This window comes from Gordonia paraffinivorans, from assembly GCF_900683595.1.
GTDB lineage: Bacteria > Actinomycetota > Actinomycetes > Mycobacteriales > Mycobacteriaceae > Gordonia > Gordonia paraffinivorans.
Window position 1 is genome coordinate 115,344 of record NZ_CAACYD010000006.1, and the last position, 115,343, is coordinate 230,686.

General features: G+C 66.5%; 77 protein-coding genes and 5 pseudogenes (2 of these 82 cut by a window edge). 23 read left to right on the forward strand and 59 right to left on the reverse strand.

Features of this window, described 5'->3' with window-relative positions:
- From E1P53_RS07475 to E1P53_RS07505, 7 genes are all read right to left on the reverse strand, one after another.
- Positions 1-467: the 5' portion of an ESX secretion-associated protein EspG gene (locus E1P53_RS07475; RefSeq protein ID WP_131733904.1), read on the reverse strand. The gene continues 322 nt to the left of window position 1, outside the view; 467 of the gene's 789 nt are visible here — the first part of the coding sequence; its start codon is at positions 465-467; its stop codon lies off the left edge, out of view.
- The gene (locus E1P53_RS07480; protein ID WP_131733905.1) at positions 464-1,525 is read right to left on the reverse strand and encodes a PPE domain-containing protein; all 1,062 of its coding nucleotides are present in this window, start codon (positions 1,523-1,525) and stop codon (positions 464-466) included. Before E1P53_RS07480 ends, E1P53_RS07475 begins: the two co-directional genes overlap by 4 nt.
- Positions 1,526-1,591: 66 nt before the next feature.
- Entirely contained in the window at positions 1,592-1,897 is a 306-nt protein-coding gene (locus tag E1P53_RS07485; protein ID WP_131733906.1) for a PE family protein, read from the reverse strand.
- Positions 1,894-3,258, reverse strand: a complete 1,365-nt coding sequence (locus E1P53_RS07490) for a hypothetical protein (RefSeq protein ID WP_131733907.1) — start codon at positions 3,256-3,258, stop codon at positions 1,894-1,896. Before E1P53_RS07490 ends, E1P53_RS07485 begins: the two co-directional genes overlap by 4 nt.
- Positions 3,255-3,563 carry a type VII secretion target gene (locus E1P53_RS07495; RefSeq protein WP_131733908.1) on the reverse strand — a complete coding sequence of 103 codons (309 nt, stop codon included), beginning with the start codon at positions 3,561-3,563 and terminating at the stop codon, positions 3,255-3,257. Before E1P53_RS07495 ends, E1P53_RS07490 begins: the two co-directional genes overlap by 4 nt.
- Positions 3,564-3,620: 57 nt before the next feature.
- On the reverse strand, positions 3,621-3,935 hold the full coding sequence (locus E1P53_RS07500; RefSeq protein ID WP_109239421.1) for a YbaB/EbfC family nucleoid-associated protein: 315 nt from the start codon (positions 3,933-3,935) through the stop codon (positions 3,621-3,623).
- A gap of 8 nt (positions 3,936-3,943) precedes the next feature.
- Entirely contained in the window at positions 3,944-4,330 is a 387-nt protein-coding gene (locus E1P53_RS07505; RefSeq protein ID WP_006899659.1) for a hypothetical protein, read from the reverse strand.
- 447 nt (positions 4,331-4,777) lie between these two features.
- Between E1P53_RS07505 and E1P53_RS07510 the strand changes: the two genes are divergently transcribed.
- From E1P53_RS07510 to E1P53_RS07520, 3 genes are all read left to right on the forward strand, one after another.
- The gene (locus tag E1P53_RS07510) at positions 4,778-6,355 is read left to right on the forward strand and encodes a MinD/ParA family ATP-binding protein (protein WP_131733909.1); all 1,578 of its coding nucleotides are present in this window, start codon (positions 4,778-4,780) and stop codon (positions 6,353-6,355) included.
- Between the two features lie 481 nt (positions 6,356-6,836).
- The gene (locus E1P53_RS07515; protein WP_131733910.1) at positions 6,837-7,901 is read left to right on the forward strand and encodes an alpha/beta fold hydrolase; all 1,065 of its coding nucleotides are present in this window, start codon (positions 6,837-6,839) and stop codon (positions 7,899-7,901) included.
- Positions 7,902-7,944: 43 nt separating this feature from the next.
- Positions 7,945-8,463, forward strand: a complete 519-nt coding sequence (locus E1P53_RS07520; protein ID WP_131733911.1) for a hypothetical protein — start codon at positions 7,945-7,947, stop codon at positions 8,461-8,463.
- 51 nt (positions 8,464-8,514) lie between these two features.
- Here the strand turns inward: E1P53_RS07520 and truA are convergent, their stop codons facing one another.
- From truA to infA, 8 genes are all read right to left on the reverse strand, one after another.
- Positions 8,515-9,405, reverse strand: a complete 891-nt coding sequence (truA, locus tag E1P53_RS07525; protein ID WP_083900203.1) for a tRNA pseudouridine(38-40) synthase TruA — start codon at positions 9,403-9,405, stop codon at positions 8,515-8,517.
- A 4-nt stretch (positions 9,406-9,409) separates the two neighbouring features.
- Positions 9,410-10,021 carry a 50S ribosomal protein L17 gene (gene rplQ / locus E1P53_RS07530; RefSeq protein WP_006899654.1) on the reverse strand — a complete coding sequence of 204 codons (612 nt, stop codon included), beginning with the start codon at positions 10,019-10,021 and terminating at the stop codon, positions 9,410-9,412.
- Between the two features lie 81 nt (positions 10,022-10,102).
- A complete protein-coding gene (locus E1P53_RS07535; RefSeq protein WP_006899653.1) occupies positions 10,103-11,155 on the reverse strand; it encodes a DNA-directed RNA polymerase subunit alpha in 1,053 nt (350 codons plus the stop codon).
- 95 nt (positions 11,156-11,250) lie between these two features.
- The gene (rpsD, locus tag E1P53_RS07540) at positions 11,251-11,856 is read right to left on the reverse strand and encodes a 30S ribosomal protein S4 (protein WP_006899652.1); all 606 of its coding nucleotides are present in this window, start codon (positions 11,854-11,856) and stop codon (positions 11,251-11,253) included.
- 24 nt (positions 11,857-11,880) lie between these two features.
- Positions 11,881-12,288 carry a 30S ribosomal protein S11 gene (gene rpsK / locus E1P53_RS07545; protein ID WP_006899651.1) on the reverse strand — a complete coding sequence of 136 codons (408 nt, stop codon included), beginning with the start codon at positions 12,286-12,288 and terminating at the stop codon, positions 11,881-11,883.
- Positions 12,288-12,656, reverse strand: coding sequence for a 30S ribosomal protein S13 (gene rpsM / locus E1P53_RS07550; protein WP_006899650.1), 369 nt, complete (start codon positions 12,654-12,656; stop codon positions 12,288-12,290). The genes rpsK and rpsM overlap by 1 nt, the downstream gene beginning before the upstream one ends.
- 198 nt (positions 12,657-12,854) lie before the next feature.
- A complete protein-coding gene (gene rpmJ / locus E1P53_RS07555; RefSeq protein ID WP_005207978.1) occupies positions 12,855-12,968 on the reverse strand; it encodes a 50S ribosomal protein L36 in 114 nt (37 codons plus the stop codon).
- 114 nt (positions 12,969-13,082) lie between these two features.
- Positions 13,083-13,304 carry a translation initiation factor IF-1 gene (gene infA, locus E1P53_RS07560; protein ID WP_005170487.1) on the reverse strand — a complete coding sequence of 74 codons (222 nt, stop codon included), beginning with the start codon at positions 13,302-13,304 and terminating at the stop codon, positions 13,083-13,085.
- A gap of 332 nt (positions 13,305-13,636) precedes the next feature.
- Between infA and E1P53_RS07565 the strand changes: the two genes are divergently transcribed.
- From E1P53_RS07565 to E1P53_RS07575, 3 genes are all read left to right on the forward strand, one after another.
- On the forward strand, positions 13,637-14,029 hold the full coding sequence (locus tag E1P53_RS07565) for a phage holin family protein (RefSeq protein WP_006899649.1): 393 nt from the start codon (positions 13,637-13,639) through the stop codon (positions 14,027-14,029).
- On the forward strand, positions 14,026-14,775 hold the full coding sequence (locus E1P53_RS07570; protein WP_131733912.1) for an SIMPL domain-containing protein: 750 nt from the start codon (positions 14,026-14,028) through the stop codon (positions 14,773-14,775). Before E1P53_RS07565 ends, E1P53_RS07570 begins: the two co-directional genes overlap by 4 nt.
- A 202-nt stretch (positions 14,776-14,977) precedes the next feature.
- Complete coding sequence (locus E1P53_RS07575) at positions 14,978-15,451, forward strand: hypothetical protein (RefSeq protein ID WP_131733913.1); 474 nt, start codon at positions 14,978-14,980, stop codon at positions 15,449-15,451.
- Here the strand turns inward: E1P53_RS07575 and E1P53_RS07580 are convergent.
- Positions 15,422-16,599 (reverse strand): annotated as a pseudogene (locus E1P53_RS07580) (IS3 family transposase). The gene E1P53_RS07575 and the pseudogene E1P53_RS07580 sit on opposite strands and share 30 nt — an antisense overlap.
- Before the next feature lie 398 nt (positions 16,600-16,997).
- Here E1P53_RS07580 and dtd point away from each other — a divergent pair.
- Complete coding sequence (gene dtd, locus E1P53_RS07585) at positions 16,998-17,447, forward strand: D-aminoacyl-tRNA deacylase (protein WP_131733914.1); 450 nt, start codon at positions 16,998-17,000, stop codon at positions 17,445-17,447.
- A 50-nt stretch (positions 17,448-17,497) separates the two neighbouring features.
- On the forward strand, positions 17,498-18,340 hold the full coding sequence (fdhD, locus tag E1P53_RS07590; protein WP_131733915.1) for a formate dehydrogenase accessory sulfurtransferase FdhD: 843 nt from the start codon (positions 17,498-17,500) through the stop codon (positions 18,338-18,340).
- Positions 18,341-18,466: 126 nt separating this feature from the next.
- Here fdhD and E1P53_RS07595 read toward each other — a convergent pair whose 3' ends face one another.
- From E1P53_RS07595 to E1P53_RS07655, 14 genes are all read right to left on the reverse strand, one after another.
- Positions 18,467-20,545: an MprF family protein gene (locus E1P53_RS07595; protein WP_131733916.1), complete on the reverse strand. Its 2,079-nt coding sequence runs from the start codon at positions 20,543-20,545 to the stop codon at positions 18,467-18,469.
- A gap of 129 nt (positions 20,546-20,674) precedes the next feature.
- On the reverse strand, positions 20,675-21,469 hold the full coding sequence (map, locus tag E1P53_RS07600; protein ID WP_131733917.1) for a type I methionyl aminopeptidase: 795 nt from the start codon (positions 21,467-21,469) through the stop codon (positions 20,675-20,677).
- A gap of 22 nt (positions 21,470-21,491) precedes the next feature.
- Entirely contained in the window at positions 21,492-22,040 is a 549-nt protein-coding gene (locus E1P53_RS07605; RefSeq protein ID WP_006899642.1) for an adenylate kinase, read from the reverse strand.
- Positions 22,037-23,365 carry a preprotein translocase subunit SecY gene (gene secY, locus E1P53_RS07610; protein WP_006899641.1) on the reverse strand — a complete coding sequence of 443 codons (1,329 nt, stop codon included), beginning with the start codon at positions 23,363-23,365 and terminating at the stop codon, positions 22,037-22,039. Before secY ends, E1P53_RS07605 begins: the two co-directional genes overlap by 4 nt.
- 202 nt (positions 23,366-23,567) lie before the next feature.
- A complete protein-coding gene (gene rplO, locus E1P53_RS07615; RefSeq protein WP_006899640.1) occupies positions 23,568-24,008 on the reverse strand; it encodes a 50S ribosomal protein L15 in 441 nt (146 codons plus the stop codon).
- A 3-nt stretch (positions 24,009-24,011) separates the two neighbouring features.
- Entirely contained in the window at positions 24,012-24,191 is a 180-nt protein-coding gene (gene rpmD / locus E1P53_RS07620) for a 50S ribosomal protein L30 (protein ID WP_006899639.1), read from the reverse strand.
- A gap of 2 nt (positions 24,192-24,193) precedes the next feature.
- Positions 24,194-24,832 carry a 30S ribosomal protein S5 gene (gene rpsE / locus E1P53_RS07625; RefSeq protein WP_006899638.1) on the reverse strand — a complete coding sequence of 213 codons (639 nt, stop codon included), beginning with the start codon at positions 24,830-24,832 and terminating at the stop codon, positions 24,194-24,196.
- Positions 24,833-24,878: 46 nt separating this feature from the next.
- Positions 24,879-25,283 carry a 50S ribosomal protein L18 gene (gene rplR, locus E1P53_RS07630; RefSeq protein WP_109239391.1) on the reverse strand — a complete coding sequence of 135 codons (405 nt, stop codon included), beginning with the start codon at positions 25,281-25,283 and terminating at the stop codon, positions 24,879-24,881.
- A 3-nt stretch (positions 25,284-25,286) separates the two neighbouring features.
- Positions 25,287-25,823, reverse strand: a complete 537-nt coding sequence (rplF, locus tag E1P53_RS07635; RefSeq protein ID WP_006899636.1) for a 50S ribosomal protein L6 — start codon at positions 25,821-25,823, stop codon at positions 25,287-25,289.
- A 15-nt stretch (positions 25,824-25,838) separates the two neighbouring features.
- Complete coding sequence (gene rpsH, locus E1P53_RS07640; protein WP_006899635.1) at positions 25,839-26,237, reverse strand: 30S ribosomal protein S8; 399 nt, start codon at positions 26,235-26,237, stop codon at positions 25,839-25,841.
- 242 nt (positions 26,238-26,479) lie between these two features.
- Complete coding sequence (locus E1P53_RS07645; RefSeq protein WP_131733918.1) at positions 26,480-27,178, reverse strand: EthD domain-containing protein; 699 nt, start codon at positions 27,176-27,178, stop codon at positions 26,480-26,482.
- A gap of 223 nt (positions 27,179-27,401) precedes the next feature.
- Entirely contained in the window at positions 27,402-27,998 is a 597-nt protein-coding gene (locus E1P53_RS07650) for a DUF4262 domain-containing protein (protein ID WP_131733919.1), read from the reverse strand.
- A 208-nt stretch (positions 27,999-28,206) separates the two neighbouring features.
- Positions 28,207-28,347, reverse strand: coding sequence for a hypothetical protein (locus E1P53_RS20410; RefSeq protein ID WP_165484403.1), 141 nt, complete (start codon positions 28,345-28,347; stop codon positions 28,207-28,209).
- 416 nt (positions 28,348-28,763) lie between these two features.
- Positions 28,764-30,077: an HNH endonuclease gene (locus E1P53_RS07655; RefSeq protein WP_244941136.1), complete on the reverse strand. Its 1,314-nt coding sequence runs from the start codon at positions 30,075-30,077 to the stop codon at positions 28,764-28,766.
- Positions 30,078-30,302: 225 nt separating this feature from the next.
- Between E1P53_RS07655 and E1P53_RS07660 the strand changes: the two genes are divergently transcribed.
- The 3 genes and pseudogenes from E1P53_RS07660 to E1P53_RS07670 all read left to right on the forward strand — a co-directional run bounded on the left by E1P53_RS07660 (position 30,303) and on the right by E1P53_RS07670 (position 33,704).
- Positions 30,303-31,733: an AIM24 family protein gene (locus E1P53_RS07660; protein ID WP_131733920.1), complete on the forward strand. Its 1,431-nt coding sequence runs from the start codon at positions 30,303-30,305 to the stop codon at positions 31,731-31,733.
- A 287-nt stretch (positions 31,734-32,020) separates the two neighbouring features.
- Entirely contained in the window at positions 32,021-32,458 is a 438-nt protein-coding gene (locus tag E1P53_RS07665; RefSeq protein ID WP_131733921.1) for an Rv0361 family membrane protein, read from the forward strand.
- Between the two features lie 68 nt (positions 32,459-32,526).
- A pseudogene (locus E1P53_RS07670) lies at positions 32,527-33,704 on the forward strand (IS3 family transposase).
- Positions 33,705-34,223: 519 nt separating this feature from the next.
- On the opposite strand, the pseudogene E1P53_RS21035 reads toward E1P53_RS07670, so the two are convergent.
- From E1P53_RS21035 to rplN, 8 genes and pseudogenes are all read right to left on the reverse strand, one after another.
- A pseudogene (locus E1P53_RS21035) lies at positions 34,224-34,966 on the reverse strand (IS256 family transposase).
- Positions 34,963-35,541 (reverse strand): transposase, encoded by a 579-nt coding sequence (locus E1P53_RS21190; protein WP_512745585.1) that lies wholly within the window; start codon positions 35,539-35,541, stop codon positions 34,963-34,965. The pseudogene E1P53_RS21035 and the gene E1P53_RS21190 overlap by 4 nt, the downstream one beginning before the upstream one ends.
- 248 nt (positions 35,542-35,789) lie before the next feature.
- Positions 35,790-36,395 carry a PH domain-containing protein gene (locus E1P53_RS07685; RefSeq protein ID WP_131733922.1) on the reverse strand — a complete coding sequence of 202 codons (606 nt, stop codon included), beginning with the start codon at positions 36,393-36,395 and terminating at the stop codon, positions 35,790-35,792.
- A 618-nt stretch (positions 36,396-37,013) separates the two neighbouring features.
- Entirely contained in the window at positions 37,014-38,381 is a 1,368-nt protein-coding gene (locus E1P53_RS07690) for an IS1380 family transposase (protein WP_131733923.1), read from the reverse strand.
- A gap of 238 nt (positions 38,382-38,619) precedes the next feature.
- Positions 38,620-38,805 (reverse strand): type Z 30S ribosomal protein S14, encoded by a 186-nt coding sequence (locus E1P53_RS07695; protein WP_006901929.1) that lies wholly within the window; start codon positions 38,803-38,805, stop codon positions 38,620-38,622.
- 1 nt (position 38,806) lies between these two features.
- The gene (gene rplE / locus E1P53_RS07700; RefSeq protein ID WP_006901931.1) at positions 38,807-39,388 is read right to left on the reverse strand and encodes a 50S ribosomal protein L5; all 582 of its coding nucleotides are present in this window, start codon (positions 39,386-39,388) and stop codon (positions 38,807-38,809) included.
- 1 nt (position 39,389) lies between these two features.
- A complete protein-coding gene (rplX, locus tag E1P53_RS07705) occupies positions 39,390-39,707 on the reverse strand; it encodes a 50S ribosomal protein L24 (protein ID WP_006901932.1) in 318 nt (105 codons plus the stop codon).
- A gap of 1 nt (position 39,708) precedes the next feature.
- Entirely contained in the window at positions 39,709-40,077 is a 369-nt protein-coding gene (gene rplN / locus E1P53_RS07710; protein WP_006901933.1) for a 50S ribosomal protein L14, read from the reverse strand.
- A 561-nt stretch (positions 40,078-40,638) separates the two neighbouring features.
- On the opposite strand from rplN, the gene E1P53_RS07715 reads away from it, so the two are divergent.
- From E1P53_RS07715 to E1P53_RS07740, 6 genes are read left to right on the forward strand one after another with little or no spacing between them, the layout of a single operon-like run.
- Positions 40,639-54,447: a non-ribosomal peptide synthetase gene (locus E1P53_RS07715; protein ID WP_131733924.1), complete on the forward strand. Its 13,809-nt coding sequence runs from the start codon at positions 40,639-40,641 to the stop codon at positions 54,445-54,447.
- Entirely contained in the window at positions 54,444-54,701 is a 258-nt protein-coding gene (locus tag E1P53_RS07720; protein ID WP_006901935.1) for an MbtH family protein, read from the forward strand. The genes E1P53_RS07715 and E1P53_RS07720 overlap by 4 nt, the downstream gene beginning before the upstream one ends.
- Entirely contained in the window at positions 54,679-55,929 is a 1,251-nt protein-coding gene (locus E1P53_RS07725) for an ABC transporter ATP-binding protein (protein WP_131733925.1), read from the forward strand. The genes E1P53_RS07720 and E1P53_RS07725 overlap by 23 nt, the downstream gene beginning before the upstream one ends.
- Positions 55,919-56,701, forward strand: coding sequence for an ABC transporter permease (locus E1P53_RS07730; RefSeq protein ID WP_131733926.1), 783 nt, complete (start codon positions 55,919-55,921; stop codon positions 56,699-56,701). Before E1P53_RS07725 ends, E1P53_RS07730 begins: the two co-directional genes overlap by 11 nt.
- 47 nt (positions 56,702-56,748) lie before the next feature.
- Positions 56,749-57,345 carry an ECF RNA polymerase sigma factor SigK gene (gene sigK, locus E1P53_RS07735; RefSeq protein WP_131733927.1) on the forward strand — a complete coding sequence of 199 codons (597 nt, stop codon included), beginning with the start codon at positions 56,749-56,751 and terminating at the stop codon, positions 57,343-57,345.
- Positions 57,338-58,171: an anti-sigma factor gene (locus tag E1P53_RS07740; RefSeq protein ID WP_131733928.1), complete on the forward strand. Its 834-nt coding sequence runs from the start codon at positions 57,338-57,340 to the stop codon at positions 58,169-58,171. The genes sigK and E1P53_RS07740 overlap by 8 nt, the downstream gene beginning before the upstream one ends.
- 139 nt (positions 58,172-58,310) lie before the next feature.
- Here the strand turns inward: E1P53_RS07740 and E1P53_RS07745 are convergent, their stop codons facing one another.
- Both E1P53_RS07745 and E1P53_RS07750 read right to left on the reverse strand, forming a co-directional pair.
- Positions 58,311-58,685 (reverse strand): LuxR C-terminal-related transcriptional regulator, encoded by a 375-nt coding sequence (locus E1P53_RS07745; RefSeq protein WP_006901940.1) that lies wholly within the window; start codon positions 58,683-58,685, stop codon positions 58,311-58,313.
- 232 nt (positions 58,686-58,917) lie between these two features.
- Positions 58,918-59,613, reverse strand: coding sequence for a helix-turn-helix transcriptional regulator (locus E1P53_RS07750; RefSeq protein ID WP_131733929.1), 696 nt, complete (start codon positions 59,611-59,613; stop codon positions 58,918-58,920).
- A gap of 283 nt (positions 59,614-59,896) precedes the next feature.
- Here E1P53_RS07750 and E1P53_RS07755 point away from each other — a divergent pair, with 283 nt between their 5' ends.
- The 4 genes from E1P53_RS07755 (at position 59,897) to E1P53_RS07770 (ending at position 63,088) form a co-directional block, all read left to right on the forward strand.
- Positions 59,897-60,652 carry an acetoacetate decarboxylase family protein gene (locus tag E1P53_RS07755; RefSeq protein WP_131733930.1) on the forward strand — a complete coding sequence of 252 codons (756 nt, stop codon included), beginning with the start codon at positions 59,897-59,899 and terminating at the stop codon, positions 60,650-60,652.
- A 52-nt stretch (positions 60,653-60,704) separates the two neighbouring features.
- Positions 60,705-61,715 (forward strand): pirin family protein, encoded by a 1,011-nt coding sequence (locus tag E1P53_RS07760; RefSeq protein WP_131733931.1) that lies wholly within the window; start codon positions 60,705-60,707, stop codon positions 61,713-61,715.
- 106 nt (positions 61,716-61,821) lie between these two features.
- The gene (locus E1P53_RS07765) at positions 61,822-62,340 is read left to right on the forward strand and encodes an MTB12 C-terminal domain-containing protein (RefSeq protein WP_131733932.1); all 519 of its coding nucleotides are present in this window, start codon (positions 61,822-61,824) and stop codon (positions 62,338-62,340) included.
- Between the two features lie 106 nt (positions 62,341-62,446).
- The gene (locus tag E1P53_RS07770) at positions 62,447-63,088 is read left to right on the forward strand and encodes a DUF4190 domain-containing protein (RefSeq protein ID WP_131733933.1); all 642 of its coding nucleotides are present in this window, start codon (positions 62,447-62,449) and stop codon (positions 63,086-63,088) included.
- 194 nt (positions 63,089-63,282) lie between these two features.
- Here E1P53_RS07770 and E1P53_RS07775 read toward each other — a convergent pair whose 3' ends face one another.
- From E1P53_RS07775 to E1P53_RS07825, 12 genes and pseudogenes are all read right to left on the reverse strand, one after another.
- On the reverse strand, positions 63,283-63,600 hold the full coding sequence (locus E1P53_RS07775) for a hypothetical protein (protein ID WP_131733934.1): 318 nt from the start codon (positions 63,598-63,600) through the stop codon (positions 63,283-63,285).
- 369 nt (positions 63,601-63,969) lie between these two features.
- Positions 63,970-64,827, reverse strand: coding sequence for a glycosyltransferase family 2 protein (locus tag E1P53_RS07780; protein WP_131733935.1), 858 nt, complete (start codon positions 64,825-64,827; stop codon positions 63,970-63,972).
- A 224-nt stretch (positions 64,828-65,051) separates the two neighbouring features.
- Positions 65,052-65,285, reverse strand: coding sequence for an MbtH family protein (locus E1P53_RS07785; RefSeq protein WP_131733936.1), 234 nt, complete (start codon positions 65,283-65,285; stop codon positions 65,052-65,054).
- A 22-nt stretch (positions 65,286-65,307) separates the two neighbouring features.
- A pseudogene (locus E1P53_RS07790) lies at positions 65,308-71,097 on the reverse strand (amino acid adenylation domain-containing protein); the annotation flags it as partial.
- A 71-nt stretch (positions 71,098-71,168) separates the two neighbouring features.
- Positions 71,169-94,973: a non-ribosomal peptide synthase/polyketide synthase gene (locus tag E1P53_RS07795; protein ID WP_342353775.1), complete on the reverse strand. Its 23,805-nt coding sequence runs from the start codon at positions 94,971-94,973 to the stop codon at positions 71,169-71,171.
- Positions 94,876-95,286 carry a hypothetical protein gene (locus E1P53_RS20415; RefSeq protein ID WP_165484405.1) on the reverse strand — a complete coding sequence of 137 codons (411 nt, stop codon included), beginning with the start codon at positions 95,284-95,286 and terminating at the stop codon, positions 94,876-94,878. The genes E1P53_RS07795 and E1P53_RS20415 overlap by 98 nt, the downstream gene beginning before the upstream one ends.
- Positions 95,283-103,319, reverse strand: coding sequence for a non-ribosomal peptide synthetase (locus tag E1P53_RS07800; protein WP_131733939.1), 8,037 nt, complete (start codon positions 103,317-103,319; stop codon positions 95,283-95,285). Before E1P53_RS07800 ends, E1P53_RS20415 begins: the two co-directional genes overlap by 4 nt.
- Before the next feature lie 414 nt (positions 103,320-103,733).
- Positions 103,734-104,627, reverse strand: coding sequence for an ABC transporter permease (locus E1P53_RS07805; protein ID WP_131733940.1), 894 nt, complete (start codon positions 104,625-104,627; stop codon positions 103,734-103,736).
- Positions 104,624-105,433, reverse strand: coding sequence for an ABC transporter permease (locus tag E1P53_RS07810; RefSeq protein ID WP_131733941.1), 810 nt, complete (start codon positions 105,431-105,433; stop codon positions 104,624-104,626). The genes E1P53_RS07805 and E1P53_RS07810 overlap by 4 nt, the downstream gene beginning before the upstream one ends.
- A 3-nt stretch (positions 105,434-105,436) precedes the next feature.
- Complete coding sequence (locus E1P53_RS20710) at positions 105,437-106,900, reverse strand: efflux ABC transporter ATPase subunit, DrrA-related (RefSeq protein ID WP_407066430.1); 1,464 nt, start codon at positions 106,898-106,900, stop codon at positions 105,437-105,439.
- 583 nt (positions 106,901-107,483) lie between these two features.
- Complete coding sequence (locus E1P53_RS07820; protein ID WP_131733942.1) at positions 107,484-108,365, reverse strand: glycosyltransferase; 882 nt, start codon at positions 108,363-108,365, stop codon at positions 107,484-107,486.
- Between the two features lie 324 nt (positions 108,366-108,689).
- Positions 108,690-109,442 (reverse strand): class I SAM-dependent methyltransferase, encoded by a 753-nt coding sequence (locus E1P53_RS07825; protein ID WP_131733943.1) that lies wholly within the window; start codon positions 109,440-109,442, stop codon positions 108,690-108,692.
- A 170-nt stretch (positions 109,443-109,612) separates the two neighbouring features.
- Here E1P53_RS07825 and E1P53_RS07830 point away from each other — a divergent pair, with 170 nt between their 5' ends.
- Positions 109,613-110,098, forward strand: a complete 486-nt coding sequence (locus tag E1P53_RS07830) for a phosphoribosyltransferase (RefSeq protein WP_131733944.1) — start codon at positions 109,613-109,615, stop codon at positions 110,096-110,098.
- Here E1P53_RS07830 and E1P53_RS07835 read toward each other — a convergent pair.
- Positions 110,088-110,639: a hypothetical protein gene (locus E1P53_RS07835; RefSeq protein ID WP_131733945.1), complete on the reverse strand. Its 552-nt coding sequence runs from the start codon at positions 110,637-110,639 to the stop codon at positions 110,088-110,090. The genes E1P53_RS07830 and E1P53_RS07835 overlap by 11 nt on opposite strands.
- 149 nt (positions 110,640-110,788) lie before the next feature.
- Between E1P53_RS07835 and E1P53_RS07840 the strand changes: the two genes are divergently transcribed.
- Positions 110,789-112,183, forward strand: coding sequence for an IS1380 family transposase (locus E1P53_RS07840; protein ID WP_131733946.1), 1,395 nt, complete (start codon positions 110,789-110,791; stop codon positions 112,181-112,183).
- A 2-nt stretch (positions 112,184-112,185) separates the two neighbouring features.
- On the opposite strand, the gene E1P53_RS07845 is transcribed toward E1P53_RS07840, so the two are convergent.
- The 6 genes and pseudogenes from E1P53_RS07845 to E1P53_RS07865 form a co-directional block, all read right to left on the reverse strand.
- Positions 112,186-112,833: a DUF8320 family protein gene (locus E1P53_RS07845; protein ID WP_131733947.1), complete on the reverse strand. Its 648-nt coding sequence runs from the start codon at positions 112,831-112,833 to the stop codon at positions 112,186-112,188.
- Entirely contained in the window at positions 112,818-114,131 is a 1,314-nt protein-coding gene (locus E1P53_RS07850) for a sensor histidine kinase (protein WP_131733948.1), read from the reverse strand. The genes E1P53_RS07845 and E1P53_RS07850 overlap by 16 nt, the downstream gene beginning before the upstream one ends.
- A complete protein-coding gene (locus E1P53_RS07855) occupies positions 114,121-114,657 on the reverse strand; it encodes a hypothetical protein (protein ID WP_244941138.1) in 537 nt (178 codons plus the stop codon). The genes E1P53_RS07850 and E1P53_RS07855 overlap by 11 nt, the downstream gene beginning before the upstream one ends.
- Positions 114,658-114,742: 85 nt before the next feature.
- Positions 114,743-114,850, reverse strand: a pseudogene (locus E1P53_RS21195) (DUF8320 family protein); the annotation flags it as partial.
- Entirely contained in the window at positions 114,847-115,125 is a 279-nt protein-coding gene (locus tag E1P53_RS07860) for a DUF8320 family protein (RefSeq protein ID WP_131733949.1), read from the reverse strand. The gene E1P53_RS07860 and the pseudogene E1P53_RS21195, both read right to left, overlap by 4 nt.
- Positions 115,126-115,214: 89 nt before the next feature.
- Positions 115,215-115,343 carry the 3' portion of a sensor histidine kinase gene (locus E1P53_RS07865; protein WP_244941139.1) on the reverse strand. The gene runs 1,026 nt beyond the window's last position, so only the last 129 of its 1,155 coding nucleotides appear in the window; the start codon falls outside the window, past its right edge — the gene reads right to left on this strand; its stop codon occupies positions 115,215-115,217.

Consider the following 115,343-nt stretch of genomic DNA (forward strand, 5'->3'; position numbering starts at 1 on the left):
TCGCCGAGTCGCTCGACGAGTTCGTCGGCCGGAGCAGAGAACGCGGTGAACCCGCACGGGTCCGCGTTCGGGAACCGACGCCGGATCGTCTCGGCGACGGCGTCGTGGTCGGCGATGTCCGGGACCGTGAGCTTGATGTGGTCTCCGGAACGCGCTGCCAGCACGTGTTCGTATCCCCTGCGCGCCAGGCATATCCGCCGCGTTCCGCCGTCGGCGAAGGTCCGCATCTCGATCTCGCGGTCGGGGCTCGACAGCACTCGCAGGACAGTCGCCAGCCACGGGGCCGGTTCGCCGTGGTCGATCAGATCCGAACCCGCGAGCGCCGTCTCGGGGCCGGCGTCGTTGCCGTACTCGCCGAAGCTCATGTCGAGAACGACCGGCCAGGTCTGCACACCGAATCGCGCACCGAGGCTGCGCAGTTCCCCGACGTGAAGGGAGTAGGCGGAGTCGTTCGTCATCGAGATCATGCGCGATCCCCCGGGGTGCCGAGCAGGAACTTCTCCTCGAGGTACCGCGAGTCGACGGCCGGCGCACGGTGGATCACGGGCTGTTCGGCGACCTCGATGTCCGCCCAGGTCAGCGGCGCGTCGAGCTGTTCGGTGGCGCGCGAGGCGGGAATGTCCTCGATCGCCGGGTTCTCGTCGGTCGACACCGATCGGACGGAGGCCGACCGGTCACCCGCGGCCGCGCCGACACCGGGCGCGATGGGCGGCGGGACGCCCGGACCCGCCGGCGCGTTGCCGGCGGATGCGGCGGCCGACGCCGAAGCCTGCGGCATTCCGGAGGCCATGACCGGGGCGACGCGGATCTTCTCCGTGGGCGGTGCGGACACCGGCCCGGGAACGCCGCCGAGCATCGGCGGGACGGCAGGCGCGGACGCAGTGACCGGCGTCGGCGTCGACGTCGACGTCGACGCGGAACGATCCGCCGCCTCCTTCTCTGCTGCGAGCGCCTGCCCGGACACAAGGTCGGGAGCCCGGCGCGACGACGGCCACGGTTTGCCCACCGGCTCGCTGGCGGTCTCGTACGACTGCATGACGCGGGCTGCGCGCATGCGTTGCCGGACCATGGCACGCTCCGCCTCGGCCGCCGCACCCGCCATGACCGGCGCGACAGCCGTTGCGGTGGTGGCGATCTCGCGCAACGTCGCGACGATGCCGACCTCCGCGAGATCGGGCATGGCGAGGCGTGCCACCGTCGCCGCCGCCGCTTGCGCCTCGGCGCGCGCGGCGTTCCGGGCCGCTTCGGAGGCGGTCTCGGCGAACCACGGGGCGAGGTGCGTGAGCCGCTCGAAGACCGAGTCGGCGTGGGCGGACTGCCAATTGAGTCCCAGCCTCGCCAGCACCGCGGCGTAGTCGACTCCGGCCTCGCCGATCTCGGCGGCCAGCTTCGCCCACGCCAGGCCCGCCTCGGCCAGCGGCGCCGGTCCCGGCCCGGCGCCCAGATCGGTGGCCAGTTGCTCGCTGGTGCGCAGCTCCCAGTTGACACCGGTGAATCCGGCGCCGGGTGGCTGTGTGGTCGTCATGGGTCCTCCTTCCGGGCGGGTCAGTGGTGAACGGGCGAGAGACGGAGCGGGAGAGAAACGTTCGGGTCAGACCCTTAGTGCGGCCGACGCGTCGGCGTCGCCGTCCATCAGTCCGGCGGCCTGGGCGCGCAGCGTCGCCGCGATCTTGCGCATCTCCAGGACGCCGGATGCGGTGTCCTGGCCGAACTTCTCGGCCACGGTCGTGAAGCTCGCAGCGGCTGCGAGGGACACCTCGTCGCGCCCCTGGGCCGGGACGGACAGGGCGTCGCGCGTGCCGACCAGGGTCGACTCGAGCCGATCCGCGATCTTGTCGAGATCCGCCGCCGCCGTCACGAGTTCGGCGGGTTCGACGCGGATCTGGTTGTCGCTCATACTTCCTCGATTCGGTTCGTGGTGGGCGGGGTCCCCAGTCGCAGCTGGACGTAGGGGTCCGGCTTGTCTACTTCCGGTTCGACGTGTCCGATCACCGCGGGCGCCATCTCGTGCTCATCTCCGACCACGGCGCGTCCGTTGTCCTCGGTGACGAGATAGTCGGGCACGGAATGCTGTCCCTCCCCTGCGCCGGCACCTCGAGCGCCCGCGCTGGCGGCACCGATCGGCGCGCCGCCCATCGGCATCGCCGCGGGGGTCATCGCGGCAGGTCGCGCGGTCGCGGCACCCGCCACGGGTTCGGTCACGGAGATGCCGGTGGGCACCGTGGGCCGCGAGGCGCCCAGCGGGGCCATGACACCGCCGATGCCGCCGCCTCCCCCGACGCCGCCACCTCCGCCACCGCCGCCGCCCTTTGCCTTCGTCGCCGAAGCAGCGGTGAGCGGCGCGCCGCCTGCACCGGTGACCACCGGGTCGCTGGCGCTGGCGTCGACGTTGAGCATCTTGCTGATCGGTTGCATCAGCGAGCTCGGCAGTTCCATCGCGGTGCCCACCACCGGCGAGATGGTGTCGAGAACCGTGCTCGCCAGCGCGAACGGAGACTGACCGGCGACACCGGCGGGCGCACCCGTCACGGCGACGGGGGCGCCGTTGACGGTCATCGCCGTCGTGGGCGCGAGTAGTTCGGCACGGGTCATCGCGACGACGGCGAGCGACTCGGACAGGCCGGTCGAGGCCGCGGTGGACATGGCGACCAGTGCGCCCGCGAACCCGGGTGTCGCCAGGAACGGGACAGCCAGCCCGATCTCGGCGATCGTCTTCGCGATGATCCCCTGCACCAGGGCGAGTCCCTTGGCGACGATCGCGGCCGCGGTCTTGGTGTCCATGGAGATCCCGGAACCCTGCGCCGCCAGTGCGGTGCTGTTGGCCCCCGCCTCCGTGGTCTTGACCGTCGCGCTGGTCGCCGCTTCACCGACCCACAGCTGATCGGCGAGCTTGAGCGCCCCCTGCGACATCGACATCGTCGTCTCGAGCACCTTGGTGAGACTGTCGAAGATGATCGTCGGATCGAAGCCCGCGCCGCTGAGGTCACCGGTGCCGAAACCGCCGAGCAGGTCGGTCATGGGCTTGATGAACACATCGAGGTTCGGCAGCTCGATCGGCGGCAGGCCGGGCATCGGCGGGATCGGGGGCAGCACCGGCAGGGGCGGAAGACCAAGTCCGGCAAGGACATCGGTCACTGTTCGATCCAGGATCGGCCCGAGAGGGGTGGCCTCGATCATCTCCTGCACTGTCATGTGTGTCAGTGCGGGCACATCGGGAACGCCGGGCACCGGGCCGGGCGGGGGTACGGGCGGGGTCACAGCGCCGAGCGCACGCCCGCGGCACCGGTGGCGTCGGCGTCTTCGTAGGCGACCAGGCTCTGCGACGTCGTCGCCGCGGTGGCGGCGTGCACGGCCGCCAACTGTCCCACCGACATCAGGTGGTTTGCCTGGGCGACGATGAAGGTGGCGAGGAACTCCTGGCCGATCAGTCCGAACACCGGGACCATGGCCGCGGTGTTGGCCGCTGCGTCGATCGACCCTGCCGTCCCGATGGCGGTCGCCACTGCGGCATTGGCGGCGGCGAACCCCTCGAGTGCCTCCGGTGTGACCTTCACCTGATCCATCACAACCCCCTCCTGCGGTCGGATCCCGTCGCGCTGACGACGTCGAGTCGATTCATGTCAGTCCCCTGCCGGCCGTGCGGCGAGCAGGTCCCCGAACGACTCGTTGAATTCTTCGGTCACGGCGGCGACCTTCGCGTAGGCCTGTTGCGCGGCGAGGGCGGCCGTCGTCACGATCTGGTCGGCGAGCCGGCCCGCGCCGAGTTCATTGGCCCCGTGTTCGAGTCGGAGGTCCACCAGCGCACCCTTGGCGTCCACCTCAGCGGTCACCAGCCCGTCCGACGACGTGGCGCGCACCGAAATGGCCCTCAGCTTCTCCTCGAAGTCGCGTAGTCCGTCGAGCTGGCGCTGTGCGCGGGCCTCGAGTTCGTCCATCGCCCAGCTCATCGGCGCAGCCACGACGTCGTCGCGTCGTCTTCCGCGTCGGCTCGCTCTTCCTCGGCGGCGAGGTCATCGGGATGCGGCAACTTCATCGTCGCGAGGAGGTCACGGTCGATTCCGGATGCCAAGAGGTTCTCGCGCAAGCGGATTCCCGCCGACATCGCCGCCTGCCTGCACAGTCGCAGGATGTCGGCGGCAAGGAGATCGGGATGCTTCTCGAGTTCGGTGGAGTCGATGCGAATCGCCACCGGCAGCCCTTGTGCCGTGGTCTGGACGGCGAGCGCGCCGGACCGCGACCGCGCCTGCGAGTACTGCCGTAGCGGCGTCCATGGATCGTCGCCGTCGTGCGCATCGTCGCGGTGCGTTGATGCGTCGTCGGTGTAGCTCATCGAAGCCGAACCCCCCTTCACGCCGAATTAGACGCAGACAGGGCCCCTCCCGGTTCCATCGAAATCTCCCCGTTCGATGGAATGGCGTCCCCGGGCACCGGATGCCTCGTCGTGACCTGGTCACGCCGTTGGCTCCGCCCCGCCTCGTACCTGGGGTTCGGATGCCCGATCCTGCCACACGGCGGTGGACGCGACCACACGGCCGACCCCCGGATGTCGATCGTCGACCGGCGAGACGGGGTGTGAGATCTCGTCCGGAACCCTTCCCCACCCTTCGGTAGACTCCCGCAGACGCTGCCGGAGTTGGCGAGGTGCGCGACTGTCGTTGCGCCGCCGATCGATCCCCTGGGTCGTCGCAAGCTGCCGGTGATCTCGCAGTTCGCGGATCATGATCGAGGAACACGGAGGATGGGGTCGGCCCCGGCAGCACGACCAGAGGAACCGGTGATGACGCACGAGAACCCGACGACGCCGAACGGCGCTGCCCCCGACGCTCCCGCGCCGCCGCCCTGGCTGCAGTTCCCGCCTCCGCAGGCCACGTCCGGCCCGGGCACGCCACCCGCACAACCGGGTCCCGCCGTCCACCGGACACCGCCGCCGGCACAGGCACCCACCGACGTCAGGAGCGCAGACGACGATCTGCCGGCCTGGTTCACCGGCGGTCCGGCTCCGTCCGACACCGGCGTCGCCCCACGCCCGGACCAGCACCTCGGTGCCCCGGGTGAGGGGCCTCGGCCCCAACCGGGTGGCGAGCCGATGGCCGGGGCACCCGGTTTCCCGGCCGAGCACCCCGGCGCCCGGCCACCTTCGGTCCCCGGCCCGTTTCCAACGCCGCCCGGGCCCGGCGGACCCCACCCCGACCCGATCCAGGCGGGTGCGCCCCAGCCCGGACCGCCGCCGTTCCCACCGCACGGTCCGGCTCGAGCGCATCCGGTCCCCGAGTTCCAGAACGGGGCATCGCAGCCGGTGTCCGCGCCTCCCGTCCCACCTGTGCAGGGGCCGTCGGCGCCCTTTTCACCCGCCGGGCCGACGCCCGCGTACCCGGGTCAACAGATGCCGGGCCCCGGACCTCAGGCCGGGCCGTCGCTCGACGAGGTCGCCCTCATCCGCAAAGCACGGCGCGCGCCCAGCCGCGGCTGGCGTCGGGCGGTCCACACGCTGTCGGCCGGCGCCATCAACCCCGGTGAATCGCAGAGCGACATCGCCTATCAGCAACTGCTGGAACGGGTGAACCGTCCGGTGCGCGGCGACTACCGGATCGCGGTGCTCTCGCTCAAGGGTGGCGTCGGGAAGACGACCACCACCGTCGGACTCGGTTCGACCTTCGCGTCGCTGCGGGGCGACCGCGTCATCGCCGTCGATGCCAACCCCGACCTCGGAACCCTCGCGCAGCGCATCCCGCAGCAGACCCGCTCGACGGTCCGCGACCTGCTCGCCGACCAGAACGTCTACCGCTACTCCGATGTGCGAGCCCACACCTCCCAGGCCCCGAGCCGCCTCGAGGTGCTGGCCTCCGAACGCGATCCGGCGATGGCCGAGGCGTTCAACGAGGAGGAGTACCGCGGGGTGATCGCCATCCTCCAGCGCTTCTACAACATCATCATCACCGACTGCGGAACCGGACTGAGCCACTCGGCGATGAACGGCGTGCTCGCGCTGGCCAACACGATCATTCTGGTCAGCTCCCCGGCTCTCGACGGCGCCCGCAGCGCCGGCGCAACCCTCGACTGGCTCGAGGCCCACGGCTTCGGACACCTGGTCTCGCGGGCCGTGGTGGTTCTGAGCTCGTCGCGACCCGGCTCGTCGACCATCGACACCGATCAACTCGCCCAGCATTTCCTGACGAGGTGCCGGGCGGTGCACAAGATCCCGTTCGACGACCATCTCGCCGAGGGCGCCGACGTGGACCTGGACCTGATGTCGAAGTCCGCGCGCCGCGCCTTCGTCGAACTCGCGGCAACCATCGCCGACGACTTCTCGGGCACCACGCTCCCGCGCGAAGAGCCGTACTTCGGCCGACAGTGAAGAAGCCCGGACCGGGCCCTCGGGTCTCGTCGCCCCGGCGGCCGCGTCGTCTCGGTTCTCGGGGTGGCGCTCACTGCCGCGACGATGTTCGGTGGTTGCGCCACAATCTCGTTCTGCGGTTCGCCTTCCGGCCCGGGGCCCAGGCCCGAGGTCCGGTAGTCGACCCGGTGGTCCGCCGCAGACGGGATCGACGTGCGATCCCGTCCTGGTGAGCTCGTCCGGGTCACCGTCGACGCTGCCCGGATGGCCGCGTCGTCCGGGGTCTGCCAGTTGTTTCCGGGCTTTGCCGCCGCGTGCGAACGCGTGAGGGGAATCGCCCGCTCGGACGCCTCTCGTCGACGATGCCGGCGGCACCTCGATTTCCGTTCCCGGCCGCCGAGTCCGAGAATGGCATCACCGGCCAACAGGCGAAGTCCCTGGACATGGGGTTTACTTCACCTTGACCTGAAATGCCGTTCATCTGAACAAAGGGGGAAGCGCAGTGCCGTCCCAGGCCCCCGCTCCGACGAAGAACCCGGGATTGCGCCCGGTCTCCGACACGGACGTGCGCGTCGAGTACCGCATGATCCACGGCTACCGCCGCGCCTTTCGCATCGCGGGAAGCGGCCCGGCACTGCTGCTCATCCACGGCATCGGCGACAACTCCTCGACCTGGGACGAGGTCATCCCCATCCTCGCTCAGCACTACACCGTCATTGCCCCTGACCTGCTCGGTCACGGCGAGTCGGACAAGCCGCGCGCGGACTATTCGGTGCCGGCGTTCGCCAACGGCATGCGTGACCTGCTCGTCGTCCTCGGCTACCCCAAGGTCACCGTCGTGGGGCATTCCCTGGGCGGCGGCGTGGCCATGCAGTTCTGCTACCAGTTTCCCCGCTTCGTCGAGCGGCTCGTCCTCGTGGCAGCGGGCGGCGTCACGCGCGACGTCAACCCCGGCCTGCGGCTGATCTCGCTGCCTCTCGTGAACCAGGCGTTATCGGCGCTCCGGGTGCCGGGCGTGCTCCCCGGTCTGAAGACCGCGGCAAAGATCCTCGCCTCGGCCCCGACGCCGCCGCTGGTCCCGGCGCCGCTGACCCCGAAGCGCCTCCTCGCCGATCACGAGGACCTCATGCGCGTCCTGGGTGGTTTGGCCGACCCCACCGCGTTCGCCGCGTTCCTCCGCACCCTGCGTGCGGTGATCGACTGGCGCGGCCAGTGTGTGACGATGCTCGACCGTTGTTACCTGACGGCGTATCTCCCCGTGCTCCTCGTCTGGGGCGATGAGGACATCGTCATCCCCTACCAGCACGCCGAGATCGCCCACACCGCGATCCCGCATTCGGAACTCGAGACCTTCACCGGCTCCGGTCACTTCCCGTTCCACGACGACCCCGAGCGGTTCTGCCGCGTGGTCATCGACTTCATCTCGCGACACCAACCGCTCGAGTTCGATCCGCTGGTGTGGCGGCAACTGCTCTCCGAGGGCGCGCGTCCCGAGCAGTTCACCGGTGACGCGGAAACCGTCGAGATGACACGCGAGGCGTTCGACGAGGAGCGCAACGCCACCTGATGTCGAAGCGCGTCGGTCGGTGGCGTGTGCCACGATATGGTCCATGACCTATCCGGGGGAAGGGCAGGACGGAACCACGCCGTTCCCGCCGCACGCATCCGATTACGACTCGAGTCCGGGTTTCGCCGTGCCGGGATTCGCTGCCGGGCAGCCGAATCCCGGGCAGTTCCCGCAGGCCCACCACCCCGGCGGCGCACCGGTCCACGAGCAGCCGCTCGTGGTCATCGGTGACATCACCTGCACCCAGAACTTCGTCATCACGCCCTCGGGCACCTGCCCCATCGCCGGTACCCAGTGGGCGGTCAACGACATGTCCGTGACCACCGAGCGCATGTCGCAGACCGGGCTCGTCCTCGCCCTGGTGGGGTTCTTCCTGGTCTGCTTCCTCAGCCTGCTGTTCCTGCTCATGAAGGAACGCACCACCACCGGCCACATCCAGGTCGTGGTCCGCGGGCCGAACGGCTTCATGCACGTGGCCAACATCCCGGCACATTCCCCGATGACCATGAACGACGTCACGGGTCGGGTGAACTACGCACGCACGTTGGCCGCCACCGCCTGAGCCGACGAACCTTCTGTCAGAGAGAACGACCAGAGCGCACGACGGGGCGACTCAGCCGCCGCAGCAACCGGTCGACCCGCGCACGTCGCGGGTCACCGCGTTGCGTGCAGCGAGCTCGTCGTCGGAGGGATAGTCGACGCCGACCAGGCACAGGCCCCGGGCCTCGGCGACGGGCACCTGCGGGCTGCGCTCCTTCTCCTGCAGCAGCCCACGGCACCATTCGACGTCGCGCCGGCCGTCACCGACGGTGGCCACGGCGCCCACGAGCGAACGCACCATCGACCAGCAGAACGCGTCGGCGCTCACCTCGCCGACCAGGACGCCGTCGTCATCACGCGTCCACGCGAAGCGCTGCAGATCGCGGATCGTCGTGGCCCCCTCGCGGCGCCGGCAGAAGGCCGCGAAGTCGTTGAGGCCCAGCAACTGTGCCGACGCCTCGTTCATCGCGTCGACGTCGAGCGGACGTCGCCACGACGCTGTGGTCCGGGCCACGATGGGCTCCGGTCCCCACTTCCGGTCGTCGAGCCGGTAGCGGTAATGGCGTCGTAGCGCGGAGAAGCGCGCATCGAAGTCGTCCGGCACGATGCGGACGGACTTCACCCGGATGTCGTCCGGGCACATCTTCGCCAGTCGGCCGACGAGCGTCGAAGGGTCGCCGGCGATCGACCGGGTCTGCAACGCCGATTCCGGCACGTCGGCGTGGGCGACCTGGCCCGTCGCATGGACCCCGGCGTCGGTCCGTCCGGCCACCGTCAGACGGACCGGGACGCGCAGGATCGTCGACAGGCGGTTCTCGAGTTCCTCGCACACGCTGCGCTGTCCGACCTGCCGCGCCCAGCCGGCGAAGTCGGTGCCGTCGTATCCGAGGTCGAAGCGGAGACGAACGAACCCGCCGGCACCGGAATCCGGGCCGACGGGTTCGTTACGTTGTTCGCGACTCAGTCGACTACTTCTCGTCGTCGGACGAAGCGTCGTCTGCGGTCGCCTCCTCCGCCTCGAGGGCGGTGGCGGCGGTCGACTCGTCGTCGACTGCCTCGGCGACGGCGTCGGCGTTCTCGACCTCGGCCTCGGTGGCCTCGGCCTCGACAGCCTCGACGACGTTCTGCTCGTCGGTCACATCGGCCCCGCTCGCTTCGCTCCCGGCGGCGGCCTTCTTGGAAGCTGCGACGCGGGTGGCGCGGGTGGCCTCGCTCGACGCGGTGGACTCACGCACCAGCTCGATCACTGCCATCGGGGCGTTGTCGCCCTTGCGCGGCAGGGTCTTGATGATGCGGGTGTAACCACCGTTGCGATCGGCGAAGAACGGGCCGATCTCGTCGAACAGCGTGTGCACGACGTCCTTGTCGCGGATGACCTTCATGACCTCACGACGGTTGGCCAGCTTGCCGGCCTTGGCATGGGTGATGAGCTTCTCCGCGTACGGGCGCAGGCGCTTGGCCTTCGCTTCGGTGGTGGTGATGCGGCCGTGCTCGAAGAGCGAGGTGGCGAGGTTCGCCAGCATCGCTTTCTGGTGGCTGGCCGACCCGCCGAGGCGGGCACCCTTGGTGGGCTTGGGCATTGTCTTCTCCTAGGAGGACTCCCGATCACTCGATACGGAAGTCAGGGTTTGGGCGAGCGTGACAGCTGCCGCGACGAGCGACTACAGCTGTTCGGTTTCGGCGAAATCCTCACCGGAATCGGCGTCGAACGACGCCTCTTCCGACCACGTACCGGTGGCGGGGTCGTAGCCAGCGACCTGCGACGGATCGAAGCTGGCCGGGCTGTCCTTGAGCGACAGACCGAGCGCGTGCAGCTTGACCTTCACCTCGTCGATCGACTTCTGGCCGAAGTTGCGGATGTCGAGCAGATCCGACTCCGTGCGCGCAACCAGCTCGCCGACGGTGTGAACACCCTCGCGCTTGAGGCAGTTGTACGAACGGACGGTCAGCTCGAGATCCTCGATCGGCAGGCTGAACGACGCGATGTGGTCGGCCTCCGCCGGAGACGGTCCGATCTCGATGCCCTCGGCCTCGACGTTGAGCTCCCGGGCGAGCCCGAACAGCTCGACCAGGGTCTTGCCGGCCGACGCGAGCGCGTCGCGCGGGCTGATCGAGTTCTTGGTCTCCACGTCGAGCACGAGCCGATCGAAGTCGGTGCGCTGCTCGACACGGGTGGCCTCGACCTTGTACGTCACCTTGAGCACCGGCGAGTAGATCGAGTCGACCGGGATACGGCCGATCTCGGCACCCGACGCCTTGTTCTGCACGGCCGGCACGTAGCCGCGGCCCCGCTCGACGACGAGCTCGATCTCGAGCTTGCCCTTGTCGTTCAGGGTGGCGATGTGCAGGTCGGGGTTGTGCACGGTGACACCGGCCGGGGGCACGATGTCGGCGCCGGTGACGGTGCCCGGACCCTGCTTGCGCACGTACATGGTGACCGGCTCGTCCTCGTCAGAGCTGACGACCAGGCCCTTGAGGTTCAGGATGATGTCGGTGACGTCTTCCTTGACCCCGGGGACGGTGGTGAACTCGTGGAGGACACCGTCGATCCGGATGCTGGTGATCGCAGCACCCGGGATCGAGCTGAGCAGGGTACGACGCAGCGAGTTACCGAGGGTGTAGCCGAAGCCCGGCTCGAGCGGCTCGATGACGAACTTCGAGCGGTTCTCGGCGATGACTTCCTCGGTGAGGGTGGGTCGCTGTGAGATGAGCATTTCTTGTTTCTCTCCTTTGGCCGACCGCTATATGACGGCCTCGAGGGTGAACCGAACAGCCAGGTGGCTGACGGGCGGTGTCGTGACGCGAGTGACTACTTCGAGTAGAACTCGACGATGAGCTGTTCCTGCAGCGGGACCTCGATCTGGGCACGCTCGGGCACGTTGTGCACGAGGATGCGCAGGGTCGACGGCACGACCTGCAGCCAGCCCGGGACCGGACGATCGCCGATGAGCTCCTTGGCGATCTGGAACGGGACGGTCTGCAGCGACTTCGGGCGGACGTCGATGATGTCGTACTGGCTGACGCGGTAGCTGGGGACGTCGACCTTCACGCCGTTGACGGTGAAGTGGCCGTGGCTGACCAGCTGGCGGGCCTGACGACGGGTCCGGGCGATGCCCGCGCGGTACACGACGTTGTCGAGACGGGTCTCGAGGATCTTCAGCAGCTCGTCGCCGGTCTTGCCGGAACGACGGTTGGCCTCTTCGTAGTAGCGGCGGAACTGCTTCTCGAGCACGCCGTAGGTGAAACGGGCCTTCTGCTTCTCCTGCAGCTGGAGCAGGTACTCGCTCTCCTTGATCCGCGAGCGGCCGTGCTGGCCGGGCGGGTAGGGGCGACGCTCGAACGCTGCGTCTCCGCCGATCAGATCGACGCGAAGACGACGAGACTTCTTGGTTGCGGGGCCGGTATAACGAGCCATGTTTCTCTGTTCCTCCCTTTCCCGCTAGACCCGACGCCGCTTGGGCGGACGGCAACCGTTGTGCGGCTGCGGGGTGACATCGGAGATGGTGCCGACCTCGAGGCCGGCTGCCTGCAGGGAGCGGATCGCGGTCTCACGACCCGAGCCCGGTCCCTTGACGAACACGTCGACCTTCTTGACGCCGTGCTCCTGGGCCTTGCGGGCAGCGTTCTCGGCCGCGAGCTGAGCCGCGAACGGGGTGCTCTTGCGCGAGCCCTTGAAACCGACGTGGCCGGACGACGCCCAGGAGATGACATTTCCGTTGGGGTCGCTGATCGACACGATGGTGTTGTTGAACGTCGACTTGATGTGTGCGTGGCCGTGCGGGACGTTCTTCTTATCGCGACGGCGGGTGCCCTTCTTCGGGCCTGCGCTACGTGACTTCGGAGGCATTACTTCTTCTTCCCGGCGATGGTCTTCTTCGGGCCCTTACGAGTGCGGGCATTGGTCTTGGTGCGCTGTCCACGGACGGGCAGGCCACGACGGTGGCGCAGACCCTGGTAGCAACCGATCTCGATCTTGCGACGAATGTCGGCCTGCACCTCGCGCCGCAGGTCACCCTCGACCTTCACCGAGGATTCGATGTACTCACGCAGCTTCGAGACGTCTGCGTCGGTCAGATCCTTCGCGCGAAGGTCGGGGCTCAGGCCCGTCGCCTCGAGGATCTGCTTGGAGGTGGTGCGTCCAACTCCGTAGATGTAGGTCAGTGCGATCTCCAGCCGCTTCTCGCGGGGAAGATCCACACCAGCAACACGTGCCATGTGGCGTTTCCTTTTCGGTTCTCAGAGGTCTGCTCCCAGTCCGTCCCCCGAGTTGCGTGCGAACCGTGTGTCCGCACCTCGCGGGCTCCGGCCTCTGATCCGAAGGTAGGCGGCGACGCGTCTGTCACCGCTGGTGCTGGGAGGTCTTCTCCAACTATTCAGTTGTCTGTGATTCAAGCGACCCGGATGGGTGCGTGATCAGCCCTGACGCTGCTTGTGACGCAGGTTCTCGCAGATCACCATGACCCGGCCGTTGCGGCGGATCACCTTGCACTTCTCGCAGATCGGCTTGACGCTCGGCTGAACCTTCACGTCAACATCTCCTGATCGGCTCGCCCTCGCGCACGCCTGTACACGGCACGTGGGTGTCGTTCCCCTCCCAGACGGACGTCCGGGAAGTCTTGTCCCGGCAAGGCCGGGAAAGTCTCACTTGTAGCGGTACACGATCCGCCCACGACCGAGGTCGTAGGGCGAGAGTTCCACGACGACCCGGTCCTCGGGCAGGATGCGGATGTAGTGCTGCCGCATCTTGCCGCTGATGTGGGCGAGAACCTTGTGTCCGTTCTCCAGCTCAATGCGAAACATCGCATTGGGCAGGGGTTCGATCACTCGACCCTCGACCTCGATGGCCCCGTCTTTCTTCGCCATGTCCTCCGCGATCCTGGTCGTGTCCGCGACACCCGGTTGGTGTGGCGGCATTGACCCGGTTGAATCCGTGTTTGTCCGTTATCGTGTGTGCACCGGTCCGGCGAGGACCGGCACACGGTGCGCGCGTCGGGGACCTGCGTGGCGACACGCCGAAACCCGCACGCAATGCGCACCGACGATCTATGTTACGCGAATCCGCAGGCCAGGCCAAATCCCTGCAGCTCGGAGCCCTTCACACACCCCCGCGGTCGTCGTGGTCCGAGGCCGCGAATCCCGGGCCGTTGTCCGCGGCAAACACTCTCAGGGCTCGCCCGCGCTGGCAGACTGGTCACATGGTGGCATTTCTGGTCCGCACCGCGAGTGCCGCGGTGGCGTTGTGGGTGGCAACGCTGATCGTCCCCGGGATCGACTTCGTCGGCGGCTCCAACACCGCCGAGAAGATCGGGATCGCACTGGTGGTCGCGGTGGTCTTCGGCCTGGTGAACGCCTTCGTGAAGCCCATCGTCCAGTTCATCTCCATCCCCTTCTACATCCTCACGCTGGGCCTGGTGCACATCGTCATCAACGCGCTGATGCTGGAGCTCACCGCTTGGATCACCCGCAACACCACCCACTGGGGCCTGGAGGTCGAGAGCTTCTGGTGGTCGGCGATCTTCGGCGCGATCGTCGTGTCGGTCGTCAGCTGGCTGCTGGCGCTCGTGATGCGCGAACCGACGGACCGATGAGCACGCGCGCCGACGTTCGCCCGCGCCCGGCGCGACGGCGCCTCGGGCTCGTCGCCGCCCTCTCCGCGATCGCCCTCGTGCTCTCCGCGTGCGGCAGCGACGAACCGGTCGACGAGCAGCGGTCGGTCACCGTGGTCGGCACCGGCCAGGTCAGCGGCGTCCCCGACACACTGCGCGCCGACATCGGCGTGGAGTCCACAGCGCGCGACGTGACCACCGCCCTGAACGAGACAAGCGCCAAGGTCACGGCCGTCACCGACGCGGTCGTCGCCGCGGGCGTGGAGCGCAAGGACATCGCCACCCGACAGGTATCGGTGAGCCCGCAGTACTCCAGCCCCGCCCCGGGCGGAAGCAGTCAGATCAGCGGCTACGTCGCCACCAACTCCGTGCGCATCACCATCCGCGACATCTCCAAGGCCTCGCAGGTCCTGGCGGCGGCAGCCACCGCCGGCGGGGACGCCACCCGCATCAGCAACGTGTCGTTTGCCATCGACGACAACTCCGAGCTGCTCGACCAGGCCCGAGAGGAGGCCTTCGACGATGCCCGGAGCAGCGCCTCGCAGTACGCCTCGCTCGCCGGCGACTCCCTGGGCAAGGTGCTGACCATCAAGGAGACGACCAGCGGCCAGGAGCAGCCCGCCTCCCCCGGCGCCTACGATCGCGGCGTCGCCGCGGCGCCGGTCCCCCTCGAACCCGGCGAGCAGGAACTGACGTTCACCGTGACCGTCACCTTCGCACTCGACTGAGGCGTCGAACGGGCCGTCGAAGGCCGAGCGCGACCATCCAGCAGAAGATGCTCCGGGGTCCGTCCGGCTTGCCGGGTACGCGAAGCCGCTACGCCACAGACCGACAACGACTGGGTGACAACTCCTCATCGACGCCGCATTCAGGTTTCACCGTGGTCCCGCGGGGTGATGAGTGGACAGGGAAACGATCGAAGGAGTTGTCATGTCAGGTACCCGTGCACGCGCATTGACGGCAATCGGACTCGCGGCTGCGGCCGCATTCGCAGGTCTGGGTGTCTCCGCGCCCGCCGACGCGGCAGAGCCCAGGTCACTGAGCATCGAGGGCGAACTCGAGATCGCGCCGGATCTCGAACTCCTCGCGATCAAGGCCGAGGCCACCACCGACGAGAACGGCAAGACCACCGGCACCTACGAGGCCACGCTTCTGGCAGGCGACGACGATTACCCCCTGCCCTTCACGGTGAAGGGCCCGATCACCTGCATCCACACAGGCAAAGACGTCGCGTCCCTGGTGTACCCGATCGCAGCGACCACCCCCGACCTCGTGCCCGCGGCCCTCAAGAACGCACTTGCCATACAGATCACTGTCCGAAAGGGCATCCAGGACAAGGTCGGGCGTGAGGAACGAACTGGTGACAGGTTCGGTTTAGGCCGCGAGTGTGAGCGGCTCGGCTAGCTTGGCTTCGAACTCGATGGGCGTCAAGCCGCCGAGGGTGTCCTGGGCGCGCTGGCGGTGATACTTCCGCTCGATCCAAACGACGATGGCGAGTCGCAGCTCCTGCCGGGTCGCCCACCGCTGCTGGTTGAGGACGTTCGTTTGCAGCAGTGACCAGAACGACTCCATGGCCGCGTTGTCCCCCGCAGCGCCGACTCTTCCCATCGATCCGACCATGTCGTGGCGGCGCAACTCGCGGGCCATCGCGCGGCTGCGGAACTGGCTGCCCCTGTCGGCGTGCAGGATGCAGCCGGCGACCTCACCGCGGCGCGCGACAGCATTTCGGACGGCGTCTACGGCGAGTTTCGCGGTCATCCGATCTGAGATCGAGTACCCGACGATTCGGTTGGAGAACACGTCCTTGATCGCGCAGCAGTAGAGCTTGCCTTCGCTCGTCCAGTGCTCCGTGATGTCCGTGAGCCAGAGCCGGTTCGGTGCATCGGCGCGGAACACGCGCTGGACGTGGTCGTCGAACACGGGCGGCCCGGCCTTCTTCCCCTTCCCGCGTCGCCGGCGTTGCGCGGACGAGAGAATCCCCGCCTGCGAGCACAGCTTCCACGCCGTCCGCCGGCTCATCCGCCACCCCGCTCGGCGGGCCTCGTCGGCGAGGTATCGGTAGCCGAACGTCGGGTCCTCGTGGTGCGCATCATGCAGCGCGTTGATCCGATATGCGCGGAGCACGTCCGCGTCCCGGACGGGGTCGTTGCGCCACCGGTAGTAGGGCTGGCGGGCGAGCTTGAGAACCCGGCACGACACCGTCACGGGGATCCCCGCGTCGGCGAGCTCAGATACGAGCGGGTACGTCATTTTGGGGAGCCACCAAGCCGCAGGTTCGCCTGCGACAGATACGCCGCCGCACGGCGGAGGACCTCGTTCTCCTGCTCGAGCAACCGGATCCGCTTCTTCAACTCCCGCGCCTCGGCGGCGTCCGCGGCGGTCTGGCCGGGACGGTTACCGTCTTCGACGTCGGCTTGACGGAGCCAGTTCTGCAACGTCGCTTCGCTGATACCGAAGTCGGCGGCGATCTGTTTGATGGTGACGCCGCTCTCGCGGCTGCGAGCAACCGCAACGACGTCCTCGCGGAACTCTCTGGGATAGGGGCCGGGCATGATGACATCCTCCCCGTCAGCGCCTCCCGGCACTAACGATCAGTTGTCACCAGTTCGTTCCTCACGCCCGTCGGCGTGAACGGACCGGCACCGACCGGCTCGTTCTCCGGCTGTGCCCCGGCCGCAACGCCCTTCGACTTCGATGGCGACATCGACATCAAGTGACGCGCAGTTCCCCCAGACGAATCACAAGACCGAAACCCGTTGTCGCCTACGGAGTACCACCAGCACGCGCGTAACCGTTCGGTTGGCGGCGTGTCGGTGACAGCGTGCGAACACCACGCCGATCATCGCCTCCGTACCGGTGTCCTCGGCCTCGATGCCGGACATCTGCCGATGGCCGAGCCACGGATCGACCTGTCGGCGGTTCGAGTCGAACGTCCTGGCATCCTGGATCGGTGCGAGCCGTCATCCAGCGAGTCAGCCAAGCCCGCGTGACCGTCGACGGCGAGGTCGTCGGCGAACTCGACATCCGCGACGGAGGAAAGGGGATCGTCGCCCTCGTCGGGGTCACCCACGACGACACCTCCGAACACGCGGCGAAACTCGCCGACAAGATCTGGCGCCTGCGGATCTTCGACGGAGACGGCGGACCGGAGCGGGCCGCATCCGACATCGACGCACCGATCCTCGTCATCAGCCAGTTCACCCTGTACGCGAACACCGCCAAGGGCCGCCGGCCGTCCTGGAACGCCGCGGCGCCCGGGCCCGTCGCCGAACCGCTCGTCGAAGCGGTCGCCGACTCGTTGCGCGCGTCCGGGGCCACCGTGGCGACCGGACGCTTCGGCGCGCACATGCACGTGGAGCTCGTCAACGACGGTCCGGTGACCTTGATCCTCGACGTCTGAGGACTTTCTCATCACGACCGCAGACGGACCGACGACTAAGGTCATCTGACGTGGGACGAATCACCGCTCGACGCCGCGTCACCCGCATCCGCCGCGATGCGGACACCACGCAGCGCGCCGACACCCTGGCCGTCGAGGAGCCGCTGGAGATGCGGGTCGGCGGGCAGCCGCTGGCGGTCACCATGCGCACCCCCGGCAACGACTTCGAGCTGGTCGCCGGCTACTTGGTCTCAGAGGGCGTGATCACCCGCGGCGCCGACTACACGACCGCCCGCTACTGCGCCGGCACCGATTCGACCGGCGCCAACACCTACAACGTCGTCGACGTCTCTCTGGCCGCCCACGTGCCGCCGCCGGAACCGGCTCTCGTCCGCCGGAACGCCACGACCAGCGCATGCGGGGTCTGCGGCAAGGACTCGATCGACTCGGTCCACACGGCGTCGATCTACGAGCCGGAGACCGATCCGCTGATGGTCGACGTCGACACCCTGCTCGATCTCCCGGACCGGCTCCGCGCCGAGCAGAACGTCTTCGACAAGACCGGCGGCCTGCACGCCGCGGGCCTCTTCGCCGCCGACGGCACGCCGCTCGTGATCCGCGAGGACGTCGGCCGGCACAACGCCGTCGACAAGGTCGTCGGCTGGGCGGTCCTCGCCGATCGCCTCCCCCTGCGCGGGACGGTGCTGCAGGTGTCCGGCCGAGCGAGCTTCGAGCTGGTGCAGAAGGCCGCGATGGCCGGTATCCCGATGCTCAGCGCCGTGTCGGCGCCGTCGTCGCTGGCCGCCGACCTCGCCGAAGACCTCGGCATCACGCTGATCGGGTTCTCCCGCGGAGAGTCGATGGTCGTCTACAGCAGGCCCGATCGCATCCGGATGCCGATCACCGCCGGGTGAGGCCTGTCGGTCCCAGTCGCCGGTCCCGAACCGTCCGGCCCGGCCCGTTCGGCCGGCCCATCGGGCCCGACGCATCTCCACGCGGCGCATTCGGCGGCCGATGCCCGGCACATTCGGCGGCGCGACCTACTCCTTGCCCGACGCCGCGAGCTTGAGCAGTTGGCCCGCGGTGGCGTCGGGCAGGTACGCCCGTGAGATCGCCAGCCCGATCCGCGGCAGGTCCGACTCGTCGCGGAACGCCAGGAACACCGGCTCGTAACGAGGGTTGAACTTCTTCTTGAACGTGTGCAGCGACCGGAACCCGTAATAGGGCTCCAGTGCGGCGCCGAGCGCGTCGAGCAGTTTGTCCAGCGGCTCGGGATCGAAGTCCCCGGTGCGTGCCAGCGGCGCCCCCGACAGCGAGATGAATTGCGCACCTTCGTCTTTGAACGCCACCGCGGACGACGCGATGAGGTACTCGACGACGGGACCGAATCCGTCGGTCCGTCGACGCATGATGTCCAACGTCCAGCCCGCCACCTCACCGCCGGGCGCGTACACCGGCAGCCAGGACAGCACGCCGTGGACATTGCCGTCCGGGTCGACGGCCAGCGCGACCCGCACCTCCGGGTCCATCGCCTCCTCGACGCTTCCCAGGGTGAAGCCCATCTCCGGAAGACCCTTGTCCCCCACCCACTCCTCGGAGATGGCGCGCACCTGGGTACGTACCGCGAAGGACTCGTCGGCGAGGGTGACCATCCGCATCGAGATGTCCTGTTTGCCGGCCTTGTTCAGCGCCGACCGCACGTGCTGCCGCGGCTTGCCCTTGAACTCCAGGCCGGGCAGGTCGACGATCGTGTCCTCGGCGATCTGCACGCTGCGCCAGCCACGGTCGACGAGGTCCTGCGAGGTCGCGGTGCCGATGGAGAACAGACACGGTGTGGCCCCGGCGGATTCGGCAAGGTCGATGAACGCGTCCACCGCGGCGGGCAGGCGCTCGGGTGCGCAGATCGGGTCGGCGAGGGCCAGGTGGGTTCCCACGTGATGCTGATAGGCGACCACCGAGGTGCCCTGATCGGTGAACTGGTAGGAGTTGCCCGGCCAGGTCGTCATCCACGACATCGTCCCGCCGCCGTGTGCTCGCAGCAACTGCTTGACCCGATCCACCGGGTCGGCGGCGGGGTCGGAACCCAGTGTCCCGACCTTGCGGACCCGCCACGGCACCGCGAACGCGAACCGTCCCGGGATGAGGATCGCGAGGAGCAGCGCCCACAAGAGCGTCGTGCCGAGCGTGACCGCGCCCTCGGTGCTGACGTCGGTGAACGCCACCAGGACCACGGCAAGCACGGTGAGCACGACGTTGAGTACGCCGAAGACGACAGCGACCCACCACGCCCACCGCTTGCCGCGACGAAGCTGGTCGGCGATCGCCACATTGATGACCAGTCCGATGAGCATGGTGAAAACCGAGTTGTCGTCGGAGTCGGTCGGGCCGAGCGGGCCGCTGCTCGGGAACACGAACACCATCAGGTTCGCCGCCGCGATCACCAGCAGCGCGGCGCAACCGAGCAGGCGCACCTCCCGCCGGGTCCGCGGGGTGTAACCGTGCTCGTTGGTGGCGAAGTATCGCTCCCCCACCACCAGCATGATCGCCGTGGCCAGAACGTATTCGACGGATGCGAGCGTGCCCTGGAAGAGGAAGGCGATCGCGACGATCGCCCCCAGGAGAAGACGGACGCGTAGTCGCCAGGGCGAGCGCACGGTCGCCGAGGCGACCGCCACCGCCGACACCACCAGGGCTCCCACCCCGGTCGCGCGCGATTCGGACAGTTCTTCCGCCCAGCGCCACGAGGTCAGCTCGGTGGAGGCCAGCCAGAGCAGGCCCGCGGTGAGCAGGCAAGCGATCAGGTGGCCGCCGACACCCACGAGCACCGCCTTCACGGTGCCGAGTTGCCATTCGGCCCAACCCATTCCGACGAGGACGACGATGAGCGAGATGGCGTACAGCCACGGCCCGGGTTCGACGAAGGCCGAGCTGATCGGCGTCCACCACTTGCCCTCGCGCAATGCCGGCAGGCCGAACGCCACCTCGGGGTACCAGGATTTGTCGTTGGCGCGGCTCCACAGCGAACCGGTGACGATACCGACGACCAGTAGGGAGACGAAGAGTGCGGCGGTGAACGGCAACCGCCGGGCAGCAGCGGACCACGACACGTCGAAGTGCATGATCAACGGTACAACGATCCGAGCCGTCGCACCGTCCGAGCCGGACAATCGGTGCGAACAGCGCCGTGCGGGAGACGAATGTGACGAGGCGGGACCGCGCCCGGCCGGTTCACCGGGGCGCCGCCGGGCCTACTCCGGGCGCGGGGTCAGGATTCGCGGGCCGTCGGCGGTGACGGCGACGGTGTGCTCCCAGTGGGCAGCGCGCGATCCGTCGTCGGTGACGACGGTCCAGTCGTCGTCGAGGACTGTCGTCTCCTCGGTGCCCAGGGTCAGCATCGGCTCGATGGCGAGGACCGAACCGATCACCAGCCACGGCCCCTTGCCCGGTGCGCCCTCGTTGGGAAGGAACGGATCCATGTGCATCTCGCGGCCGATGCCGTGGCCGCCGTAGCCGTCGACGATGCCGAAGTGACGGTCGAACTTCTTCTCCGCCGCGCGGGTGCCGAGTTCGATGGCGTGCGAGATGTCGGTGAGACGGTTGCCCTCGATCATGGCGGCGATGCCGGCCTCCATCGACAGGCGCGTGGCCTCGGAGAGCTCGGCGTCGGGCCGCGACAGCTCTCCGACCCCGAAGGTCCAGGCCGAGTCGCCGTGCCAGCCGTCGAGAATGGCGCCGCAGTCGATGGACACCAGGTCACCCTCGGCGAGAACGACGTCGGCGGAGGGGATTCCGTGGACGACCACGTCGTTGACGGAGCTGCAGATCGATCCCGGGAAGCCGTGGTAGCCCTTGAACGAGGGCACGGCCCCGGCTTCCCGGATCACGGTCTCGGCGACCTCGTCGAGTTCGAGTGTGCTCACACCCGGCTTCGACGCGTCGCGCACGGCCACGAGGGCCTTGCCCACGACCGCGCCCGCCGCGGCCATGGCGTCCAGCTCACCGGCGGACCGGAACGGGACGCGCTTGCGCTTGCGAAAACTCATCGGCGGACGCTGGTCTTCGGGATCAGGCTGCGCCGAGGGCGCTCAGCACGCGCTGGTGGACATCCTGGATGTCGCCCACCGCGTCGATGGTCTTGACCTGGTCGCCGTAGTACTCGAGGAGAGGCGCGGTCTCCTTGGTGTAGACGTCCATGCGGTTGCGGATGACCTCTTCGGTGTCGTCGGCGCGACCGCGGGCGAGCATGCGCTCGACCACAACGTCGGTGTCGACGACGAACGAGAGCACCGCGTCGAGCGAGGCGTCGAGGTTCGCGAGGATGTCGTTCAGCGCATCGGCCTGCTCGGTCGAGCGCGGGAAGCCGTCGAGGATGAAGCCCTTGGCGGCGTCGGGCTCGCCGACACGCGCACGCACCATGTCGACGGTGATCTCCGACGGGACCAGGTTGCCGGCGTCGAGGTACTTCTTGGCCTCGATGCCGATCGGGGTGCCCTGAGAGATGTTGGCGCGAAAGAGGTCACCGGTGGAGATGTGCGGGATGCCGAGTGCTTCGCTCAGCAGCTCCGCCTGGGTGCCTTTGCCTGCTCCGGGGGGCCCGAGAATAACCAGTCTCACTTCAGGAATCCTTCGTACTTGCGTTGCATCAACTGACTGTTGATCTGTTTCATCGTGTCCAGACCCACGCCGACCATGATCAGCACGGCCGTGCCCCCAAATGGCAGGTTCTGGATGTTGCTGCTGTTACCGATCTCGAGGAACAGGTTCGGCAGTACCGCGATGATACCGAGGTAGATCGAGCCGGGAAGAGTGATGCGGCTCAGCACGTACCCGAGGTATTCGGCGGTCGGGGCGCCCGGTCGGATGCCCGGGATGAAGCCACCATACTTCTTCATCTCGTCGGCACGTTCCTCCGGATTGAACGTCACCGCGACGTAGAAGTACGTGAAGAAGATGATCATCAGGAAGTACACCGCGATGTAGACCCCGTTGCTGGGATCGGTCAGGTACTTCGTGACGTAGTCCTGCCACGTCGACTGCGTGCCGTCGGGGTTACGCGTGAGCTCGACGATCAACTGGGGCAGATAGAGCAGCGACGACGCGAAGATCACCGGGATGACGCCGGCCTGGTTGACCTTCAGCGGCAGGTAGGTCGACGACCCGCCGTACATCTTGCGGCCGACCATGCGCTTGGCGTACTGGACCGGGATGCGACGCTGGCCCTGCTCGATGAAGACGACGCCGGCGACGATCAGCAGCGCGGCGACGCAGACGAGGGCGAAGACGAGCCCGCCGCGGGTGTTGAGGATGGTGCGACCCTCGGCCGGGATGCGGGCGGCGATACCGGCGAAGATCAGCAGCGACATGCCGTTGCCGATGCCGCGCTCGGTGATGAGCTCGCCGAACCACATGACGAGCGAGGCGCCGGCGGTCATGACGAGCACGATGATCGCCAGACCGAAGATGCTGGAGTCGTGGATGACCTCGCCGCTGGTCGAGCACGACGCGGGAAGGAGCTGGCCGCGGTCGGCGAGGGCGACGATGCCCGTGGACTGCAGGAGCGCCAGGGCCACGGCGAGATAACGCGTGTACTGCGTCATCTTGGCCTGGCCGGCCTGGCCTTCCTTGCGCAGCTGCTCGAACCGGGGGATGACCACGGTGAGCAGCTGGACGATGATGGACGCCGTGATGTACGGCATGATGCCGATCGCGAACACCGACAGCTGCAGCAGCGCGCCGCCGGAGAACAGGTTGATCAGCGAGTAGACGGAGCTCGACTCACCGGCAGAGACCTCGTCGAGACACTGCCGCACGGCCTGGTAGTCCACGCCGGGCGACGGAACGGTCGCACCGAGGCGATACAGGATGATGATGCCGAGAACGAAGAGGATCTTCTTCCTCAGGTCCGGCGTCCGTATGGCCGCGAAGAGGGGGGAAAGCACTAACTCCTCCTAGAAACGACCACGCGAGGCGTACGTTTCGGGTCGGTCCCGACCCGATCCCCGTGTGCTCGGCAATCGACAGTGTTCGGTATGCGGCGATCCCGTGCGGGTGCGGCAGACAACGTCTGAAACTCTACAGTGATGCCGAAACAACCCGGCCGGGCGGCAGCGGTGCTGCCGCCCGACCGGCTGTTTCACTCCGTCAGAGCTCGGTGACGCTGCCACCGGCAGCGGCGATCTTCTCCTTGGCGGAGGCGGTGAACTTGTTGGCGGTGATGTCGACCTTGACGGTCAGCTCACCGTCGCCGAGCACCTTCACCAGCTTGTTCTTGCGGACCGCACCGGCGGCGACGAGCTCGTCGACGCCGATGGTGCCGCCCTGCGGGAAGAGACGCTCGATGTCGCCCACGTTGACGACCTGGTACTCGACCCGGTTGCGGTTGGTGAAGCCCTTGAGCTTCGGCAGCCGCATGTGGATCGGCATCTGGCCGCCCTCGAAGCCGGCGGGCACGTTCTTGCGCGCCTTGGTGCCCTTGGTACCGCGACCGGCGGTCTTGCCCTTGGACCCCTCACCGCGACCCACGCGGGTCTTGTCGGTCTTCGCGCCCGGAGCGGGGCGAAGGTGGTGGAGTTTGATGGTCATTGCTTAAACCTCTTCGACTGTCACGAGGTGGCGAACCGCGTTGATGAGGCCGCGGTTGATCGGCGTGTCCTCGCGGGTGACGGTCTGGCGGATGCCCTTCAGTCCGAGGGTCCGCAGGCTGTCACGCTGGTTCTTCTTGGTACCGATGGTGCCCTTGACCTGAGTGATCTTCAGCTGAGCCATGATCAGACCCCCTGTCCCGCGCGAGCGCGCAGCATACCGGCCGGGGCAACGTCCTCGAGGGGCAGACCACGACGGGCCGCGACCTCTTCCGGGCGCTGCAGCATCTTCAGTGCCGCCACGGTGGCGTGGACGACGTTGATGGCGTTGTCGGAGCCCAGGCTCTTGGCGAGGACGTCGCGGACGCCTGCGCACTCGAGCACGGCACGCACCGCGCCACCGGCGATCACACCGGTACCGGGGCTGGCCGGGCGGAGCATGACGACACCGGCAGCGGCCTCACCCTGAACCGGGTGGGTGATGGTGCCACCGATGAGCGGCACGCGGAAGAAGTTCTTGCGAGCCTCTTCGACGCCCTTCTGGATCGCGGCCGGGACTTCCTTGGCCTTGCCGTAGCCGACACCGACCATGCCCTGGCCGTCGCCGACCACCACGAGAGCGGTGAACGAGAAACGACGTCCACCCTTGACCACCTTCGAGACGCGGTTGATGGTTACGACGCGCTCGAGCTGGTTGCGGTCCTGGTCGCGGCCACCGCGGTCGCGGCGGTCGCGGCCACCGCGACGGTCGTTGCCGCCACCTGCGTTGTTCTGGTTGTTGTCGCCGGCGGGTCCGTTTCCGCCGTCACGCTGACGTCCGGGCATCAGAGGTTCCCTCCGGTCGTATGGGTGTAGCTGGTGAAGATGGTCATCAGAAGTTCAGGCCTCCCTCACGGGCGGCGTCGGCGAGCGCCGCGATACGGCCGTGGTAGTCCTTGCCACCACGGTCGAACACGACGGTGTCGATGCCGGCAGCCTTGGCGCGCTGCGCGATCAGTTCACCGACCTTGCGGGCCTGAGCGGTCTTGTCGCCACCAGCGGCACGCACGTCGGCCTCGATCGACGAGGCAGCGGCCAGGGTGTGGCCGGCCAGGTCGTCGATGAGCTGGACGTGGATGTGGCGCGAGCTGCGCTTGACCGCGAGACGCGGACGAGCCGGGGTTCCGCTGACCTTCTTGCGGAGACGGAAGTGACGGTTGGCGGTCGCCTTGCGACGACGCGTCGACACGTCCTTGCCGAGGGGCTTGCGGCTGGTCTTGGTAGCTGTGTCACTCATGGCTTACTTACCCGTCTTTCCGACCTTGCGACGGATCTGCTCACCCTCGTAGCGAATGCCCTTGCCCTTGTACGGGTCCGGACGACGCAGGCGGCGGATGTTCGCCGAGATCTGGCCGACTTTCTGCTTGTCGATACCCGAGACCGAGAACTTGGTCGGGGACTCCACGGCGAAGGTGATGCCTTCGGGGGCCTCGATCGGCACGGGATGGCTGTAACCGAGGGCGAACTCGAGGTCCTTGCCCTTCGCCTGGACGCGGTAGCCGACACCGAAGATCTCCATCTTCGTGGTGTAGCCCTGCGTGACGCCGATGACCAGGTTGTTGATCAGCGAGCGGCTCAGGCCGTGCAGCGCGCGGCTGCGGCGCTCGTCGTCGGGACGGGTGACGACGATGGTGTTGTCTTCCTTGGCCACCTTGATGGGCTCGGAAACGGTGAGCGACAGCTCACCCTTGGGGCCCTTGACCTTGACGTTCTGGCCGTCGACGGTGACGTCGACACCGGCCGGGATCTCGATGGGGTTCTTACCGATACGCGACATGTCGTGTTCCCTCCCCTACCAGACGTAGGCGAGGACTTCGCCGCCCACGCCCTGGTTGGCTGCCTGGCGATCGGTGAGCAGGCCCGACGACGTGGAGATGATGGCCACGCCGAGGCCGCCCAGCACCTTGGGCAGGTTGGTGGACTTTGCATAAACCCGGAGACCCGGCTTCGACACGCGGCGCAGTCCGGCGATGGAGCGCTCACGGCTGGGGCCGTACTTCAGGGTGACGACGAGGTTCTTGCCGACCTCCGCGTCCTCGACGCGGTAGTCGGTGATGTAGCCCTCGCGCTTGAGGATCTCGGCGATGTTCACCTTGATCTTCGACGACGGGAGTGTGACCTCGTCGTGGTACGCCGAGTTGGCGTTACGCAGACGCGTCAAGAAGTCTGCGATCGGGTCAGTCATGGTCATGGTTGACCGTCAACCTTTCTCGTGGCGGTTCCCATGCAGCGCTGAGCAGAGGAAGAATCCTCTGACCTGCGGTGGGCCTTCCACGAAGTGGATAGTTTCTGAAGGTTCTCGCCGCCGATGCCCTTGGCTTTTCGCCGGCACCGGAGACTATTCAGTTGTGTCCCAGGCACCTGAGGTGCACAGGCAACCGCTCTAGTGTAGGGAATCTGCTGCTCAGACCCAAATCGGCCCTGCTGGGACCCTCACCGGAGGTCGAAGTCGCGACGCGACGTGGGCACGACGTCGAGGTTGCGATCGGCACCGAAACGCCCGACGCTCATCAGCATCCGATTCATCCGACGCTCGAGCTCGCCCTGGTCTCCCCCGCTGCCGTAGAACGTGTGGTAATCGGTGACCGCGGCCATCGGGAACAGCTCCTCGACGATCGCGTCCACCCGCGGGGTATCCGGCGTCAGGGCCTGTTCGACGACGTTCTGGAAGTAGCCGAAGGTCGCCTGGGTCTCGATGGCGACGGTCGTGTGCTCGTCGAGCCAGAGGCGCAGCCACTCCTCCCGCGGCAGATCGGCCGGCCTGCGCAGGAAGGCGATGTTCGCCAGGGCGTCGACGCGGGAGCCGTCGGCGGGCAGGTCCGGATCGAGCGGCGCACGCTGCGCGGCCGACCAGGCACCGACCACGGTGGCCACCGACTCCAACGCGTCGAGGACGGGTCCGATGTCGAGTGCCTCCGCACCGTCTTCACCATGCAGGGTCACCACCGCCTCGATCGGCGGGTCGAGTTCGCTGATCCGCATCGCGCCGGCGACCTGGTCGTCGGAGATGTTCACCTGCACCCGGCCGGCTCCCGACCGTCGGCAGACGTCGAGGAACTTCGCACTCGACAACGCTTCGAGTACCTCACCGGCATCCGGCAGGCGGGTCAGGGCGACGATCGTCGTGGACATGAGGGCACGCTAACGAAGGGGCGTGCCTCTCCACCGGTGATTCGACGATGAACCTGGTGGTCATCCCGCCGGGTGACGCCTCCATTGGACGGGATTTCGGTCGCCGCCAGTAGAACGTCACGGCTCGCCGCTGACCGAAGAGTGCCCGACGCCGGCACCGAGTGCGGGTGGGAACCCGCCGTCTCTCCGGCGGAGACGAGCGGATCCCCACCGGCTGGGCCGCTCAGTGACCGGCGGCGCGACGTCCCCGACGAGGGCGGCAGCGGTCCGGACCTGATTCGGTCGTGATGACATGCGCCGGTCTGCCCGCATGCGTCGCGAGGTCTGGGAAACCCTTGACCGGCTGATGCATCGGGAGCAGGACGTAGTCGGCATCCCAGGGATAACGGCCGAAGTCGTCGGGCCATACCACCTGAAGCGCCGGGTAGTCGGGGAACAGCAGATTCGCGAGGACGAGCTCGTCCTTGTCGAGCTGCTCGATGAGCCTGACCGGGACGTCGATCGACCCGAGCCGGATACCGACACCGGTGGCGACGAGCTCACGCCAGTCCTCGCGATGGAGGAGGTCTCCGAGTTCGTCCAGCACGGGTCGCGCCGTGGTGGCGTCGAGCCCGTAGATCGCGAGTTCCGGGATGGAGTGCAGCGACAGGCCTGCGGTGTAGGAATAGGCGCAGTCCGCGCCCGGGATCGCGTCTGATGCCCCTTCGTCCACGGAGGTCACCTGCCATCCGTTGCGGCGGATGGTGTCGATGGTCGAGCGGATGACGGGATTGGGATGCCACCGGGGCAGACCTCGGATCGCGGCAGCGTGGTCTGACATGGATCGCTCCTTTGTTCGAAGGGTGCGGCCATGACACCACGAGGGTCCGACAAACCGCTGCCGCGCGCATCGGAGCCGACACTCCCCACGACACCGGCGCGGACCCGGACCGCGCGGACCCGCACTACCTGGACCGACGACTTCTCACGGCCGACCCCGCACCCGGGCACGCACGGCGGCGTTCGTCTGCCCGTCGACTCGTGTCTGGTCAGAGTTCGGGATGTCGGGTGTCGTACGCCGCCCGGTATGGCACGCGGCGCTTGCCATCGCGTGCGACGACCACGAACGTTCGGGCCACGGTCGCGAGCAGCGCCAGGCCGCCCACGATTCCCAGAACCACCGCGGTCATCGCGATTCCTCTCCTGTCACCCAACGTCGAGCCCAGCGACGATGGCGATCAGCGACCGCACTCATTCCCGCCCAGGCGTCGCCCACGGTTTTCGTTGTCGCAGAACATGGTGCGCGGACAGAACGCATGGGCGCCTCTCATTTTTCGGCGACAGAGGAACCTCGGATGACCGGACGTCGAAACCCGGCTTCCCCGCGCACCCGCTTCCGTTCCCGCCCACCCACAGCCCTCCGTGACGCCCTGCCATGACACGGGTCGCCGCCTACCGACAGTGGCTGAGCGGGAACGGAATTGGCGCACCCCACACCTTCCACACTGTGAAGTTCTCAATGAACGCAGGTGAACTCTCAAGTCCACGACAAATGGGCCGACGGTCACACGATCCAGCCTGCCGCGAGGCCTCGGATGAGATCAGGTCATGCTGCGACGCCGTCGAGCCGCATGGTCCGACGGTTGTAGGCGGGCCTCGGGGCCCGCATCGGATCGACATCCGCGGGCGGGATCAGCCACGGGTGGCGGTCGTGGCCCAGGACCACGTCCCAGCCGTTGTGGTGGACACGGGTGTGACAGCGCTGGCACAACAGGCATCCGTTGTCGAGGCTGGTCTCGCCCTCGTGCTCGGTCCAGTGCTGGATGTGGTGCACCTGCGTATGAGAAGGCGGCGCCCCGCATGCGACGCAACATTCATCCCGAACGATGACGGCTTTGCGGATATGCGGCGGAAACAACCTACGCTCGCGGCCCATCTCCAACGGCACGGTCTCGCCGTCGATGACGATCTCGGTGATCGTGCCGTCACACGACAGACGTCTGGCGGTGGCCTGCGTGACCGAACCGGTCCACGGCATCCTCGCGGGATCTCCGCCGTCGGCGGGGATCAGCAGCAGCGTCTGTGAGCGCGGTGCACCGATGACATCCCGGGCCGCAGCGTCGGCGGCCTGATCCAGCAGCACCTCGAGAGCGTCCGCGCGCCGTTGCTCGGCCGAACGCGGGTCGGGGGAACCGTCGGGCTCGGGGCGAGGAACGGAACGCTCGTCGATCATCGCCATGAACTTCTCGCCGACGGACTGGGTGACGTTCACCCGCACGTCGACCCTGGATTCGTCGGTGACGGTGAATGAGAGCGAGTCCAGGGACCGGTCGTCGCAGGCAGGGATGCCGCCTTCGTCGTCGGCGATGGTGTTGCCGATCGCCGCCGCGCGGTCTCGGATCTCCGACGGAGTGGCACCCGACAGGGCCTGCGCGAGCAACTCGGCCTCGACCCTCTGCCGGTCATCGTCGGACAACGCTGCGGGAGAACGCTTCTCGATGGTGGCCATTCCGCGTGCGATCGCGTCGACGACCTCCCCGGCGAGTCGACCGTCGCGGGAATGCGCGCCGACCCTGCTGATCCTCCCCAGGCTGCTCGCGATCCGGACTATCCGGGCTGCGACCGCCGGCGGAAACCCGACTCCGATCAGCAGCTGCCTGGTCGTCGAACCTGCTCTCCGCGCAACCCCGAAGGACTCGAGACGCGCTGCGTGGGTGGCCAACTGATGTCCGACAGTGTTGTGGATCAGACAGAGCACCCCGAGCCGGCTGAGAGTGCTCGCGCCGGTGGGATCGTCGTCGGGTGGGGAGATCTCGACGAGGCGGAGGAGGATCTCGTCGAGCACGGCCGCGGCATCAAACAGGACCGGGGAATCGAGCAGGGCCGGGGAATCAGGCAGGACAGGGGAGGAGTCGGGCATGGCGGCAACTTTCACGCTTGGAGAGACCGGGAATGCGTCATGGAACAAGCGGCGTCGTCGGCTGCATCGACATCTGGAAAACCTGTGCCATCGGTTCTACACGAGACCTCTGACAAATACTTCCGCCCGATACCGACGCGACCCGGCTCCGACATCCGGCGGGCCCAGCCCGGGCACACCGGCAACGCACCACTCCGGCCTGCTGTCCACCGGCCACTTGGCACAATGGTCGGCGTGGTTTCCCTGTCACCCGGAGAGAATCGTCCGCTGCCGGCGTCGGCCGTGACGGTGTCGGTGCGCTCGGCGTCGCCGGTCAACACCTCGGCGATCCTGCTCACGGATACCGGCCGGGTCCGCTCCGACGCCGACCTCGTCTTCTACAACCAGCCCAGCGGTCCAGGGGTCGCCTACCGCTCGCAGGGGTCAGTCGACGTGGTCACCGTCGACACCGCGGCGCTCCCCCGCGAGATCACCACGGTCGTCGTCGCGGCGAGCCTCGACGGGACCGGCCCGACGACCTTCGCCACCGCGGGAACGATCACGGCGACGCTGACCGGCGGCGGCGAGGAACTCACCTTCGCACCGACCAACCTCACCAGCGAGGCGGCCGTCGTGTGCATGGAGATCTACCGCCGCAACGACATCTGGAAGGTGCGGGCGGTCGGGCAGGGCTACGACTCCGGACTGGTCGGCCTGGTCACCGCGTTCGGGATCGAGGTCGAGGACGACACGGCTCCGCCGGCGGCGCCCGACGAACCACCACGGATGACCGATCCGCAACCCTGGCCACCCACGAACACCGTTGCGCCTCAGGCGCACACGCCACCGCCGACAACTGCGGTCGGACCGGATCACCCGGCGCCCAGGCCACACATCACCCCACCCCGACCTCCGGTCACCACCCAACCCGCGGGAGCCCATATGCACTCCGACCTCTTCGCCCCCGACCACGCCGAGGTCAATGGTCTCGGCATCCAGAGACAGGGCAGCAAGATGTGCCGCGTCGGACTCGACGGCGAGATCATGGCCCGCGCCGGTTCGATGGTCGCCTACCAGGGCGATCTGCGGTTCGAGGCCCTCGGTTCCGGCGGATTAGGCCGGATGATGCGGCAGGCGATGACCGGCGAGGGCGTCCCTCTGATGAAGGTCAGCGGCCGCGGCGACCTGTTCCTCGCCAACGCCGCGTCGGAGGTCCACCTCATCGACCTCGACGGCACCGACGGCCTCACCATCAACGGCGCCAACGTGCTCGCCTTCGACCCGACGCTCTCCTATGACGTCAAGCGGGTGCAGGGCGCCGGCGCGCTGGGCAACGCCGGCATGTTCAACTGCGTCTTCACCGGCCGGGGGCGCATCGCGATCACCACTGACGGCTCCCCCGTGGTCCTCAACGTCGATGCCGCGACCTACGCCGATCCGCAGGCCGCGGTCGCCTGGTCGTCGAGCCTGCGCACCTCGATCAAGACCAACGACTCGTTCAACCTGGGCACACTGATCGGCCGCAGCACGGGCGAACGATTCACCCTCGCCTTCTCCGGCCAGGGCTTCGTCGTCGTCCAACCGTCGGAACTGCCGCCGGGCGGCTTCATCGGAGGCACCGGAGGAGGCGGCGACGCCGGCGTCGGCGGGATGCTGGGCGGGTTACTCGGGCGGTGAGCCAGAGCGCCGACGGTGATGCCCACCTACAGCTATGGCTTGACACCGCCCACAGAAACCCCTGCGAAATGCGTACTTCTGGCCTCGCCGGAATCCGCTCACGTAGACTGGGAACACGCTGGCCTCCGTCAGGACTTCCAGTTCGGATCGCTCGCCTCAATGGAACCCGGTCGCGAAGACCAGGAACACGCCGCCGGATCGGATGAGACGATCACCGTCCCCTACAACGCCTCAATAGAACCCGGTCGCGAAGACCGGGAACACTTCGCACTGGTGGTGATCAGACCATGACAAAATCGCGAGACGCCCGTTACCCGCGTCTGCTGGCGCACTCCGCTGCGATCATCCTGGGGCTGACAATCACCTGCGGGTCAATCACCGCGTGCGGTGCTCCGGACTCTCGCGAAGACATCATGGGCGAGCAGTACGCCACTGAAACCGCTATACGCACCACGGCAGTACAGCTCTACGAGGCGATGTCTCGTAACGACTGGGACCGGTACTACAGCCTGCAATGCGCTCAGCAGCGTTCAGACGCCCCAATGGACCCGGGCCTGGCCAGAAAGATGTCGCGACTCGAAGTCCGCGGAGTCAATATCATCAGTCACACCGACACGTCTGCTGAGGTAGAGGTACGGTTCCGCTACTCCGACGAATCTGCCGACGCCGACCACACGGAGAAAATCACTGTCATCCGTGAAGGAAGCGACTGGCTCGCCTGCTAGGGCGTGAGGAACGAACTGGTGACAACTGATCGTTAGTGCCGGGAGGCGCTGACGGGGAGGATGTCATCATGCCCGGCCCCTATCCCAGAGAGTTCCGCGAGGACGTCGTTGCGGTTGCTCGCAGCCGCGAGAGCGGCGTCACCATCAAACAGATCGCCGCCGACTTCGGTATCAGCGAAGCGACGTTGCAGAACTGGCTCCGTCAAGCCGACGTCGAAGACGGTAACCGTCCCGGCCAGACCGCCGCGGACGCCGCCGAGGCGCGGGAGTTGAAGAAGCGGATCCGGTTGCTCGAGCAGGAGAACGAGGTCCTCCGCCGTGCGGCGGCGTATCTGTCGCAGGCGAACCTGCGGCTTGGTGGCTCCCCAAAATGACGTACCCGCTCGTATCTGAGCTCGCCGACGCGGGGATCCCCGTGACGGTGTCGTGCCGGGTTCTCAAGCTCGCCCGCCAGCCCTACTACCGGTGGCGCAACGACCCCGTCCGGGACGCGGACGTGCTCCGCGCATATCGGATCAACGCGCTGCATGATGCGCACCACGAGGACCCGACGTTCGGCTACCGATACCTCGCCGACGAGGCCCGCCGAGCGGGGTGGCGGATGAGCCGGCGGACGGCGTGGAAGCTGTGCTCGCAGGCGGGGATTCTCTCGTCCGCGCAACGCCGGCGACGCGGGAAGGGGAAGAAGGCCGGGCCGCCCGTGTTCGACGACCACGTCCAGCGCGTGTTCCGCGCCGATGCACCGAACCGGCTCTGGCTCACGGACATCACGGAGCACTGGACGAGCGAAAGCAAGCTCTACTGCTGCGCGATCAAGGACGTGTTCTCCAACCGAATCGTCGGGTACTCGATCTCAGATCGGATGACCGCGAAACTCGCCGTAGACGCCGTCCGAAATGCTGTCGCGCGCCGCGGTGAGGTCGCCGGCTGCATCCTGCACGCCGACAGGGGCAGCCAGTTCCGCAGCCGCGCGATGGCCCGCGAGTTGCGCCGCCACGACATGGTCGGATCGATGGGAAGAGTCGGCGCTGCGGGGGACAACGCGGCCATGGAGTCGTTCTGGTCACTGCTGCAAACGAACGTCCTCAACCAGCAGCGGTGGGCGACCCGGCAGGAGCTGCGACTCGCCATCGTCGTTTGGATCGAGCGGAAGTATCACCGCCAGCGCGCCCAGGACACCCTCGGCGGCTTGACGCCCATCGAGTTCGAAGCCAAGCTAGCCGAGCCGCTCACACTCGCGGCCTAAACCGAACCTGTCACCAGTTCGTTCCTCACGCCCCGGTCTATCGGCGGGATGGAGTCGTGAGATTCGACGATCTCGAACGCACCGCTCTCGTCACACTCTCATTCGATGCCATCGGACGTGGGAGCACTCGTCGGCCTGTCCTACACGGAGGAAGGAGCGCACAGGAGTTCCATGAGCGGGCCACCGGGTTTTGGGGCCTGAGTGCCGCTGATCAGCGTCGGCGGCGTAAACAACTTCCCGATGGCACTCTCCCGCGGGACGTCGAACGCCTCATCGCGGTGCAGAAGTCAACCCATACCATCCTCGGCGCATGGACGCTCGACGATCGTCAATGGCGACAGACATCCGGTGGTTGGGTATTCATCACGAGGGACGAACTGCCGGAACTGCGCGGACAACAGCTCGACTGGTGCGGTGCTCAGCCAGGCAACTTGCTGACGTGGAGTCCGGACATAAGGGCAGAGATCAGGTCAAGTCCCAGGTAGTGGTGTAACTCGTTTCTGATCCTTCGTCGGGCTTTCAGGCAGGCAGTTCGATCAGCGGGTCGGTAGTGGCCTCCGGTGTTGTGGTGGTGTCGGTGGTCAGGGTCAGTCGACATCGGTTGAGGACCTCGAGGCCGAGGTATCGGCGGCCTTCGGCCCACTCGTCGGTCTGCTCGGCCAGGACCGCGCCGATGAGTCGGATGATGGCGTCACGGTTGGGGAAGATACCCACAACGTCAGTGCGGCGGCGGATTTCGCGGTTGAGTCGTTCGGTGGGGTTGTTGGACCAGATCTGCACACGTCATCGGGGAAGCCTGTGAAGGCCAACAGGTCCTCTCGAGCGTCACCGAGATGGTCAGCAACCTTGGGGAGTCTGTCTTCGGTGTATTCCAGGAGTCGGTCGAACTGCTCGTGCACGGCGGTGGCGGTGGGCTGGTCATAAACGCTGTGCAGCATCGCTTTGACCGACGGCCACATGGACTTGGGGCACACCGCCATCAGGTTGGCCGCGTAGTGGGTACGGCACCGTTGCCACACGGCGTCGGGCAGGTTCGCCGCGATCGCCTCGACCAGTCCGGCGTGGGCATCAGAGGTCACCAGACGCACCCCGCCCAGCCCGCGGGCGACCAGATCGGCGAAGAAGGTGTTCCAGGAGGCTTTGGTTTCGTTGGTCGCTACTTGCATGCCCAACACCTCGCGGTGGCCATCGCCGTTGACACCGGTGGCCAGCAGGACAACGACTTTGACGACCTGCTTGTTCTCGCGGACTTTGATCGTCAATGCATCGGCGGTGACGAAGGTGAACGGCCTGCCACTCGTCGAGGCGACGATGACGGAACGCTGTGACCTGTTCGTCGAGGTCGGTGGCCATGCGTGAGACCTGTGACTTCGACAGCGAGTCGATGCCGAGAGTTTTGACCAGCTTGTCCATCCGGCGGGGTCGAGACTCCAGCGAGGTAGCAGTCGGCCACGACCGTGATCAGTGCTGACTCGGCCCGCTTGCGGCGTTCGAGGAGCCACTCGGGAAAGTAGCTGCCCGAACGTAGCTTGGGAATGGCGACGTCGACGGTGCCGACGCGGGTATCCAGTGGCCGGTGGCGGTAGCCGTTGCGGCGGTTGGTGCGCTCTGGTGTGCGTTGGTTCCATTCGGCTCCGCAGACCGCGTCGGCATCGGCCGATAGCAGCGCGTTGATCATGGTTTGCAGCAGTTCACGCATCAGATCTGGTGACGCGTCTGCGAGGGCTTGGCCAAGAAGGCCTGCAGGGTCGACAATATGGGGTGCGGTCATCGCGATGACTCCTCGAGGATTCTGTGGAAGGTTGACTCGAAGGATCACGCGGTGGCCGCTCTGCATCCGCTAACGACACGACGTCGATAACGAACTCGGCCACCGAGTTACACCACTCTATGGGGCACTACTCGATTACCCGGGGCGCGCTTGGTCAAGACGACCGGGTTCACCATCCCCGGACCGGCCGGGATCACCGTCCGTCAGTTTGCGACACTGCTGAACTCAGAGCAACACGGCCAGGTCGAGATCTTCACTCGCATCGAGATCGGTGCCGTCGAGTCCGCCGGGGAGGAGATGGTCAGTGCTCCCGGCTACATTGAGTTTTTCTCTGTCCGGGTGTCGGGTTGCCACCGGGGTCTGAGAATTGGCTCGAGTTCTTCGGGGGAGAGTCCGGTGGCCGCTTTGGATAGGTGTAGCTGGGAGAGGCTGCGGCCGATTCGGTAGTGGACGGTCAGTTCGGAGGTGAGTTCGGAGCGTTCTGGGCCGCTGATTTCTAGGTCGACGACATCGTCCCAGTGGACGGTCTTGGGTCTACGTAGGCCGTACTGCACGGTCAGGTGCTCGTCGTCGATCGAGAGCGCCAACAGCGCGTGATGTGGGTTGACTAGCATGACTGCGATACCGCCGAGTGCTGTTACACCAAAGAAGATCACACCTAGCGTGCCGACGATGATCCACGGAGTCGATGGCGACCGGGACAGCGGTACGTCGCCGACGACAGCAGCTTTATCTCCAAATGCCAGCCATGCCGACGCCAGCGCCATTCCCGTTCCGCAGAGGGTTCCAGACCACGTGAGCGTTCGGGGTGTCTTCAGTGTCCATGACTCGTCGAAGGCTCCCGAGGTGTCGATTGTGGGGCGATAGGCGAGGAGTGTGAGCCCCACGCCAGTAAGAAGGGCTCCGAGCAATAGCAGCACGTATCCACTCCTGTCTATCGAGTCGGCGTCATCCGAACAACATGTTCCATGCGCCGCGCGCGCCTTCGCCGATGCTTCTACCGTAGCTACTGCCTACCCACGCCGCGATCCCGGCGCCGACCGCGGCACCGATCGCAGTCCCGACGACAGGCACTACCGACCCAGCGCCAGCTCCGATAGGTGCCGCGGCCGTCACTCCTGCGAAGGCTCCTACTCCGCTGCCGGCCGCGGTCCCGAGCGTGGCGCCAACGAGGCCGCCTGCGGTGGAACCGACAGCTTCTGGGACGGGTGCGCCATTGGCTAGGTCGATTCCGCCAGCGCTGATGGAAGCTAAGACGCCTGCGGGGCCAGCACCTTTGCCGAATGTACGAAGCCAACGAGCTGCCGCGGCAGCCTCGCCGGGGCTGAAGGCGTGACGTCCTGGTTGGGCTATTGTTCCGCCAACCTCGAGGAGGGATGTACGCAACACGGTGTTCCCTCAGCCTTGATCCACCGACCGCATATGCGGCTGTGCTCTCATCGGGGTGAGGGCCGGGAAGGCGGATGTAGGCGTGATGGTATCGCCGGTCTGCCCGGCTTTTCACTGGGGTCCTTGGTCGGGGCCGCTGGGGCCGGTGGTCAGTTAGCGGTCGCTGGTGGGCTGGTCGCGGAGGTGAACAGGGCTTGCCAGGCCGAGGCCCAGGGCCAGTCGGTGGGCAGGTGCAGGGTTAGTCGTCGTGCGGAGGTGGCGATGCGGGCGGGGATGTTGATCAGGTGGGTGCCGATGGTGGCCCAGCGGGCACGGGCATGTCGGGGTGAGGCCGCCGCGCCGGCAGCGCGGGCGAGGTTGAAGGCGATGACGGCATGGGCGAGCCAGGCGGCGTTGGCCGCGTATTTCCCTGAGGGCAGATGCGCCGGCGGCCCGTTCTTCAGTTCGGCGATGATCTGCTCGACGATGGCGTGATCGCGGTGATGGGCGTCGGCGTCGATCATCGGCAGGGTCGAGTTGGTGATGAACCCGTGGTGACGGTAGGTGGTGAACAACTCGTCTTGGCCATCGGCGCTGGCCGGGTTGAGGCGTTTGACGCGCCGCACGATCAACCGGCAGATCACGTGGTCGCGTTTCCGGCGTGAGGTGAAGATCGTGACCGGGGTTTCGGCGACTTCGGCATCGGAAATCCAGCGCTGCTCGGCCTCGTCGTAGACGGCGTTGGTGTACTCGATCGGGGTCCATGCCGCCTCGTCGATGGCGGCGATCGCCGCGGTGATCTGTGGGTTGTGGCGGGCGGTGACCGAGAACCAGATGCCGGCCCGGATGGCGGCGGCGATGAAGGCGTGGCAGTAGTAGGCCGAATCCGCGCGGGCCAGGATCTGTCCGGTCACTCCGGCGGCGCGGGCGGTGTTGGCCGCCAGGATGAGCAGGCGGCCGGAGCCGGTGTGGGAAGCGACGTTGCCGCGGCCGAGCCGGGCCCGGGCGATCACCGGTGCCGTCGTCGGGGTCGACAGTACGGCGAGCTGGGCGTTGAGGCCACCGACCTTGGAGTAGCCGAACGCAGCCGCCTGTTTGGCGTAGCCGTGGACTTCGCAGATGGTGTCGTCGATATCCAGAAATGCCAGCTCACCGGCCTCACCGAGGAGCGCCGGAACGGTTGCGGTCAGGCCAGCCAGGAGCCGGGTGGCCACGGCGTCGAGTTGCTGGACATGGCCGCAAGTGAACGAGCGCAGGTAGGTGCCCAAGGTCGAGGGTGCCCGTATCCCGGCGAAGAGCCGGTTCATCGCGCCGTGGCAGAGCAGGTCGAGGTCGTCGATGCTGTCGGCGCCGGCGAGCACACCGGCCACGATACTGGTCGACTTGAGAACCGGGTTGGGGCACTCCACGCTCAGGTACCGCTCGCAGAACTGATGGAGGCCGGCGGTCTCGGCCAGGCGCATCACCGGGACCAGACCCGCCGCCGACACCAGGTTCGGGTCATCGAAAACTGGGGTGAGAGTGTGAGATGCTTTCATCTGCGAGATGCTCCTGTTTGGGCCGGAATTGTTGTTGTGGTGACTCCAATTCTCCAGCCCACCAGGAGCTCTCGCGTTCTACGACACCCTCAATCCCTCACATCATCGGTGGATCCAGGCTGAGGCGACCGACTCCGACAGACACCAAACGGCCCCACCTCCACGAGGGAGATGGGGCCGTTTGCCGATCTACAGCTCGAGGTCGCGCCTCGGAGCTAGAGAATCCGTGAAGCCGATGTCACCAGCTGGACTTCTGCACGCCGGGCAGCTCGCCTGCGTGAGCCATCTCACGCAGGCAGATGCGGCACAGGCCGAACTTGCGGAACACCGAGTGCGGACGACCGCACTTGTTGCACCGGGTGTAGGCCCGCACGGCGAACTTGGGCTTCTTGGCGGCCTTGTTGACCAGAGCCTTCTTTGCCATGTCAGTTGTCCTTAACGTTGTTGTCCTTGAACGGGAAGCCGAGGGCGCGGAGCAGCGCGCGGCCTTCCTCGTCCGTGCGGGCCGACGTCACGACGGTGATGTCCATACCACGCGGGCGGTCGATGTTGTCGATGTTGATCTCGTGGAACATCGACTGCTCGTTCAGGCCGAACGTGTAGTTGCCGTTGCCGTCGAACTGCTGGTCGCTCAGGCCGCGGAAGTCGCGGATACGCGGGAGGGCGATGGACACGAGGCGGTCCAGGAACTCCCACATACGATCGCCACGGAGGGTGGCGCGAGCGCCGATCGGCATGCCCTCACGCAGCTTGAACTGCGCGATGGACTTGCGAGCGCGACGGATCTCGGGGCGCTGGCCGGTGATCTTGGCCAGGTCCTCGACAGCGCCGTTGATCAGCTTCGCGTCACGGGCGGCGTCGCCGACGCCCATGTTCACGACGACCTTCACGACGCCGGGGATCAGCATCACGTTCGGGTAGTTGAACTCTTTGTTCAGCTGGTCCTTGATCTCCTCGCGGTAGCGAGTCTTCAGACGCGGCTGGACCTTGGTCTCGGTAGAAGTCATGTCAGATGTCCTTCCCGCTCTTGCGCGAGATCCGGACCTTCTTGCCGGTCTCCGGGTCGACGCGGTAGCCGATGCGGGTCGGGTTTCCGTCGGAATCGACGACCATCACGTTCGATACGTGGATCGGCGCTTCCTGGGTCACGATGCCGCCGGAGGAGGCACCGCGCTCGTTGGCCGACGCGGCGGTGTGCTTCTTGATTCGGTTGACGCCCTCGACGAGGACCTTCTGGGTCTTCGGGAAGGCCTGGATGACCTTGCCCTTGGCGCCCTTGTCCTTGCCCGAGATGACGATCACGGTGTCACCCTTGTGCACCTTCATGTCAGATCACCTCCGGAGCGAGCGACACGATCTTCATGAACTTCTTCTCACGCAGCTCGCGGCCGACCGGGCCGAAGATGCGGGTACCGCGGGGGTCGCTCTCACCCTTGAGGATGACGGCGGCGTTCTCGTCGAAACGGATGTAGCTTCCGTCCGGACGACGGCGCTCCTTGGTGGTGCGCACGACGACTGCCTTGACGACCTCACCCTTCTTGACGTTGCCGCCGGGGATCGCGTCCTTGACAGTGGCGACGATGACGTCGCCAATGCCGGCGTAGCGCCGCGAAGAACCGCCGAGCACGCGGATGCACAAGATCTCCTTGGCACCGGTGTTGTCGGCGACTCGCAGGCGAGATTCCTGCTGAATCACTCGTTAGTCTCCTTGACCTGGAACTTATGTACGGCGGATTTCCGACCCGACGCACACGGTCTGTTGCCCACCGAACACACGCCTGCCTGGTGTTTTCCGCCAGACTGTGACACCTGGACGGTCCGCCCCAGTGGGTTCGCGTGCCGATTTGCGACACAGCAGCGCCGCAGGCAACCTCACAAGTGTAGGGGAACTCCCAGGTCGGAGCCAAATCACGCCCCGGCGCCCTCCATCGCCGGGTGACAAACACCCGGACCGGACGAGAATTTTTCGATCCACACCCATCTGGGGCGCATCCCCACACGAAGCACCCTCGAGACGGGACCACCCCGTACCGGCCGATCAGACCATGAGCGGCCGGCCCACCCTTCACCGCTTCGGCGCGCAGCAAGCAAGCCTGCCGCCGGCGGAGGCTCCCGACGAGTGCCGGGAGATCTGCTTCGTCCCAGCCCGCGTCCATCGCCACGCCCTGGGAATCCGACGTCCAGCGCGACACGCGCGACCTGGCACACGCGAGTTCGTTCTCGGGTGCCGGTTCGCCCGTTCACAGGGGAGGAATGCGTGACCACCGAAGACACGATCCGGCAGAGCAGCCATATCGAGAGCACATCCGACCCCGCGATCCCGATGACCGCCGCTCAGCGCGGCATCTTCTACGCCCAGCAACTCGAACCCGACGTTCCGCTGACGATCGACGCCTACATCGAGTTCCGCGGCGACACTTCGGGTTCCGACGACGCGCCGGTGGACATCGATCCCGGGATCCTCCAGCGTGCGGCAACGCTGACCACGTTGGAGACGGAGGCCTCGATGTTGCGGCTGACCTCGACGGACGACGCGGAACCGACCCTGACCATCGATCGGTCGCGCCGACTGGTCGTCGGCACACAGGATTTCAGCGACGCCGCGGACCCGCGCGCTGCCGCACTGGCCTGGATCGACGAGCACCGGGCGAAGAGTCCGGACATGTTCTCCGATCCCCTCCTCGACACACACCTGATCAAGATCGGTCCGGGTCATTCGATCTGGTACTGCCGCGGGCATCACATCGGATACGACGGTTATGCCGCCATGTACCTGATGCTCCGGGTCTCGTCGCACTACACGGCGATCGTCAACGATTCTCCGGCTCCCCTGGTGGACACGGCGACGATGGCCGAGATCGCCGCGATGGATGCCGACTACCGGACCTCGGAGAAGTTCGCCGCCGATCGGGAGCACTGGTCGCAGCACCTGGCCGATCTGCCCGAGTCGGCCACCCTGACCAGGCGTTCCGGTTCGGCCGCACCGTTGTCGAAGGTGAGTTCGACAACCCTCGACGACGACCTGGTCGACCGCATCCGCTCCCTGGCACGGGCCCAGCGGGTCCGGCCGGCGTCGGTCATCACCGCCGCCGTCGCCGCCTACGTCGCCCGCTTCACCGATCGCGACGAGGCGGTCCTCAGCCTTCCGGTCGCGGCACGGGACCGCGACATCCTGCGCACCTCCGCGGGCCTCCTCTCCAACGTCGTCCCGCTGCGCGTCGCTCTCGACGAGGACGCCACCGTGGCCGAACTGCTCTCGGCGGTCAACGCGGAGATCAAGAGCGCCGTGCGCCACCAGAAGTACCGCCACGAGGACATCGTCGCCGACATCCTGGGTGCCGCAGGGGCCCGTCGTGGGTTCTTCGGACCGCTGGTCAACGTGATGCTGTTCTTCCAGCACATCGACTTCGGCCCCGTGCGCGGTGAGCTCAACGTGCTGTCCACCGGACCGATCGAAGACGTCTCGGTCAACGTCTACGACAGCTTCGACGGCGGGATGAGCGTCGACCTCGAGGCGAATCCGAACATCTACGCCGACGACGAGATCGCCACCCATCACCGTCGACTCGTGGAGTTTCTCGAAGCCCTGGTCACCGCCGCTCCCGACGCCCCGGTGTCTCAGGTCAGCGTGCTGCGCGAGTGCGAGTACGCGGAACTGTCGCAGCACGCCTTCGGCGCGCAGGTCGAGCTCGGCGAGCACACGCTGATCGACCTGGTGGACGAGGCCGCCGCAGCCCACCCCGACGCGCCTGCCCTCATCGCGGCCCACCCGCGGGATCGGTCCGAATCCCGACCGCTCTCCCATGCCGAGTTCGCCCGGCAGACACGGTCGTTGGCAGCGACGCTCCAGGATCGCGGCGTCGGAGCGGAGAGCATCGTCGCCATCCGGCTCCGACGCAGCGTCGATCAGGTGCTGGCCCTGCACGCCGTCGTCCGGGCAGGCGCGGCCTTCGTCCCGATCGACCCGGACGAGCCGGCCGATCGCCTCGAGCACATCCTGTCGGTGGCGGCCCCGGACCTGGTCATCACCGAAGAGAATCTGACCGAGCTGCGCGCGAACCCGGCCCGACGAGACCCCGCGCCGGTCGCCGGCCCGGACAACACCGCCTACCTGCTGTTCACCTCCGGTTCGACCGGCAAGCCCAAGGGCGTGGCGATCACCCACCGCGCGATCGTCAACCGACTCGGATGGATGCAGGAGCGGTACCCCCTCGCCGAGTTCGACCGCGTCCTGCAGAAGACCCCGGCGACGTTCGACGTGTCGGTCTGGGAGTTCTTCTGGCCGTTCGTCGCCGGCGCCGCGCTCGTCGTTCCGTCCGCCGACGGACACCGCGACCCGTGGTACCTGCGCGACGTGATCGACGAACACCGCATCACCACGGTGCATTTCGTCCCGTCGATGCTCACCGCATTCTCGGCGGCGCTCTCCGCCGACTCCGACACCCCAGCCGACGCCGATGCCCCCGGCGGTGCACACCGGCGGGCCACGACGACCCTGGGGTCGCTGCGCCAGATCTTCACCAGCGGCGAGGCACTGACGCCGGGCACGGTCGGGGCGACCGCGGCACTCACCTCGGCACCGGTCCACAATCTCTACGGCCCCACCGAGGCGGCCATCGACGTCACCCACCACGACGCCTGCCGTGCGGACGTCCCGGTCGTGCCCATCGGCCGACCGGCGTGGAACACCAGCGTCCACGTGCTCGACCGCCGGTTGCGACCGCAGCCGCCCGGCGCTGTCGGTGAGCTGTATCTCGGCGGCGTCCAGCTCGCCCGCGGCTACCGGGCACGGCCGGACCTCACCGCGTCGCGTTTCGTCGCCGCCCCCGAGGGGACCGGCGAACGTCTCTATCGCACCGGCGATCTGGTCCGGATGAACGACGACGGCGACCTGGAGTACCTGGGACGGTCCGATTCCCAGGTCAAGATCCGCGGTCAGCGCGTAGAACTCGGCGAGATCGAGTCGGCCCTGGCAACGGTGTCCGGAGTCTCCGCCGCGGGCGTCGTCGTCCGCGACGACCTGGTCGCCGACGGACCTGCCGTCGTCGGCTATGTGAGCGGTGACACCGACCTGCACACCCGCGACCTGCGGACCGAATTGGCGCCGGCGCTGCCCGGGCACATGATCCCCGTGGCGATCATGGTCCTCGACGCGCTCCCGACCACCGCCAACGGGAAACTCGATCGCCGTGCGCTCCCCCGCCCGGAACTCCGCACCGACCGCGAGTTCGTCGCACCGGAATCCGAGCTCGACCGATTCGTCGTGCGCACCGTCGCCGACGTCCTGGAGCTGGGGTCCGATTCGACGGACAGCTCGCCGATCTCGATGCGCGACGACTTCTTCGACATCGGCGGCACGTCGCTGTCGGCGACCCGGGTGGCCTCCCGCCTGTCGAAGGCGACCGGCCGGCGCATCGGTATCCGCACGATCTTCGACGCCGCGGACATCGGCGGGATCGTCGACGCGCTCACCGAACCGGGTGTCGGAGTCGACGATTCCCCGGAGAGCACCTCACCCCGCGCCGGTACGCGCGTCCTCGACGGCTCCCCGGCGCCCCTGTCACCGGCACAGCACCGGTTGTGGCTCGCCGCCCGGCTGGATCCGGCCGCCGCGGCCACCTACAACATGCCGTTCACCGTCCGGCTTGTCGGCCCGCTCGACACCGACGCCCTGAGGCAGGCGCTCAGCGACGTCATCGTCCGCCACGAACCGCTGCGCAGTGTCGTCGTCGAGCGGGACGGCATCGCATTCATGGCACCGCGCACGCCGGAGTCGGTGACCGTCGACCTGCCGGTCCTGCGGGCGCAGGACGTGCGCGATCTCCCGGACCGTGAGTTCGCCTCCCAGACCTTCGATCTCGCCGTCGACCTGCCGATCCGGGCGCGTCTCGTCCGTACCTCCGACGACGACCACCGGCTGACCATGGTGGTCAACCACATCGCCGCGGACGGTTGGTCACTGGCGCCCCTCGCCGGCGACCTGGCGACGGCCTATCGCGCTCGGCGCGAAGGCAACGAACCCGACTGGGCCGAGCTGCCCGTCTCCTATTCGCAGGTCAGTGCGGAACGCCATGCCTGGCTGGCCGAGAGCACCGACGCCGGCACCGAACTCGAATTCTGGCGGGCCGTCCTCGCGGACGCCCCCGGCGAGACCGATCTGCCGCTGGACCGTCCGCGCACCGGTCGCCGCGACGCATCGGGCGCGTCGGTGACCCACACGCTCTCGCCCGACACGCACCGCGCCATCCGAGAACTGGCCTCGGTCTCCGGTTCCACCGTGTTCATGGTGCTGCACGCTGCCGTCGCCACCCTGTTGCGGTCGTTGTCGCAGTCACCGGACATCGTCATCGGAACACCTGTCGCCGGGCGCGGGGATGCCGATCTCGACGGCCTCGTCGGGATGTTCGTCAACACGCTGGCTCTGCGCACGAAAGTCGACAAGGGCTCAGCCTTCATCGACCTGCTGGCGCACGTGCGCGACGTCGACCTCAACGCCTTCGACAACGCCGACCTGCCCTTCGACCGTCTCGTCACCGAACTCAACCCGGACCGGTCGTCGCACGTCCATCCGTTCTTCCAGGTGTCCCTCGCGCTGGAGGACCGTTCGGCCATCCGTCTCGGCTTCGCCGGCCTCTCGGCCACCGCCTCGCGCGTCGACACCGGATACACCACCTTCGACCTCCAGCTCACTTTCACCGAGATGCCGGACGCCGATGGCGAGCCGGCCGGACTGTCTCTCGAGATCGGTTACGCCACTGCCCTGTTCGACCGATCCACGGTGACCACCCTCGCCTCGCGCCTCGACCGCCTGCTGCAGGCGGCCACCGCGCAACCGCGCTCTGCGGTCGGCGACCTCCCGGTCCTCGACCTCCACGAACGACTCGACCTCGTTCCCGCGGTCGGAGAGGGACGCCGGCCCGTCGAGCATCTGACGACGCTGCTGTCCACGGCCGCCGCGTCCTCCCCGCATCGGGTCGCCGTCACCGACGGCACGCGGTCGCTGACGTATCGAGACCTCGACGCCGCGTCGAACCGGCTCGCGAGGTTGCTGCTCGAACGGGGCGCCGGACCCGAACGCCATGTCGCGGTGGCACTTCCGCGTGGCGTGGACTGGATGATCGCCATGTGGGCCGTTGCCCGGTCCGGGGCCGCGTGGGTCCCCGTCGATCCGGCCTACCCGCCGGCGCGTATCGCGCACATGCTCGGCGACTCCGGTTCCCGCCTCCTCCTGACCGACCGGTCCTCCGACCCGCGGACCGCACTGGCCGACGAATCCGCGGACGGCCGCCGGCATGTCTTGCAGACTCTCGTCCTCGACGACGACGAGGTCATCGGGTCGGTGCGTCGGATGTCGGCCGCGCCGGTGTCGGCCGCCGAACGCCCGGGCCCGCTCAGTGTGGATCAGCCCGCCTACCTGATCTACACATCCGGCACCACCGGCACCCCCAAGGGCGTGGTGGTCGGTCATCGCGGTCTCGCGGACTTCGCGGCGCAGCAGGTCACGCAGTACGGGATCACCCCCGACAGCCAGACCATGCACATGGCCTCACCCAGTTTCGACGCGTCGGTGCTCGAGATCCTGATGGCCGTCGCGGCCGGTTCGACGATGCACATCATCCCGCCGGGCATCGTCGGCGGCGCCGAACTGGCCGAGCTGATGCGGGAAGGCCATGTCACCCATGCCTTCCTGACCCCATCCGTGCTCACCACCATCTCGCCCGACGACGTCCCCGAACTCGAGGCCCTGGTCATCGGCGGCGAGCACGCGAACCCGGAAGTCGTGCGTATGTGGTCCCACGGGCCGCGACTGTTCAACGCCTATGGTCCGACGGAGACCACGGTCGTCGCGACTGTGTCGTCACCGATCCAACCCGACTACCGGACCCTGACCATCGGACGGCCCATTCGCGGCGTCTCCGCGCTCGTGCTCGACGAACGCCTGCAGCCGGTCGCCCCAGGCGCGGTCGGCGAGCTGTACGTCGCCGGTGAGCATCTCGCCCGCGGGTACCACGGGGTGCGCCCGCTGACCTCGAAGAGGTTCATCGCCAACCCGTTCGGCGATCCGGGCGAGCGGATGTACCGCACCGGCGACCTGGTGCGTTGGACGACCGATCACGAACTCGAGTTCCGGGGCCGCGCCGACCATCAGGCCAAGGTTCGCGGTCACCGCATCGAACTCGGGGAGATCGACGCCGTGCTCGTCGCCGATGCCGCGGTGCGTGCGGCGGTCACGACCACCCACGGAGAGGGCGCCCGCGCTCATCTCGTCTCGTACGTGGCGATGGCGGACGGCACCGCGGACACCGCGTCCGACGTCCGTGAACGTTTGTCGGACCGTCTTCCGCGGCACATGATCCCGTCGACGATCGTCGAACTCGACGAGATCCCGACGACACCGATCGGCAAGGTCGACCTGCGAGCGCTGCCCGCGCCGGAGTCCCTGCCGGCGGACACCACCGTCGCGTACGTCGCACCGATCACGCCGATCGAGCAGACGGTGGCCGACCTCATCGCCGAACGACTCGACCTCGAACCCGGCACCGTCGGCCGGCACCACGACTTCTTCGACCTCGGCGGGAACTCTCTGCTGGCGACCCAGATCGTCGGCACGCTCGAGCACCTGACCGGCCACCGGATTCCGGTGCGCGAGGTCTTCGATCATTCGACCGTCGCCGCGATCGCACGACTCGTGCCCGCGCGGGATCTCGAGCGAGCGGACACGGACGAGACGCGCATCCCCCGTCTCCTGCACGATCCCGACGCTCCCGTCGAGCCCGGTCCCGCCCAGCAGCAGCTCTGGTTCCTCAACCAGCTCGCCGTCGGCGAGACCGCCGATGGGGACGGCTCCGCGACCGCCGGTTACGCGATCGCGTTCGCGCTCGATCTCCGCGGCCGTCTCGATGTCGACGCACTCGCCGGCGCGATCCGCCACACCGTCGACCGCCACGTGATGCTGCGCACCGTCTATCCCGATCTCGACGGCAGGCCTGTCCTCGACGTGCGCCCCGCCGACGCCGTCACTCTCGACCTCGCGGTCACCGACACCACGGAAGCGCACTGGCCGGATCTGGCCCGGGCTCTCGCCGCCCGCCCGTTCGATCTGACCACCGACCTCCCGCTGCGGACCGCACTGCACCAGATCGACGGCGACGCCATGCACCACCGGCTGTCGATCGTCATCCACCACATCGCCGCCGACGGGTGGTCGATGATCCCGCTCCATCGCGACATCACCCGCGCCTACGCCGAACTCCGTGACGGTGCCACGACCGGCGCGAAACCCCTGACCGACACCGCGATCGACTACCTCGACTACCTGCGGTGGCAGGCCGAGAACCTCGCCGGCCACGGTGAACTCACAGACTGGTGGCGACGCGAACTCGACGGGATCGACGCCGGCCCCATCCTGATCCCCGACGCCCCGGCCGGACGGACACGCCGTGCCGAAGTCGTCGAGGTGGAGTTCGGCGCCGAAGTCCGGCGCCGACTAATGGCCGTCTCCCCCGACCACGCCACGGAATTCATGAGTGTGCATGCACTGTTCGCGGCCCTGCTCCACCGTCTGCACGCCGATCCCGCCACCCATGTGGGCGGCGCGCCCTCCGACATCGTCATCGGCACCCCGGTCGCCGGGCGCAACGACCCCCGTCTCGCCAACGTCGTCGGGATGTTCGTGAACTCGGTGGTGCTGAGGACCCCGGTGCACGGTCGTGAGAGCTTCACGACTCTGCTCGACTCCGTTCGCCGCCGCGACCTCGAGGCGCTCTCGCAATCCGACATGCCGTTCGAGCGGATCGTCTCGATGGTCAATCCGCCTCGTGACGGCCGGCATCCGATCTTCCAGATCGCGCTCGCCTTCGACGCCCAGACGACCGACGCCCCCACCGACAGCGCGGCATCGGGTCCGCTCGACGCCGGCTCCGGGATCTCCGACCTTCGTATGGATGCCGTCGAGATCGACACCGGCACGGCGCGTTTCGATCTCGAGCTCCGCATCCGGGACGGGCGCGCCCGGTTCGCCTATGCCACCGATGTCCATACCCGTGCTCGTGTCGAGGCACTGGCCCGGATGTTCGCCGAGCTCGCCGACGCGGCGGCCGCACACCCCGACGTCCCCCTCGACGATCTCCCCCTGACGTCGACCGCAGGACTCCAACCGGTCGGCGAACCCACGATCACACCGCGCCACCTCGCCGACATCATCACCGCCACGGCACGCCGGCATCCCGACCGGGTGGCCGTCGAGGACTCCGATCGCAGTCTGACCTACGCCGAGATCGACGAGATCTCGACGACCTGGGCGCACCACCTGCATGCCTTCGAGGTAGGCATTGACGACGTCGTCGCCGTCGCCCTCGAGCGCAGCGTCGAGTCGGTGATCGCGACCTGGGCGATCGCCAAGAGCGGTGCCGCGATCCTTCCCGTCGACACCCGCTACCCCGCCGACCGGGTCGCCCACATGATCAGCGATTCCGGGGCCCGCCTGGGCATCACATCCGCAGATCACATCGCGGATGTGCCACAGGAGATCTGGTGGGCCTCCCCCGGCATTCTGGGTGTCCCGTGGGAGAGCCCGACCCCGGATGCCGACTCGCTCGCGGGTGCGCGTCACACCGACTCGCTCGCGTACGTCGTCTACACCTCCGGGTCCAGCGGAAAGCCCAAGGGCGTCAGCGTGACCCATCGTGGACTCGCTGCGTTCGGTGCAGCGCAGCGCGATCGCTACCGGGTGGCTCCCGGGGACCGCACCCTGCATTTCGCCTCGCCGGCCTTCGACGCCGCGATGCTCGAGTTCCTCCTGGCCTTCGAGGTCGGCGCGACGATGGTGATCGTCCCGTCGACGATCTACGGCGGTGACGAACTCGTGGACTTCGTCGACGAGCAGGCAGTCACCCATGCGTTCATCACCCCGGCCGCGCTGGCCACGGCCGCTCCGCATCCGCTTCCCCTGCTGCGCACGCTCGGCGTCGGGGGCGAGGCCTCGACGCCGGAGTTGGTGGCACGGTGGGGTACCGACCGCAGCTACGTCAACTCCTACGGCCCGACCGAGACCACCATCGTCGCCGTCATGTCGCAGCCGCTCCGTCCGGAGGCGCCGATCACCATCGGCTCTCCGGTCACCGACTGCACCGCACTGGTCCTCGACCATCGCCTGCGCCCGGTGCCCGATCACGTTCCCGGCGAGCTGTACATCAGCGGACCGGGCGTCGCCCGCGGCTATCTGAATCGGCGGGGACAGACCGCCACCCGGTTCATCGCCCGCCCCGGCGGTTCCGGTGACGTCATGTACCGCACCGGCGACATCGTCCGGCGCGACGCCGACAAATCGCTGATCTACCACGGCCGCAGCGACAACCAGGTCAAGGTGCGCGGCTTCCGCATCGAACTCGATGAGGTCACCGCCGCGCTGAGCGCCGTCGAGGGCGTCGACTTCGCAACGACCGTCGTCCGCGGACAGGGCAGCGACGCTGTGCTGGTCGGGTACGTCACCTCCACCGATCCGGCCGACGCCCCGGACACCGCAGCCATCCTGGACACCGTTCGGCAACGCCTCCCGCGCCACATGGTCCCGTCCGCGGTGGTCGTCCTCGACTCGATCCCGCTGACCGGCAACGGCAAGCTCGATCATCGCGCGCTCCCCGAGCCCACCACGACAGCGGTGCCGACGTCGGGCCGCGCTCCGCGCACTCCCGCCGAGACCACGCTGACGCACATCCTCGCCGACGTTCTCGATCTCCGCCCTGACGAGGTGGGGGCCACCGACGACTTCTTCCTCCTCGGCGGCACATCGCTGCAGGCGACCACGCTGGTCAGCCGGATCAACCGCGTCCACATCGGTGAACGGCTCTGGGTACGGGACGTCTTCGATCACCCGACACCCGAAGCGCTCGCGCCGCTGCTCATGCTCCCGGAGGGTTGGGACGTGAGTGCACCGGCCGCGGCCGACCTCATCTCGGGGTCAATCGAACAGACTGCGCCCGAACGGCTTTCGGACCGGCCCGAGCGGTTCCCGCTGGCTCCCGCACAGCGTCGGCTCCACTCGATGGCCACCGCGAACCCCGAGTCCACCGAGTACCTGATGCCCTTCGTGCTACACCTGCACGGAGAACTCGACGTGCCCGCGCTGCGCGGCGCACTCGTCGACATCGTGGCCCGGCACACCAGCCTGCGCACCGTCTTCGAACCCGGCGAACACGGCCCCATGGGGCGAGTGCTCGACGACCCGGAGGCCATGATCGCGGACCTCACCGTGCAGTGGACGACCGATGTCGCGGCCGAGATCACCCGGTCGGCAACCCGGCCCATGGATCTCTCGCGCCAGGCGCCGATCACCGCGACACTCGTCGCGGACAGTGCGACGGCAGGAACGGAAACCGAACACATACTCGTGCTCGTCCTCCATCACATCGCGGCCGACGGTGCGTCCCTTCCGGTCCTCGTCGCCGACCTCACCCGCGCCTACGGCGAACGTCGACGCGGCCGTACCGAGAACTGGACGCCGGCCGCCGTCGACTATCGCGACCACGCGCTCGAGAGTGCCGACGCCGAGAGCCTCGCCGACGACCTCCGGTTCTGGGAGGTGACACTCGCCGACGCCCCGGCGGAGACAACCGTCGCACCCGGGGCGGATGATCTGCAGCCGTCCGGGTCCGGAGCGGGCTCCGTCAGCCTCCCGGTTCCCGCACACACGCGAGCAGGCCTGGTCGCCTTCGCCCGTGAGCAGTCGACCACGCCGTTCTCGGTCGTGCACACGGCCCTGGCGATCCTGTTGCACCGACTCGGCCTCGGCGACGATCTCGTCGTGGGCAGCCCGGTCGACAACCGCGTCGGCCACGACGCCGACCGCGACTACAGCGGTGTCGTGGGGATGTTCGTCAACGTCGTTCCGCTGCGGACCCGCCTGGAGGCGGCCGACACGGTCGCCGGACTCGTCCGTCGCGTCCGCGACGCCGACGTCGACGCGCTCGACCATCGTGGCCTGCCGTTCGACGACGTCGTCGCGGCGCTGACCCCCCCACGCACGCCCGGACGGCATCCGCTGTTCCAGGTCGCCCTGTCGGTCCACGACTACACGGCCGGAGGCGCCGCAGGCCCGGCCAACGGCCTGCCGGCGACGACCATCGAGATGGATGCGGGCCTCCGCGTGTCGATCGCCGAATTCGATTCCCCGGAAGCGAAGTTCGATCTCCAGTTCACGCTCACCGGCCTGCGTGACGGCGATGCGGCCCTCCAGATCGGTTATGACACCGCTCGGTACCGCAGGCACGATGCCGAGCTCCTGGCCACGCGCCTGATGCGTGTCGTGCGCGGCATGCTGGGCGACCCGGGTCGTCCGGTCGGCGACATCCGGATCACCGACCCGCTCGAGGTCGCCGAGCGCGCACCGTCACTCGGGCGTCCGGCGCAACCGCCGACCACGCTCGACAGGTTGTTCGCACAAGCCGTGCAACGGAACCCCGACGGTGTCGCCGCGATGGCGGGCTCGCCGGAGGCACCCGAGTCCATCACCTACGCGGAGCTCGACGCCCGTTCGAACCGACTGGCCCGGGTACTGCTGGGTCGGGGCGTCGGCTCCCCGGACGCCGAACACGTGGTCGCGATGGCCGTGCAGCGCTCGATCGAGTCCCTCGTGACGATCTGGGCCATCGTGAAGACCGGAGCGGCCTACGTCCCGATCGACCCCGCCTATCCCGCCGACCGGATCGCCCACATGCTCGGCGACAGCGGTGCACGGCTCGTGGTGACGACCTCGGCGGCAGCCGAATCCATCGCGGCCGGGATGGCCGGCGACCCGACACCGCTGCTCGTCCTCGACGACGCGGCGACGACCACCCGGCTGCAACACTCGTCGCCGTCGCCGATCACCGATGCCGAGCGCGGTTCGACGATCCGGCCCGACCAGCTCGCCTACATCATCTACACGTCGGGCTCGACCGGCCGGCCGAAGGGTGTACTCGTGCCCCACTCGGGACTGCGTCCGGTGCACGACGAACTCGCCCACCGGATGGCCCCGGGTCCGATGTCGAGGGTGCTGCACTTCGCGTCGCCGAGTTTCGACGCGTCGGTTCTGGAAATGCTGCTCGCCCTTGCCGGTTCGGCGCCGCTGGTGATCGTCGGACCGCAGGTCTACGGCGGTGGGGCACTCAGCGACGTCATCGACTCCGCACAGGTCACCCATGCGTTCATCACGCCGGCCGCCGTCGCCAGCATGTCGCCGGACGCGGTGCCGTCCCTGCGGGCACTCGCCGTCGGCGGCGAGGACTACGGCGCCGACCTGGTCCGGCGCTGGGCCCCCGGACGCACCCTGATCAACGTGTACGGTCCGACCGAGGCCACGATCATCATCACCGGCAGCGAAGCCCTCTCGCCCGAGCGGCAGTTGACGATCGGCACGCCGAACAACGGCGTGGGCGCGATCGTCCTCGACGAGCGTCTGCATCCGGTACCGGCCGGGGTGGTGGGCGAGCTCTACCTCATGGGCCCGCAGATCACCCGCGGTTACCATCGCCGGCCGGGTCTCACCTCGACCCGCTTCGTGCCGGCACCGATGGTCGCCGGACGGCGCTTCGCCGGTCGTCGCATGTACCGCACCGGCGACCTGGTGCGCTGGACCGAGGACGGCCGTCTGGCCTACGTCGGCCGCGGCGACACCCAGGTGCAGGTCCGCGGCTTCCGGGTCGAGCTCGGCGAGATCGACGACGCCCTGACGGCCGAGCCGGATGTCGACTTCGCGGTGACCCTCGTCGAGGGCACCGGAGCTGCGGCCAAGCTCCGCAGTTACGTCACCGCCACCGATGGAACCGCACCGGACCCCGCCGATCTACGGCGCCGCGTGAGTCGCCGGCTCCCCCGGCACATGGTGCCGACCTCGGTGACCCTGCTCGACGCCATGCCGTTGACCCCCACCGGCAAGCTCGACCGCAAGGCGTTGCCCACCCCCACCGATGACGCCACCCGCCGCGCACCGGCCCCGGGTGTGGAGACGATGATCGCGCAGGTCTTCGCCGAGGTCCTGGAGGTCACCCCGGCCACGATCGGGGCCGACGACGGCTTCTTCGACCTCGGGGGCAATTCCCTGCTGGCCACCGCCGTCACCTCGCGGCTGGCCGAACGGACCGGCCTCCAGGTGTCGGCGCAGTCGCTCTTCGGCGCGCCGAGCCCGGCGGAACTCGCCGCCGCACTGGGCATCGACGGGGCGGCGCCGACCGACCCGTCGGAACAGGCCGGCACAGCGGGACTGGACGTGCTCCTGCCCCTGCGTCGGCAACGCGGCGACACCGCGGAGAATCCCGGCGAGCCTCCTCTGTTCGTCGTCCATCCGGCGATCGGACTGTCGTGGAGCTTCACCTCGCTCCTGCCCCACCTGCCCGCAGGCCGGGCGCTGTACGGACTGCAGCATCCGGCGTTGTCCGGCAAGCCCTGCCCTCGCACGATCGGCGACCTCGCCGCCGAGTACGTGGCGCAGATCCGGGCCGTCGCCCCGGAGGGCCCGTATCACCTCGTGGGGTGGTCGCTCGGCGGACTCATCGCGCACGAGATGGCGGTTCAGTTGCGGGAGGCCGGCGACGACGTCGCCCGGCTCGTCGTGCTCGACAGTTACGTCGTCTCCGAGCGACCGGACCTCGACGCCGAGGCGTCGATCACCGACCTGATGCGCGAATTCGGCCTCGAACTCGACAGCGAAGAGCTGTCCGGGACAGAAGAACTCACCGTCGCCGACGCCCACCGCATCATCTCCTCGATCGGCGGAGCGCTCGGTGGCCTGACCCGGGAGGCCCTGGGCAAGGTCCACGAGGTGTTCCGCCACGCCTCCCCGCTTGCCGAGAGGTGGCGGCCGCGCCTCTACGACGGCGACCTGACCTTCGTCACCGCCACCGTCGACCCCCAGCCCGGCGCACCCGCCGTCGATGCCTGGCACTCGAAGGTGACCGGACGGGTCGTCGAGATCGAGGCGCACAGCACACACGCACGAATGATGTTGCCCGAGCACGTGTCCGACTGGGTACATGCCATCGGCGTACCACCGGGAGCACCGGCGGACGCCTCACGACAGGAGAAGCGATGATCAACCCCTTCGACGACACCGACGGAGTCTTCCGGGTGCTCGTCAACCACGAGAACCAACACTCGCTGTGGCCGGAATTCGCACCCGTCCCCGACGGCTGGCAGACCGTCTTCGGCCCCTCCGGCCACGACGAATGCCTCGAGTACGTCGAACAGAACTGGCGAGACATGCGACCCGCCAGCCTGATCCGGACCATGGCGAGCGCACAGGACGAGGGAAGCGAGGTCACCCGTGGGGAGGCACAGTATCACTGACGACGCACCGGACCGTGGAGCGTCACCGTACGCGCTGGAGCTCCGCGGGCTGCAGAAGACCTTCCGCACCGGCTTGTTCGGCCGAGGCCCGCGGGTCCACGCCCTCAACGGACTGGACCTCTCGGTCCCCACCGGAACCGTGCACGCTCTCCTCGGACCCAACGGAGCTGGCAAGACGACCACGGTCCGCGCGGTGGCGACCCTGATGACCCCTGACGAGGGCTCGGTCATCGTCGACGGCGTCGATGCCATCGCCGATCCCGGTGCAGTGCGCAAGATCGTCGGGGTGTCCGGTCAGTACGCCGCCGTCGACGGGAACCTGACCGGTTTCGAGAACCTGCGCATGGTCGGTCAGCTGTACGGGCAACCGCGATCGGAGGCGTCGGAACGAGCCCGCGAACTGATCGCGGAACTGAACCTCGAGGACGCCGCCGACCGACCGATGCGGACCTATTCGGGCGGGATGCGGCGTCGCCTCGACCTCGCAGGCGCCCTCATCAACCGCCCCTCGCTGGTGATCCTCGACGAGCCGACGACCGGACTCGACCCGCGCGGACGACGCCAGATGTGGGAGGTCATCGCCGAACAGGTCGGCTCCGGCGCGACGGTTCTGCTCACGACGCAGTACCTCGAGGAGGCCGACGCCCTCGCCGACGAGATCACCGTCATCGACCACGGCACGATCCGGGCCCAGGGCAGCGCGGCGGAGCTCAAGTCCGCCACCGGCGGGTCGATACTGACCGTCGCAGTCGTTGTCCCCCAAGACGACGACGCCGACACGCAGGTCTCGTCGTCGCTCACCCAGATCGGCGTCGGACCGGCAGAGCGTGTCGAATCGGGCACGGAGACCGTCACCGACACGACTTCCGCGCGCTGGTCTGTTCCCGTCGACGCCGGCACCCGCAGTGCTGTGGCGGCAGTCCGGGCGCTGTCTGCAGCCGGTATCGAGGTCGTCGACGCTTCCGTGTCGACACCCACCCTCGACGACGTCTTCCTGACGCTCACCGAGCGCTCCGGCACGACCGGGCCGGACACGCTCGGCGGCGTCGACGAGATCATCCACCGGCCGGCCGGTTCGGACACCGCGGCCGGCGAACCAGAAGCGAAGGGCGAGCCCGTCGACAGGTTCGCAGCCACCGGCGGCTCCGACGTGCTCGGAGCAGACGAGCGCGCCGCGGACTCACCGGACGACCGAGCCGATCGATCGGAGCACGCACATGTTCACTGACACCGCAGTTCTGGTCGAGCGAAACCTGCTGACCGTCAAACGCATACCGACGCTCCTCATCAGCGCGACGATCCAGCCGCTGATGTTCGTCTTCCTCTTCGCCTACGTCTTCGGGGCGACTTTCGGCGGCGGTTCGTACCGCGAGTTCCTGATGGCCGGCATCTTCACCCAGACCGTCGTGTTCAACGCCGCCTTCACCACCGTCGGCCTGGCGAACGACACGTCGGACGGGATCATCGACCGCCTCCGCTCGCTACCGATGTCCCGACTGGGCGTCATCGGCGGCCGGGTCACCTCGGACATGCTCCTGGGCGCCGTCGGACTGGCGGTCATGGTCGCCTGCGGACTGGCCATCGGCTGGCGGGTCCACGGCAGCGCCGCCGACGCCGCCATCGCCTTCGCCATCATCGGGCTCTTCGCCGTCGCGATGGCCTGGGTCGGTGCCGTGACCGGCCTGGCGGCGCCGAATGTCGAAGCGGCACAGAGCATCGGCTTCCTCTGGATGTTCCCGGTGACGTTCCTGTCGAGCGCGTTCATCTCGGCGCAGAGCCTTCCCGGACCGCTGCGAACCATCGCGGAATGGAACCCGGTGACCGCTGTCGCCACCGCCTGCCGGCAATTGTTCGGCAACGAGGCACCACCGACGTTCCCGACCGCGACCGGATGGGTCGCCGACCACGCCGTGGCGTATGCGGTGGGCTCGTCGTTGGTCATCCTGGCCGTGTGCGTCCCTGCGTCCCTTGTCCTTTACCGACGTTCAGCGAACCGGTGATCGCCGATCGCCGGAGAAGTCCCGACGATTCCGGCTACCGTGATGAGGTGACATCGGACGACGGCGACGGGGGCCCCGGACGCGGACACGAATCTCGCGTGTTGCGCGATCTTGTCGAATCGGCGTCCACCGGGGACCGCGCCGCGTTCACGCGGTTGTACGACCTGACCAGCTCCCGCATCTACGGACTGGCGTTTCGCGTGGTCCGTGACCGCGAACACGCGGAGGAGATCGTGCAGGAGGCCTTTCTGCAGTACTGGCAGAAGGCCGGCGAGTACCACCCGGCCCGTGGCTCGGTCATCACCTGGATGATGACCATCGCGCACCGCCGCGCCGTCGACCGCGTGCGCTCGGAGCAACGTCAGCAGGACCGCATGTCCGACTACGGCGCGGCCTCGGTGGAGACCCCGCGCAACATCCCGCTCGAGGTGGCCGTCCACGCCGACGAGGCGCGTACGCTGCGCACATGCCTCGGCGAGCTGACCGAACTGCAGCGGAACTCCATCGAGATGTCCTACTTCGGCGGTCTGACCTACCCGGAGGTGGCGCAGCAGACCGCGACCCCCTTGCCCACCGTGAAGTCCCGCATCAGGGACGGCCTTCGCCGCCTGAAACAGTGCTTGAGGACGCAGGAGGATGCCTGACCTGACCATGACAACCACCGACGCGGAGCCCGACGACCGAATGTCCGCCTGGCTCGACGACCACATCGAGCTGTATGCCGTTTCCGCACTGACCCCCGAGGAGACCCTCCGCGCGGAACGGGAACTCGCCGCGCTCTCGGCTGCCCGGCGGTCGTCGTACGACGCACAGATCGTCGAAACCCAGAGCGCCATGGCGAGATTCGCGAGCGCCTACGCCCTTGAGGCACCCGCCGACCTCCGACGCCGGGTCCTTGCCGACGTCTTCGACGATCCGTTCGACCCGACGACTCAGACGCCGGCCGCCGATCTAGGGTCCGCGCGCCGACGACGTGAGGAGACCGCACAGGGACCGCGCCGGAAGATGGCCGTGCTGGCCGCCGCCGCGGTGACCGTCGTCGTCGCGCTCGGCGCCGGCGTGCTGATCGGTCGCACCACGGCACCGGAACCGTCCCCGGCGGCGACAGCGATCGACGAGAGCCGGCAGCAGGTCCTGGACGTCCTGGCTGCGGGTGACGCGACCGTGACCGCCCAGCCCCTGGCCGACGACCGCGGCACGATCACGGTCGTCAACTCGGCGAGCGCGGGTCGCGTGGTGACCCTGATCCGGAACACCAGCGGCCCGATCTCGCCCGACAGCACCTACCAGCTGTGGCTGGTCGGCGGAGCGGACGACCCGGTTCCGGCAGGACTGATCCCGGGAGGCGACACCGACCCCGTCGTCGTCGGCGAGCTGGGTGGCGCGCAGGCCCTGGCGGTGACCATCGAACCGACCGGAGGCAGCAAGCAGCCGACGACCCCGATCCTGGCGCAGATTCCGCTCACGTGAACCTGCGTCCGGGGAACCCACTCGTGGGGATACCGACAGGACCGTCTCTACGCGACCCGGCCGAAAGCCGGCGCGCGACCCGCTGAGCTCGTTCGCAGTCCCAAGAAATCGGCCCGGGGATCAACCCCCGGGCCGTCACTCACCAGCGATCGAGGCTGGTGTAGCCGTCCTGCAACGCGCGAGCGAACAGATGCGTCTTGGTCGGCGCGGGACGACCCACCGCCGTGTACTTGGCGCGAATCCGGGCCAAGTGGGTGCTCACGGTCGACGCGGAGATGAACAGGCGGGCAGCGGCCTCTTCCTTGGACTCCGCGGCCAACCACGCCAGGAGGACCTCGACCTCGCGGTCGGAGAGACTCGGACGAGGCAGGTTCGCCGACCCGGGTTCTCCGACGGTCCGGTAGTCGGAGAGTCGCGCGACGCCGGTGGCCGTCGCGTCCGGAGTCCCGACGCGACGCTGGTCTACAGCCCCTCGGGACGGTACGGAACGAAAGATCTCTGAAGTGGCCGTCACTGGTCCATCCCCTTGTTTGTCCAGCGTTTCGCCTGCGCTCCCGACCACGCACGCTCCACGCATCATTCCCGTTGATCCCAAACTAGAACTCAGGTCCGTTGGACGGTAGACCCAGAAAGGGGGACTTCCGTCGTGCTCGGATCGCTCGTCGACTGATTCACTCACGCTCGCGTCCCCCCGTCACTGATTCCGCACCCTCCCGTCGACCGTTGCCCGACCGAGACCACCCAGATCAGTCCGGCCGATCCCCTGGCTTGCGGACCCGGTGCCGCTGGGGGACCGGAAGCCACCCGTCCTCGACCGCCCGCTTGAACAGGTCCACCTTTGTCCGGGTGGGCCGCCCGGCGTCGGCGTACTTCTGCCGAATCCGCTTCAGATACTCGTTGACCGTCTCGGCCGACACCCCCAGCGCGGCGCCGACCCGCGCCGAGGTCTCGCCCGACGCGTACAGGGCCAGGACCTTCTGGAGCTGGGGAGACAGGTCGACGGCGGCGAGTTCGGGGTCGCCGTCGATGGCGGCCGCCCACTCGGTCGTCAAGACCGCCCGCCCCTCGGCCGCAGCCCGGATCGCGTCGATGACGACCGATTCGTCCGCCGACTTGAGCACGACGCCGAGCGCGCCGGCCCTCGCCGCCGACCGGAGCAAGGCGGGGTGTTCACCGGAGGTGTAGACGACGGTGGCCACCCCGGCGTCGGCGAGGGCGTTGACGTTCTCGCGAGGCGTGGTCCCGTCGTCGAGACGAAGGTCGAGCAGCACCACGTCGAGCGGCATGCCGGCGAGGACGCCCGCGACCGTGGAAGCGGAACAGACCAGAGAGATGTCGTCGACGGTGTCGAGAACGCGCTCGATACCCCAGATCGGCGAGCGGTGGTCGTCCACCATGCCGACGCGTATGACGCGTTCGCTCCCGGACCCCGCGTCGGTCATCGACGACGTCCCCCTTCCTTGCCCGGGCGGCCGATGCCGGCCTCTGAGCAATTAGACAGCTTCGTACTCCTCTGTACTCGGCGAACCTATCGGACGATTCCGACAACGTTCTCAGTCAGATGCCTCACCTGCGACAACTGGTCTCGTTTTGTCGCAGCATCGGTCCTCGACATGGGGGACATGATGAGTTTTCGCCCTCGAGCCGCAGCCCACGTGCCAAACTGGAACACGTTCTAATTCATGGCGGCGACCCTACCGCCGCAGCGAGCCACGAGGTGAAACGATGAGCGCACCTTCGACGCACGACGTCCTGGGCACGACGGTGACCATGCCGGTGGAGATTCGGCACGCACGATGCTTCGTCGCCGGGTTCACGGCCGACACCGCCGCGGTCCAGCGCGCCATCGATAGCGAGTCGGCCCGTCCCGGAACACTACGCCCCCTACGGATACGTCCCGGGCGATCGATGTGCATGATCGTCTTCGTCGACTACATCGACGGCGACCTCGGCCCCTACAACGAGTTCGGGGTGTGCTTCCTGGTCGAAGACCCGTCGCAGCCGCCTACCTCGCCGCTGTCGGCGCTGGCCTCACTCGTCAAAGGCGACGCCCGAGCGCTCGTGCACCGACTGCCCGTCGACGGCGAGTTCACGCTCGCCGCCGGCCGCGGGATATGGGGGTTCCCGAAGACCCTCGCCGACTTCGATGTCGACCACACATCAGCGGGCCGTCACGGCCGGGTCGAGGCCGACGGCCGCCTCATCGCCGACCTGCGCCTGAAGGCCGGACTCAAGGTCCCCGACACCACCGCCGACACGGTGCTGAACGCGTACTCGCAGCTCGACGGCGTCACCCGCATGACTCCGTGGCGACTCACCTCGGTGAGCGGCACGCGCACGCGCATAGGCGGAGCGACCCTCACCCTCGGGGACCATCCCATCGCCGACGAACTGCGCTCGTTGCGCCTGGGACGCCATGCCCTCATGTCCAGTTCGGTGGACAAGATCACGATGCGCTTCGAGGACCCGATCGTCATCTGAGCCCGTCCCCGGAGTCGGCACGCCGCGCCCACGCGCGGAGCACAATGACCCCATGAGCAACCTCGAGACGGACCCGGCCGAACTCGACTGTCGTGGTGACGCCGACGCCGCAACCTCCGGCAGCGGCCCACTGCACGTGGAGGTGCTCACCGCCCGCGACGTCCCGCTGGGCGGCCCGCGCGCGATGACCGTCCACCGAACACTCCCCCAGCGGTCGAGATCGCTCATCGGGTCGTGGTGCTTCGCCGACCACTACGGTCCCGACGACGTGTCGCAGACCGGAGGCATGGACGTTCCACCCCACCCGCACACCGGGCTGCAGACAGCCAGTTGGTTATTCACCGGAGAGATCGAGCACCGCGACACGATGGGCAATCACGCGATGGTCCGCCCGGGCGAGCTCAACCTGATGACCGCCGGCCACGGCATCGCCCACACCGAGGTGTCCACGCCCGAGACGACCGTCCTGCACGGAGTGCAACTGTGGATCGCGCTGCCCGCCGAGGCGGCGGACGCACCGCGCGACTTCGCGCACCACAAGCCCGACGACGTCGTCCTCGACGGGGTCCTGCTCAAGGTGTTCCTCGGTGAGCTGGCGGGCACGCAATCCCCCGTGCGCACATTCCTGCCGCTGCTCGGCGCCCAGATCGACTTCGAGCCGGGCGCCCGTGTCGAGCTCGACGTCGATCCCGCGTTCGAGCACGGCATTCTCGTCGACTCCGGCACGATCGAGGTCTGCGACTCCGACGCCCCTCCGCTCCGGCGCACCGAACTCGGTTACGTCGGCCTCGGAGCGTCACGCCTCTCGCTGCGCGGCGTCGGCGCCGAACCCGCTCGCATCCTGCTGCTCGGTGGGACCCCGCTCGACGAGGACATCGTGATGTGGTGGAACTTCATCGGCCGCTCACACGAGGAGATCGTCCGGTTCCGCGAGGAATGGATGGCCCACAGCGACCGATTCGGCCAGGTCGTCGGGTATCAGGGCCCCATCCAGCACCTGCCCGCGCCCGCATTGCCTCATTCCCGGCTGCATCCGAGACAGAACTCTCCGGGACGCGCCTGAGACGAATACGGATCGAGGTCCCGACAAATCCGCCGACACGGTTAGGTTAGTGTTGGCTTAGTACTCCGCGAAGTTGCTCGCGAAGGTGTCGTGTGAAGGGGAATCAATGAAGATCCGGAAGTCCATCGCCGCCGTCACCCTGGCCGGCGCTGCACTGTTCGTCGTCACCGGCTGCTCGGACAGCTCCGACACCGTCGACTCGGCCGCCAGCAAGGTGTCCACCGCAGTCGAGTCGGCCGCAACCGCGGTCTCCACGGCTGTCGAGGACGCCGTCGACGAGGTCACCGGCCTGAGCACCGAGAAGGCCCAGGAGATCCTGCGCAAGGCCGTCGACGCGAACACGCCGGCCGACGAGATCGATTCCGTCGTCGACACCTCGAACCCGGCGACCAAGACGGCGATCATCGAGTACGCCAAGGCCTCCAACGGCTTCGGCTACACCCCGGACATCTACACCGTCAAAGAGGTGAAGAAGGACGGCGACAAGGCCGTCGCGACCGTCGCGGTGAAGAGCCCGCACGCTCCCGCGCCGGTCGACGTCCAGCTCACCTACGTCGACGCCGACGGCTGGAAGCTCAGCGCCGACGCCGTCACCCAGCTCTCGAGCATGGCCCGCGGCAACTGACGCCAACCGCGGCCGTCTGACTTCTCGACGCCCACTGCACCCGCCGGCCGTCGGTACACTCGCGCAGGTACGGCCTGCGCAGGTGGCCGGCGGACGAGGAGGTGCAGTGGGCGTCGACAATTCGACCCAACCGTTCCCACCGGCCGAGACCGAGCGGTACCGGCGATGGCCGGCGGTCAACGATCTCGACGAGGTACTTGCTGCGGAGCCCGTGGTCGGCGGCACGACGCCGGCTGCACGTCCTGGCACCCGACCACAGACCGTGGCGCCGCGGCCGCTACGTCGCCCCCTCGCGGAGCAGCACGCCCCGCTCCCGCCGGTCGGCGACTTCTGGGATGTCGAGGCTACGTCCCGGCCCGAACAATTGCGGCCCGAAGAGTTGCGGTCCGCTCAACCGTGGCCGCGCACCGGTGCCGCTGCCGTCTTCACGTCTCTTCCGGCACGACGTGCCTGGAAACCGATGCCCTACGTCGCGCCGCCGTCGCGGCGGACGGTCGCACCAGCTGCATCGCTAGCCCTCACCTGCGGCCTGCTGTCGCTACCGCTGACACTCGCCCTCGGCCTGGGCGCCATTCTCGGCACGATCGCGATCGTCGCGGGTGTGGTGGGCATCCGACAGGTGACCAACGCGCCGGCAAGCACGAAAGGCACCGGTCGTGCCGTCACCGGGATCATCTGCGGTGTCGGTGGCGTGATGGTCGGCGGACCGATCCTGGCGTTCGTGCTCCTGCTCGCCGGCCTGCTCTGAGCAGGTTCGCACTCCCACCACGCATCGGTGCGTCCTGATTCCCAACTCCCGACCCGTGCATCGGCGGCACCCGGAAACCGGCAACAGCGTGGCCTCAGGAGACAGGAAGCCAACCGGCAGCGCCTGGATATGCCACGAGACCCGCCCGGCATAGGCCAAGCGGGTCTCGCGACGGTGTGGCCCGGCGGCGGCTACTAGCTGACCGCGCGCAGGTGACTGCGGGTACCGTGGCTGTCACCCAGACGTCGTCCGAGCCAGGCCTCGACCTCACCGATGACCCGCATCCGTTCCTCGATCGATTCGATGTCGTTCAAAGTGGGCACGCAGTTCATCAACGCCGCGTAGAACGCCGAATTGTGTGACAGACCGTGCAGCGAGCACACGTTGTCGTACTCGTCGATCCGACCCGCGAGCTCTCCGTAGCTGAGTGCCTTCTCGCCCAGGCGAACCGCAGTCAGCCTCGGAGTGATCACGCCACGATCCAAGATGTCGTGCAAGAGATCGTCGTACATGACTATCTACCTTCCCCCCGCCGTAGTGGCGTCGTCGCGACGTCCCCGCCTCCCCTGACGTGGATCCGTCGCGCCATAACATAGTGTGCCCCACCTCGGCTAAAAAGAGGACTGCTGCTCGAGCACCTGTGGTACATCCCACAAGCCCAGTTGCTTCAGGAGTGCGGCTCCACACTACTACTGGGGCTAATGTTGCCGGCGAGGCAAGCTTTCGAAAAGGCCGATTGTTATTTGCTTGCGACCATCCCGATATTCGGGCCGATTACATACTCGGCGATCCGGGTAGACATCATGTGTACGCCACTGCGTGAACCATGCGAATACATCGTCCCAAGGGCATGGCTCCGCCTCGGAGTGAAAAGGCGGTCCTCAGCCCGACCTGGATCCTTCCATCGGCGAGATGCGACCCTGCCGACGGTCACGGAACGGACGCCACTGACGGGTTTCGGGATCAAATGGCACCAACAGCATGCGCGAGATTCCGAGAAGCACGACGTTCATCGGAAATGCCCGCCGCAACCGTCTTGCTCCGGGCTCATCACCATGCAGTTCATGAGTACGGATTGCCGCACGTGCATACGCGATGTTGGCACGGACCGGCTCGGCCAGCCGACGAGCGGACTGAGCAACGGTTAAGGCCGCGTACCTTCGCACGACGCCACCGGATTTGACGACAGCGCAATACAGGTCGAGATCCTCGTGGGTTCCGGGCTGATCAATGAGGAGCGGCTCTGCACTGCGCCACATCTCGCGTCGGATCGCCATGTTCGACCCTTGGAGCGTATCGCCGGCAACGCTGCCCGATCTCAGAGCCCGCCCCGCCTCCTTGCGAACCAGCTTTCGCAATGCGTTGTCCAGCGGAGTGTCATAGAAGTATATGCCCCCGTACACCGCGTCGGTATCTGGCTCGCTCTCGAAAAACCGGACGACACGGCCAGCCCACTGCGGGTCGAGCCGGGTGTCCGCATCGATACGTCCGATTATGTCACCCACGGCGGCATTGAATCCGGTACGCCGGGCGGCCGCCACACCTGGTACGGGCTCCACGAGAGTCCGGAGCGGGATTCTGCCGGCAAATGTCCGCACCACGTCCATCGTGCCATCAGTGCAATTGTTGTCCACGATGATCACTTCATCGAACGGGCGGACCTGCCGAGCAATGTGTTCGAGGCATGCCGTTATGGTGTCGACCTCGTTGTACACCGGGACTACCAGGCTGAGTCGCACAGCGCCTCCTCGATGACGATGGTTGTCTCACACACTCATAGCGACGTCGCCTGCCGCCCACACGCAATTTGGGATCACCAGTACGCAGTATGGATCAGCCGTGTCGCCCCGTTGATACAGACCACCCGAAACTGACAACAGCTCCTGGCCTCACCGACTTGTGCCTGCCCGATCAGACGAACGGGCAGGCAGCGACGTGACCGAGGTCTGACGACGCCGGACGCTCAGCTCCCGCTCTTGTCGGCAGCATCGGCCTCCATTGCTTCGATGAGGCTCTTCGGCCGCAGGTCGGTCCAGTTCTCCTCGACGTACTTGAGGCAGGCCTCGCGGCTGTCCTCACCAAAGACCTTTGTCCATCCGGCCGGAATATCGGCAAAAGTGGGCCACAACGAGTGCTGGTTCTCGTCGTTGACGAGGACATAGAAGCGGCCGTTCTCGTCGTCAAAAGGGTTGGTCATCGTGTCTCCTGTTCTCTATGTCTCATAATGTCTCATACCGTTCACCACTGCTGGACTCTCGGTCATGAGGCTCTGTGGAGTCTTGCGCATCGAAGTCCGCCACTTCCGAGAGCGCTCGCTCGATGCACGGACCGATCACCGCCAATGATGCGGCATCGGCCATACCGAGATGATGGGTTGCCACATCGACATTGTTCACTTCTCCGGAGACGTGGACTCGCCAACTCTCCGCGATCGACTCCGGGTTCTCTTTGTCGCTGGTCGCGGTGAAGACCTGGACGCTTCCGTGGAACAACTCCGGACGGTACCGCGTCGCCAGGTCCGGCGCGGCGTCAAAACTGTTCATCACCCGATCGACCATATCCTCGGCAAGCAGGCCCATCCCGGCGATCTGCGTGCGGACGATGTCCGCGACCTCTTCTGCAGTCTGGGCGGTGACCGTCGCATCGAGATCGAATAGATCGCGCCAGCCGCCGAGGATGTCGGCCGCACGATCGGCATCCACTGCCGCGCTGCCCGTCCCGGCGTCGGCCGCGACGGACGGGTCGCCACCTTCCGAGACAAGAGGAACATCCATAACACCGAGATAGGCCACCTCTTCACCGACGGCCTGGAGGCGTGTTGCCATCGCGTGGGCGATGATCCCGCCGATGGACCAGCCAAGAATGTGGTACGGACCATCCGGCTGGACCCGACGGATCTCTTCCACATAACGCGCGGCGAGATCGTCGATCGAGTTGGCACTGGGCTCGGCGTTGACGACATGCGGGTCCTGGAGCCCAAAGATGGGACGATCCTCGATGTGCTGCGCGAAGCCACCGTAGAACCAGGCCAGGCCTCCGGCCGGGTGGACGCAGAACAGCGGCGGACGCGCACCGTCGGCGCGGAGCGTGATCAGGACGTCATTCTGCACACCTCCGCCGCCCTCGACTCGCCGGGCCAGCTCGCGCACGGTGGGTTCGCTGAACAACCACCTGAGCTCACACGGCACCCCACGCCGGCGGAGCCTGGAAACCACCTGCGTCGCTGACAGCGAGTTGCCGCCCAGGTCGAAGAACGACTCGGTTACCGACACCTTGTCGAGCCCCAGGACTTCGGCGTAGACATCCGCGATGACACGCTCGTTTTCGGTCTCCGGAGCGACGTACTCGGCGACGACCAGAACGGGCGCGGGTAACCGGTCACGGTCGACCTTGCCTGCGGCGTTGACCGGCATGTCGTCAAGCACAACCCACACCGAAGGCCGCATGAACGGCAACAGACGCCCAGCAGCGTGCTCTCGCAGAACAGCCTCGCTCACACTGTCATCGCCGGTCACATAGGCAACCAGATTCTGCGAACCCGACGGCGCATCGACAACGGTGACAACCACTTCACGAACCCCCGGAGCCGAAGCGATGACGGCCTCGATCTCCCCTAGCTCGATCCGCTGACCACGCAACTTCACCTGGAAGTCCACGCGCCCCAGATACTCGATCTGCCCATCGGGCAACCACCGCACCACATCACCGGTCCGATACATCCGCGACCCCGCAGGACCGTTCGGATCAGCAACAAACCTCTCGGCGGTCAGACCCGGACGACCGATGTACCCACGCGCCATCTGCTCGCCACCCAGATACAACTCACCAGCCACACCCACCGGCACCGGATTCAACCGGGAGTCCAGGACATAGGCGGTCGCATTCGGGGTCGGAACACCGATCGGGACAGTCGACGACCCCGCACCGACCTCGGCGATCGTCGAGTAGACAACCGTCTCCGTCGGCCCGTACTGGTTGTGCAACGTGGCCTGCGGCCACACCCGGTGCACCGCCTCGGCAAGCGCCGGCGGCAACGCCTCACCGCCGACTTGAATGGTGCGCAGAGTGCTCATCGCCCGCAGGTCGTCCTCCGACAACTCGCTGAGCATCAACGACAGCATCGACGGCACCATCATCACGGAGGTCACCCGATGACGGACCACATGATCCCGCAGCGCCCACGGGTCGCGCTGCTCCCCCTGCTCGACCAGGACCACCTTGCCCTGACTCAGCACGGGGCGGAACAGGTCCAGCACCGACGGGTCGAACGTGAAATCGAGCACCGCCAGGATCACGTCCTCCGGCGAGGTGAACCCGTAGTGTTCCTGATCCGCCCGCAGCATGGCCATCGCTGCTCGGTGCGGAACCGTCACGCCCTTCGGCTTGCCCGTCGAACCCGAGGTGAAGATCGTGTACATCGCGTGATCCGGATGCAAAGACGCCACACGGTCGGAATCGGTGATGGTCGAGGTGTCCCCGACAATCGGCGCCGACGCATCCACCTCGACAACCCGCACCACGCCCGCATCGACACGATCGGCAGCCTCACGCGCATGCGCCGACACCACCAACACATCAGCACCGGTCGACTCGAGAATGAAACGAACCCGCTCGGCAGGCGCATCCACCCCGATCGGCACGAAATGACCACCCGCAGCGACCACCGCGTGCGCCGCGATCACCATCTCCAACGACCGCGGCACCGAGATGGCCACCGCCACCTCAGGCCCCACACCCAGCCGAATCAACTCCCGCGCAAGCACATTCGTGCGATCGGTCAGCTCGCCGTAGTCAATGGTCCGCTCACCGTCGACAACTGCGATGGCGTGCAGGAATGAGGGCTCGACATTCTCCACGAGATCGGCAAGGGTGCCGGTCACGAACCCCGGTTCGCGCGAGGCCTCCGCGCGGGACCAGCTCACGATCGCTGCGTGTTCAACAGCATCGAGGAGATCGATGTCACCGACCACGGTCTCGGGCTCGGACACCACCGCAGACAACACCCGCACCAAGCGATCGGCGAACCCGACAACCGTCGACTCATCGAACAGATCGGCCGCATACGTCACCGCACCGGACCACGGGCTACCCGACTCCGCCGTGTAAACACCGAAGACGAGATCGACCTTCGCAAGGGCCGGAGCCCCATCAAAAGGCGAAAGCTCAAGCCCACCAGGGAGTTCCACAGACTCCGCCGCCCTGGCCCCCTCAACGCTCAGCCACACCTGGGTCAATGGGGCAAACGCCTCCGACCGAACCGGATCCACCGCCTCCACAACAGCCTCGAACGGCACATCCGAATGAGCAAACGCCGCCAGATCCGTATCACGCACATCCGCCAACAACCCGGCAAACGACTCCGACCCCCGCACCCGAGACCGCAGCACCAACGTGTTGACGAACATACCCACCAGCGGCTCCAAAGCCGGCTGACCACGACCCGCAAACGGCGAACCGATCGCCACATCATCACTACCCGACAACCGCGCCAACACCACCGCCAACGCCGCATGCACCACCATGAACGGCGTCACACCACGCGCAGCAGCCAACCGCGAGATCCCCTCGGCAACACCAACAGGAATCTCGAAACGCGCCTGCCCACCACGACCCGAGGCCACCTGCGGACGCGGCCGATCCGCCGGCAACTCCAACACATCCGGCAACCCAGCCAACTGCTCACGCCAATACGCAAGCTGCCCACCAATCACCGACGACGGATCATCCGGCGACCCCAACACCTCATGCTGCCAAATAGCAAAATCAGCAAACTGCACCGACAACGGCGCAAACCCAGGCGCCTCACCCGACGACCGAGCCACATACCCCGCCACCAGATCAGACACCAACGGCCCCAACGACTCACCATCAGCCGCAATATGGTGCATCACCACCGCAACCACATACTCACCCGGCGCAGACCCCCACACCCGCACACGCACCGGCCACTGCTCCTGCAACACAAACCCAGCAGCAACCGCACCCTCGATCCCCTTGATCGAGTCAACAACCACCCAATCCAAACGCTCGGCAACCTCACCAACCGGATGCACCAACTGGAACGGCACACCATCCACATCCGGGAACGTCGTCCGCAACACCTCATGCCGCACAACAACATCCACCACCGCAGCACGCAACGCATCAACATCCAGGTCACCAACAACCCGCAACACCAACGGAATGTTGTACATCCCGCTTCCCGGCTCCAACCGATTGATAAACCACATCCGCTGCTGCGCAAACGACAACGGAACCCGCCCCGGACGCGGCACCACCGCCCTCACCGGCGGCAACGCCGGCCGACGACCCGAAACAGCCACCACCAACTCACGAACCGACGGCGCATCAAACACATCACGCACCGACACCTGCACCCCGAGCGCATCCGACACCCGCGCCACCAGGCGCATCGCCGCCAGCGAATTACCACCCAAATCAAAAAACGACTCGACCACACTGACCCGCTCAACACCCAACAGATCAGCAAACACCCCAGCCACAACCTCTTCGGCCTCAGACCCAGGCGCCACAAACTCGGCCACACCGAGCTCGGGATCCGGCAACGACCGCCGATCCACCTTGCCCGCACTATTGAGCGGCATCTCCTCCAACACCACCCACACCGACGGACGCATGTACTCCGGCAGACGCTCGGCCACGTGTGCGGCGACAGCATCGAGATCCACATCGTCCGGGGCCACGTAACCCACGAGGAGCTGTCCGCCCGGACCCTCGACGACCGATGCCGCAGCGTGAACGACGCCGGGTGCGCTCGCGATGGCAGACTCCACCTCACCGAGCTCGAGCCGCTGACCACGCAACTTCACCTGGAAGTCGGTGCGACCGAGGTATTCGATGGATCCGTCACGGTTCCAGCGAACGAGATCGCCGGTCCGGTACAACCGCGCACCCGGGTCACCGAACGGATCGGCGACGAACCGCTCCGCAGTAAGGTCCGGCCGCGCCGCGTACGCGCGGGCAACCTGAACTCCTCCGAGATACAGCTCACCAGGCACTCCCGCCGGCACCGGGTTCAGAGCAGCGTCAAGGACATACGTCTGGGTTCCCGGCACAGGAATACCGATGGGGACCTCGCGGTCACCAGCGATCACCCGCTGCGCGGTCACGTCGACCGCGGCCTCCGTCGGCCCGTACAGATTGTGGACCTCGATCGTCGGCAGCATCTCAAGCACCGGCCTGGCGACCGCCGCGGTGAGTGCCTCACCGGAGGTGAACATCAAACGCAGACAGGACAGCCCAGAAACCTGCGCACCCAGGACATCGGTGAACGCGGCCAGCATCGACGGCACGAAGTGTACGACGGTGACGGACTCCGCCGCGATCAGCTCGGCGATGTATACGGGATCCCCGTGCCGACCCGGCGCCGCGATCACCAGAGTGGCCCCGATCGTCGCCGGCAGGAACAACTCCCACACCGACACATCGAAGGTGGTCGGGGTTTTCTGGACGAACACGTCGTCGGCGGTCAGGTCGTACCAGTCACGCATCCAGGCAAGCCGATTGGCGACCGCGCGGTGGGAGACCGTGACTCCCTTGGGACGGCCCGTCGACCCCGAGGTGAATATCGTGTACGCGGCGGTCTCTCCGAGGATCGGACCGAGTCGGTCCGCATCGGTGACCGCTGCCGCGTCTGGCACCGGACCGCTGCAGTCCACCGTTCGGACCGGGGCGAGTCCTTCATACCGGGCTTGCGCTGCACCGGCGTCACCGGCCACGAGGATCAGCTGCGCCCCCGAAGTCGCCACCATGTACCGCACGCGGTCTTCGGGCAGGCTCAGATCGAGGGGTACATAATGACCGCCGGCCGCCATGACGGCGTGCACGGCCACGAGCAATTCGACGGAACGTTCGATCTCGACGCCGACCGGGACCTCCGGACCGACGCCAGCCGCGATCAGCCCTCGCGCCAAGTCGGCTACCCTCGCCGCAAACTCCTCGTACGACACGCGTCGATCGCCGCACACCAGTGCCGCATTCGACGCAGTTCGTGTCGAGGTGGACGTCCTGATCAGCTCGGACACGTTCTGTCGACTCTCCTCGTTGTTTCCGTTACTCCTCATCGGACCCTACTCGCCGCGAGCTCGATCACGGTCGCAGCCGGTTCCTCTACCGACGGTCCGCGGGACCAGGCGAGAACCTCGGTGCGCTCGGTCTCGGTCAGCAGGGGGGCATCGGAGACCGGCCCCTCCGGGTGCGCACTGAGGTGGTCGAGGACGTCGATGAACCTTTCCAGGAGCCGCCGCACGGTGTTGTCGTCGAAGAGGTCCGTTGCATACACGATCTGAACCAGTCCATCTCCGTCACCACCCAGCCCGATAGTCCAGCTCAGGTCGTATTGAGCGGGCACGACGGGGGCCTCGACCGGAGCGATTCGGAGGGCACCTGCGTCGGCGTCGATCGAGGCATCGACCTTCGCCGGGGTGTGGTCGATGACGGTGATCATCACCTGGGCCAGAGGAGCGAACGCTTGGGAACGCACCGGCTGGACACGGTCGACAACAGCCTCGAAAGGAACGTCGGCATGGGCGAACGCCTCGAGGTCGACCGACCGCACTCGATCGAGGAGGTCTGTGAACCTGGCCCGTGGCTCCACCCCCGTGCGCAGCAAGAGAGTGTTGACGAACATGCCGACAAGCGGCTCGAGGACCTGCTGTCCGCGGCCGGCGATCGGCGTCGCCACGACGATGTCGTCGGTCGCCGACATGCGCGACAACAGCACCGTCAGCGCCGCATGTACCACCATGAACGGGGTGACGCCCCGCTCGCGAGCCAAGCGGTTCACGCGCGCGCCCACCTCGACGGGCAGCGGCGTCGACACCATTGCGCCACGGTGGGTCGCAACCTGGGGACGCGGACGGTCCATGGGCAGGTCCAGCACATCGGGCGCCCCGGCCAGCTGATGCTGCCAGTAGTCCAACTGCCGCCCGACAATCGACGAAGGATCATCAGGCGAACCCAACACTTCACGCTGCCACAGCGCATAGTCGGCGAACTGGACGTCAAGCGGATCGAACCTCGGAGCCGAGCCAGCCGCACGTGCCAGGTATGCGGCCACGATGTCCCTGATCAGCGGACGCATCGACTCACCGTCACCGACCAGGTGATGCAGTACGGCCAGCAAAACGTGTTCGGTGTCGGAGATCTTCATCAAGCGGACCCGGAACGGCGGGGCCGCGGCCACATCGAATCCGGCCCCGGCGGCCGAAACCAACGCGGCCTCATCAGAGACCACAGCCCAATCGGGCTCCGCCATGGACGAATCCGCGGCATGAACTTGTTGGAAGGGTTCGCCGTCCACCGACGGGAACGTTGTACGGAGAATCTCGTGACGCTCGACCACGTCGGCCACCGCAGATCGTAGAGCGGGCACGTCCAGGGACCCCGTCAGGCGCACTCCGATCGACATGTTGTAAGTCGGCGCCTCCGGCTCCAACTGGTTGATGAACCAGATGCGCTGCTGCGCGAACGACAACGGCAGCCGCTCCGGACGCGGCGAGACCGCGGTGATCGGCGGCAGATCGGCAGCCTCGGAGGCACCGACGGTCACGGCGAGCTCTCGCACGGAACCGGCGTCGAACACGTCCCGTACCGACACCGAGAGTCCGAGTTGGTCGGACAGCCGCGCTGCAAGACGCGCCGCCGACAGAGAATTACCACCCAGATCGAAGAAGCTCGCGGTGGCCGAGACCCGGCCGGGATCGAGTTCCAGGACCGCGGCCACCACATCGGCCACCGTCCGCTCGAGACCCGGGGCGGGCTCGACGTACTCGCCGGTCTGCAACGTCGGTTCGGGCAGTGCCCGCTTGTCGAGCTTGCCTGCCGGCGTCAGCGGAAGTTCGTCGATGACGGTGAACGATGACGGCACCATGTGCGATGGGAGTCGGTGACCGGCGAACGCCTTCAACTCCGACACATCCACCGTGTCCGCCGACGGCACGACGTAGGCTGCAAGCGCCGACGCGACCGAACCACCGACACCGATGACGACCGCGGACTCGACGCCCGGGTGCTCGGAGAGAACGGCCTCGATCTCCCCGAGCTCGATACGCAGACCACGCAGCTTGACCTGGTCGTCAGTACGCCCCAGGTAATCCAGGGTCAGCCCACCTGCACCATCGGCCAGCCAGCGGACCACGTCACCAGTGCGATACATCCGTTGACCCGGATCGCCATGAGGGTTAGCGACAAAACTCTCAGCGGTCAGGCCGAAACGATGCAAATAGCCTCGGGCCAGCGCGGGTCCAGCGATGTACAGCTCACCCGGTATACCCACCGGCACCGGACGCAGTCCGGCATCCAGGACCATCAGATCGACGCCGCCGATCGGCCCGCCGATTCGAACCGGGTCGCCCGGTGTGAACCGCGGGCTGCTCGACGACCAAACCGTCGCCTCGGTCGGGCCGTACAGGTTGTGGTACCTCACCACAGCTCCCCACCGATCGGCGACCGCCTGCGTGACCGCTTCACCTGCAGACGTGACAACCTGCAGGCTCGGCACCTTCGACGGGTCGAGCGTCGACAGGACCGACGGAGTCAACACCATGTGCGTGACGCCGTGCTCGGTGATGAACGACTCCAGCTCGGGCCCGCCCAACACCTCGGACGGGCGATAGACGATCGTCCCGGCGTTCACGATCGCGAGCATGTACTCGAAGAACGACGCATCGAAACTCGGCGAGGCGAAGCCCAATACAACCGGCGCCTTCACACCCGCACTCAGCCACACCGACTCCTGCCGCGCCAGGTTCGCGACGCCCGAATGAGTGACTGCCACGCCCTTCGGCCGTCCGGTCGAACCCGACGTGAAGATCACGTACGCCAGGTTGTTCGCAACGACCCGTCCGCGCCGATCAGCGTCGGTGAGCGCAACCGCCGACTGTGCGGCGACCTCGGATTCGATCTGAGCATCATCGAGCCGCACCCAATCGAGTCCGTCGGAAGGCAGATCGCCAGACTCGGCGACCGCCAGGCCGAGCATCGCCGAGGAATCCTCGATCATCGCCGAGACCCGGTCGGTCGGGTAATCCGGATCAACCGGTACATACGCGCCGCCCGCCTTGGCCACCGCCCAGATCGCCGTCAACAACGTCGCCGAACGCCCGATCGCCAGGACGACCACCCGATCGGGACCGACGCCGCGGCCGATCAGCCAGCGCGCCAACCGATTCGAGGCCTCATCGAGTTCCCGATAGGTCATCCGGACACCGGAGCCATCGACGACGGCCACCGCGTCCGGAGCACGCCGCGCCGCATCGGAGAACAACTCATGAAGCGGCACCGGAGCCGACGCCGGACCACCCGACACCGGAGCAAGAGCAGCACCGCGATCTGCCGAGAGCAACGGCAACCGGCCAACCGTCAGGTTCGGGTCACGGGCGATCGCACCCAGCAGTTCCTTCAGCACATCCGCAAACACGTCGACCTGCTCCGGGCCGAATGCCGACGGTAGATACTTCAACTTCAGTGCCAGCTCGGCGCCGCGTTGTGATGCGGAGAGGTTGAGCGGATAGTGCGTCGCATCGGTCGTCTGCGCATCGACCAACTGGAGTCCGCCGGCCACCGATGGGTCGATCCCCGCGACCGATTCGACGTTCACCGGGAACGACTCGTAGACGGTGAGAGTGTCGAATAGCACCGGGAGTCCGCTCTGCGCGATGAGCATCGGCAGGCCGAACTGCTGGTGGTCGAGGACCTTCACCTTGTCGTCCTGCATCGCCGCAAGGACTTCGAGGACCGTGGAATCGGGTGCGACGTCGACGACAGCCGGGATGGTGTTGATGAACATGCCGATCATCTGTTCCATGCCGTCGATGTCCGCCGACCGACCCGAGACGGTCTCGCCGAACGTCACGGTCCGGACCCCGGTCAGTCGCGACAGGAACACGGCCCACGCGAACTGGACGACGGTCGCCATGGTGGTCGAGTTGTCCCGCGCCAGCGCCTCCAGGCGCTCGGTCACATCCGCGTCGACCGTGAACTCGAGGTCACGAGGAGGTGCGTCAGCGGACGGCTCATGCCCGGGCGCGACCAAGGTGGGCTCGGTCACGGGCGCGAGAACCTCCCGCCACGCGGCGAGTCCCGCCTCTGTGTCTGCCGTGGCGACGGCACGGGCGTGGTCGGCGAAGTCGCTGCCGGTGACACCCGGCCGGGTGAAGGTCTCCCCGGTCGCGTACAGCGTCAGCAGATCGGCGAGCACCAATGGGCTGGACCAGCCGTCGATCAGGAGGTGGTGGTTGGTGATGACCACCTCTGTGCCGTCCACGTGCTCGATGACGACGACGCGGATCAGAGGTGGCCGCGCCATGTCGAACGGCTCGGTGCGCTCGGCTGCGAGCACTGTCTCCACCCGGTCGCGGTGGCTCCTGCCATCGTCCGAGCGGACGTCGATGACGCTCCACGGCACCTCGACATGAGGCGGGACGACGGTGACCGGAGCACCGCTCGGCACGCGGACGAACCCGGACCGCAGGACTCGATGCCGGGCGAGCAGTTCTGTCAGCGCATTCCGCAGCCGCTCGGTGTCCACGTCGCCACGCAATGAGAGGACGGTCTGCGTGATGTACACGTCGAGGGACGCATCATCCCCGCCTGTCCCGGCGAGGTCCGCCTGGAAGAACAAGCCCTGCTGTAGCGGGGTCATCGGCCAGACGTCGGCCCCCGGGTAGCGCTCGGCGAGGTGGTCGAGATCCGCCTGGGTCAGGGGCACCCCGGGCACGTCGGTTCGGCTGAGGCCGACATCCACACCTGCATCGACGAGATGCGTGATCTCCCGGAGGGCATCGTGCCAACGCGACACGATGTCAACGGCCGCGGCTTCGTCCAGGACGTCGGTCGCGTACGTGACGACCGCCTCGAGCCTCTTGTCGTCACGGCCCGCAGTGCTGATGTTCAGCCCGAAGATGCTCGACGAGCGCATGGCGCCCGACACCGTGGCCGGCAGATGCGGTCCATCCGACACCGGTAGGAAGTCGTCCGGTCCCGGCTCGGATATCGGCGTCGAGCCGCCGCCGAAGAAGTTGTAGAGGATCGTCGGGAGCGGACGACGAGCGAGCTCGCCGTCGCTGTTGTAACGCAGAATTCCGAAGCCGAGGCCACCTGCAGGGCGCGAGACCCGGGAGTCCTTCGCGGACTTGACGGCGTGAACGACATCAACCGACGGATCGACCGCCATGGGGGTGATGTTCGTGAACCACCCGACGGTCCGCGACAGGTCTACGATTCCCGCGTCACCGGCAAGGCCCTCGTAACGGCCGTGACCCTCGGTGTGGACTGTGACCGGTCCATCGTCGCTGATGCCGTTGTCGAGCTGCCATGCGCGCACCGCCCGGGCGAGTGCACCGATCAGGATGTCGTCGGCGCTGCCGCCGAACGCCGCCGCGGCGGTGGTGAGGATCTTCCCGGCGACATCGTCCACGACGTAGGTGAACGACTTATCGTCACGCCAGCGATGCCCCGAGCGATCGGCGGGCTCGCCGAATGATGTGGGTCGCTCCGGGAGCTGCTCCAGCCAGTAGCCGGCCTCCGCAGCGCGTGCGTCCACCTGATCGGCGAGCAGATGCGCAACCCGACGTGCGGAGGTGCCCTCCGGCCGGAGTTCGATCGGCCGACCGGATGTGTGTTGCGCCCAGGCGGTCACCAGGTCTTCCACCAGGATCGGCCAGGACACGGCGTCGACACCGAGGTGATGGATGGCGACCACCAGACGACGTCGGCCGTCTCCGTTCACGATCGCGGCCGCGACCAGCGAACCGGTCGTAGGGTCGAGAGCACCGAGCAGTTCGCGGTGTGCATCGGTCAGCGCCTCGTCGAGCGAACCGTCCGCGTCGATCTCGCGGACCGTCGGGACCCGACCCGCGCCGGCGGTCAGGGTCCACCCGCCCTCCGACGGTGCAAGGACCGCCGTCAGCATCGGGTGGGACGAGGCGACTGCCTCGAACACCGTCTGCATATCCGACACCTGTGCCGCGTTGGGCAGGTTGAACACGAGCGCCTGCGAGAAATCCGCGAGATCCGACGGCTCGTCGGAATGCTCGACCAGCCAGGACACGACCGGGGGAAGGGGCATGTCGCCGGTTCCGCCGCCCGGGAGTTCCTCGACCAGTTCGACCGGCCCGCCGGATGCCGCGACGGAGGCGGCCATCGCGCGGATCGTCTTCAGCTCGAAGATCTCTCGCGGTGTCAGGTGATAACCCGCAGCCTTGGCCGCCGACGACAGCTGAATGGACATGATCGAGTCGCCGCCGAGGGCGAAGAACGACTCGGTGACGCTGATCCGCTCCTCCCCGAGCAGACCGCCGACGATCCGCGCGAGATCCTCCTCGACCGGGTTGGCCGGCGCGACATACTCTGCGGGCTTCGGGGCCTGCGGCGCCGGAAGCGCGGTCCGATCGAGCTTGCCGGCCGGGGTCAGCGGGATCTCGTCGATGACGATCGCCTGCGCGGGCACCATGTGGGCCGCGAGATGGGTGGAGGCCTCGTCGAGCACCGCGGCACTGTCGATCGTCGCGCCCGGCTTGGCCACCAAGTAGGCGACGATCTCTGTGTGCTTGCGTCCGCCGCGCTCCGTCTCGACCCCGATCACCACCGACTGCGCGACTCCGGGCTGCGCGTCGAGCACCGACTCGATCTCGCCCAACTCCACACGCTGGCCGTTGATCTTGACCTGATGATCGGCGCGTCCGGCGAACTCGAGGTTGCCGCCCTTACCCACACGGACCAGGTCGCCGGTCGCATACATCCGCGAACCGGGCTCGCCGAACGGGTCAGCGACGAAGCTGGTCGCGGTCTGGCCCGGCCGCCCGAGATATCCCCGGGCGAGGCCCGCGGTCGACAGGTACAGCTCGCCCACCACACCCAGTGGAACCTCATGCAGCCGCTGGTCGAGGACGCGCACGGTGAATCCGTCGATCGGCTTGCCGATCGTCACCGGCTTTCCGGCAGTCAGCCGTGATCGCGTGGCCCAGACCGTTGCCTCGGTGGGTCCATAGCAGTTGAAGATCCGGCGACCACGCTGCGACCAGCGTTCGACCAGTTCCGGAGGGCACGCCTCGCCACCGGTGGCGAGGTTGCGCACGTACTCCGCACGAGCGGGATCGACGGTCGCCAGCACCGACGGCGTGAGGATCAGATCGGTGACCTCGTCGCGTTCCAGCACGGTCGCGAGTGCGTCACCGGCGTACTCGGTGTGCGGTGCGATCACGAGCGTATGCCCGGCGGGGATCGCCCACGCCATCTCGAAGATCGACGCATCGAAGCTGGGCGACGCGACGTGCAGGATCCGGGTGTCGGGCTCGTCCTCAGGCGTTCCGGTCGTGATCTTGGCCAGAGAGTTGACGAAATCGACGATGCCCGTATGCGATACGCCGACCGCCTTGGGCCGCCCGGTGGAACCCGAGGTATAGATCAGGTACGCGAGGTTCGACAAACGCACCGATCCGTTCCGCTCCGAATCGGCGATATCGTCGCCGGACTCGGCTTCTGCCTCCAGTTCTGCCAGATCCACCCATGCACAGGGGGACTCGCCGAGGCGATCCCTCGTGGCAGCATCGGTGATGCCGAACGCAGCGCGCGAGTCATCGAGCATGTACGCGATGCGGTCGGTCGGGTAGGCCGGGTCGACGGGTACGAACGCGGCACCGCTCTTGACGATGCCCCACGTGGCGAGCACCGACCCGATCGACCGCTCCATGCCAACCGCGATGACGTCCTCGGGTTGCACTCCCCGACGCAGCAATGCGCGGGCGATCGCGTTGGTGCGGGTCTCGAACTCGTCGTAGTCGATCTCGGTGCCGTCGCAGATGAGTGCCAGATGGTCCGGATCGAGGTCCCGCTGCGCCAGCACGTCGATGAGCGTGCCCTCTTCGACTTCGCCGCCGCGTCCCACCGTGGCGCCTCGGGCGGGGAGCCCGACGGGCGGCGCCGCATCCAGACGCGTCTCCTCCGCGCGTCCCACGATGTCGATGTCCCCTACCGCGATCTGTTGGTCTTCGACCACCGCTTTCAGGACGCGGCGATACACGTCGGCGAATCGCCGAACCGTCGGCTCGTCGAAAAGTTCTGCGGCGTAGATGAAGTCGACGGCCATGGGGGCCCCGGCAGCACTTGCCCGCACAGCCACGGTCAGATCGAACTTCGCCTCGACGACCCCGGTGTCCACCGCTTTCGCGTCGACACCGCTCGTGGCGCCGCTCATCGCCTCATCGGCCGCCTCGGTGTACGTGAAAGCGATCTGTGCCAGCGGCTGGTACGAGGACGACCGTTCCGACGCGAACGCGTTGATCAGGTCGTCGAACTGAACCTGGTCGTTCGCGAACGCATCGAGAACTGTCGTCCGGACACGCTCGAGGAGTTCCCCGACGCTCGTTCCGGGATCGACCTGCGTTCGAAGCAGTAGCGTGTTGACGAACATTCCGATGAGGTCTTCGAGCGCCGGATCGCTGCGCCCGGCGATCGGCGTGGCGATGACCACGTCGGTCGTCGATGCCAGGCGCGCGATCGTCGCAGCGAAGGCCGCCTCGGTGATCATGAACGCCGACATGGACCGCTCGCGCGCGAGCTCGTCGATCCGCTGGACGACCGGGTCGTCGACCTCGACGGTGACGATCCCGCCGGCGGTGCCCAACACAGGGGGCCGCGGGCGGTCCATCGGCAGATCTGTCACCGCCGGCAGTCCTGCAAGCGCTCGGCGCCAGTACGCCATCTGCTCACCGAGAACACTGGCGTCGTCGGACACGTCGCCGAGGACCGAGTGCTGCCACAACGCGTAGTCGGCGTACTGGACCTCGAGCGCAGGCAGGTCGATGTCCCGTCCCTCGGACCTGGCGGCGTAGGCCCCCATCAGGTCCCGTGCCAGAACCGGGATCGACTGCCCGTCCATCGCGATGTGGTGGACGGTGATCGCGATGTGCAGCCCACTTTCGTCACGCATGAACCGGCCCCGCAGCGGCAACTCGCCGCTCACATCGAAGCCGGCCGTCGTCGAGGCGACCAGGGCGTCCAGGGATTCGACCTCCGCCCAATCGAATCTTGCTCGCGCCTCGGCGAGGGGAAGGACATGCTGAACGGGCTTGTTGTCGATCGACGGGTACACGGTGCGCAGCACTTCGTGCCGCCCGATCACGTCGAGTAGAGCGCCGGCGACCAGGTCGGCGTCGATCGTCGAGGGGAGGGTGAGTGCAGCCGGGATGTTGTAGGCACCCGAGGAGGTGTCGAACTGGTTGATAAACCACATCCGCTGCTGCGCAAACGACAACGGAACCCGCCCCGGACGCGGCGAAACCGCCCTCACCGGCGGCAACGCCGGCCGACGACCCGAAACAGCCACCACCAACTCACGAACCGACGGCGCATCAAACACATCACGCACCGACACCTCGACGTCCAACGCCGCAGACGCCCGAGCGGCCAGACGTGCCGCCGACAACGAGTTACCACCCAAATCAAAAAACGACTCGACCACACTGACCCGCTCAACACCCAACAGATCAGCAAACACCCCAGCCACAACCTCTTCGGCCTCAGACCCAGGCGCCACAAACTCGGCGGTTTCGAACTGTGGTGCCGGCAACGCCTCGCGGTCGAGTTTGCCGTTGGCGGTCAGCGGCAAACGCTCCACTCCGACCACCACATCGGGAACCATGTAGCCAGGCACGTGCTCGGCCACCGCCGACCGCACAGCAGCCGAGTCCACATCCTGCCCGGCACCGACCACCACATAACCCACCAGCTGATCGCCACGCACCGCATCAGTGATCACCCGCGCAGCAGCCGCAGCAGCCGACGGCACCGCAGCCAACAACGCCGCCTCGATCTCACCGAACTCGATACGGAAACCACGCAACTGCACCTGCGCATCGTTGCGGCCCAGGTACTCGATATCGCCACCCACACGCCGGGCACGATCACCGGTCCGATACATCCGCGACCCATCACCAGCGAACGGATCGGCCACGAACCGCGACGCCGACAATCCCGGCCGCCGAAGATAACCGGCAGCCAACTGACCACCCGACACATACATCTCACCCGGAACACCCTCGGGCACCGGATGCAACCGGTCATCGAGAATATGGATCTGCAACGACGACAACGGCCGACCGATCAACGACGCATCCGTACCCGCAACCACATCCCGGTCCAGGGCACGGAAACTCACATGCACCGTGGTCTCGGTGATGCCGTACATGTTCACCAGACGCGCCGTCTGTGACGGATTCTCGTCATACCAGCGGCGGACCTGATCGAAACTCAGCGCCTCACCGCCGAACACCACATACCGCAACGCCAACGGCCGCTCATCACCACGCCGAGCATCGATGAGCTGGTAGAACGCCGACGGCGTCTGACTCAACACCGTCACACCCTCGTCGACCAACACATCGACGAACGCCCGCGGATCCCGCGCCAACTCCCGATCCACGACCACCAGACGCGCACCCGACAACAGCGGGCCCCACATCTCCCACACCGAGAAGTCGAACGCATACGAATGGAACATCGTCCACACATCGGCAGCCGAGAACTCGAACTCCCCGCCAGCGGCATCCATCAGCGTCACCACATCACGATGGGTGATCTCCACACCCTTCGGACGCCCCGTCGACCCCGACGTGTAGATCACATACGCCCGCGCATCCGCCGGCACCCGAACCGGCGACCACGACGCCGACACCGGTTGCGCCGCAAGCTCTTCCACATCGACAACCTGCGCCGAACCCGGCAACTGCCGCCACAACCCGTGATCGGCCGACGACCCATCACCGATCACCACCGACACCTCGGCATCGGACACGATGAACGACAACCGCTCCACCGGGTTACCCAAATCCAACGGCAAATAGCCGGCCCCGGCCTTCAACACGCCCAGGATCGCCGACACCAGATCCACCGAACGCGCCGTCGCGACACCCACCAGATCACCGGCAGACACCCCACGCGCAATCAGACCCGCAGCCACCGCATCCGAACGAGCATCCAACTCCGCAAACGACAACACACGACCAGCCGCCGACACCGCAACCCGATCAGCATGCGCCGCAACCGAACCGGCGAACAGATCCACCAACGTGCGGCCGGCGTTCACCGTCTGCACCACCGGCGCAGGCAACAACTCGAGCGCACGACGCTCATCAGCGGTCAGCAGATCCACATCACCCACCGGCAACGACGGATCCGCGGTCACCACATCAAGCACACGCACGAACCGATCCGCGAACCCAGCCGCGGTCTCCACATCGAACAGATCGGCCGCCGCGACCACCGAACCCGACCACGCCCCGGCCTCACCGATCTCGACATACACAGTCAGGTCACGCTGCGCCGGAACCTCATCGGACTCGACCGGCGACAACTCCAGCCCACCGAGATCAATCGCACTCGGCAGACCCTCAGCCGCCGGGGACGCCACCAACATGACCTGGGCCAGCGGGGCGAACGCCTCGCTACGCACCGGGTTCACCGCATCCACAACAGCCTCGAACGGCACATCCGCGTTCGCAAACGCAGCCAGATCCGTCTCACGGACCTGCTCCAGCAACCGGGCGAACGAACCACCCGCATCAACCTCGCTACGCAACACCAACGTGTTGACGAACATACCGATCAACGGATCCAGCACCTGCTGACCACGACCCGCGACCGGAGTACCCACAGCCACATCACTCGTACCGGCCAACCGCGACAACATCACCGCGAACGCCGCATGCAACACCATGAACGGCGTCACACCATGAGACTCCGCCAACCGCCGCACACGCCCGACCACAGCCTCGGGCATCTCGAACACAGTCCGCACACCACGACCCGAGGCCACCTGCGGACGCGGCCGATCCGCCGGCAACTCCAACACATCCGGCAACCCAGCCAACTGCTCACGCCAATACGCAAGCTGCCCACCAATCACCGACGACGGATCATCCGGCGACCCCAACACCTCATGCTGCCAAATAGCAAAATCAGCAAACTGCACCGACAACGGCGCAAACCCAGGCACCTCACCCGACGACCGAGCCACATACCCCGCCACCAAATCAGACACCAACGGCGACAACGACTCACCATCAGAAGCAATGTGGTGCATAACCACCGCAACCACATGCTCCCCCGGCGCAGACTCCCACACACGCACCCGCACCGGCCATTGATGCTCGAGCACGAACCCACCAGTCACCGCGTCCTCGATGCCAGAGGCCGAGTCGACATCACGCCAATCCAGGTGAGCGGCTACCTCTGACACGTCATGCACCCGCTGGAACGGCACACCATCCACATCCGGGAACGTCGTCCGAAGCAACTCATGACGGACAACAACATCGACCATCGCCGCACGCAACGCATCGACATCCAGGTCACCAACAACCCGCAACACCAACGGAATGTTGTACATCCCACTGGACGGCTCCAACTGGTTGATAAACCACATCCGCTGCTGCGCAAACGACAACGGAACCCGCCCCGGACGCGGCGAAACCGCCCTCACCGGCGGCAACGCCGGCCGACGACCCGAAACAGCCACCACCAACTCACGAACCGACGGCGCATCAAACACATCACGCACCGACACCTCGACGTCCAACGCCGCAGACGCCCGAGCGGCCAGACGTGCCGCCGACAACGAGTTACCACCCAAATCAAAAAACGACTCGACCACACTGACCCGCTCAACACCCAACAGATCAGCAAACACCCCAGCCACAACCTCTTCGGCCTCAGACCCAGGCGCCACAAACTCGGCGGTTTCGAACTGTGGTGCCGGCAACGCCTCGCGGTCGAGTTTGCCGTTGGCGGTCAGCGGCAAACGCTCCACTCCGACCACCACATCGGGAACCATGTAGCCAGGCACGTGCTCGGCCACCGCCGACCGCACAGCAGCCGAGTCCACATCCTGCCCGGCACCGACCACCACATAACCCACCAGCTGATCGCCACGCACCGCATCAGTGATCACCCGCGCAGCAGCCGCAGCAGCCGACGGCACCGCAGCCAACAACGCCGCCTCGATCTCACCGAACTCGATACGGAAACCACGCAACTGCACCTGCGCATCGTTGCGGCCCAGGTACTCGATATCGCCACCCACACGCCGGGCACGATCACCGGTCCGATACATCCGCGACCCATCACCAGCGAACGGATCGGCCACGAACCGCGACGCCGACAATCCCGGCCGCCGAAGATAACCGGCAGCCAACTGACCACCCGACACATACATCTCACCCGGAACACCCTCGGGCACCGGATGCAACCGGTCATCGAGAATATGGATCTGCAACGACGACAACGGCCGACCGATCAACGACGCATCCGTACCCGCAACCACATCCCGGTCCAGGGCACGGAAACTCACATGCACCGTGGTCTCGGTGATGCCGTACATGTTCACCAGACGCGCCGTCTGTGACGGATTCTCGTCATACCAGCGGCGGACCTGATCGAAACTCAGCGCCTCACCGCCGAACACCACATACCGCAACGCCAACGGCCGCTCATCACCACGCCGAGCATCGATGAGCTGGTAGAACGCCGACGGCGTCTGACTCAACACCGTCACACCCTCGTCGACCAACACATCGACGAACGCCCGCGGATCCCGCGCCAACTCCCGATCCACGACCACCAGACGCGCACCCGACAACAGCGGGCCCCACATCTCCCACACCGAGAAGTCGAACGCATACGAATGGAACATCGTCCACACATCGGCAGCCGAGAACTCGAACTCCCCGCCAGCGGCATCCATCAGCGTCACCACATCACGATGGGTGATCTCCACACCCTTCGGACGCCCCGTCGACCCCGACGTGTAGATCACATACGCCCGCGCATCCGCCGGCACCCGAACCGGCGACCACGACGCCGACACCGGTTGCGCCGCAAGCTCTTCCACATCGACAACCTGCGCCGAACCCGGCAACTGCCGCCACAACCCGTGATCGGCCGACGACCCATCACCGATCACCACCGACACCTCGGCATCGGACACGATGAACGACAACCGCTCCACCGGGTTACCCAAATCCAACGGCAAATAGCCGGCCCCGGCCTTCAACACGCCCAGGATCGCCGACACCAGATCCACCGAACGCGCCGTCGCGACACCCACCAGATCACCGGCAGACACCCCACGCGCAATCAGACCCGCAGCCACCGCATCCGAACGAGCATCCAACTCCGCAAACGACAACACACGACCAGCCGCCGACACCGCAACCCGATCAGCATGCGCCGCAACCGAACCGGCGAACAGATCCACCAACGTGCGGCCGGCGTTCACCGTCTGCACCACCGGCGCAGGCAACAACTCGAGCGCACGACGCTCATCAGCGGTCAGCAGATCCACATCACCCACCGGCAACGACGGATCCGCGGTCACCACATCAAGCACACGCACGAACCGATCCGCGAACCCAGCCGCGGTCTCCACATCGAACAGATCGGCCGCCGCGACCACCGAACCCGACCACGCCCCGGCCTCACCGATCTCGACATACACAGTCAGGTCACGCTGCGCCGGAACCTCATCGGACTCGACCGGCGACAACTCCAGCCCACCGAGATCAATCGCACTCGGCAGACCCTCAGCCGCCGGGGACGCCACCAACATGACCTGGGCCAGCGGGGCGAACGCCTCGCTACGCACCGGGTTCACCGCATCCACAACAGCCTCGAACGGCACATCCGCGTTCGCAAACGCAGCCAGATCCGTCTCACGGACCTGCTCCAGCAACCGGGCGAACGAACCACCCGCATCAACCTCGCTACGCAACACCAACGTGTTGACGAACATACCGATCAACGGATCCAGCACCTGCTGACCACGACCCGCGACCGGAGTACCCACAGCCACATCACTCGTACCGGCCAACCGCGACAACATCACCGCGAACGCCGCATGCAACACCATGAACGGCGTCACACCATGAGACTCCGCCAACCGCCGCACACGCCCGACCACAGCCTCGGGCATCTCGAACACAGTCCGCACACCACGACCCGAGGCCACCTGCGGACGCGGCCGATCCGCCGGCAACTCCAACACATCCGGCAACCCAGCCAACTGCTCACGCCAATACGCAAGCTGCCCACCAATCACCGACGACGGATCATCCGGCGACCCCAACACCTCATGCTGCCAAATAGCAAAATCAGCAAACTGCACCGACAACGGCGCAAACCCAGGCACCTCACCCGACGACCGAGCCACATACCCCGCCACCAAATCAGACACCAACGGCGACAACGACTCACCATCAGAAGCAATGTGGTGCATAACCACCGCAACCACATGCTCCCCCGGCGCAGACTCCCACACACGCACCCGCACCGGCCATTGATGCTCGAGCACGAACCCACCAGTCACCGCGTCCTCGATGCCAGAGGCCGAGTCGACATCACGCCAATCCAGGTGAGCGGCTACCTCTGACACGTCATGCACCCGCTGGAACGGAACACCATCCACAGCAGGGAACGTCGTCCGAAGCAACTCATGACGGACAACAACATCGACCATCGCCGCACGCAACGCATCGACATCCAGATCACCAACAACCCGCAACACCAACGGAATGTTGTACATCCCACTGGACGGCTCCAACTGGTTGATGAACCACATCCGCTGCTGCGCAAACGACAACGGCACCCGCCCCGGACGCGGCGAAACCGCCCTCACCGGCGGCAACGCCGGCCGACGACCCGAAACAGCCACCACCAACTCACGAACCGACGGCGCATCAAACACATCACGCACCGACACCTGCACCCCGAGCGCATCCGACACCCGCGCCACCAGGCGCATCGCCGCCAGCGAATTACCACCCAAATCAAAGAACGACTCGACCACACTGACCCGCTCAACACCCAACAGATCAGCAAACACCCCAGCCACAACCTCTTCGGCCTCAGACCCAGGCGCCACATACTCGGCCACACCGAGCTCGGGATCCGGCAACGACCGCCGATCCACCTTGCCCGCACTATTGAGCGGCATCTCCTCCAACACCACCCACACCGACGGACGCATGTACTCCGGCAACGATCCCGCCACCGACGCCCGCACCACATCCACATCCACAGAAGCAGGAGCGACATACCCGACCAACTGATCACCAGCCGGACCAGACACCACCCGAGCCGCCGCATGCACCACACCCGGCGCACCCGAAACCGCCGACTCCACCTCACCCAACTCCAAGCGCTGACCACGCAACTTCACCTGGAAATCAGCACGACCCAAATACTCCAGATCCCCGCTCGGCCGACGACGAACAAGGTCACCAGTCCTGTACAAGCGAGAACCCGCCTCGCCGAACGGATCAGCAACAAAACGCTCCGCAGTCAGATCAGCACGCGAAGCATAACCACGCGCCGACTGGACACCACCCAGATACAACTCACCGGCAACCCCATCAGGAACCGGATGCAGACGCGCATCGAGAACGTAGGCGGTGGTGTTCGGCATCGGCTTACCGATCGGCACCACATCGACCGCACCATCAAGCTGCGCCGACATCGTGTACACCGCAGCCTCGGTCGGACCGAACAGATTGACCACCCGCGTACCCGGCACACGTTCGGTGAACCGGCGAAGCACTGCCGGCGGCAACGCCTCACCACCACTGAACAACACCTGCAACCCGTCAAGATGCTCGGTCCGGTCCACCACGTCGAGGAACACCGACAACAACGACGGCACGAACTGCGCGATCGTCACCCCTGCCTCGGCGATCAGATCCGCAAGATACTGCGGATCCCGATGACCATCTGGTTCGGCGACCACCATCGTCTGCCCAGCCGTCAACGGCCAAAACAGCTCCAGCACCGACGCATCAAAGGTATGCGGCGTCTTGAACACCAGACGCTGCGAACCCTCAGGTATCAACGAATCGAACCAGGCGACGAAGTTTGCCACCGCACGATGCGACACCGTCACACCCTTCGGCCGACCCGTCGACCCCGAAGTGAACAACGTGTACGCAGCATCATCAAGACGCAACGGACGCAACCGCTCCGACGCCGCCAACGGCTCGGTAGCGGGATCGATCGGCACATCGGCATCGACCTCGATGACCGGTGCAGTCGAGTCCATCACATCAAGCACCTGCGACGGGCGATGCCCCGACTCCACGAGCACCGGACCGACAGCCGCGGTCTCGACCATGTACCGAGCACGATCAGCCGGCGCCTCCGGATCGATCGGCACATACTGCCCACCCGCGGCCATCACCGCATGCACCGCGATCACCATCGCCGGCGTACGACGCATGACAACACCCACCGCGGTATTCGGCCCAACCCCGTGACCGATCAAAGTGCGGGCAAGCCCAGCCACTCGCAGTCCGAACTCCGCATAATCAATGCTGCGCTCACCAGACACGAGAGCGACCCCGTCCGCAGAATCGGCGACACGCGCAGCCACCTGATCCGCGATCGTCTCACCGGCAACCGACCCCGACGAGGCCACCGAACCCTCGACAACGGCCGCCCGGTGCTCCGGCGCAAGCAACTCGACGTCACCAACCGGACGATCAGGCGAGGTCAGCACGCCCTCGAGCAACCGCACAAACCACTCAGAAAAACGCTCGATGCTCGACCGATCAAACAAATCAGTCGCATACGTGAAAATCGCAGACCATGCATCACCTGCAGAACCCGTCGAGACGGTCAGGTTGAGGTCGACCTGGGCCGGAGCCTCACTGACGGTGACAGGGCGGATGTTCAGTCCGTTGACGCTGATGGTCTCCGCGGTATCGGCCGCAATCGGATCCACCGAGAGAATCACCTGTACCAGCGGCGAGAATGCGGTGGAGCGAACCGGATTGACAGCCTCGACGACCGATTCGAACGGAATGTCGGCGTGTGAGAGTGCCTCCAGGTCATCGGCTCGGACGCGATCCAATACCTCGTCGAAGCTGTTGCCCGGGTCGATGCTGGTCCGGAGGACCAGGGTGTTGACGAACATACCGATCATGGCGTCGAGTTCACGCTGACCCCGCCCGCCGATCGGAGTACCCACTGCCAGATCGCTCGTACCGGTCAGACGCGCGAGAAGCACTGCGAACGCGGCGTGCAGAACCATGAAACGCGTGGCGCCCCGATCTGCCGCGACCTCGTCGACGCGGCGGCCGATGTCTGCGGGGATCTCGAAGGTGAACAGTTCGCCACGGTGGCTGGCGACGAGGGGCCGTGGCCTGTCGGTCGGGAGATCGAGCACGTCCGAAAGGCCGGCGAGCCGCTGACGCCAGTACGTGAGTTGGTTGCCGAGAACCGATTCAGTGTCCTCCGGTGCACCGAGCACCTCGCGCTGCCACAACGCATAATCGGCGAACTGGACCTCGAGAGGTGCGAACCCTGGCGCCTCACCACGACTCCGCGAGTCGTAGGCGGTGAAGAGATCGGCCGCCAACGGTCCGAACGACTGTCCGTCGAATGCGATGTGGTGAGCCACCAGGGCAAGGGTCGCCGTATCTGAAGAGTTGAACAGCACTCGTGCTCGGATCGGCAACTCGTGGGAGACGTCGAATCCGCGCCGGAGGTCGGAGGCGAATCCGTCCGCAGAGGTCACAACTCGCCAGTCGAGGTGCTCGTCGACCTCCGCTGGGAGCAGAACGTGTTGATACGGCAGTCCGTCCGCGGCTGGGAAGGTGGTGCGAAGGATCTCGTGCCGCGTGATCACATCGACCAGCGCCGTGCGCAACAGATCTACGTCGATGTTCCCGGACAGTTCGAACAGGGCCGGGATGTTGTAGGTCGGCAGATCCGGCTCCATCTGGTTGATGAACCACATCCGCTGCTGCGAGTAGGACAACGGCACACGCTCGGGCCGGGGCGTGACAGGCCGGACGGGCGGGAGGGCCGGAGCCTGTCCCGAAACCGCGTTCACAAGCTCACGCACCGACGGCGCGTCGAAGACATCGCGAACACTCACCTGCACACCGAGCGCATCGGAGATCCGTGCGGCCAGACGCAGCGCCGACAGCGAGTTCCCGCCGAGATCGAAGAACGACTCGGTCACCGATACCTGCTCGAGGTCGAGGAGGGTCGCGAACACCGAGGCAACCCGTTCCTCGGCGTCGGAGCTCGGCGCCTCGTAGCCGGCCGACTCGATCACCGGAGCCGGCAACGCCTTGCGATCGACCTTGCCGGCCGTGTTCAGCGGCATGGACTCCAGCGGCACCCACACCGAGGGATGCATGTAAGTGGGCAGAGCGGCGCCCACGGACTCCCGAACCGTGTCCAGATCGACCTCGGAAGGCGCGAAGTAGCCGACCAGGTGCTGGCCTCCGGCCGCCTCGGTCACCGTGACCGCGGCGTGGACTACGCCCGGTGCCTGCGCGATCGCGGCCTCGATCTCACCCAACTCAATCCGCTGTCCACGCAACTTCACCTGGAAATCAGTACGACCCAGATACTCCAACTCACCAGACGCATTACGCCGCACCAGATCACCCGTGCGATACATCCGCGAGCCCGGCGCACCGAACGGATCCGCCAAGAACCGATCAGCGGTCAGATCAGGACGCGCAGCATATCCACGCGCCAGCTGCACCCCACCGACATACAGCTCGCCGGGCACACCATAGGGCACCTGGTTCAATCGCCCGTCCAAGACATAGGCGGTCGAATTCCACACCGGAACACCGATCGGGACCGTATCCCCCACCTCGTCCAGGCGCTGGTAGGAGGTGATCTCCACCGCCGCCTCGGTCGGCCCATACAGGTTGTACAGCATCGCACCCGGCACAACGGCCCGAGTCTCGGCCGCCACCGCCGGCGGCAACGCCTCACCCGTGGTGGAGATGATCCGCACCCGATCCAGCCGCGCCAACCGCTCCGGACCCGCCAACTCCAAGAACACCGACAGCATCGACGGCACGAAATGCACCATCGTCGCGCCCTTGTCCGCGATCAAATCAGCAAGATACGGAGGATCCAGATGCCCCTCCGGATCCGCGATCAGAAGCCTCGAACCCTGCATCAACGGAGCAAACAACTCCGCAACCGAGCAGTCGAAGGTATACGGGGTCTTCAACACCACCATGTCGTCCGGACCGATCGGCAACTCATCCAGACCCCACCGCAGCCGGTTCACCACCGCCTCATGCGGCAACGTCACACCCTTCGGCCGGCCCGTCGACCCCGAAGTGAAAATCGTGTACGCAGCATGCTGCGGCAACAACCGACCACGACGCTCCGCATCGGTCACCGCAGACACACCCGCCTCAACCGGCACCGACGCATCCACCGCGATCACCTCGACCGCATCACCAAGCCCCACAACCGACGCCGGAACCGCCAACCCGGCATGCACCAACACCACCGACGCACCCGACGTCTCCACCATGTACCGAGCACGATCAACAGGCGCCCCGGTATCAATCGGCACATACTGGCCACCAGCAGCAACCACCGCATGAACCGCGACCAACAACTCCACCGAACGCGGAATACACACCGCCACAGCAACATCCGGACCAACACCAGCAGCAATCAACTGACGCGCCAAAGTCCACACCCGCGAACCGAACTCCCCATAAGAGACAGAACGATCCCCGAACACCAAAGCCTCACGCCCCGGATACGCCACCACACTCGCAGCCACCGCAGACGCCAAATCCTCCGACGGCAAAGCAACCGCCGCACCCCGCTCCTCGGCAGCGAGCGCCTCTGCTTCCTCAGCGGAAAGCAGCGGCACATCACCCACCGCCCGTTGAGGACTCTCCGTGAGCTGGTCGAGCAGTCGGACGAACCGTCGCCCAATCTGCTCCGCCGATGCCGGGTCGAACAGATCTGTGGCGAACGTGACCATTCCAGACCATCCACCCTCATCGAGCGTGTTCAACCCGATAGTGAGGTCGTACTGGGCTGGAATGATTGGCGGATCGATCTCGGTGACTTGCAGCCCACTTATCGCCATCTCCAGCTTGTGGGCCGATCGCGCAGGATCGAACGACAGCATCACCTGCGCGAGAGGCGCAAACGCCTCACTTCGCACCGGTGCCAGGGTTTCGACGAGTGTTTCGAAGGGGACGTCCCCGTTGTCGAAGGCGTCCAAGTCGGCCGCGCGGACCTCTTCGAGGAGGTCGAGGAAGGTTGCTGCGCGGTCGATTCCGGTGCGGAGGACCAGCGTATTGACGAACATGCCGACCAGCGGCTCGACCACGGCATGAGTGCGGCCGGCGATCGGCGTAGCGATCGCGACATCGTCGGTCGCCGCCATACGGGACAGCAGCACGGCGAGCGCCGCGTGCGCCACCATGAACGGCGTTGCGCCGCTGATCCTCGCGATCTCCTCGACCCGGTCGACGGTCTCAGCGGGCACGTCGAAGGTGATCCGCGCGCCGCGACCGGAGGCTACCTGGGGGCGCTCACGGTCGGTGGGCAGGTCGATGACGCTGGGGAGGTCCGCTAGGGTTTCACGCCAGTATGCGAGCTGGCGCCCCAGAAGTGATGTCGGGTCGTCGGCCTGGCCAAAGGTTTGGTGCTGCCATAGCGCAAAGTCGGCAAACTGGACCTCAAGTGGCGTAAATGCAGGGGCACTACCCATCGCGCGTGCGGTGTATGCGGTCAGCAGATCGGCGACCAGCGGTCGCATCGACTCGCCATCAGCCGCAATGTGATGGACGACCACGCCCAGCACGGTCTCACCAGGTGCCTGGCGCAGCAGCGCAACTCGAAGAGGAGTCTGTACAGCGACATCGAAGCCTGCGCTCACTGCCGACTCGAACGCCTCTGGCGAGTCGGTGACCAACCAGTCGAGTCGATCCACAGCATCCTCGACCGCGAGCACCTCCTGGCGCGGTCGCCCGTCTGTCGCCGGGAACACCGTCCGCAGGAGTTCCTGACGGGTGATCAGGTCCACGACCGCATCATGGAGGGCATCGATGTCAAGCTCCCCCGAGATCTTCAGCAGGACCGGGATGTTGTAGGACGGGCTGTCCGGATCGAACCGGTTGATGAACCACATTCGCTGCTGGGCGAATGACAACGGGACTTCGACCGGACGCGGGTCCGCCGCCGTGATCGGGGCCAAGCCCGGCTGAGCGTCTTTCACACGCGCCGCGAGTCCACGGACAGTGGGCGCATCGAACAGGTCACGCATGTTGAGGTCCACGCCGAGCACCTCGCATGCGCGCCCGACGATCTGCGCAGCGATCAGTGAATTACCACCGACGTCGAAAATGGATTCGGTAACGCTGATGTCGTCGAGCCCCAGCACCTCTGTGAACAGGTCCACCAAGACACGCTCGGTGTCATCGGCGGGCGGCTCGTACGCCGCGCGAGCCTCGATCACAGGCTCGGGCAATGCCTTTCGATCGAGCTTTCCGTTCACGTTCAGCGGCAACTGATCGAGGACCATGATGATGTCCGGGACCATGTAGTCGGGGACTTTCGATGCCGCAGCAGTCCTGACCTCGGAGGTGTCGAGGGCACCGCCGTCGGCAGCCGCACCCACGACGTACCCGACGAGCTGTGCGGGATGGTCGTCGCGTTCGTGGATCGAGGCCGCAGCTGCGTTCACACCCGGGTGGGCGAGCAGCGCCGCCTCCACCTCGCCGAGTTCGATTCGGAAGCCACGGAGTTTGACCTGATTGTCGCTGCGTCCCAAGAACTCGAGCGAGCCGTTGCGGACGATGGCGACGTCACCGGTCTGATACATCCGCGTCCCCTCGGGACCGTACGGATCGGCGACGAATCGCGTTGCATTGAGTGCAAATCGTCCCGCGTAGCCTCGGGCGAGTTGATCGCCTGCGATGTAGAGGTCTCCCGGAACACCCTCTGGCACTTTCCGGAGACGGCTGTCCAACACGTAGGTGTGAGAACCGTCTAGAGGCATGCCGACGTCGCTCGCCAGAGTGGATGCCACGAACTCGGGTGTGAGAATCCGTCGGGTCATGTAGACCGTGGCCTCGGTGGGCCCGTACATGTTGTTCAGCTGCGGACCGTCGTTGCCGTCCAAGGCCCGCCGATCGGTGTGCCAGCGACGCACCTGCTCGAAGTCCAGCGCCTCACCGACCATGATGATGCAGCGGATGCTCGGCGACAAGACGCCGTTCGCCGGAGGACGTACCGCCCCGGCAAGCTGGTAAAACGCGGACGGGGTCAGGTTCACCACGGTGACCTGTTCGCGTGCGAGAACGTCGACGAAGTCTCCCGGCGACCGTGTTGTGATGTAGTCCAACACCACGAGTCGTCCACCGAACGACAGCGCAACCCAGATCTCCCCGACCGAGACGTCGAACGCGTACGACTGGAACATCGTCCAGACATCGCTCTCGGTGAAGTCGTACTCCCGGGCCATCGCCGACAGGAGGGTCACGACATCGGCGTGTGTGACCACAACGCCCTTCGGCTTTCCCGTGGACCCGGATGTGTACATCACGTACGCCGGATGCTGCGGATTTATGCATTGCGGGAGCCATGCTGATTCGTCGTCAGCGCCCGAGCCCTGGCCGTTGGCAGCCATGTCCTCGACCGTGGACAGGCGGGACCCGAGATCCGACCACTCCTCGATGAGCGCCTCATCGGTGAGGATGAGCACCGGTCGCGCGTCTTCGACGATCATGGCGAGACGTTCGAGAGGGTGCGAACGGTCCAGAGGCAAGTAGGCAGCGCCGGACTTGACGACGCCCAGCAGTGCCACGATCAACTCGGCATTTCGCGGCAGGGCCACGCCCACCAGACGCTCTGGACCTGCACCCACTGCCTGCAGGCCACGAGCGATCGCATCGGAACGGGCATCGAGCTCCGCATATGTCAGTGACGCACCCTCAAGGTCCGTGAGCGCGATTCGATCCGCGAATCGATGGACCCGACGACCGGAACAGGCCGGCCAGTGATCCGAAGTCCTGGCTTCCAGCGACACCACATGCCGCAGCCCTGATGCTCTCGATCGCAGCGTTTGTCGCCGAGGCGATCTCCGTTGGCGCGAGTCCTTCCAACGACAACTGGCCTGTCACCGCGGCACCAACTGCTGCTTCGGCGTCGAGCCCCTGGGCTGCCAGCACACCGGCGGTCATCGAGACCGCCGCATTCAGAGCTTCGAAGGTCACGGAGCCCGCCTTGCCCTCAAACGCAACCGCCTGGGGGGCCGCCGACGCGGCGTAGGCGATCAAGTTCAGGGTGGACGGTCGAGCGCCCCAAACGAGAGTGATGTCAGCGGCGTCAGAGTCGACGGTCACGTCGCGGTGTTTCCTTCTCCAGCAGTGGACAGATCAAGAGTTGATGCAGCATTCGACCGAAGTGCGCGCAATGCCACATCGAGTGCGGTCGGCCCCCCAGCCGCCAACCCCGGTACCGCACTCATCAACGCCATTGTGAGGGTTCCGTCGGCGTCCGACCCGGGCAGGGCCGCCGCCATCGCCTTCACGAGTACCGACAACTGTCCGAACTGGACGGTCGTACCTTCGTGGACCAGGGCCGTCGCCGTCGGATCGACATCGGCGGCCGCGGCGACCAGATCCACGAGACGCAGTTCCTGCGAACTCGTCGCCGTAGCTTCGTCGGCTTGCTCGTCGGTGGTGAAGATATTGATGTCACCGACGACGATCTCCGGATTGGACACGATCTCGGCCAGAATACGCAGGTAGCGCTCGGCAAATGCCTCCACCGTCGATCTGTCGAACAGGTCCGTGGCGTAGATGAACTGGGCCTTCATATCGGTCCGGTTCACCCCGTTGTCGAGGCCGACGGCCGGCGGATACAGCGTGAGCTGCAGGTCCACCTTCGCCGGAACGACCCGCTCCGGCACCGGCGAGACCACGACGTCATCGAGTTCGAGTGTCGGGAACTCGATGTTCTGGAACCAGAACATCACCTGGAACAACGGATTGTGCGACCGCGTCGGCGCACCGACGACTTTGGCCACGATTGTGTCGAAGGCGACATCGGTGTTCGCCATGTCCGCGAGGTCTTCACGGCGCACCCGGGCCAGCAGGTCGGTGAACCTCTCGCCCTGGTCGACCTGGGTACGCAGCGCGAGACTGTTGACGAACATGCCGACGACCTCGTCGAGCGCCTGCTCGCCCCTACCGGCGTAGGGCGTGCCGATGACCAGGTCGTTCCGGCCGCTCAGTCGCGACAGCAACACGGCGAACGCGGCGTGGGTGACCATGAACAGTGTGGTGTTGTTCGCGCGTGCCACCGCTTCCAACGATCGGACGAGTTCGTCGGAGATCTCGAACTCGACTTGGTCACCGACGTACGACGGGGTCTTCGGGCGCGGACGATCGGTCGGCAGGTCGATCGTCTCCGGGACACCCGCGAGTCGATCGACCCAGTAACCGAGTTGGCGTTCGGCCTCCGTGACGCCGTCCTCCCCCGCTGAGGCAAGGCGCTCGGCCTGCCACAGCGAGAAGTCGGCGTATTGGACCGGCAGCGGCGCCCACGACGGCGACCGGCCGTCACGCCGAGATGCGTACGCCGTCATCAGATCCCGCGCCAGCGGGGCCATCGACGCCCCGTCTGCGCTGATGTGGTGCGCGACAAACACCAGGATGTGCTCGTCCTCGTCGACCCGGAGCAGTGCGAGCCGCACCGGCGGAGCCGTGGTGATGTCGAATCCACGGCTTGTGACCGCGGCGATCGCATCGTGCACGCTGCCGTGCACCGGGGTGGCCTCCAGCCCCAGTCCGACAATCTCGTCTGGCGGGCTGATGACCTGCATGGGTTCGCCGTTGATCATCGGGTAGCTCGTGCGCAGCGACTCATGGCGGCGGAGCAGATCGCCGACCGCAGCCCGCAGTGCGTCCACGTCCAGTCGACCTCGCAGTTCGAGCGCGAGAGCGACGTTGTATGCCGGCGATTCCGGGTCGGCGCGTGCGATCAGCCACATGCCGCGCTGCACGGCCGATACCGGGACCATTTCGGCGCGCTGCCGGGCAACCAGCGGCACCGACGAATGCCCCGAGAGACTATTGGTGATGTACTCGGCCAAGCGGGCGACGTCATCCGCCTCGAAGATCGCCTTGACGGGGACCTGCCGCTCCAGTGCAGCAGAAAGCCGAGCCGCCACCTTGGTCGCCGACAGCGAGTTGCCGCCCAGTTCGAAGAATCCGTCGTGCACGCTGACGCGTTCGATCCCGAGAACCTGGGCGAAGACCTCGGCGACGATGGCCTCGAGTTGCGTGCGTGGAGGTACGAAGTCCTTGGTGGCACTGAAGTCGACGGGCGGGAGCTTCGAGCGATCGATCTTCCCGACGCCGGTCAGCTCGAACGAATCGACCACGACGACGGTGTGCGGGACCATATAGCGAGGCAGCAATGCCGCCACATGCTCGGTGACCGCTTCGGGCATCGGCGACTTCCCCTCGGCCGGGGTCACGTACGCCACCAGGACATCCTCCCCCGCCGGCCCCTTGACCCCGAGACTCACCGCATTGGCGACGTCAGGGTGCGACATCAGGGCGTTGTCGACCTCGCCGAGCTCGATGCGGAGTCCGCGGACCTTCAGCTGGAAGTCGTCACGGCCGTGATAGACCAGCCTTCCATCGGGACGACGGACGACGCGGTCGCCGGAGCGGTACATGCGATCGCCGGACCCGAACGGGTTGGCCACGAAGCGCTCTGCGGTCAGTCCCGGGCGGCCGAGATAGCCGATCGCCAGTTGTTCCCCGGTGAGGTACAGTTCGCCCACCACGCCCGGCGGCGTCGGCCGGAGCCCGCGGTCGAGCACGAGCGCCCCGACCCCTGGCACAGCCGAGCCGATGGTGATGTCGTCCGAGACGTGGAAGGGCCCATCAGCGGTGGCCCAGATCGTCGTCTCGGTCGGGCCGTAAAGATTGAAGAACCGCTTCCCGGCAGACACCCAGCGACGCATGAGTTCTGGCGGGCACGCTTCGCCGACGCTGAGCACGGTGGTCAGCGAAGGCACCGCAGCCGTTTCGAGAGTGGCCAGCGCAGAAGGTGTCATGACGACATGCGTCACGCCGGTCTCGGTGATCAGGCGCTCGAGCGACTCCCCAGCGTAGGTGTCCGGGTCGGCTACGATGAGGTGACCTGCAGAACCGAACGCCATTGTCAGCTCGAAAACCGATGCGTCAAAACTCGGGGACGCGACGTGGAGCACTCGGGAGTCGTCTCCGATGCCCAAGAGCTCTCGCTGGTTGGCCATCATGTTCGCCAGCCCGCGATGGCTGATGGCAGCAGCCTTCGGAGTACCGGTGGATCCCGAGGTGTAGATCAGGTACGCCATGTCGTCGACGCGCGAAGGACGTACCAGTTCGCCTGCGGCGATCGGAGCCGGCGAATGACCCGCGAGCCGCAACTCGGTCTCGCTGTCATCGACCGCGATCCATTCCGTGTCGCCGACGATGTCCTCGGCGCCGGAGCCCACCGTCGTCAGTCCGACCCGCGCACCGCTATCGGCGACCATGGCCGACCGCCGCTCGGCGGGATGCCCCGGGTCGACCGTGACGAACGCGGCCCCGGTGCGGATTACGGCGATCGTACTCAGAACCGAAGCGGCCGACCGACGCATGCTGATCGCGACCACGTCACCCGGTCCCACGCCTCGCGACATCAGCTCGCGGCCAAGCTGATTCGCGCGCGCGTCGAACACTTCCGGCGTGATCTGCTCGCCGGCGTGCACACGCGGCGCCACGATCCCGGAGGAACCATGGACGAGTAACTCGGAGAAGAGGACAGGGCGGCGGCCCGACGGTGCGGCAATCAGCCGACGCACCTCGTCACCGGGCAGGATGTCGAACCTGCCGAGCGCCGAACTCGGCGATGCCGCCATCTGGTCAAGGAGACGAATCAGCATGTCCGCCCACGACTCCACAGTGGACCGATCGAAAAGGTCGGTGGCGTAGGAGAATTCGAGTGCGAGGCGCTCTCGTCCGAAGCCTGCGGATTCGGTGGCGCTCACCGCGAGGTCGTACTTCGCGGACGGAACACGGATGTCGAGGACCTCCAGCTCGCCCTGTTGGGCCAACAGCGCCGACGCGTCGCGGTGCAGCGTGAAGCCCACCTGAAAGAGCGGGCTGTGCGAGCGCGACCGGCTCGGCGACACCTCGTCGACGACCATCTCGAAGGGGACCTGCGAGTGCTCGAGAGCGCCGGTACGGGTTCGGTGTGCTCGTTCCAGCAGGTCGGCGACGGTGTCTTCGGGGCCGAGCTTCGTCCTGAGGACGACGGTGTTCACGAACATCCCCACGAGGTCCGCCAATTCGGGTTCGTCACGCCCCGCCACCGCGGTGCCGATCGAGACGTCGTCGGTGTCGCCGAGGCGCGCGAGCAATGCGGCAAGGGCGGCGTGAAGCACCGTGAAGGTGGTGACACCGTATCGTCCCGCCAGCGATCGGATGCGCGCGACCTGATCGGGGGTCAGTTCGACATCCACGTAGCCGCCGCGGCCCGTGGGGATCTGCGGACGGGGTCGGTCGGTGGGCAGCACGAGCAGGTCCGGCTGTCCGGTTAGTTGCCCGCTCCAGTAGTCGAGTTCACGCCGAAGCCTCGAGGTCTCGTCGTCCGGCGACCCCAGGACCTCGCGCTGCCACACGGCGAAGTCCGCGTATTGGATCGGTAGCGGCTCCCACGCAGGCTCGACGCCGTCGGCCCTGGCTCCGTACGCGGTCAACAGGTCGACGATCAGCGGTTGCAGGGATGCACCGTCACCGACGATGTGGTGCAGGACCACCATCAGGACGTTGTCGTCCGTGTTCGTCTGGAACAGGGCAGCTCGGAACGGTGCCTGCGCGACCAGGTCGAATCCGGCGGCGGCCTGGGCCGTCAACGCGTCCTTCAACTCCGTTTCCGTGGTGTTGACCACGTTCAGCGTCACAAAGGGGTCGATGTCGTCGACGTCGAGGATCTCCTGGATCGGCTCCCCGTCGATCGACGGGAACCGGGTCCGAAGCGGCTCGTGCCGTACGACCACATCGCGTACCGCTGCTCTGAGCGCGTCGATGTCGAGTGCGCCACGCATGCGCACGGCACCGGGCATGTTGTAGGTGCCCGCCGACGGGTCCATCCTGTTGATGAACCACAGCCGTGCTTGCGCATAGGAGACCGGGATGACGTCCGGCCTACGGACGCGCCGCAGATGGGGTCGCGGCTCCAATTCGGCGGCCTCCGAGATGATCGAGGCGAGGTGACCCACATCGGTGCTGTTGAAGATGTCGCTGAGCGTGACCGCCCGTGAGTACTCCTTCCGAAGCCTCGACGACAGACGCGCAGCGGTCAGGCTGTCGGCGCCCAGGGCAAAGATATTGTCCCTCATGCCGACCTGCTCGACACCGAGAACATGGCCGATAGTCCCGGCGAGCTGCACCTCGACAGGGGTTCGCGGGGGAATGTACTCCCTTTCCTCGGAGTCAGAGGTCGCCGGTGCGGGCAACGCCTTCCGGTCGAGCTTGCCCGAGGCGTTCACCGGGAAGGCCTCGAGGACAACAATGGCGGACGGAACCATGTGACCGGGCAGGTGGTTCCGTGCCGCCCGCATCTGCCGATCGATGACCACTTGCGTGGGTGTTGCCGTGTCACGGGCCTTCACGTAGGCGACCACCGCAGCGCCGCCTGCGTCGGTACGGACAGTGGCAACCGCTGCGGAGACCGAGCCCTCCGCCAGGAGGACGGATTCGATCTCCCCCAACTCGACCCGCTGCCCACGGATCTTGACCTGGAAGTCGACGCGCCCGAGGTACTCCAACGCGCCGCTCGCGGTCCACCGCACGAGGTCGCCCGTGCGATACATACGAGTGCCGTTACCGAACGGATCGGCGACAAACCTCTCTGAGGTCAGGCCTCCACGGTCGAGGTACCCGTCAGCAATCTGAGTGCCCGCCAGGAACAGCTCGCCGACGACTCCCACAGGCACGCGGCGTAGCCGAGCATCGAGCACGTACATGTCCGTGTTCGGGACCGGCCGCCCGATCGGCACACGAGCCTCGCCTCCGGCAACCCGGTACTCGGTGACATCCACGGCCGCCTCGGTGGGTCCGTAGAGATTGACCAAATCGGCGTCGGAGCGCTCGACCACATCGGTCGCGAGGGTCGACGGGAGCGCCTCCCCGGAAGTGAAGACACGACGTACGGTCGACGGAATCACCGGTTCGTCGGCCTCGGCCGCTTCCACGAACACGTCGAGCATCGACGGGACGAAGTGCAGGGTGGTCACGCTCTGCTTCACGATCACATCACGCAGGTACCCAGGGTCGCGGTGCCCGCCGGCCCGAGCCACCACGAGGCGAGCACCGACCTGCAGCGGCCAGAACAACTCCCACACCGATACGTCGAACGTGATCGGGGTCTTGTAGAGGACGGCGTCTGACGAGTCGATCCGATAGTGCTCCTGCATCCAGGCCAGTCGGTTGACGACTGCGAGATGCGAGACCTGGACGCCTTTGGGCACCCCGGTCGAGCCCGAGGTGAAGATCACGTAGGCGGCAGAACGCGGATCGACCCTATCGGTCGCCACCGGCGGCGAGGGCATTGCGTCGGCGGCCGCGGATGCGTGGTCGAGAAGATGTCGATCGATGATGATGGTTGGACATGCGGTGTCGAGGATCAGGCGTCGACGGTCCTCCGGCTGGTCGGGGTCGACCGGCACGTAGGCACCACCGGCCATGAGAACTGCGTAGACAGCGACGACCTGCTCGATGCTGCGATCCAGGACCACGGCCACCTTGTCGCCGTGCCGGAGGCCTGATGCGAGCAGAAACGACGACAGACGACGGACACGCTCGCCGAACTCGCGGTATGTGAGCTCGCGCTGGTCATCCGCGATTGCCACGCGGTTCGGGAACTCGGCAACACGGGCCGAGAACAGATCGAGAAGGGTGTGGTCGCCCACCCGACCTCTCTCCCACTCCTTTCGAGGACCGCGTTCGAACCGGGTGAGTTCGGATTCCTCACCGGGCAGTAGCAACGGGATGGCGTCGACCGGTGTGTCGATGTCGACGAAGAGTCGTTCTACGAATGTCAGGAAACGACGATGGTGGGTGTCGAGCTCTGCCTGTGAGTACAGATGCGGGTTACCGTGCAGGTCCACCATCAGCGGCGCATCCGGACTCCGCTGGTAAAGGTTGATGAGCAGATCCTCGAGAATTCCCGACGAGAGGATCCGGTAGTCCATCGACGTACCGTCGATCGTGACCTTGTCGTCGAAGAACACCATGTTGATCGTCGGACCGAACGACACCGAATTGGCGTCGAGACCGGCGTCGCGCCGAATGTCCTCCGATCGGTACCGCTGGTGCCGCAGTGCCCCGGTGAGCTCCAGCTGGGCCGCCGCGACCAGCTCACGGCCAGTCGCCCCAGAGACGTCGCGAAGGCGAATCGGCAGGACATTGGACACCATGCCGCCGGAGATCTTGATCTTGGCGGTCGTGCGACCAGTGACCGGAAGGGTCATGACGATGTCGTCGGAGCCGGTCATCCTCGACAGAAAAGCGCCGAACGCAGCCGACATCAGGACCGCGAGGGAGCTGCGGAGCTCACCGGCGAGTGCTTCGAGACGTTTCTGCTGGGCCAGAGGCAGTACACCGCCGGCGACCACGTTGTCGAATGACAGTGGCGCGGTCCCCGCGTGCCGGGACAGCGTGACCCGCTCGGGGAGGTCCGCAACCCGCGACAGCCAGTACTGGCGATCGGTCTCACGGCGCCGGCTCTTCTGGTAGGCGTCCTCGAATGCGACGATCTCCGCCATTCCCGCCGGGGCCTTGTCGCTCGGCTCCTCACCGCAACGGAGAGCGTTGTAGCGGTCCACCGTGCGCCGCATGATGGCCAGTGCCGCATAGCCGTCGATGATGATGTGGTGTGCGCGGTTGTACCAGAAGGTGCGGTCGTCGGCCACCCGCAGGAGCGAGATGACGATCAACTGGTCCTCGATCAGATCGACCGGCTTCCGGTACTCGGCCTGCATCCAGGCCATCGCCGCGCCAACCGGATCGGGCTCACCGCGGAAGTCCAGGATGTCGACATGCTGATCGAAATCGAGGTCGACGAACTGCATGGGCACCCCGTCGACCTCGGTGAGCCGCACGAACGCGAACTCCATACTCTTTCCGACGTCGACGCAGCAGCGTTCCAACAGGTCGATGTCGAGTCCATCGGGCTCGTGACGGATGTCGACGTATTGCGCGATATTCACCGAGTAGTCGGGGGAGAGAGTCTCGGCGAACCACATACCCCGCTGCGCCGCGGTCAGAGGTAAGACCTCTGTGCTTCCTTGTCCGACAACGTACGCGCTGTCGCAGTTATCGGCGCTCGCCACGGACGCTGACTCTCCTCACTGCTCGAATACTCGGGTCCACCGATTGAACATCATGCGGCCGACTTGTTTTATCGCTCGATCATACGATCTGGGTTGTTTGTCTCAATCGCATCGAGCCTTGACCTTGAAGTCCCCAAACTACTCGCCCACCCGGGCGTCGCTCCACTTCGGTATATCGACCTGGCTGACCTCTCACGTTACGTCCGGCCTGATCCTCAGGCACGCCGAAAACCGGAGACTGTCGGCCTCTACTGCGATGCCTGTTTCACCATCGTACGATTGCGGACCCCTCCGCGCCTCGACCCGACACCTGCGACGATCACATGCCGCGAGCTCACTGGCGTCTCAGGGTGCCAGGTCAGACAGTCCCACCCTATTGAACAGGCGGCTGACGAACTCCGGTCAGGCTTGGTGTCAGCGAGCCGTCGCAGCCAACCTGTACCCACGCAGCGCTGGATAAACTGAGAGCGCAAGTAGCGCAACGGTCCAGACAGCCACCTTAATCAGGTTCTCCGTCAGCGGCCCGCCGGCCGCCAGCGCCCGCATCAAATCGATCGCTGGTGTCATCGGTTGATTCGCGACGATCGGCTGCAACCATTCGGGATATGCACTGAGCGGGGAAAAACCCGAATTGAAGAACATCAACAAACTCGACAGCATACCCAGGTATGGCACGATTGGAGCTCCAGGGGACGCATTGACTGCGAGCGCGAGGGTCATTATTCCGAAGGCCGCACCATATGCGAGCGCCACCACAACCAGGCCGATCGCTGGACCGAGACCTTGCGTGAAGCGGAATCCGATCAGGTGTCCCACAGCGAGCAACAGAAGGGTCGTGGTGAGTATCCGCACCAAGTCCGAGGCGAGCCTAGACGTGAGGTCGGCGGCACGGTTGATAGGCAGTACATATAGTCGCCCCAGAAGTCCAGTCCGGCGTTCGTTGTTCAACCGGGTTGCAGACGCGATCGACCCGAACATCGCGCCGACCAAGATCACTAGTGGAACAGTGCCATAAGCACTGTCCTGTCCGGTCGCCTTCCCGATTGCATCCCCGAGAACCACTTTGAACATGATCATGCTCAGAGCAGGCACTAGCAGGGACTGCGCGAGCGTCGGGACATCCCGGACGAATACCCGGATCTGCCTTCCGAGGAGCGCAAGGCTTTGGACCCACCAAGCCTTCAGCGAGGTCTCCATGGGCGATCGGATAGCTTCGCTGGTCGCTACGAATGCTCGCGGACCAATTGCAGGGGCGGAGGACGAACCGGTGCTACCGCGTCCGCCGGAGCCCGCCGATGACGTGCTCATGCGCGAACCTTCCGGTTCCCGAATCGCATCAGAAGTATGGCGGCCACGAACATGCCGACGCACCACCACAATGTCGGAGTCAGTATCTCCACGGTCAGATCACCCGAATCGGAAGCACGCATCACATTCACGAACTGAGAGATCGGCTGGTTCCGGACGAAAGGCTGAATCCACTCCGGAAACTGGGCGACTGGCACGAAACCGGAGGACGTCATTCCCAGGATTAGGCTCGGGAGCATCAATGCTTGGCTAGTCGCCTGGGGGCTACCCGCGACCAAGCCGATGCCGTCCGCAAGCAGCGCGATCAGGAGACCCACGATAATAGCCACGGCGTAAAGGCTCAGTGTCCCGACTGCCCCTCCCATAGGACGCCAGCCAATGACCAAGCAGGCGATGGTGGCGCAGAACACCGAAACCACCAGCAGAAATGCATTTGTAGTCAGCCGCGCGAACATCGGAACGATTGGTGGCATCGGCAGAGCACGGAACCTAGTGTTGATCCCCGCTGTGTCATCCCACGAAGCGCGCATTGCGGCAGAGGAGGCCGCGAAACCGACAGATTGAAGCACGATGATGGGCATGAGGAACTGCGCATAGTCCACTCCGTAGACATCCATCACACTACTCAGCGGTAGATAGAAGCAGACTGCAAGTAGCACGGGAGACAAGAAGGCAAACACAAACTCGCCGTTTCGGAACACAGTGGCTACGCCACGGCCACTGAGCGTCCACCATTGCTGAACCGGCCTGCTACGGGGTTGCACGGGCGCCCGCAACTCCGTCGCGACCGCCACTGGCGCAGACATTCGTTACCTCCCGTTCTGGGTGGGATCGGTGAGAGCCAGGAACACCTCGTCGAGTGACGGACGCCGCATAGCGACGTCAGACAACTTGATCCCGGCGTCGCTGGTGCGGCGGATGACTTCCACCAGGGTTTCCGTCCCACGCGGAGCGGGTACGGCGATCACGTGGTCGTCGGTGCGCACCGACCCGCCCGGAATCAGGTCGGACAGGATACCAAGGAGCTGATCCAGGTCACCGATATCGGCTGGAGTCACTTCGCAATACGCGGCGCCAGTCGCCTCCTTAAGTTCGTCTGCGGTGCCCTGCGCGATCACCCGCCCCTGGTCGATCACAACTATGTCATCGGACAGGACATCCGCTTCTTCCAAATACTGAGTCGTGAGCAGAATGGTGACCCCCTCGTCGCGAAGACGTCCCACCAATGCCCAGACCTCCAGACGGCTGCGTGGATCAAGCCCAGTGGTTGGCTCATCAAGGAACACGACCTTCGGCGATGTCACCAACCCGCAGGCGATATCGATACGCCGGCGCATTCCGCCCGAGTACTGCCTTACCCGCTTTCTCGCCGCATCGGTCAGCGAGAAGATCTCCAACAGCTCATCGGCCCGCTTCTTCGCCGCTGGCTTCGACAAGCCAAGCAGCCGCCCAAACAGGATCAAGTTCTCGCGACCGGTCAAGGATTCATCGAGTGCAGCGAACTGTCCCGTGAGCATGATGGACCGGCGTACTGCCGCCGCGTCGTGGACGACGTCGTGCCCGTCGACGGTGGCGTAGCCGCCATCCGGTTTGAGCAGCGTGCACAGCATGTTCACGGTGGTCGTCTTGCCTGCGCCGTTCGGACCCAAGAGTGCCACAATCTTGCCCGCAGGCACCGAGAAACTTACGTCTGCCACCGCGACAGTGCCCTTGAACCGCTTGTGAAGGCTCTGAGCCCGAATGGCTGGGGAAGCCTCGCTGCCCGATATCACTGCACCTTCGCCAAGCCTGGGATCTGGCTCCGATACCACTGCACGCCTCCCAGCCACCGTGTGTGCCAGAACATGTCCGCCGTTAGACGACTCACCGAGGACTCGTGTTCCACCACTGGGACCCCAAGCAGCGCGACCGACAGAACCTCCTCGATCAATCTGAGTACTACACGGAGAAGAGACCGGTGCGGCATTGTCACGGCCGGCGCATTGGCTGTCCGGCGATCGCCTGGTAGGCGTCTCGGCCACGCACCTCTGCGTCGCCGACTCCTCATGGTCATGTGGTAGTGCTCTAGCCGGACCTAGGGTGACCTTCGAATGCTGGTCCTGCGCCTCACTCCCCGCGTTACTTCCTCCGACGTCTGCCAACACTGACGGGCCATCGTGCTCCGCGGGTAGTCCAGCAACGGTCGTTGCCGTTTTGCGTTGCTGGTTCTCCAACCGCCATCGCCTCAGTTTGGCCGCGACCTCGTCAGAGTCCGCATCCCAGTCCACGGACACGTTCCCAGGGTTGACCATTGCGTCTTCACCTGTCCGGCGATGCCGAGGATGGCGAATGGCGTCCGGGGGCTGCTGACCACTAGCCACGGGCACTCTTCTTTCGATCGGTATTTCACACGGCGACTTCGAGCATTACTCGAAGCACACCCCAGCGTAGACATCAAGGAGCCCAGCGATCACGCGACCACTGGCTGAACGTCCCACAGCGCCGCAGGCTCCGTCTGATTATCGTTCCAGTTGCCGGTTCCATTAGCTTGTGCGACGAGGCACCGAAGCGCATCTACACCTTACATAGATCCTGGAATCAGCCATCTTGACGACCTCGCATAATGCGTCTCGGGGCCGAAACCTCCTTGGACCAGGCAAGCACTGCAGCGCAGGCGCCGGTTACAGGGCACTCGACCTGTGCGTCCGCAGCGCTCACGAGGCTGCGATTCTCCAGCCCCTTTTGCAGGACTTCCGACTAGGCACTGCGAGGCCAACCCGCCACGTGAGAATCTACCGCCAGGCAACTACGTGGGTAGTCCCTTCGCGAAACCCCGCACGGGTCGACAAAGAGCTCACGTACTGCCCACTCGGGTCCTCAGGCAGACCGAGAGTCGCTGATGAGGGGATGCTCCCTGTCCAGCCGGATGAACAGGCGGTGCGGCCGCCACGTGCTCGTCTCCGGGTCCCACGGGCGGTAGGTCAGCCACCAAATGGTGTATAAGACGAAGCGAAAAGGTAGATCCAGCAGGCTCAGCAAGAGGAGCTTGCGATCGCCACGAAGTCTGGCAAGTCTGTATCCACCCAATAGGTATTGCCGATTTTCCCACGGCGAGTGCCTCAACTGACGGGGTGACTGCTCGATCGCGACGTCTGGGCTGAACCAGATCCTGTGCCCCGTCTCCAGCAAGCGCAAGCTCACGTCGGCGTCTTCGAAGATCGCGTTGTCATCGATCAGATCGTCCCGAATATCACGCCATGCATTGACGGACATCACCATATTCGGGCCGATCAACTTCAGTCCCTCGCCTCCTTTCTCAAACAGCTTGGATCGGCTTTCGAGCTTTCGCAGTGGATCGAAGGGAGGACTCTCACCGAACTGCCCTGGTCCTGTCAGCGCCTGGTACTCACTCCCGCGCGGTCCGGCAAAATGCGCTTCAATCGCTTCGGCCCACCTCGGAGATACCACCGAGTCTGCATCGGTGCGTGCCAAAACATCGCCCGTAGCCGCATCGAATCCAGCTCGACGCGCATGATAGATCCCCGGCACTGATTCTGATACTAGCCGTATAGATGGATTCCGAGCCGCGTAGCTACTTACGACTGCAGCGGTCGAGTCCGTGGAAGCGTTGTCCACGATGATAATCTCATCGAACGGTCTCGTCTGATTAAGCAGGGATTCGATGCACCGCCCGACCGCGCTCTCCTCATTGTAGGCCGGCACCACGGCGGATAGCTTCATATGTCCTCCAAAACACATTCACTCGGCCCTATTTGAAACCAAGGGTCCGCAGGCTCGCTGCCACGCGACGCACCCACCCGTCAACGCTTCGCGACATTCCGTGACATTTCGGCGGAGCAGGCCAGCGGTGCCGCGCAGACGTCGTCGCGAAATCGGATGACCGAGATGCAGGATACCGTCGCACTTCCACGGAACCGCAACCAGCGTACGACACGCTCCCAATAGCTCGCTTTTGTCAACCAGATGCGCTAGGCGGGAGTCGACGAGACTTCCCACCCAAACTCGTCAGTTCTCGACGAAGACTGCCGATCGCTGCATCCCCAAGCTGCCCGATCGTGAACCTCAGGACTTACGCCTCTTCTCGAGTTCGACGATCGCCCTTACCACTGCGTTCGGCTTCTTCCACACGCGATAGACTGTCCGTCCGGCAATCGACTCCTTCTCATACCCAAGCCCCGTCGCAGGAAGCCACGTCGCCAGTGCATCCACCCAGGGTTGCGGTTCGCCCCACGTGGCGTACAACTTGGCCTCTGACACCGCAACTGGATTTAGTCCATCCCGAATCGATTCCCACACGGCAGCAGATACCCCGACTGCATGAAAAGTCCGGTAGTCGTCGAAGACAACCACACCTTGCGGTGCACTCAACTTGCGCGATGATCGAATATCTTCGATGACGTGGTCATAGAGATGAGAAGCATCGATATGAACGAATCGATGCGTTCCGGACGACGCGTAGTTCAGGATCGCGGAACTTGGGGCTTGAACCACTACCGGAAGCTCCCCGTGCACCCTCAGGTAATTCTCTTCGAATTGTTCTCTGGTCAACGACCGGTATTGGTTATCGTTTTCCGCCGCGTTCGCATCCGTCTCAGCCGGCGAACCGAAAAGATCCAGAACAGTGAAAGTCTCACCTGCTTCAACGAAGTCACCTATGAGTACAGCGCTTTTCCCGAGGTAAACACCGAGTTCAGCGAGGTCTCCTGGGCCTACTTGCCGTTTCGATTCCTCTAAAGCAAATCGGAAAAGCGCCCAATCTGTCTGAGCGAACCACCCCGGAATAGTCTTGATCTGACGGTCAGTCACGTTGGGCACAAAGCAGGACTCTACTCGGCCAGCGCGATCCTTGCACCGCTTCGCAGGTAGCTCACCCGGACGATATCCTAGGTCCTGCCGTCGCCGGTAGACAGCAGCCGTGTCCCGTACAACTTGGCGTTACCCCTCCTGTCCAGCACCTATCCGAAAACGACATAGCAGGCGACCCGATGACCACCCCCGACCGCGAGATCCTCACCTGGGAGCTCAACGGCGCGGCCTGTCGCGAACTCGCGCAGCAGGTCGCCGACGACGGCTACGTTCCGGACATCATCCTCGGCATCGCCCGCGGCGGTCTCATCCCGGCCGGCGCGATCGCCTACGCCCTCGACTGCAAGTTGATGATCTCGTTGATCGTCGAGTTCTACACGGGCATCGGAGAGACACTGTCCGAGCCCGTCCTGCTGCCGTCGCTGCTGGAGGCGAGCGGGCTGACCGGCCAGCGGGTACTGGTCGTCGACGACGTCGCCGACACGGGCAAGACGCTCAAGCTGGTCATCGAGTACTGCGAGCAGCAGGGCCGGGTCGCAGAGGTCCGCAGCGCCGTCCTGTACAAGAAGCCGCACACGATCACGGTGCCCGACTACAACTGGCGCACCACGGACAAGTGGATCGACTTCCCGTGGTCGGCACAGGGGCCGGTCGTCACCCGCTGACCCCGGACCCTCCGCTGGTCTCTCCCGCCTCGGGGTCGACGCCGCCCGCGTGGTCGAAGTCGAGGCGTTCGGTGATCCCGTCACGCTCCACCACGACTGTTGCCAGCTCTGTTCTTCCCGGCGGCATGATCCGGGCCGTGATCCGGTCGCAGCCGCGGTCGAGCTCGTCGATCACTGCCTGCGTGATCCGTTCATGTCGGACAATTCGCTCACCGACGGGGAGGTCGTCGAGACCGCCGTCGTCGAGCAGGACTATTTCGGTGCCGTTGCCGCGGGCGTCCCACACCGCCTTGCGGAGTTCGGGACGGTCCCATCCGGGCGCGCGTATGCCGTCGCGGAGCTGAGCCTCCAGGAGTCTCGCGCGCCGCACGTCGCCGTCGGTGACGACATCTCCTGCGGCGACACGCTCGAGCATCGGGCGCGCGCGGCTCTCGAAATCGGCGAAGTGGCGACGTCGCTCGTCGGCGGCGGCCTTCGTCGCCGCTTTCTCCGCCTCGGCCCTGAGGACCTCGGCCCTCAACTCGACGATCCGAGACAACATCGGCCGGAGCATGCCGAGCGACAACAGCGTGAGGATTAGCCTCGCGCTTTCACGCTGAATTCGTGTCGTGAATAAAGAATGGTGCCCTGAACTGGGATGATTGAACTTGCGAAGGTATCAATCGGACCAGATCGAGGAGCACCATTCAGGTGAGCAAGTCTACGTCGCCGTACCCCACGCTGTCTGCAGATGGCACCGGAACCGGGGTCGTGTCGCACGCCGGCGCCGCGGTGTTACTCCGGGCTGCGGAGAAAACGGGTCTGACCAGCCGATTATCCGAGGCGTTGGCGCCGTGGCGCAAACCTTTGGCGACTCATGATCCGGGCAAGATCATCTCGGACCTGGCCGTGGCGGTCGCGATCGGTGGCGACTGTTTGGCCGACATCAACCAGTTACGCGCCGACCCGGCGGTGTTCGGTCAGGTCGCCTCTGATCCGACGGTGTCGCGCCTGATCTCGACGTTGGCCGATGATGCGCCGGCGGCGCTGTCGGCGATTGCGACCGCGCGTGCTGCCGCGCGGGCAGCGTGCTGGTCAGCAGCCGGTGCCACTGCTCCCGACCATGACGCCGACGTCGCTGACCCGGTGATCGTCGACCTCGACGCCACTTTGGTGACCGCGCACTCGGAGAAACAGGATGCGGCACCAACCTACAAGCGGGGGTTCGGTTTTCACCCGCTGTGTGCGTTCGTCGATCACGGCAGCGACGGCACCGGCGAACCCCTAGCGATCGAGTTGCGCCCGGGTAATGCTGGTGCCAATACCGCTGCCGATCACATCGCGGTCACCGCCGCCGCACTCGAGCAGCTACCGCACGTGGCGGGCTATCGGGTTGGCAAGTCGGTGCTGGTGCGCACCGACTCGGCCGGCGGCACCCACGAGTTCGTCGACTACCTCACCCGACGACGCCTGGCGTACTCGGTCGGGTTCGGGCTCACCGAAGCGACCGCAACCGCGATCGACCGGATCAGTCCCGAGGCCTGGACCCCGGCCTACGACGCCGAGGGCATCGAGCGCGACGGGGCGTGGGTGGCCGAGTTGACCGGGCTGATCGACCTATCGGGCTGGCCCGAAGGCATGCGAGTGATCGTGCGCAAGGAGCGCCCGCATCCAGGTGCGCAGCTACGCTTCACCGATCGTGATGGGTTGCGGGTGACCGCGTTCGCCACCAACACCGTTCGTGGCCAACTCGCCGATCTGGAACTGCGTCACCGGCGACGCGCACGCTGCGAGGACCGGGTCCGCACGGCGAAAGACTGTGGCCTGACCAATCTTCCGTTGCACGGATTCGATCAGAACCGCATCTGGTGTGCCATCGTGATGCTCGCTTGCGAGCTGATCGCCTGGACCCAGCTGCTGGCCTTCGCTGATCATCCCGCTCGCCGGTGGGAACCCAAACGACTGCGCCACCGCGTGTTCTCGATCGCCGCCAAGATCAGCCGCCACGCCCGCCGAACCCGGTTGAAGCTTGCCGCCCACGCACCACATGTTGGACTGCTGCTCGACGGGATCTCAAGACTCGCAGCACTTCCCGCACCTGCCTGACATCAAGCCAACCTGACCTCTGATCCAGAAAGGACGTTCCACCTCGGGGCCGTGAACCCCGACGCCCACCGACGCGTCGGGCACCTCTCACGGCCTACGCCCGGAGATCCGGTCCTCAGACCACCCACCCGGGCCACCCAACAGACGACCGCCACCTCACGAAAGATCGAGGTTAGGACCGGGTAGGCCGGAAGCGTGGTGTTCAGACCGGCGCTGACCCCGTCGCCGCGGCTCACCGACCACACCACGCACACCGCGCTCATCGTGAGAGCCCCGCACCATGCAACGACCGGATGTCCGCGAACCATGAGGAGTGTGAAGGCCACGACGCCTCCGACCGTCGCCGGGCCGCTCTGGAGCACCCCGTATCCGTCTGTCGGCAGGGACCACCAGGCCAGGGCGACTGCGGCGACGACACACGCGGTGAGGAGCCAGGCACACCACAGGCCGCACGGCGCGGCCTGCAGCCTCAGCGCGATGAGCACGAGCACCACGAATGCGCTGAGTAGCCCCGCCCAGCGCAGCGGCGAGGTGATGTGGGTGCAGGTGCCGATCGTCACGACCACGTACACCGCCGCGAAGCCGACGAGGGCACGCCTCACATAGGCCGACCCGAAGTCGAAGAGGTCGCCGTTCATCGCCTTGTCCACGACAACCTCACCATCGTCCCGCGACCGATCTCGCTACGAAGCTCTACGCCCCCGCCTGCAAGGGCATTCATGCGTCCGCGGATTCCCTCCTCGATCCCGTACCGGCGCCCGTCGACAGCGGCGGGGTCGAAGCCGGCTCCGTCATCGATGACCGCGATCCACAAATCCGACCGAGCTAGTTCCCCGACGACGGCACGGTCCACGTCGGGTCCGGCGTGGCGGACGCTGTTGCGAAGTGCCTCCGACATGGCGTCGACGACGGCATCGGCAACCTCGGGAGGGTATGCGACCCCGTCGGGCTCCGGCACACCGGCGGCCGGCTCTGTTTCTGCGGCCAGTTCGACGCCGAGGTCGACTGCTTCGTCGATTCGTGTGGCCGCATAGCGCAGTCGCCCCCGCAGTTCGACGGCCGAGACAGGGCGGACGCTCCCGACCTCGCCCCGTTGCCATGCGTCCATCTCGGCGAGGGCATCGCGCGCGTTGTCGACCAACCGTCGCTCGGGCGAACCGGCCCGCATCGCGAGCAGGCACGAGATGACCCGGTCGTGGATCAGCGCGTCGTAGCGTGCCCGTTCGGCCTCTCGTGCCGTCTCCGATGCACTCGACACCACGGCGGCGATGGCCTCCTCACGCGTGCGGTCCAGCGTCTGAGCAGTCGTGGCCATGGCCATCGCGATCGCCACGAACAACCCGGTGAGGCCGATGGTGAGAAGTGCACTGAGCAGCATCGACACCGCGGGCTCGCCGTAGAGGCCGAGGTGGTTGGCGGTGCGGACCAGCACGGTCGCGACGATGAGGTGAGTCCATGCCAACCGGAAGCGGAGCGCCACCACCAACGCGAGCGCGGGGACGCCCGGGAACTGCACCAACCACACCGGCCACCGGAGGGAACCCTCGCTGCTCTCGCCGTTCCACGCGACGAACCACAGGGCCGTGGCCAGGAGGTAACCCGCGGACGACGCCAGTGCCGCCGGAAGCACCCAGCGCGTGTCGCGCCGGAAACCGAGAACGAACAGCGCGCCGGACGGCACCACCACCAACGCGATGCTCACCGGCAACCACCAGCCGGCCGTCAACGAGGCGTTCTGGGCCAGGGCCGGCATCGACACCAGGCAGTAGACGAGCAACGCGGCTCCGGTGAACCGGGATCCGAGCCGCTGGACCCGAGCAACGTCCGACCTGTATTCGGCGACGTCCGGAGCAGGCCTGCGTGCATCGACGTCTGCCTCCGCGGTGTGGGCGCTCCCCGCGGCGATTCGCTCGACGCCATCGTCGACGCGGGCGTATCTACTGCGCATTTGCATCCGCCACCTCGTGGACCGCGAGATCCGACGCATCGAAATCCACGCGTTCCACCCGACTGGTACCAACCACACTGACCGATGCAAGCACAGCACGGCCCGGTGGTTCGATGCGGACGGTGACCCGGCGGTCCGCGGTTTCGTCGAGCACCCGCGCAACGGCATCGGCCAGTCGCCTACGGGCCGCCTCCGTGTCCTCACCATCGGCGGCCAGACCCCCGTCGTCGAGCAGCAGGACGGTGACCCCGCGGCGGCGCGCCTGCCACGCCGCATCGCGGACGCGGGGATGGTCGAGACCCGGTGCCCGGATCCCGTCGCGGAGCTGTGCCTCGATCAGTCGGGCGACCGCCACTTCGTCGTCGGTGAACTCCTCCCGCTCTGCGATCCTGGTCAGGATCGGGCGGGCGCGTTCGTCCAGCGCGGCCAGTCGGCGTTCGCGGACCTCCGTCGCGGCGGCAGTCGCGGCATCGAGTGCCGCCTGACGTTCGTTTGCCTCGCGCAGCGCATAGAGCTGGCCTGCCATGGGACTCAACATGAGCGAGAAGAGGCGATCCCATGATCATGATGGCGTACCCGGGCAGGGTCACCGCCAGACCCCAGAAGGCACCCTGGCCGGCGACGTGACCCCATACCGTGGCGACCAGCGAGATGGCCGCACTCCCCGCCCACGCTGCCAACGGTCGTCCGCGGACGGCCGTGAACGCCAGGATGATCACCGATGCGCGATCGACGGCCCGGTCTGCATGACGTGGGTCAGCGGCGACGGGAGCGAGAACAACGAGACCGCGACGCCCGCGATCGCGAGCGTCGCCACGACCAGCGTCGTCCGCATCGGCATCGGGTCACCGGGTGCACCGAGAATGAGCCCCGCGGCGACCATGAAGAACCCGACCCCGATGAGCGCACCGACCCACGTCCAGAAATCGGTCGTCCCGGCGTTCGCACAGGACATGACCACCAGGTAGCCGCAGAAGAACAGTGCCATGGTCACCCACAACGGGCGAGACCCGATCCCGAAGACGTTGGGAACGGCCTCCCGGCCGTCTACGCGGTCAGGACACCGGCCGCCGGGCATCTCGGTCACGGCCGCGTCCAACCGATCTGGACGGTGGTGCCCCGACCCGGGTGACTGCTGATCTGGGCGTGCCCGCCGTCGACGCGAGCCATCCGCCCGCGGATGCTGACGGCGATCCCCAGTCGTCCGGGCCC

What these genes read in the sequence shown, in the direction of transcription:
- E1P53_RS07480 (WP_131733905.1), bottom strand. Translation starts at nt 1,525, where the DNA reads ATGACGACCACACAGCCACCCGGCGCCGGATTCACCGGTGTCAACTGG.
- E1P53_RS07485 (WP_131733906.1), bottom strand. Translation starts at nt 1,897, where the DNA reads ATGAGCGACAACCAGATCCGCGTCGAACCCGCCGAACTCGTGACGGCG.
- E1P53_RS07495 (WP_131733908.1), bottom strand. Translation starts at nt 3,563, where the DNA reads ATGGATCAGGTGAAGGTCACACCGGAGGCACTCGAGGGGTTCGCCGCC.
- E1P53_RS07500 (WP_109239421.1), bottom strand. Translation starts at nt 3,935, where the DNA reads ATGGACGAACTCGAGGCCCGCGCACAGCGCCAGCTCGACGGACTACGC.
- E1P53_RS07505 (WP_006899659.1), bottom strand. Translation starts at nt 4,330, where the DNA reads ATGAGCTACACCGACGACGCATCAACGCACCGCGACGATGCGCACGAC.
- E1P53_RS07510 (WP_131733909.1), top strand. Translation starts at nt 4,778, where the DNA reads ATGACGCACGAGAACCCGACGACGCCGAACGGCGCTGCCCCCGACGCT.
- E1P53_RS07520 (WP_131733911.1), top strand. Translation starts at nt 7,945, where the DNA reads ATGACCTATCCGGGGGAAGGGCAGGACGGAACCACGCCGTTCCCGCCG.
- rplQ (WP_006899654.1), bottom strand. Translation starts at nt 10,021, where the DNA reads ATGCCCAAGCCCACCAAGGGTGCCCGCCTCGGCGGGTCGGCCAGCCAC.
- E1P53_RS07535 (WP_006899653.1), bottom strand. Translation starts at nt 11,155, where the DNA reads ATGCTCATCTCACAGCGACCCACCCTCACCGAGGAAGTCATCGCCGAG.
- rpsD (WP_006899652.1), bottom strand. Translation starts at nt 11,856, where the DNA reads ATGGCTCGTTATACCGGCCCCGCAACCAAGAAGTCTCGTCGTCTTCGC.
- rpsK (WP_006899651.1), bottom strand. Translation starts at nt 12,288, where the DNA reads ATGCCTCCGAAGTCACGTAGCGCAGGCCCGAAGAAGGGCACCCGCCGT.
- rpsM (WP_006899650.1), bottom strand. Translation starts at nt 12,656, where the DNA reads ATGGCACGTGTTGCTGGTGTGGATCTTCCCCGCGAGAAGCGGCTGGAG.
- infA (WP_005170487.1), bottom strand. Translation starts at nt 13,304, where the DNA reads ATGGCGAAGAAAGACGGGGCCATCGAGGTCGAGGGTCGAGTGATCGAA.
- E1P53_RS07565 (WP_006899649.1), top strand. Translation starts at nt 13,637, where the DNA reads ATGGTGGCATTTCTGGTCCGCACCGCGAGTGCCGCGGTGGCGTTGTGG.
- E1P53_RS07570 (WP_131733912.1), top strand. Translation starts at nt 14,026, where the DNA reads ATGAGCACGCGCGCCGACGTTCGCCCGCGCCCGGCGCGACGGCGCCTC.
- E1P53_RS07575 (WP_131733913.1), top strand. Translation starts at nt 14,978, where the DNA reads ATGTCAGGTACCCGTGCACGCGCATTGACGGCAATCGGACTCGCGGCT.
- E1P53_RS07595 (WP_131733916.1), bottom strand. Translation starts at nt 20,545, where the DNA reads ATGCACTTCGACGTGTCGTGGTCCGCTGCTGCCCGGCGGTTGCCGTTC.
- map (WP_131733917.1), bottom strand. Translation starts at nt 21,469, where the DNA reads ATGAGTTTTCGCAAGCGCAAGCGCGTCCCGTTCCGGTCCGCCGGTGAG.
- rplO (WP_006899640.1), bottom strand. Translation starts at nt 24,008, where the DNA reads ATGACCATCAAACTCCACCACCTTCGCCCCGCTCCGGGCGCGAAGACC.
- rpmD (WP_006899639.1), bottom strand. Translation starts at nt 24,191, where the DNA reads ATGGCTCAGCTGAAGATCACTCAGGTCAAGGGCACCATCGGTACCAAG.
- rpsE (WP_006899638.1), bottom strand. Translation starts at nt 24,832, where the DNA reads ATGCCCGGACGTCAGCGTGACGGCGGAAACGGACCCGCCGGCGACAAC.
- rplR (WP_109239391.1), bottom strand. Translation starts at nt 25,283, where the DNA reads ATGAGTGACACAGCTACCAAGACCAGCCGCAAGCCCCTCGGCAAGGAC.
- rplF (WP_006899636.1), bottom strand. Translation starts at nt 25,823, where the DNA reads ATGTCGCGTATCGGTAAGAACCCCATCGAGATCCCGGCCGGTGTCGAC.
- rpsH (WP_006899635.1), bottom strand. Translation starts at nt 26,237, where the DNA reads ATGACCATGACTGACCCGATCGCAGACTTCTTGACGCGTCTGCGTAAC.
- E1P53_RS07645 (WP_131733918.1), bottom strand. Translation starts at nt 27,178, where the DNA reads ATGTCCACGACGATCGTCGCCCTGACCCGCCTGCCGGATGCCGGTGAG.
- E1P53_RS07650 (WP_131733919.1), bottom strand. Translation starts at nt 27,998, where the DNA reads ATGTCAGACCACGCTGCCGCGATCCGAGGTCTGCCCCGGTGGCATCCC.
- E1P53_RS20410 (WP_165484403.1), bottom strand. Translation starts at nt 28,347, where the DNA reads ATGACCGCGGTGGTTCTGGGAATCGTGGGCGGCCTGGCGCTGCTCGCG.
- E1P53_RS07655 (WP_244941136.1), bottom strand. Translation starts at nt 30,077, where the DNA reads ATGCCCGACTCCTCCCCTGTCCTGCCTGATTCCCCGGCCCTGCTCGAT.
- E1P53_RS07660 (WP_131733920.1), top strand. Translation starts at nt 30,303, where the DNA reads ATGGTCGGCGTGGTTTCCCTGTCACCCGGAGAGAATCGTCCGCTGCCG.
- E1P53_RS07665 (WP_131733921.1), top strand. Translation starts at nt 32,021, where the DNA reads ATGACAAAATCGCGAGACGCCCGTTACCCGCGTCTGCTGGCGCACTCC.
- E1P53_RS21190 (WP_512745585.1), bottom strand. Translation starts at nt 35,541, where the DNA reads ATGCAGAGCGGCCACCGCGTGATCCTTCGAGTCAACCTTCCACAGAAT.
- E1P53_RS07690 (WP_131733923.1), bottom strand. Translation starts at nt 38,381, where the DNA reads ATGAAAGCATCTCACACTCTCACCCCAGTTTTCGATGACCCGAACCTG.
- E1P53_RS07695 (WP_006901929.1), bottom strand. Translation starts at nt 38,805, where the DNA reads ATGGCAAAGAAGGCTCTGGTCAACAAGGCCGCCAAGAAGCCCAAGTTC.
- rplE (WP_006901931.1), bottom strand. Translation starts at nt 39,388, where the DNA reads ATGACTTCTACCGAGACCAAGGTCCAGCCGCGTCTGAAGACTCGCTAC.
- rplX (WP_006901932.1), bottom strand. Translation starts at nt 39,707, where the DNA reads ATGAAGGTGCACAAGGGTGACACCGTGATCGTCATCTCGGGCAAGGAC.
- E1P53_RS07720 (WP_006901935.1), top strand. Translation starts at nt 54,444, where the DNA reads ATGATCAACCCCTTCGACGACACCGACGGAGTCTTCCGGGTGCTCGTC.
- E1P53_RS07730 (WP_131733926.1), top strand. Translation starts at nt 55,919, where the DNA reads ATGTTCACTGACACCGCAGTTCTGGTCGAGCGAAACCTGCTGACCGTC.
- E1P53_RS07740 (WP_131733928.1), top strand. Translation starts at nt 57,338, where the DNA reads ATGCCTGACCTGACCATGACAACCACCGACGCGGAGCCCGACGACCGA.
- E1P53_RS07750 (WP_131733929.1), bottom strand. Translation starts at nt 59,613, where the DNA reads ATGACCGACGCGGGGTCCGGGAGCGAACGCGTCATACGCGTCGGCATG.
- E1P53_RS07755 (WP_131733930.1), top strand. Translation starts at nt 59,897, where the DNA reads ATGAGCGCACCTTCGACGCACGACGTCCTGGGCACGACGGTGACCATG.
- E1P53_RS07760 (WP_131733931.1), top strand. Translation starts at nt 60,705, where the DNA reads ATGAGCAACCTCGAGACGGACCCGGCCGAACTCGACTGTCGTGGTGAC.
- E1P53_RS07765 (WP_131733932.1), top strand. Translation starts at nt 61,822, where the DNA reads ATGAAGATCCGGAAGTCCATCGCCGCCGTCACCCTGGCCGGCGCTGCA.
- E1P53_RS07775 (WP_131733934.1), bottom strand. Translation starts at nt 63,600, where the DNA reads ATGTACGACGATCTCTTGCACGACATCTTGGATCGTGGCGTGATCACT.
- E1P53_RS07785 (WP_131733936.1), bottom strand. Translation starts at nt 65,285, where the DNA reads ATGACCAACCCTTTTGACGACGAGAACGGCCGCTTCTATGTCCTCGTC.
- E1P53_RS07805 (WP_131733940.1), bottom strand. Translation starts at nt 104,627, where the DNA reads ATGAGCACGTCATCGGCGGGCTCCGGCGGACGCGGTAGCACCGGTTCG.
- E1P53_RS07810 (WP_131733941.1), bottom strand. Translation starts at nt 105,433, where the DNA reads ATGTCTGCGCCAGTGGCGGTCGCGACGGAGTTGCGGGCGCCCGTGCAA.
- E1P53_RS07820 (WP_131733942.1), bottom strand. Translation starts at nt 108,365, where the DNA reads ATGTGTTTTGGAGGACATATGAAGCTATCCGCCGTGGTGCCGGCCTAC.
- E1P53_RS07830 (WP_131733944.1), top strand. Translation starts at nt 109,613, where the DNA reads ATGACCACCCCCGACCGCGAGATCCTCACCTGGGAGCTCAACGGCGCG.
- E1P53_RS07835 (WP_131733945.1), bottom strand. Translation starts at nt 110,639, where the DNA reads ATGTTGTCTCGGATCGTCGAGTTGAGGGCCGAGGTCCTCAGGGCCGAG.
- E1P53_RS07850 (WP_131733948.1), bottom strand. Translation starts at nt 114,131, where the DNA reads ATGCGCAGTAGATACGCCCGCGTCGACGATGGCGTCGAGCGAATCGCC.
- E1P53_RS07855 (WP_244941138.1), bottom strand. Translation starts at nt 114,657, where the DNA reads ATGGCAGGCCAGCTCTATGCGCTGCGCGAGGCAAACGAACGTCAGGCG.